This window comes from Dyella sp. 2HG41-7, assembly GCF_021390675.1.
In the GTDB taxonomy this organism is placed as follows: Bacteria; Pseudomonadota; Gammaproteobacteria; order Xanthomonadales; family Rhodanobacteraceae; genus Dyella_B.
In genome coordinates this window covers 56,660-172,002 of sequence record NZ_JAJEJV010000004.1, presented here as the reverse complement: position 1 = coordinate 172,002, position 115,343 = coordinate 56,660, and the positions used below count along the sequence as shown (strand labels likewise).

At 61.0% G+C, this 115,343-nt stretch carries 87 protein-coding genes and 1 riboswitch (2 of these 88 running past the window's edge); of the genes, 60 read left to right on the top strand and 27 right to left on the bottom strand.

Annotation, left to right across the window (positions count from 1 at the left end; translation table 11 throughout):
* The 3 genes from L0U79_RS02160 to L0U79_RS02150 all read left to right on the top strand — a co-directional run.
* Positions 1–309, top strand: the end of a protein-coding gene (locus tag L0U79_RS02160) for a peptide-N4-asparagine amidase (RefSeq protein WP_233840249.1). 1,461 nt of this gene lie to the left of the window's left edge; the window shows 309 of its 1,770 coding nt (coding positions 1,462–1,770); the start codon falls outside the window, past its left edge; the stop codon is at positions 307–309.
* Between the two features lie 102 nt (positions 310–411).
* Positions 412–708: a hypothetical protein gene (locus tag L0U79_RS02155; RefSeq protein WP_233840248.1), complete on the top strand. Its 297-nt coding sequence runs from the start codon at positions 412–414 to the stop codon at positions 706–708.
* A 146-nt stretch (positions 709–854) separates the two neighbouring features.
* The gene (locus L0U79_RS02150) at positions 855–1,367 is read left to right on the top strand and encodes a hypothetical protein (protein WP_233840247.1); all 513 of its coding nucleotides are present in this window, start codon (positions 855–857) and stop codon (positions 1,365–1,367) included.
* Positions 1,368–1,408: 41 nt separating this feature from the next.
* On the opposite strand, the gene L0U79_RS02145 is transcribed toward L0U79_RS02150, so the two are convergent.
* On the bottom strand, positions 1,409–1,942 hold the full coding sequence (locus tag L0U79_RS02145; protein ID WP_233840246.1) for a gamma carbonic anhydrase family protein: 534 nt from the start codon (positions 1,940–1,942) through the stop codon (positions 1,409–1,411).
* Between the two features lie 9 nt (positions 1,943–1,951).
* Positions 1,952–3,772, bottom strand: a complete 1,821-nt coding sequence (locus tag L0U79_RS02140; protein ID WP_233840245.1) for a patatin-like phospholipase family protein — start codon at positions 3,770–3,772, stop codon at positions 1,952–1,954.
* A gap of 58 nt (positions 3,773–3,830) precedes the next feature.
* Here L0U79_RS02140 and L0U79_RS02135 point away from each other — a divergent pair, with 58 nt between their 5' ends.
* Both L0U79_RS02135 and L0U79_RS02130 read left to right on the top strand, forming a co-directional pair.
* Positions 3,831–5,888 (top strand): M3 family metallopeptidase, encoded by a 2,058-nt coding sequence (locus L0U79_RS02135; protein ID WP_233840244.1) that lies wholly within the window; start codon positions 3,831–3,833, stop codon positions 5,886–5,888.
* A 202-nt stretch (positions 5,889–6,090) separates the two neighbouring features.
* Entirely contained in the window at positions 6,091–6,975 is an 885-nt protein-coding gene (locus tag L0U79_RS02130) for a 2OG-Fe(II) oxygenase (protein WP_233840243.1), read from the top strand.
* Between the two features lie 54 nt (positions 6,976–7,029).
* Here L0U79_RS02130 and L0U79_RS02125 read toward each other — a convergent pair whose 3' ends face one another.
* Positions 7,030–8,046, bottom strand: coding sequence for a class 1 fructose-bisphosphatase (locus tag L0U79_RS02125; protein ID WP_233840242.1), 1,017 nt, complete (start codon positions 8,044–8,046; stop codon positions 7,030–7,032).
* 149 nt (positions 8,047–8,195) lie between these two features.
* Between L0U79_RS02125 and L0U79_RS02120 the strand changes: the two genes are divergently transcribed.
* The 11 genes from L0U79_RS02120 to L0U79_RS02070 all read left to right on the top strand — a co-directional run bounded on the left by L0U79_RS02120 (position 8,196) and on the right by L0U79_RS02070 (position 17,264).
* Positions 8,196–8,816, top strand: coding sequence for a DJ-1/PfpI family protein (locus L0U79_RS02120; RefSeq protein WP_233840241.1), 621 nt, complete (start codon positions 8,196–8,198; stop codon positions 8,814–8,816).
* Positions 8,817–8,827: 11 nt separating this feature from the next.
* Positions 8,828–9,073 (top strand): hypothetical protein, encoded by a 246-nt coding sequence (locus L0U79_RS02115; RefSeq protein WP_233840240.1) that lies wholly within the window; start codon positions 8,828–8,830, stop codon positions 9,071–9,073.
* A gap of 44 nt (positions 9,074–9,117) precedes the next feature.
* The gene (locus L0U79_RS02110; protein WP_233840239.1) at positions 9,118–9,522 is read left to right on the top strand and encodes a GFA family protein; all 405 of its coding nucleotides are present in this window, start codon (positions 9,118–9,120) and stop codon (positions 9,520–9,522) included.
* A gap of 22 nt (positions 9,523–9,544) precedes the next feature.
* Positions 9,545–10,171 (top strand): glutathione S-transferase, encoded by a 627-nt coding sequence (locus L0U79_RS02105; protein WP_233840238.1) that lies wholly within the window; start codon positions 9,545–9,547, stop codon positions 10,169–10,171.
* A gap of 124 nt (positions 10,172–10,295) precedes the next feature.
* Entirely contained in the window at positions 10,296–11,000 is a 705-nt protein-coding gene (locus L0U79_RS02100) for a YafY family protein (RefSeq protein WP_233840237.1), read from the top strand.
* Positions 11,001–11,071: 71 nt separating this feature from the next.
* On the top strand, positions 11,072–11,686 hold the full coding sequence (locus L0U79_RS02095; RefSeq protein ID WP_233840236.1) for a ParB/Srx family N-terminal domain-containing protein: 615 nt from the start codon (positions 11,072–11,074) through the stop codon (positions 11,684–11,686).
* Complete coding sequence (locus tag L0U79_RS02090; RefSeq protein ID WP_233840235.1) at positions 11,683–13,332, top strand: SulP family inorganic anion transporter; 1,650 nt, start codon at positions 11,683–11,685, stop codon at positions 13,330–13,332. Before L0U79_RS02095 ends, L0U79_RS02090 begins: the two co-directional genes overlap by 4 nt.
* Positions 13,329–15,086, top strand: a complete 1,758-nt coding sequence (locus L0U79_RS02085; RefSeq protein WP_233840234.1) for a DUF885 family protein — start codon at positions 13,329–13,331, stop codon at positions 15,084–15,086. Before L0U79_RS02090 ends, L0U79_RS02085 begins: the two co-directional genes overlap by 4 nt.
* Positions 15,087–15,294: 208 nt before the next feature.
* Positions 15,295–15,690, top strand: coding sequence for an MbcA/ParS/Xre antitoxin family protein (locus L0U79_RS02080; RefSeq protein WP_233840233.1), 396 nt, complete (start codon positions 15,295–15,297; stop codon positions 15,688–15,690).
* A 94-nt stretch (positions 15,691–15,784) separates the two neighbouring features.
* A complete protein-coding gene (locus L0U79_RS02075) occupies positions 15,785–16,471 on the top strand; it encodes an RES family NAD+ phosphorylase (RefSeq protein WP_233840232.1) in 687 nt (228 codons plus the stop codon).
* A gap of 127 nt (positions 16,472–16,598) precedes the next feature.
* On the top strand, positions 16,599–17,264 hold the full coding sequence (locus L0U79_RS02070; RefSeq protein WP_233840231.1) for an SGNH/GDSL hydrolase family protein: 666 nt from the start codon (positions 16,599–16,601) through the stop codon (positions 17,262–17,264).
* Between the two features lie 3 nt (positions 17,265–17,267).
* Here L0U79_RS02070 and phhA read toward each other — a convergent pair whose 3' ends face one another.
* A complete protein-coding gene (gene phhA / locus L0U79_RS02065; protein ID WP_233840230.1) occupies positions 17,268–18,161 on the bottom strand; it encodes a phenylalanine 4-monooxygenase in 894 nt (297 codons plus the stop codon).
* 155 nt (positions 18,162–18,316) lie between these two features.
* Here phhA and L0U79_RS02060 point away from each other — a divergent pair, with 155 nt between their 5' ends.
* On the top strand, positions 18,317–18,790 hold the full coding sequence (locus L0U79_RS02060) for an Lrp/AsnC family transcriptional regulator (RefSeq protein WP_233840229.1): 474 nt from the start codon (positions 18,317–18,319) through the stop codon (positions 18,788–18,790).
* A 1-nt stretch (position 18,791) separates the two neighbouring features.
* Here L0U79_RS02060 and L0U79_RS02055 read toward each other — a convergent pair whose 3' ends face one another.
* Positions 18,792–20,084, bottom strand: a complete 1,293-nt coding sequence (locus L0U79_RS02055; RefSeq protein WP_233840228.1) for an MFS transporter — start codon at positions 20,082–20,084, stop codon at positions 18,792–18,794.
* Between the two features lie 68 nt (positions 20,085–20,152).
* Here L0U79_RS02055 and L0U79_RS02050 point away from each other — a divergent pair, with 68 nt between their 5' ends.
* From L0U79_RS02050 to L0U79_RS02005, 10 genes are all read left to right on the top strand, one after another.
* The gene (locus L0U79_RS02050) at positions 20,153–20,755 is read left to right on the top strand and encodes a TetR/AcrR family transcriptional regulator (protein WP_233840227.1); all 603 of its coding nucleotides are present in this window, start codon (positions 20,153–20,155) and stop codon (positions 20,753–20,755) included.
* Between the two features lie 68 nt (positions 20,756–20,823).
* Positions 20,824–21,624, top strand: coding sequence for a lysophospholipid acyltransferase family protein (locus L0U79_RS02045; protein ID WP_233840226.1), 801 nt, complete (start codon positions 20,824–20,826; stop codon positions 21,622–21,624).
* A complete protein-coding gene (locus tag L0U79_RS02040) occupies positions 21,621–22,640 on the top strand; it encodes an alpha/beta fold hydrolase (protein WP_233840225.1) in 1,020 nt (339 codons plus the stop codon). The genes L0U79_RS02045 and L0U79_RS02040 overlap by 4 nt, the downstream gene beginning before the upstream one ends.
* 146 nt (positions 22,641–22,786) lie before the next feature.
* A complete protein-coding gene (locus L0U79_RS02035; RefSeq protein ID WP_233840224.1) occupies positions 22,787–24,361 on the top strand; it encodes an MBL fold metallo-hydrolase in 1,575 nt (524 codons plus the stop codon).
* A gap of 168 nt (positions 24,362–24,529) precedes the next feature.
* Positions 24,530–25,153 carry a YbhB/YbcL family Raf kinase inhibitor-like protein gene (locus L0U79_RS02030; RefSeq protein WP_233840223.1) on the top strand — a complete coding sequence of 208 codons (624 nt, stop codon included), beginning with the start codon at positions 24,530–24,532 and terminating at the stop codon, positions 25,151–25,153.
* Positions 25,154–25,307: 154 nt separating this feature from the next.
* Positions 25,308–25,463, top strand: coding sequence for a DUF1328 domain-containing protein (locus L0U79_RS02025; RefSeq protein WP_233840222.1), 156 nt, complete (start codon positions 25,308–25,310; stop codon positions 25,461–25,463).
* A gap of 72 nt (positions 25,464–25,535) precedes the next feature.
* The gene (locus L0U79_RS02020) at positions 25,536–25,898 is read left to right on the top strand and encodes a hypothetical protein (protein ID WP_233840221.1); all 363 of its coding nucleotides are present in this window, start codon (positions 25,536–25,538) and stop codon (positions 25,896–25,898) included.
* Between the two features lie 36 nt (positions 25,899–25,934).
* Positions 25,935–26,408, top strand: a complete 474-nt coding sequence (locus L0U79_RS02015; protein WP_233840220.1) for an ABC transporter ATP-binding protein — start codon at positions 25,935–25,937, stop codon at positions 26,406–26,408.
* A complete protein-coding gene (locus tag L0U79_RS02010; RefSeq protein ID WP_233840219.1) occupies positions 26,405–26,722 on the top strand; it encodes a hypothetical protein in 318 nt (105 codons plus the stop codon). The genes L0U79_RS02015 and L0U79_RS02010 overlap by 4 nt, the downstream gene beginning before the upstream one ends.
* 155 nt (positions 26,723–26,877) lie before the next feature.
* Positions 26,878–27,894, top strand: a complete 1,017-nt coding sequence (locus L0U79_RS02005; protein ID WP_233843812.1) for an AI-2E family transporter — start codon at positions 26,878–26,880, stop codon at positions 27,892–27,894.
* Between the two features lie 151 nt (positions 27,895–28,045).
* On the opposite strand, the gene L0U79_RS02000 is transcribed toward L0U79_RS02005, so the two are convergent.
* The 3 genes from L0U79_RS02000 to L0U79_RS01990 form a co-directional block, all read right to left on the bottom strand.
* Positions 28,046–29,479, bottom strand: a complete 1,434-nt coding sequence (locus tag L0U79_RS02000) for an efflux transporter outer membrane subunit (RefSeq protein WP_233840218.1) — start codon at positions 29,477–29,479, stop codon at positions 28,046–28,048.
* Between the two features lies 1 nt (position 29,480).
* Entirely contained in the window at positions 29,481–32,666 is a 3,186-nt protein-coding gene (locus L0U79_RS01995; RefSeq protein ID WP_233840217.1) for an efflux RND transporter permease subunit, read from the bottom strand.
* Positions 32,667–32,839: 173 nt separating this feature from the next.
* Positions 32,840–34,102 carry an efflux RND transporter periplasmic adaptor subunit gene (locus L0U79_RS01990; protein WP_233840216.1) on the bottom strand — a complete coding sequence of 421 codons (1,263 nt, stop codon included), beginning with the start codon at positions 34,100–34,102 and terminating at the stop codon, positions 32,840–32,842.
* A 165-nt stretch (positions 34,103–34,267) separates the two neighbouring features.
* On the opposite strand from L0U79_RS01990, the gene L0U79_RS01985 reads away from it, so the two are divergent.
* Entirely contained in the window at positions 34,268–35,245 is a 978-nt protein-coding gene (locus L0U79_RS01985) for a LysR family transcriptional regulator (protein WP_233840215.1), read from the top strand.
* Positions 35,246–35,411: 166 nt separating this feature from the next.
* Here the strand turns inward: L0U79_RS01985 and L0U79_RS01980 are convergent, their stop codons facing one another.
* Entirely contained in the window at positions 35,412–36,209 is a 798-nt protein-coding gene (locus tag L0U79_RS01980) for an undecaprenyl-diphosphate phosphatase (protein WP_233840214.1), read from the bottom strand.
* Positions 36,210–36,483: 274 nt separating this feature from the next.
* On the opposite strand from L0U79_RS01980, the gene glnA reads away from it, so the two are divergent.
* Entirely contained in the window at positions 36,484–37,893 is a 1,410-nt protein-coding gene (glnA, locus tag L0U79_RS01975) for a type I glutamate--ammonia ligase (RefSeq protein WP_233840213.1), read from the top strand.
* 81 nt (positions 37,894–37,974) lie between these two features.
* Here glnA and L0U79_RS01970 read toward each other — a convergent pair whose 3' ends face one another.
* The gene (locus tag L0U79_RS01970) at positions 37,975–41,001 is read right to left on the bottom strand and encodes a ligand-binding sensor domain-containing diguanylate cyclase (RefSeq protein ID WP_233840212.1); all 3,027 of its coding nucleotides are present in this window, start codon (positions 40,999–41,001) and stop codon (positions 37,975–37,977) included.
* A gap of 308 nt (positions 41,002–41,309) precedes the next feature.
* Between L0U79_RS01970 and L0U79_RS01965 the strand changes: the two genes are divergently transcribed.
* The 5 genes from L0U79_RS01965 to L0U79_RS19170 all read left to right on the top strand — a co-directional run bounded on the left by L0U79_RS01965 (position 41,310) and on the right by L0U79_RS19170 (position 52,560).
* A complete protein-coding gene (locus tag L0U79_RS01965; RefSeq protein ID WP_233840211.1) occupies positions 41,310–43,145 on the top strand; it encodes an alpha-L-fucosidase in 1,836 nt (611 codons plus the stop codon).
* Between the two features lie 219 nt (positions 43,146–43,364).
* Complete coding sequence (locus L0U79_RS01960) at positions 43,365–44,651, top strand: MFS transporter (RefSeq protein ID WP_233840210.1); 1,287 nt, start codon at positions 43,365–43,367, stop codon at positions 44,649–44,651.
* Positions 44,648–45,646, top strand: a complete 999-nt coding sequence (locus L0U79_RS19275) for a helix-turn-helix domain-containing protein (RefSeq protein WP_233840209.1) — start codon at positions 44,648–44,650, stop codon at positions 45,644–45,646. Before L0U79_RS01960 ends, L0U79_RS19275 begins: the two co-directional genes overlap by 4 nt.
* Positions 45,647–45,841: 195 nt before the next feature.
* Positions 45,842–46,657: a sulfotransferase gene (locus tag L0U79_RS01950; protein ID WP_233840208.1), complete on the top strand. Its 816-nt coding sequence runs from the start codon at positions 45,842–45,844 to the stop codon at positions 46,655–46,657.
* A 134-nt stretch (positions 46,658–46,791) separates the two neighbouring features.
* Entirely contained in the window at positions 46,792–52,560 is a 5,769-nt protein-coding gene (locus L0U79_RS19170; protein ID WP_255683018.1) for an ESPR-type extended signal peptide-containing protein, read from the top strand.
* Positions 52,561–52,630: 70 nt separating this feature from the next.
* Here the strand turns inward: L0U79_RS19170 and L0U79_RS01935 are convergent, their stop codons facing one another.
* Positions 52,631–53,134: a hypothetical protein gene (locus L0U79_RS01935; RefSeq protein ID WP_233840207.1), complete on the bottom strand. Its 504-nt coding sequence runs from the start codon at positions 53,132–53,134 to the stop codon at positions 52,631–52,633.
* Between the two features lie 294 nt (positions 53,135–53,428).
* On the opposite strand from L0U79_RS01935, the gene L0U79_RS01930 reads away from it, so the two are divergent.
* From L0U79_RS01930 to L0U79_RS01910, 5 genes are all read left to right on the top strand, one after another.
* Positions 53,429–55,078, top strand: coding sequence for a multicopper oxidase domain-containing protein (locus tag L0U79_RS01930; RefSeq protein ID WP_233840206.1), 1,650 nt, complete (start codon positions 53,429–53,431; stop codon positions 55,076–55,078).
* Positions 55,079–55,303: 225 nt separating this feature from the next.
* Positions 55,304–57,352, top strand: coding sequence for an alkaline phosphatase family protein (locus L0U79_RS01925; protein WP_233840205.1), 2,049 nt, complete (start codon positions 55,304–55,306; stop codon positions 57,350–57,352).
* A gap of 76 nt (positions 57,353–57,428) precedes the next feature.
* Positions 57,429–57,878: a hypothetical protein gene (locus L0U79_RS01920; RefSeq protein WP_233840204.1), complete on the top strand. Its 450-nt coding sequence runs from the start codon at positions 57,429–57,431 to the stop codon at positions 57,876–57,878.
* A gap of 165 nt (positions 57,879–58,043) precedes the next feature.
* On the top strand, positions 58,044–59,387 hold the full coding sequence (locus L0U79_RS01915; RefSeq protein WP_233840203.1) for a hypothetical protein: 1,344 nt from the start codon (positions 58,044–58,046) through the stop codon (positions 59,385–59,387).
* Between the two features lie 149 nt (positions 59,388–59,536).
* Positions 59,537–59,830 (top strand): hypothetical protein, encoded by a 294-nt coding sequence (locus tag L0U79_RS01910; RefSeq protein WP_233840202.1) that lies wholly within the window; start codon positions 59,537–59,539, stop codon positions 59,828–59,830.
* Here the strand turns inward: L0U79_RS01910 and L0U79_RS01905 are convergent.
* From L0U79_RS01905 to L0U79_RS01890, 4 genes are all read right to left on the bottom strand, one after another.
* Positions 59,812–60,315: a GNAT family N-acetyltransferase gene (locus tag L0U79_RS01905; protein WP_233840201.1), complete on the bottom strand. Its 504-nt coding sequence runs from the start codon at positions 60,313–60,315 to the stop codon at positions 59,812–59,814. The genes L0U79_RS01910 and L0U79_RS01905 overlap by 19 nt on opposite strands.
* Before the next feature lie 77 nt (positions 60,316–60,392).
* The gene (locus L0U79_RS01900) at positions 60,393–60,926 is read right to left on the bottom strand and encodes a tail fiber protein (RefSeq protein WP_233840200.1); all 534 of its coding nucleotides are present in this window, start codon (positions 60,924–60,926) and stop codon (positions 60,393–60,395) included.
* Positions 60,927–60,978: 52 nt separating this feature from the next.
* Positions 60,979–61,512: a tail fiber protein gene (locus tag L0U79_RS01895; protein WP_233840199.1), complete on the bottom strand. Its 534-nt coding sequence runs from the start codon at positions 61,510–61,512 to the stop codon at positions 60,979–60,981.
* Positions 61,513–61,549: 37 nt separating this feature from the next.
* Positions 61,550–62,083 (bottom strand): tail fiber protein, encoded by a 534-nt coding sequence (locus L0U79_RS01890; RefSeq protein WP_233840198.1) that lies wholly within the window; start codon positions 62,081–62,083, stop codon positions 61,550–61,552.
* A gap of 201 nt (positions 62,084–62,284) precedes the next feature.
* Between L0U79_RS01890 and L0U79_RS01885 the strand changes: the two genes are divergently transcribed.
* Positions 62,285–67,552 carry an autotransporter domain-containing protein gene (locus L0U79_RS01885; RefSeq protein ID WP_233840197.1) on the top strand — a complete coding sequence of 1,756 codons (5,268 nt, stop codon included), beginning with the start codon at positions 62,285–62,287 and terminating at the stop codon, positions 67,550–67,552.
* 67 nt (positions 67,553–67,619) lie between these two features.
* Here the strand turns inward: L0U79_RS01885 and L0U79_RS01880 are convergent, their stop codons facing one another.
* The 4 genes from L0U79_RS01880 to L0U79_RS01865 form a co-directional block, all read right to left on the bottom strand.
* Positions 67,620–70,811, bottom strand: coding sequence for an efflux RND transporter permease subunit (locus L0U79_RS01880; RefSeq protein ID WP_233840196.1), 3,192 nt, complete (start codon positions 70,809–70,811; stop codon positions 67,620–67,622).
* 489 nt (positions 70,812–71,300) lie between these two features.
* Positions 71,301–74,465, bottom strand: a complete 3,165-nt coding sequence (locus L0U79_RS01875) for an efflux RND transporter permease subunit (RefSeq protein ID WP_233840195.1) — start codon at positions 74,463–74,465, stop codon at positions 71,301–71,303.
* Between the two features lie 378 nt (positions 74,466–74,843).
* Positions 74,844–76,745, bottom strand: coding sequence for a TonB-dependent receptor (locus tag L0U79_RS01870; protein ID WP_233840194.1), 1,902 nt, complete (start codon positions 76,743–76,745; stop codon positions 74,844–74,846).
* A gap of 147 nt (positions 76,746–76,892) precedes the next feature.
* Positions 76,893–77,133, bottom strand: a riboswitch (cobalamin riboswitch).
* Between the two features lie 68 nt (positions 77,134–77,201).
* Complete coding sequence (locus L0U79_RS01865) at positions 77,202–77,954, bottom strand: GntR family transcriptional regulator (RefSeq protein WP_233840193.1); 753 nt, start codon at positions 77,952–77,954, stop codon at positions 77,202–77,204.
* A gap of 191 nt (positions 77,955–78,145) precedes the next feature.
* Here L0U79_RS01865 and zwf point away from each other — a divergent pair, with 191 nt between their 5' ends.
* The 5 genes from zwf to L0U79_RS01840 all read left to right on the top strand — a co-directional run bounded on the left by zwf (position 78,146) and on the right by L0U79_RS01840 (position 84,918).
* Positions 78,146–79,636: a glucose-6-phosphate dehydrogenase gene (gene zwf / locus L0U79_RS01860; protein WP_233840192.1), complete on the top strand. Its 1,491-nt coding sequence runs from the start codon at positions 78,146–78,148 to the stop codon at positions 79,634–79,636.
* On the top strand, positions 79,633–80,328 hold the full coding sequence (gene pgl / locus L0U79_RS01855; protein ID WP_233840191.1) for a 6-phosphogluconolactonase: 696 nt from the start codon (positions 79,633–79,635) through the stop codon (positions 80,326–80,328). The genes zwf and pgl overlap by 4 nt, the downstream gene beginning before the upstream one ends.
* Before the next feature lie 236 nt (positions 80,329–80,564).
* The gene (gene edd, locus L0U79_RS01850) at positions 80,565–82,376 is read left to right on the top strand and encodes a phosphogluconate dehydratase (RefSeq protein ID WP_233840190.1); all 1,812 of its coding nucleotides are present in this window, start codon (positions 80,565–80,567) and stop codon (positions 82,374–82,376) included.
* A gap of 191 nt (positions 82,377–82,567) precedes the next feature.
* Positions 82,568–83,215 carry a bifunctional 4-hydroxy-2-oxoglutarate aldolase/2-dehydro-3-deoxy-phosphogluconate aldolase gene (gene eda / locus L0U79_RS01845; RefSeq protein WP_233840189.1) on the top strand — a complete coding sequence of 216 codons (648 nt, stop codon included), beginning with the start codon at positions 82,568–82,570 and terminating at the stop codon, positions 83,213–83,215.
* A gap of 110 nt (positions 83,216–83,325) precedes the next feature.
* Complete coding sequence (locus L0U79_RS01840; RefSeq protein ID WP_233840188.1) at positions 83,326–84,918, top strand: peptidase S10; 1,593 nt, start codon at positions 83,326–83,328, stop codon at positions 84,916–84,918.
* Between the two features lie 63 nt (positions 84,919–84,981).
* Here the strand turns inward: L0U79_RS01840 and L0U79_RS01835 are convergent, their stop codons facing one another.
* A complete protein-coding gene (locus L0U79_RS01835) occupies positions 84,982–85,503 on the bottom strand; it encodes a dihydrofolate reductase family protein (protein ID WP_233840187.1) in 522 nt (173 codons plus the stop codon).
* Positions 85,504–85,567: 64 nt separating this feature from the next.
* Between L0U79_RS01835 and L0U79_RS01830 the strand changes: the two genes are divergently transcribed.
* Positions 85,568–85,939, top strand: a complete 372-nt coding sequence (locus tag L0U79_RS01830) for a nuclear transport factor 2 family protein (protein ID WP_233840186.1) — start codon at positions 85,568–85,570, stop codon at positions 85,937–85,939.
* 6 nt (positions 85,940–85,945) lie between these two features.
* On the opposite strand, the gene L0U79_RS01825 is transcribed toward L0U79_RS01830, so the two are convergent.
* Both L0U79_RS01825 and L0U79_RS01820 read right to left on the bottom strand, forming a co-directional pair.
* Positions 85,946–90,499 carry a DEAD/DEAH box helicase gene (locus tag L0U79_RS01825; protein ID WP_233843811.1) on the bottom strand — a complete coding sequence of 1,518 codons (4,554 nt, stop codon included), beginning with the start codon at positions 90,497–90,499 and terminating at the stop codon, positions 85,946–85,948.
* A gap of 118 nt (positions 90,500–90,617) precedes the next feature.
* Positions 90,618–91,427 carry a helix-turn-helix transcriptional regulator gene (locus tag L0U79_RS01820; protein WP_233840185.1) on the bottom strand — a complete coding sequence of 270 codons (810 nt, stop codon included), beginning with the start codon at positions 91,425–91,427 and terminating at the stop codon, positions 90,618–90,620.
* Positions 91,428–91,678: 251 nt separating this feature from the next.
* Here L0U79_RS01820 and L0U79_RS01815 point away from each other — a divergent pair, with 251 nt between their 5' ends.
* From L0U79_RS01815 to L0U79_RS01795, 5 genes are all read left to right on the top strand, one after another.
* Positions 91,679–91,933, top strand: a complete 255-nt coding sequence (locus tag L0U79_RS01815) for a hypothetical protein (RefSeq protein WP_233840184.1) — start codon at positions 91,679–91,681, stop codon at positions 91,931–91,933.
* 90 nt (positions 91,934–92,023) lie between these two features.
* On the top strand, positions 92,024–92,482 hold the full coding sequence (locus L0U79_RS01810) for a MarR family transcriptional regulator (protein ID WP_233840183.1): 459 nt from the start codon (positions 92,024–92,026) through the stop codon (positions 92,480–92,482).
* A 180-nt stretch (positions 92,483–92,662) separates the two neighbouring features.
* Positions 92,663–94,105, top strand: coding sequence for an efflux transporter outer membrane subunit (locus tag L0U79_RS01805; protein WP_233840182.1), 1,443 nt, complete (start codon positions 92,663–92,665; stop codon positions 94,103–94,105).
* Between the two features lie 27 nt (positions 94,106–94,132).
* A complete protein-coding gene (locus tag L0U79_RS01800; RefSeq protein WP_233840181.1) occupies positions 94,133–95,320 on the top strand; it encodes an efflux RND transporter periplasmic adaptor subunit in 1,188 nt (395 codons plus the stop codon).
* A gap of 103 nt (positions 95,321–95,423) precedes the next feature.
* Complete coding sequence (locus L0U79_RS01795; RefSeq protein ID WP_233840180.1) at positions 95,424–96,944, top strand: DHA2 family efflux MFS transporter permease subunit; 1,521 nt, start codon at positions 95,424–95,426, stop codon at positions 96,942–96,944.
* Between the two features lie 78 nt (positions 96,945–97,022).
* Here the strand turns inward: L0U79_RS01795 and L0U79_RS01790 are convergent, their stop codons facing one another.
* Together L0U79_RS01790 and L0U79_RS01785 are read right to left on the bottom strand one after the other, a co-directional pair.
* Positions 97,023–97,538, bottom strand: a complete 516-nt coding sequence (locus L0U79_RS01790) for an acyloxyacyl hydrolase (RefSeq protein WP_233840179.1) — start codon at positions 97,536–97,538, stop codon at positions 97,023–97,025.
* A 265-nt stretch (positions 97,539–97,803) separates the two neighbouring features.
* Positions 97,804–98,730 carry a LysR substrate-binding domain-containing protein gene (locus L0U79_RS01785; RefSeq protein WP_233840178.1) on the bottom strand — a complete coding sequence of 309 codons (927 nt, stop codon included), beginning with the start codon at positions 98,728–98,730 and terminating at the stop codon, positions 97,804–97,806.
* 239 nt (positions 98,731–98,969) lie between these two features.
* Between L0U79_RS01785 and L0U79_RS01780 the strand changes: the two genes are divergently transcribed.
* The 9 genes from L0U79_RS01780 (at position 98,970) to L0U79_RS01740 (ending at position 112,665) form a co-directional block, all read left to right on the top strand.
* Positions 98,970–102,173, top strand: coding sequence for an efflux RND transporter permease subunit (locus L0U79_RS01780; protein ID WP_233840177.1), 3,204 nt, complete (start codon positions 98,970–98,972; stop codon positions 102,171–102,173).
* Entirely contained in the window at positions 102,163–103,353 is a 1,191-nt protein-coding gene (locus tag L0U79_RS01775; protein WP_233840176.1) for an efflux RND transporter periplasmic adaptor subunit, read from the top strand. The genes L0U79_RS01780 and L0U79_RS01775 overlap by 11 nt, the downstream gene beginning before the upstream one ends.
* On the top strand, positions 103,340–104,770 hold the full coding sequence (locus L0U79_RS01770) for an efflux transporter outer membrane subunit (RefSeq protein ID WP_233840175.1): 1,431 nt from the start codon (positions 103,340–103,342) through the stop codon (positions 104,768–104,770). Before L0U79_RS01775 ends, L0U79_RS01770 begins: the two co-directional genes overlap by 14 nt.
* A gap of 157 nt (positions 104,771–104,927) precedes the next feature.
* A complete protein-coding gene (locus L0U79_RS01765) occupies positions 104,928–105,605 on the top strand; it encodes a response regulator transcription factor (protein WP_233840174.1) in 678 nt (225 codons plus the stop codon).
* Between the two features lie 25 nt (positions 105,606–105,630).
* Positions 105,631–106,941, top strand: a complete 1,311-nt coding sequence (locus tag L0U79_RS01760; RefSeq protein ID WP_233840173.1) for a HAMP domain-containing sensor histidine kinase — start codon at positions 105,631–105,633, stop codon at positions 106,939–106,941.
* Positions 106,942–107,090: 149 nt separating this feature from the next.
* On the top strand, positions 107,091–109,979 hold the full coding sequence (locus L0U79_RS01755; RefSeq protein ID WP_233840172.1) for a TonB-dependent receptor: 2,889 nt from the start codon (positions 107,091–107,093) through the stop codon (positions 109,977–109,979).
* A 90-nt stretch (positions 109,980–110,069) separates the two neighbouring features.
* Positions 110,070–111,047 (top strand): YncE family protein, encoded by a 978-nt coding sequence (locus L0U79_RS01750; protein WP_233840171.1) that lies wholly within the window; start codon positions 110,070–110,072, stop codon positions 111,045–111,047.
* A gap of 26 nt (positions 111,048–111,073) precedes the next feature.
* On the top strand, positions 111,074–112,384 hold the full coding sequence (locus tag L0U79_RS01745; RefSeq protein ID WP_233840170.1) for a histidine-type phosphatase: 1,311 nt from the start codon (positions 111,074–111,076) through the stop codon (positions 112,382–112,384).
* Between the two features lie 98 nt (positions 112,385–112,482).
* The gene (locus L0U79_RS01740) at positions 112,483–112,665 is read left to right on the top strand and encodes a hypothetical protein (protein ID WP_233840169.1); all 183 of its coding nucleotides are present in this window, start codon (positions 112,483–112,485) and stop codon (positions 112,663–112,665) included.
* Here the strand turns inward: L0U79_RS01740 and L0U79_RS01735 are convergent.
* From L0U79_RS01735 to L0U79_RS01725, 3 genes are all read right to left on the bottom strand, one after another.
* On the bottom strand, positions 112,662–113,426 hold the full coding sequence (locus L0U79_RS01735; protein WP_233840168.1) for a polysaccharide deacetylase family protein: 765 nt from the start codon (positions 113,424–113,426) through the stop codon (positions 112,662–112,664). The genes L0U79_RS01740 and L0U79_RS01735 overlap by 4 nt on opposite strands.
* Positions 113,427–113,436: 10 nt before the next feature.
* Positions 113,437–113,625, bottom strand: coding sequence for a hypothetical protein (locus L0U79_RS01730; RefSeq protein ID WP_233840167.1), 189 nt, complete (start codon positions 113,623–113,625; stop codon positions 113,437–113,439).
* A 136-nt stretch (positions 113,626–113,761) separates the two neighbouring features.
* Positions 113,762–115,343, bottom strand: partial view of a TonB-dependent receptor gene (locus L0U79_RS01725; protein ID WP_233840166.1) — the 3' portion only. The gene runs 1,547 nt beyond the window's last position; 1,582 of the gene's 3,129 nt are visible here — the last part of the coding sequence; the start codon falls outside the window, past its right edge — the gene reads right to left on this strand; it ends in the stop codon at positions 113,762–113,764.

Here is a 115,343-nt window from a genome sequence, read left to right as displayed (position 1 = left end):
CACACGGGCTTGGGCCTCGGCGGCTTCCCGCTGTATTCGGCCGATGTGCATAACGACGTGGCGGGCTCGGACACACTGCTGATCAACAGCAGCTTCCAGATCGCCGGCCACAGCGGTCAGCAAACCACGCAAAACTTTGCGTTCAACGATTCGCTTGGCGGCTGCTACAGCGGCAGCGTGAGCTCGGCGAACAATCTGGTCACGGCCTACAGCACCGGACAAGGTTGCCCGGGCGGGCGTAACCGGGTGTACTGGTTCTCGCACCCGGATGGCTCGCCGTATCAGGGCGACAGCGTGCTTCCCTGGTAATTGCGCAGGAACCGCGTACCCCCTCAGATGGTCTGAGGGGGTACCGGCATGCTAATTTTGTCGGTAAATGACCGAGCGCCATGCTCCATGGAGTCCTTACCGATGCGTAACCGTTTGCTTGCTCTTTCCGTTCTTGGCGTCGCCGTCGCGTTAGCCGGTTGTCATCACGGCACACGTCCGGACGGCACGCGGATCGACAAGAAAGGCGTGACGGACATGGCCGGCTTCGAAAACTTCATCGCCACGCATCCGACGGCGGACGACTTCAAGAAGTTGTACCCGGGCGTGCAACTGATGTTGCCGGGCACGATCAGCACGATGGAAATCCGTTTCGACAACTCGCGCTTCTTCCCCAACCTGGACGGCAGCGGCCACATCATCGGCGGCGATTTCCACTAAGCGCGGCGCTCATCCGAAGTCAGGCTGTCATATTCGACAGCCTGAGTCATTTTGCTGACATGTTGCCCGGCTACGCTGATGCGATCAGGGGCATCGATTCGCTTGCGTGGATTGATGTTTGTTCCAGGATCAGAGTGTGAGCCAACATGTCTTCATCCACGCCCACCGCACCGAATAGGCGCGGTTTGCTTTTTGCCGTGTTGGCCGTCGTGCTGGTGATTGTTGCCGGCGGTTTCTGGTTCGCGCACGCATCGATCAGCGCCAAACCGGCAGAAGGTCACACGGCCAACGACGGCAGCGAAGTCGGCGTCATGATGGACCTGGCCGACAAGGCGTATCAGGAAAAACGCCTGGTCGCGCCGGTGGGCAGCAACGTCTATGAGTTCTACTTCAGCGTGCTGCAGCTGGATCCGAACAACGCGGTCGCGCAACAGCGTTTGCGCGATGCGTTCAAACCGGCCTGCGACGTCGTCGAAAGCACCATCAACGGCGGCGATCTGGACGAGGCGCAGCGCGAGCTCTCGCTGATGCGCCAGTACGACGCGCACAACTACAAACTCGCCCTGCTCGGCAGCGTGCTCGATGCGCAGCGCGTGATTGAGCGACGCAAGCACGAAGCCGAAGCGGCGCGCATTCAAGCTCAGCAGGGCAATCAGTAACGACGTAGGTTGGGGTGCAAACCCCAACCCAGGGCGTTTCGCTATCTAGCCAGATACACGTCTTTCAGCCGCACATAGTGATCGGCCGAATAGTGCAGCTGCTCGATCTGCTTGTCCGTCAGCAGACGGATGCGTTGCGCAGGATTGCCAAGCCACAATTCGCGTTCGCCGACCACTTTGCCCGGCGGTACCAGACTGCCTGCGCCGACAAAGCCGTATTTCTTGACGACCGCGCCGTCCAGCACGGTGGCATGCATACCGATCAGGCAGTAGTCCTCGATCGTGCACGCGTGAATCACCGCGGCGTGGCCGACGGTGACGCCTTCGCCGATTAGCGTGGGAAAACCGCCCGGCGAATACGGGCCGTCGTGCGTGACGTGCACGATCGCGCCGTCCTGCACATTGCTGCGCGCGCCGACGCGAATGTAGTGCACGTCGCCGCGCAAGACCGCGCCAGGCCAGATGGAAACATCGTCGCCCAGCACCACGTCGCCGATCACGGTGGCCGCAGGGTCGACATAGGCGCGAGCGCCAAGCGTGGGCAGAATGCCCTTGAAGGGTCGTACGGAATTCATCCGCGTAGTTTAGCCTTCCAGCGGAAGCTTCGCTTTCTTTCCTGAATCCGGCTCGCCGTGCTGTTGCGCTTCCAGCACGCGCAGCGTTTCCTGATAACCGGAATCCACCGCCAGTTGCCAATCGCGCCAATCGAGCATGCTCACGTGCTCCAGCGGCGGCGTGATCAACAAATCGGCGCGATCGCGGCAGTGCTCGGCGGTTTCCTCGCTGTTGACCATCGCCGCGCGCGTCAAGGTGGACACCAACCCGGGCCAGCCAGTGCCGCGCCGCTGGCGCAACCACAACCGCCACCACGGCGGCGTGGCGAATTCTTCGGTCTGCGCGCGCAATTCGATATCCGCGCGAATACTTACGGCGGTGATATGCGCGATGCCGTCGTCGGCCATCACGTCGGTCGGCAAATTATCGACTAGTGCGCCGTCGACATAAACCTGCCCGTGATGCAACACCGGCGGCAGAATACCGGGAATCGAACTGGTCGCGCGCAGCCACAACCATAACGGTCCGTGCCGATGCACCACCTTGCCCTGACCCGAGAGATTGGTCGACACGCAAAAAAACGGACGCTCCAAGTCTTCGATATCGATGGCGCCGTATGCACGCCGCAGCATGATCGCCGCGCGTCGTCCGCGCGTCAGCGCTACCAGTGGAATCGTCCAGTCCGACAAGGGTTTTCCGAGCACAAATGCATCGTGGTACACGCGCATCATGTCCTCGATGCTCCACATGTTCGCGACACCCGCGCCGATGATCGCGCCGATGCTGGTGCCACCGATGGCGTCGAACTCGTGACCGGCCTCGCGCAACGCGCGCAGCGCGCCCAGATGCGCAAGACCGCGCGCACCGCCACCCGCCAACACCAATCCGCGCGCATGGCCGCTGATCAAACGCGCAATGCGCGGAATATCAGCTTCGCCGCAAATATGGTGATGCTGCAGCTCGCCACTGAACTGCGCGCGCCAACGCCGCGCCGCACCCGGTAAGACGCGATGCGCGGGGTGAATCAATAACAGATGGCGAGGACGATGTCGCACGCGCGCCGGGTGCCCCGGCGCCGCCTCAGGCCACGGTCGCGCCGCTTGCGCCGCCAGCGTGGGCAGCAACAATACGTCGGCTTGGCGCAGGCAGCGCAAACGCCAGGACGCATCGCCCGTGCTGTCCAGATAAATCACAAAGCGTGCTTGCGCTTCGCGTTCGGCGAACCAGTCGCTGCCGCGATTGGCGCCGTGCTCGGCGTCGATCACCACGCAGCTTCCGTAAGTTTCCAGCGCTTGCGCAAGCTGCATCGCCAAGCCGCGCACCGGCACATTTTCATCCACGGGAAGAATCGCGAAGGTGCGCGGTTTATCTGGCGGTTCCACATGACGCTCGCGACGCAGCAAGCGATCCACCGCTTGGCGCGCCGATTCCAGCATGGCGCGCGGATGATGCTCGATCAGCAGTTCGAAATGGTGACGATCCAGCCGCAGCAATTCGCAGTCGCGCAGCGCGCGCACGCCGTAACGCAGTGGCTCGCCGGTCAGCAGGCTGATCTCGCCCACGCAATCGTCCGCCGAGACCTGACGGATCAAATCCGTCGCGCCGTCGAACACGCCCAGACTGCCGCTGCGCAGCAAATACAGCGCTTCGGCCACTTCGCCGGCGCGGAACAGGTACTGGCCGCCAGGCAGGCATACCCAGCGCAGATGATCGACCAACGCCGCGCGCTGCGCGGCGCTGAGATGCGAGAAAAATGGGATCCGACCGATCAGGGCGGGGACGTCGGTAGGTAGCATGCGCACGATGGTACGACGAGCCAGATGACACGGTGTGCATTCCACCATCACCATGTGCCGCTTGATTTCGGTTCATGCCGCCAGCACGCTGCGGGTAATAAAGGAGTGACTTATGAATGATGCCAACCCCCTCTTGACCGACGCCCCGCTGCCCGCTTTCTCGCAGATCCAGCCCGATCACGTCTCGCCTGCCGTTGACGAACTCTTGGCCGAAGGGCGTGCCGGCATCGCAGAACTGACCGCGCCGGGGGCACCGCGCGACTTCAACGCCGTGATGCTGCCGCAAGAGCGCTTTGAGCAGCGCATTTCGCACGCCTGGTCGCCGGTGTCGCATCTGCATTCGGTGGCCGACAGCGAAGCGTTGCGCAAGGTCTACGGTCCGGCCGAAGAAAAGCTCACCGATTACTCGATCGAAGTGGGGCAGAACCGCGAGCTTTACGCGGCTGTGCAAGCCGTCGCCGATGCGCCGGATTTCGCCAAGCTGTCCCGTGCTCAGCGCGCGCTGGTGGAACATGCGCTGCGCGATTTCAAACTCTCTGGCGTGGCGCTGGAAGAACCTGCGCGTTCGCGCTTCCGCGATATCGGCGTGGAGCTGAGCAAGCTTTCCACGGAATTTTCCAACGCCGTGCTGGACGCCACCGACGCATGGCACGAACACATCACCGACGAACGCGATCTTGCCGGCATTCCCGAATCGGGTCGCGCCGTGCTGCGCCAATACGCCAAGGATCAGAAATTCGACGGCTATCTGGTCACGCTCAAGCAACCCAGCGTGCAAGCGGTGATGACGTACGCGGACAACCGCGGTTTGCGCGAACGCGTGTACTGGGCTTATCAAACGCGCGCATCCGATCAAGGGCCGGATGCGGGCAAGTTCGACAATACGGCACGCATCGAAAAAATCATCGCCTTGCGTCATGAAGCGGCACAATTGCTCGGCTTCGCCAACGCGGCGGAAGAATCGCTGGCGACGAAGATGGCCGGTAAAACCGATGAAGTGCTGACGTTCCTCCGCGATTTGGCCGCGCGCGCGAAACCGGTCGCGCAAAAGGAACTGGCCACGTTGCGCGATTTCGCATCCAGCGAATTGAAACTCGACAATCTCGAATCGTGGGATGTCGCGTACGCAGCGGAAAAACTGCGACAAAAGCAGTACGCGCTGGATGAAGAACAACTCAAGCCCTACTTTCCGCTGCCAGCCGTGATCGACGGTTTGTTCGGTCTGGTACATCGTCTTTACGGCATCACCTTGAAGCCGCGCGACGGCGTGGATGTGTGGCATCAGGATGTTCGTTATTACGATGTGGTGAATGCCGATGGGCACATCTTCGCGGGCGCATATATCGATCTGTACGCGCGCAGCGGCAAGCGCGGTGGTGCGTGGATGGATGTTTGCCGCGCACGCTTCGACGACGGCCTGCATCTGCAATTGCCGGTGGCATTTCTCACGTGCAATTTCGCGCCGCCGACCGAAGGACGTCCCGCACTGCTTACGCACGACGACGTGCTGACGCTGTTCCACGAATTCGGGCACGGATTCCATCACCTGTTGACGGAAGTGCCGCTGCCGTCCGTGGGCGGCATCGATGGCGTGGAATGGGATGCGGTGGAATTGCCCAGCCAGTTTATGGAGAACTTCGGCTGGAATCGCGAAGCCTTGGATCTTTTCGCCAAGCATTGGGAAACGGGCCAGCGCCTGCCCGACGAACTGTTCGAACGCATGCTGGCCGCGCGGCATTTTCACGCTGGCTTGTTCCTCGTGCGCCAACTTGAATTCGGTTTGTTCGATTTCCTTTTGCACCTGCAATTCGATCCGGCCAAAGGCGCGCGCACGCTGGAAGTCTTGGAAGAAGCGCGCCGCGAAGTGGCCGTGCTGCATCCGCCCGCTTGGCAGCGGTTTCCCAATGCGTTCACGCATATCTTCGCGGGCGGCTACGCAGCGGGTTACTACAGTTATTTGTGGGCGGAATTGCTGAGCGCCGATGCGTTCGGTGCGTTCGAAGAACACGCGGGCAAAGGCCAAAGCGTGATCGATGCGGCGACGGGCGATCGTTTCCGTCGCGAAATCCTGGCCGTAGGCGCAAGCCGCCCGGCGCTCGAAAGCTTTGTCGCCTTCCGCGGGCGCAAGCCGGAGCCGGACGCCATGCTTCGCAGTCACGGCCTAGCCTGACGCTGCGTTTCCTCCTCCCCTCGGGGAGGAGGAGCTCGTCAAGGCCTACAGCATGACGAGTCGTGGTCCCCTGACAGCCGCTTAAGCCTGCCCTCCCGCCAAGCCACAAACAGGTTCACAATCGCCTTTACGCAGCGCTGCCAGTATCGGCGGCGTGAATGAGCGAACGAACCGACAGCGCTATGGATGTCAGGAGTCTGCGATGAACGCGATTACGCAACTGTCGCCGGAATGGCATAACTGGATTCAGGAAAACCTGACGCGCGGATGCGCACCGCAGCAGTTGATCGACGATATGGTGCGCAACCACTTCGATCCCGTTTTCGCACGCGCCGCCGTCAACGGCATCATGAGCGGTCCCTTCGCGTCGCCCGCGCAACCGCAAATTCAAACGCATACCAAACCGGACACGGGCTACGTGTACGAAAAGCCGCGGATGCATTCCGGCAATCTCATACGTACCTTTGATCGCGACGTGCGCATCGTCACCCGTGTCGAGCGTCCCATGATCGCCGTGCTCGACGGCGTGCTAAGCATCGAAGAGTGCGACGAACTGATCCGCCGCTCGATGGACAAAATGCATCGCTCCACCACCGTCGATCCGCTGACCGGCAAACACGAAGTGATCGCCGACCGCAGCAGCGAAGGCACCTTCTTCGCGCTCAACGCCGATCCCTTTATCGCGCGTCTGGATCGACGCATTGCCGAAGTGATGAACTGGCCCGTCGACCACGGCGAAGGCCTGCAGATACTGCATTACGGAATCGGCGGCGAATACAAACCGCACTTCGACTACTTCCCGCCAGAAGACCCCGGCAGCCAGGTGCAAATGACCATCGGCGGCCAACGCGTCTCCACCATGGTGATGTACTTGAACGACGTGGAAGAAGGCGGCACCACCATCTTCCCCGAAATCGGTTTGGAAGTGATCCCGAAAAAAGGTTCGGCCGTCTATTTCGAATACACCAACAGCCAGAATCAAATCGACAAACTCACCCTGCACGGCGGCTCGCCGGTGACGCGTGGGGAGAAATGGATCGTTACGAAGTGGATGCGACAGCAACCATACGGAGCGCGCTCGCAATAATGCGGTTGAGATAAAAAGCGAGAAGCGCAGTTGCGCTTCCCGCCGAATCACGCGTTAGCTCTGCGCACTATCCGCTTGAAGGTGGTAATGCGTCGCCACCTCGATTTCCTTCTTCGAACCAAGAAACACCGGCACGCGTTGATGCAAGCCTGACGGCTGCACATCGAGAATACGCTCGCGACCCGTCGTCGCCGCGCCGCCGGCTTGTTCGATGATGAAGGCCATCGGATTGGCTTCGTACATCAGGCGCAGCTTGCCGCCTTTGCTTTTGATCTTTGCATCCAGCGGATAGAAGAACACGCCGCCGCGGGTGATGATGCGGTGGACGTCGGCCACCATCGAGGCGACCCAGCGCATATTGAAGTCCCGGCCGCGCGGGCCTTCCTGGCCGGCGAGCAGTTCGCCGATATAGCGCTGCATGGGTGGTTCCCAGTGGCGTTGGTTGGACATGTTGATGGCGAATTCGCCGGTTTCTTCAGGAATGCGAATGTCGCGGCGGCTGAGCGTGAAGCTGCCCACTTCGCGATCGAGTGTGAATTCGTGCGTGCCGTGGCCGAAGGTCAGCACGAACACCGTGGCGGGTCCGTACACGACGTAACCCGCGGCGAGCTGCGTAGTGCCCGGTTGCAGAAAGTGTTCGGCCCTGGCTTCGGTGACGCCATCCGGACAACGCAACACGGAGAAGATGGTGCCGACGGAAATATTCACGTCGATGTTGGAGCTGCCGTCCAGCGGATCGAACAACAGCAGGTGATTGCCCTTCGGATACATGTCCGGAATCGGCTGCGGATCTTCCATTTCCTCCGACGCGCACGCGGCGAGCTGACCGCCCCACGCGTTGGCTTCGAGCAGGATTTCGTTGGAGATCACATCCAGCTTCTTTTGCGCTTCGCCTTGAATGTTACCGGTACCGGCTTCGCCCAGTACGCCGCCGATGGCGCCTTTATTGGTGGCCACCGCAATGCGCTTGCACGCGCGCGCGACCACTTCGATCAGCAAGGAAAGCTCTGCGTTGATGCGGCCTGCGCGTCGTTCTTCGATCAGAAACTGGATCAGCGAAATGGGCTTCATGACAAATCTGCTGGCAAAGGGACTCCCATTGTCCCGGCTCCGCCTTACGTAAGCCAGTCGTCCGTCTGAACGGCCGCCGAGGCTACTGCTGACAACACGCTGGCAGTAGCAGGCGCGCAAGCTCTCATCATCGAAAAGGAGGAACGATCATGCGCGACACGGTTTATGTGCTGGTTTTCGAAGGATTTGCCGATTGGCAGGTCGCCCTGGCTTTGGCGGAAGTGCGCAGGCCCGGCGACTGGGAAATCCGCAGCGTCGGCTTCATGCGCGAACCGGTCATGTCGATGAGCGGGCTGCAGGTTCTGCCGGATATCGCGATGGATGAGCTTGATCTGGATGCCGTCGCCTTGCTGATTTTGCCGGGTGGTCATGTGTGGTTGGCGACACAAACGGAACAGATCGCCATGTTGGCGCACCGCGTGCACAGTGCCGGCGCGCCGGTGGCGGCTATCGACGAAGGCGTGATGGCGGTAGCGCGCGCCGGTCTGCTCGACCGTTGCCGCCACACCGGCAATTGGGCGGGACAGGTTGGTCGTGAAGTGGCGAATTACGCCGGACACGAGCAATACGACGCCAACGTGCTCGCCGTCAGCGACGGTGGCGTAATCACCGCCAGTCATCTGGGCAGCATCGAGTTCGCGCGCGAAATCATTCATACGCTGGATTTGTACAGCCGCAGCGACCGGGAACATTGGTATCGCCTGTTCAAACATGCCGTGCCGCCGCCGTGGTTCTCTAACGAACCGCTCGAAACCGTTCGTGCTGCGTGAGGATGAATGAGATGAGCAACTTAATCGATCGCGTTTTGACGATGTATCGGCCGATGTATCTGCGCGGCTTGCTGATGGACGGTCAATATCGATTGCCCGCGACGCCGGAAAAAAAGCCGGAGAAAGGGGCCAAAGTGATTGAAGTCACGCCGGCCTTCGATCCGAAGCGTCGTCGCACGTTGGTAACAAAAACGCCCGCTGTAGGCCTACACGCACGGTCGCGGAACGAACCTTCCGGCGGCATCAGCGGCGCGTAACACTGCGCTTTCGGCCAACCCACTTTTCATTCAAGGAATCGACCATGCAAAAGACCTATCACGGCAGTTGCCATTGCGGCGCGGTAAAGATCGAAGCGGATATCGATCTCACGCAGGGTACCGGACGCTGCAATTGCTCGATTTGCAGCAAGGCGCGGCAGTGGGGCGTGATCGTGAAACCGGATGCGTTTCGCCTGATCCAAGGCGAAGGCGATCTTTCCGATTACCAATTCGGCAGCCAAAGCATGCATCACTTGTTCTGTAAGCATTGCGGCGTGCGTCCGTTCGGCAAAGGCAATCTGGATGTCTTAGGTGGCGAGTTCTACTTCGTCAACGTGCACTGCCTGGACGACGCGCAGCCGAGCGAATTGATCGATGCGCCGATGCATTTCTCCGACGGACGCAACAACAACTGGCAGAACGCGCCGGTCGAAACGCGTCACCTTTGATTCGCACGGGGAGCTAAGCGACATGAATCGGAAAGTCATTTTTTATCACGCGCCGAATAGCCGCTCCGGCGGCACGCATGCGTTGCTGGAAGAGCTCGGCGCGGATTACGAGTTGCGTCTGGTCAACCTGAAAAGCGGCGAACAACGCCAGCCGGCGTATCGCGCGATCAACCCCATGGGCAAGGTTCCGGCGATCCGTCACGGCGATGCGCTGATTACCGAACAACCGGCGGTTTTTCTCTATCTCGCCGACCTGTACGCGGATGTCGGACTCGCACCGGCAATCGACGATCCGTTGCGGGGCCCGTATTTGCGCTGGATGGTTTACTACGGTTCGTCGTTCGAGCCGGCGCTGGTCGATCAATCGTTGAATCGCGCGCCCGCGCCGCCGTCCACGTCGCCTTATGGCACGTGGGACGATGTGCTCAATACCTTACATACACAGCTCGCGAACGGTTCGTACATGCTCGGCGAGCGTTTCACCGCCGTGGACGTGTTGTGGGGCGGTGCGCTGCATTGGGCCACCATGTTTCATCTCGTGCCCGAAACGCCGACGATTCGCGCCTATATCGAACGCGTCATTACGCGTCCGGCCATGCAACGCGCCGCGGCCAGGGATGCCGAGTTCGTCGCGCAGCACGCGGCATGACGTAGGCGGACAGGTCGACCATCATGCGGACATCGAACTTGCACAAGGCTGTCTTGCGAACTGCGACAGCCAGGCATGACTTCGGAGGCTGGCCTGTCGGGCGAAGCTGGGCGATCATGCGCGGATGCGTCGTGCCGATCGCCTCTTTCTCATCATCAACGCCCTGCGCGGTCGACGTACCGCGCTGCAGGCGCGTCAGCTCGCGGAAACGCTGGGCGTATCGTTGCGCACGGTCTATCGCGACGTGGCCGATCTCCAACTTTCCGGCGTACCCATCGAAGGCGAAGCTGGCGTGGGGTACGTGCTGCGCAAGGGCTCGGATATTCCGCCGCTGATGTTTACCGCCGAGGAACTCGAATCGTTGGTGGTCGGTACGCGCTTTGTGCGCGCGTTTGCCGGCGAGAAACTGGCGGCAGGCGCGCAAGCCGCGCTGGTGAAGATCGAAGCGGTGTTGCCGCCGGAGCTGCGCGAGCGCTCGTCGCGCACGCGCATCTACGCGCCGATCTGGCGAGACGAAGAATCCACCGCATTCGCGGCGCGTATTGATCAACTGCACGGCGCCATCGAAGCGCAAAACGTGTTGCGCTTGTTCTATCGCGACGAAGTGGGACATACCAGCGAACGCGAAGTGGAACCCTTGTGCTTGGCGTTCTGGGGCGGCAAGTGGACCTTGGGCACCTGGTGTCGTTTGCGGCAGGATTTCCGCAATTTCCGGCCCGATCGCATCGAACGCCTGGAGGAATCGGGCGAGATATTCACCAGCGCGCCCAATCGCGATCTGGCGTCGTATCTGCAAGCCATGCGCGGTTATTACTCCGGACTCGAATAACCCCGCAATCTCGCCCCTCATCGCCTCTTCCGTTACGCTCCGTAAACCAGGGCTACCGCAGGAGTAAGGTCATGTCGTCAGGCGTGCGTCATCCTCTGTTGTCGATTGCGCCGAGCAAGCTGCGTCCCACGCAAATGACGGTGGGCAAGGCAGAAGTCGCGGAAAAGCGTGCCGATTGGGAAAAACTCGGCAAGAAAAAGCGCAAAGAGCTCCTGGCTGCGCATTGGTTTCCCGGCGTGCTGGGACCCAAGCAGCAAGTGTTTATCGTCGATCATCATCACCTCGGTCTGGCCTTGCTCGAAGAAGGCGTGAAGGATGTCCCGGTGATGATTCAGCGCGATTTTTCGTGGCTGGAGCCGGACACCTTCTGGCGCACGATGGAGTTCAACCGCTGGGCGCATCCGTACGACGAACACGGCCAGCGGCAGACGTACGATTCGATTCCGCGCAGTTTGAACGGCTTGGCTGACGATCCCTATCGCACGCTGGCGGCGCGTGTGCGCATGGCCGGCGGCTATTCCAAAGACGCCACGCCCTATTCGGAATTTCTGTGGGCGGAGTTCTATCGTCGCCGCATGAAGCTCAAGGGTGAGCGCGTCACGGTCAAACAATTGCAGGATGCATTGATGCTCGCCCATTCGCACGAGACGGCATATCTGCCGGGTTGGAGCGGGCAAATCCAATGAACGACACGGCCGCTTCGTCGACACGCATCGTCGATGTGCTGGCAGGTTTGGCGATTGCAGGATTGCTGCTGCCGGAGGCCGTTGCGTATTCGGGCATCGCGGGCATGCCGCCGCAGGCCGGCGTGGTGGCGCTGTTAATCGGTCTGGTTTGCTACGGACTGTTGGGCACCAGCCGCTTCGCCATCGTGTCGTCGACATCGTCTTCTGCGGCGGTTTTGGCCGCAGGAACGTTGTTGCTGGCGGGTGGTTCGGTAAGCCGCGCGGCGGTGGCGGCGACGCTGGTGTTGTTGGGCGGCTTCTGTTTTCTGATTGCCGGCGCGGCGCGCCTGGGCGGGTTGTCGCATCTCATCGCGCGTCCTGTGTTGCGCGGTTACACATTCGGCTTGGCGGTCGTCATTGCGCTCAAGCAGCTTCCGCATTTGGGCGGCTGGCCCGATCTGCATGGCGATTTCGTGCCGTTGCTGCTCTTCGATCTCGTGCGCACATCCGGGCAGGTGCAGGCGATCACGCTTGGCGCGGGCTTGCTTGCACTATTGTTGCTGTATGCGTGCGAGCGCGTGCGTCGCTTGCCGGGCAGTTTGCTGGTAATCGCGCTTGGCGTGGCCGCTTCCGATTGGTTGGCGGCGCATGGCGTGCCGTTAACGGGCACGATTCATCTGCAGATGGCCATCGGCATGCCTGCGTGGCCGGCAAGCGGCCAGTGGCTGCCGAGCGTGGAAATGGGCGCGGCGTTGCTGTTGATTCTGTACGCCGAATCGTATAGCTCGATTCGCGGTTTCGCGCTGAAACACAACGATACCGTGTCGCCGAATCGCGATTTGCTCGTGCTTGGCGTCGCGAACATCTTGAGCGGTTTGTGTCAGGGCATGCCGGTCGGCGCTGGTTATTCGGGCACGTCCGCCAACGAAGCGGCCGGCGCGCAATCGCGTCTGTCGGGTTTGGTGGCAGCGGCAACCGTGCTGCTGATGGTGCTGTTGTTGTTGCGTTGGATCGAACGCATTCCGTTGACGGTGCTGGCGGCCATCGTGATTCACGCGGTGAGCAAGTCGTGGCGCGTATCGGTATTTCGGCCGTATTTGCAATGGAAACGTGACCGCCTGCTCGCGCTCGCCGCGGTGGTGGCGGTGTTGTCGCTGGGCATTTTGAACGGTTTGTTGGTCGCCATCGCGTTTAGCCTGATCTTATTGTTGCGTCAGCTCGCTTCCACGCGTTTGAGCGTGCTCGGCCGTCTTGCCGACGGTCACGATTTCGTCGACATCGCGCAGCATCCGAATGCTGTGCAACCACCGGGCATTCTGATTCTTCGCCCGGAAGAGCCGCTGTTTTTCGCCAATGCGGAATCGGTGATGACGCTGGCACGCGCGCAGGTCGAACAACGGCACGATTTGAAGCAGGTGATTCTTAGCCTAGAGGCCTCGTCCGACCTGGATAGCACGGCGCTCGAATCGCTCAGCGATTTTTCGCTATGGCTGCAAGCGCGCAACATAGGCCTGCACGTGGCGCGCCTGCGGGACGAAACGCGCACGCTGCTGCTGCGCGCCGCCCTGCCCCAGCTTTCGCCACAGGCACTCAACAACTGGAGCGTGGAAGATGCGGTGTCGGCATCGAAGAACGCGCCGTCCACCACGGGGAATCACACAGAGTGAAACACGCAACACGTATCGCGTGCGTGGCGGCAGGCTTGCTGCTGACCGCGCCGGCTTTCGCGCAGCAAAATGCAGACGCGCGCTTCAAGCAGATCTACGAAAAGGAATGGGCGTGGCGCACCGGGCAGGCGGGCGTCAGCGCATCGGGCGAATCGCAGCCGAATAACGGCCGTCTCGATCAGGTCGATGCGAAACGGCAGCAGGCGCGCCTGGATTACTGGCAGAAAGTGATGAGCCAGCTCGACGCCATCGACGCCAAACAGCTATCGCCTGCCGAGCAGGTGAACTACGCGGTCTATCGCGAACAAATCCACAACTTCATCGCTGATCAGACTTTCATGCAGTGGCAGATGCCGTTCAACAGCGACTCGGCCTTTTGGAGCGAGTTGTACGACGATCTCGGCGGCGATGGACTGCGCACCGAAACCGACTATCGCCGTTACGTGGATCGTCTGGGTCAGGTGCCTGCGTATTTCGATCAGGAAATCGCCAATATGCGCGCCGGGCTGAAGCGCGGTTTCAGCGTGCCGCGTGCGGTGTTGAGCGGGCGCGATGTTTCCATCGCATCGGTCGCCGATGCGAAAGACCCGACGCAGACGGCGTTCTACGCGCCGCTGCAGCATATGCCGTCGAGCATTCCGGCGGTCACGGCCGCCGCCATTCAAGCCGATGCGCGCGCGAAAATCAGCGGCGACGTGATTCCCGCCTACGGCAAGCTGCTTACGTTCTTCCGCAACGAGTACGTGCCGCAGGCGCGCAGCACGTTAGCGGCGGAAGCTTTGCCCGACGGCAAAGACTATTACCGCCAGCAAATCCGCGAATACACCACGCTGGATCTCGACGCCGACACCATTCACACGATCGGGTTGACGCAGGTCGAAAAGATTCACGCGCAAATGTTGCAGGTTATGCAGCAAACCGACTTCAAAGGCAGCTTTGCGGATTTCCTGCATTTCCTGCGCACCGATCCGCAGTTCTACGCCAAAACGCCGGACGAGCTGCTCGATAAAACGGCGTGGGTCGCCAAGGAAGTGGACGGCAAGGTCGGCAAGTTCTTCGGCCATCTTCCGCGTGAACGCTTCACCATCCAGCCGGTGCCGGACGATATCGCGCCGTATTACACGTCAGGCCGTGGCGGTCCGGACGTCTATCTCGTCAACACCTACGACCTGCCCTCGCGCCCGCTCTACAACATGCCGGCGTTGACTCTGCATGAGTCGTATCCCGGCCATGCCTTGCAACTGGAACTGGCGGAAGAAGAACACGACCAGCCCGCGTTTCGTCGCAACGGGTACATCTCCGCGTATGGCGAAGGCTGGGGTTTGTATTCCGAATACCTCGGCAACGAGATGGGTATCTACAAGACGCCGTATCAGCGCTTTGGTTACCTCACTTACCAAATGTGGCGCGCGTGTCGATTGGTGGTCGATACCGGCATCCATCATTTGGGTTGGACGCGCCAGCAGGCGATCGATTTCATGACGGAAAACACGGCGCTTTCCGATCGCGAAATCGCCAACGAAGTGGATCGCTATATCAGCTGGCCGGGACAGGCGCTGTCGTACGAGCTGGGATATCTGAAGTTATTGGAGCTGCGCGCCAAGGCGGAGAAAGCGCTGGGGCCGAAGTTCGATATCCGCGCGTTTCACGACACAGTGTTGTCGACCGGTTCCGTGCCGTTGCCGGTACTGGAGCAGCGGATTCAGCGGTTTATCGATGCGGGCGGGCCGGAGCCGGATTACGGCGTGCACTAGTTCCCTCTCCCCTTTGGGGAGAGGGTTAGGGTGAGGGGCGAATCTTGCGGGACAGCTGGTTCGAAGCGGCGCTTTGTTGAAATCTGAGGCCAGCCTTGGCCCCTCACCCCGGCCCTCTCCCCGGAGGGGAGAGGGAGGAAGCCCGGTCATTGGCGAAAACTTCACCTATAGAGTAATATGCCATCAAACTCTATTGGGAGAGTCGCCTATGACCGCCCATGCGTTGCCCCAAACTCTGCCGGCCGACGAACTCAGCGGCCCTGCCCTGCGCGCGTTTTTCAATCTGGCCGACCGCTGGAATCTGCGCATCGCCGAGCAGCGGAAGTTGCTGGGCGATCCGCCGGAATCCACGTTCTACAAATGGAAGCGTCAGCAGGATAGCGTGCTGGGACGCGATACGCTGGAACGCATCAGCTATCTATTGGGCATCTACAAGGCGTTGCAGATTCTGTTTCCCAACGCGGACCAGGCCGATACGTGGTTGCATAAACTCAATCAGGCGACGTTGTTCGGCGGACAGTCCGCGCTGGAGCGCATGCTGTCGGGCAACGTGAGCGATCTGTACGTGGTGCGGCAGTATCTGGATGCGCAGCGCGGTTGGTAAGACCCCCGTCGCAGTCGGCGAGAAGCCGCTACGGCAGTATTCGAATCGAACAGGGAAGAACAAAACGATGCGGTAATGCGCCGCGGAATACGCCATGCCTATCGATACGCCCCCTCTTCGCCGCATTCGCTGGTCGCACGCTTACCGCATCGTGCCGAGTCGTTTTCCGCCGGCGGGATTGTTCGATCGCATTGCCGATCCGGCCGATCTGGATGCGATCTTCGCCATCGAAGCCTTGACCAATCCGCGTCTGCGCGACGAAGCCGACACCTTGCGGCTCGTGCCGAAAGACCGTCGCATCAGCGGTCCCGGTTCGACGCCGGTGATGGCGGCTTTCACGCATCTCAATCCGGAAGGCAGTCGCTTTTCCGACGGCAAGTGGGGCGTGTTTTACGCCGCGCGCAGCGTGATCACCGCCGTGGAAGAAACGGTGTATCACCGCGAACGGTTTCTCGCGGCCACGTCCGAACCGGCATGCGATTTAGAAATGCGCTGCTATCGCACTAGCATCGATTGCAAACTGCACGATATTCGCGGCGCGTGGCCGGACGCGCACGATGCCGACAGCTATGTCGCGAGCGTCAAACTTGCGCGCACGTTGCGTGAAGAAGGTTCCAACGGCATCGTGTACGACAGCGTGCGTCATCGCGGCGGCGAATGTCTGGCCGCGTTTTATCCCGACGTGGTTGCGCCGTGCATCCAGACGCAACATCTTACTTATCGATGGGACGGCAAGCGCATCGCGCGCGTGTTCGAAGTCAACGAAGTAAAGCGCGGATAGCGCTAGTCCACACGATACGCGCAACGGGACTATGATCGGATGCACCCACGATCGTTGCATGACGATCATTCGCGTCGCCGTTACTTCTCCTCCGCTTGTCAGCAAGGGGCCATGCCCCGGGAGCATCATGAAAATTTTGCTATCGCTGTTGCTTGCCTTCGCGCCGTGTTTTGTTTTCGCAGCTCAAACGAATCACGCGTATTGGAATTCCGCCATCGCCGCATTCGAAACTTCAGATCGCGCTAATCCGCCGCCGCAAGGCGCGGTGTTGTTTATCGGCAGTTCGTCGATTGAGCACTGGAAATCGGTCGCGGCGGACTTTCCGGAAGTGAAAGTGATCAATCGCGGTTTCGGCGGTTCGGAGCTGAGCGATTCCACCTATTTCGCCGATCGCATCGTGGCGCCCTATCGCCCGCGCGCGATCGTTCTGTATGCCGGCGACAACGATTTGTGGGACGGCCATAGCCCGCAACAAGTGCGCGACGACTTTGTCGCCTTTGTGCAGAAAGTACGCGCGGAAGATCCCGGCGTGCCGGTCGCCTTCGTCGCGATCAAGCCCAGCATGGCGCGCAAGGCGCTGCTACCGAAGATCAAGCAAGCAAATGATTTAGTGCGCAGCTACGCGGCGACGCAAAAGAACGTCGCGTATCTGGATGTGTATACACCGATGCTCGGTGCGGACGGTCAGCCGCAACCGAAATGGTTTATCCAGGACGGCTTGCACATGAACCGCACGGGTTATGAGCTCTGGATCGGCATCATCAAACCGTGGGTGGATGCGCACGCGCGCTGAAAGTCAGGTATCCGCGTCCTTGGCGAAACCTTCGCGCGTACCGCGCGTAAACACGCGATCGCTGTCGAGCACATCGGCAGCGGCGTGCGCGGTGTGTTGTTTTAGCTCGGCATAGATCGGCGTGAAGTCCGGGCGCGTCGCGTCGAACAGCTGCTCGAAGCTGTCGATCACGAAATAGGTTTGCTGATACGTGTCGATGCGGTAGCGCGTATTCATCACGCGCTCCAGGCCGAAGCCGATGCGATTAGGCGCCGCGGAATCCAGGCAGTAGATCGATTCGCCCTTCGAACTGACGATCCCCGCGCCATAGATGCGCATGCCTTCGTCGGTGTTGATGAGTCCGAATTCCACTGTGTACCAGTACAAGCGCGTGAGGTTCATCAGCGCTTCCGGCCCAATGCGGAACGCTTTCATGCCGCCGCGGCCGTAGGCTTGCATGTAATCGGCAAAGATCGGATTGAGCAGCAACGGCACGTGGCCGAACAGATCGTGGAAGAGATCCGGCTCGCTCAGGTAGTCGAGCTGTTCCGGTTTGCGAATCCACCAGCTCACCGGGAAGCGACGGTTTGCGAGGTGATCGAAAAACACCTCGTCCGGCAGCAGCCCTTCGACTGCCACCAATTCCCAGCCCGTCGTTTCACCCAGCACCTTGTTGAGGTCGCTGAATTTCGGGATGCCGCCGTCGCCCAAGCCGAAGCGTTCCACGCCAGCGAGAAATTCTTTGCAGGCGCGTCCGGGCAGCAATTCGCGCTGACGCTTGAACAGCGTGTCCCACACCTCGTGATCGGTACGGGAGTAGTTCGCCCAGGGCTGCTCCACCACGCCCGTGGCGTACACCGGCACGTAACCGCGATCGGTCTGTTGATGTTCAACGCGGCGGGGGGTGGTGTTTTCCATGGCTGCTCCGTGGCGTCTAGGAGGGATTCCTACCGGTCGGTAAGCAAAATCATAGGTCTCAGACGACGCAAAATGGTTGTTTTATTGTTGACTTTGCAGGCAAAAGTGCAATATTCCATCGCCTAGGCCGCCAATTACAGAACAATATTGCAGTAATGGAACTCGATCGCACCGACTTGCGCATGCTCGCCGTCCTACAGGCTGAAGGGCGCGTCACCAATACCGAACTGGCCGAACGGGTAAATCTGTCCCCCTCAGCCTGCCTGCGTCGCCTGCAGCGCCTGGAAAGCGAGGGCGTATTGAAGGGCTACAGCGCGCAAGTGGATCCGGAGGCCGTCGGTTTAGGCCTACAAGCGTTCGTGCGTGTGCAGCTGACCCGGCACGAGGGCGACGTGATCGAGCGCTTCGTCGAGCGTGTCAGTGGTTGGGATGAGGTCGTGGCGTGTTACGCGCTGACCGGCGACATGGATTACTTGATGCATGTCTATGTCGCCGATCTGCAGCACTTCTCGCGCTTTCTGCTGGATCGTTTGCTCAACGCGTCCGGCGTCGCCGACGTGAATTCCAGCTTCGTGCTGCGCACGGTGAAGCGTTCGGCTGCGTTGCCGCTGACGCAGCTCGAACGTTGAATCACGCGCTTTCGTTGGCGAGCGTGCCGCGAGGCAGCGATGCATCGCGGCGCTGAATGCGCAGCGCGAGGAAAGCGGCTACCACGCCTGTTGCGCCGGCAATCACGAACGGCGTGAGATAGCTGCCCAACTGCACGCGCAACACGCCCGCCATAAATGCAGCAGTGGCGGCGCCAATTTGATGACCTGCAACGACCCAACCGAACACCACCGGCGCATCGCGTTCGCCGAATGCATCAGTAGTAAGACGCAACGTCGGCGGTACCGTGGCGATCCAATCCAATCCGTAGAAGACGCCGAACAACGACAGGCTGTACAGCGAAAAATCGGAGTAGGGCAGATACATCAACGACAATCCGCGCAGCCCGTAATACACGAACAGCAATTTGCGCGGATCGAAGCGATCGGTCAGCCAACCCGACACCGTGGTGCCGATCAGATCGCACAAACCCATCATCGCCAGCACGCTTGCCGCGCGTACTTCCGGAATGCCGTGATCGCCGCACATCGCGATGAAATGTGTGCCGATCAAACCATTGGTGGTGAATCCGCACACAAAGAACGTCGCGAACAACAACCAGAACACGCCGCGCTTGCTCGCGCGACGCAAGGTGCCAAGCGTCAAGGCGAACAAGTTTTCCGATGAGACCTTGACATTGATGGGTTCGTGCGACGTCGCGCCATAACGCGTCAGACCGATCTGCGCCGGGCTCTCCGGCATCAGCCACACCACCAGCGGCACCAGCACCGCACACACGGCGGCGATCGTCAGCACCACAGGCTTCCAACCCGCGTATTCGGCAATAGCGGCCAGACCAGGTAGAAAGATCAGCGTGCCAGTCGCCGTGCTCGCGGTAAGCAAACCCATCATCAGCCCGCGATGCTTACTGAACCAGCGGCCGACTACCGTTGCACCAAGAACCACCGCAACACAGCCGGTTCCGGCTCCCGAAAACACGCCCCAGGTCAGCAGCAGATGCCACGGACGCGTCATCAGCGCGCTCGACGCCGCGGCCAACGCCATCACCGCGAGGGCGATGATCAGCACGCGCCGGATGCCGAATCGCTGCATCAGCGCCGCCGCGAATGGCCCCATCAGGCCGTACAGCAGAATGCCGACCGCCGCCGCGAACGAAATATCGTCCCGGCTCCAGCCAAACGCCTGCCCCAGCGGCAGCATCAGCACGCCGGGCGTGGCGCGCATGCCGGCCGAGGCCAGCAGCGCCAGAAAGACCACGGCGACCACCACGAAAGCATAGTTTTGGCCGAAAGGCCGGCGACGTTGTATAGTCATGTTACCGATCGGTACGGGACGGATGTGCAGAGTACGTACCGATCGGTAACATTGTCAACCGGTCCGTTATGTCCATGCGTTCTAAACCGCCATCCCAGCCCGAATCCGAAACGCCGCGCCGCGCGGCCGACCGCATTCGCGACACCGCCTTCGACTTGTTCTACCGCGAAGGCATCCGCGCGATCGGCGTGGAAGAGATCGTCACGCGCGCCGGCGTCACCAAGCCCAGCCTGTATCGCGCCTTCGAATCGAAGGACGAACTGATTGCTGCGTATCTGCGCGATTACGATCAGCGTTTCTGCCAACGTTTCGAAGCGCCCGGCGCCGATCATCCGGGCGATCCCAAAGCGCAATTGTTGGCCTATCTGGACTACCTCGCGGTGCGCGCCAGCAGCGAGGGTTACCGCGGCTGCGGTTTGACCAACGCGGTGATCGAATATCCCGAACGCGAACATCCCGCGCATCAGGTCGCGGTCGAAAGCAAGCAAGCCCTGCGCGAACGATTGCGCGCGATGTGCCGCGACATGGGCGCGCGCGAACCCGACGATCTGGCGGACAGCTTGTTGCTGTTGATCGAAGGCAGCTACGTATCGGGCCAAACCTTCGGTGAAGGCGGCCCCGCGCGCATGCTCGGCATCGCCGCACGCCGCTTGATCGACGCCGCGATTTAAACGTTGCATCGTCAGTGCGCGCGCGTACTGCTTAACTCGCGGCCGATTAACGCTAAACTAACTCGCTGATGAGTACCGACGCCGTTTCTACCCCGGACCGCGACCTGCTGCGCCCACTGCGTTATGTGTGGCGCGTGCCGCTGCTGCTCGTGCATATCGTGCTTGGCATCTTTCTGTGCGGAGGCATCCTCACGTGGAATCGCCACGCGGTGATGAAGAACGGCCGCGAACCGTTTACGCACCGCATGATCCGCGCGTGGTCCACCGGATTGATGCGCATCTTCGGTTTGCGTTCCGTGCGCGTCGGTCAGCCGATGCCCGACGCCGTGTTGTTTGTCGCCAATCACACCTCGTGGATCGATATCGAACTGCTGCACAGTCAGCGCGCCGCGTGTTTCGTCGCCAAAGCAGAAATCGCGGGTTGGCCGCTGGTGGGCTGGCTGGCGTCGAGCGGTGGCACTATTTTCCATCGCCGCGGCAGCAATCATTCGCTTGCGGCGGTGATGCAGGTGATGGTAGAGCGCATGCGCGAAGGTCGCTCCGTCGCGGTATTTCCCGAAGGCGGCACCGGGCACAACGGTGTGCTGAAAGTGTTCCACGCGCGCATTTTCCAAGCGGCAGTGGACGCGGAAGTACCTGTGCAACCGGTCGCGTTGCGCTTTGTGCGCGACGGTCGTCGCCAGATCGACGCCGGCTTCCGTTCGCACGAAAACTTTATGCAGAACTTTCTGCGCATGCTCGGCGGCCCGACGATGGATGCCGAAGTGCATTTTCTCGAACCGGTGCAAATCAGTTCGGATGGTCGTCGTCGCATGGCCGAGCTGGCGCGCGAGCGCATCGCGGCCGCGCTCGAGGATCGGCCTGCATGACCCTACCGCAAGGACGCGATTTCCATCCGCACTGGCCGCTGACCAGCGGACATATCCAAACCATGCTTTCGTCCAGCGGTGTGCGCCGCCGTTTGCTGCCGCGCCGCGCTTATCGCGTGCTGGAAGGGGCGGAATCGGTGATGGTGGATGGCGGCAACGGCGTACGCCTCACCGGCTCCATCACGCGACAGAAAACGCAACCGACCTCGCGCGGACTGGCCGTGCTGTTTCACGGTTGGGAAGGCAGCGTCGATTCCACCTACGTGTTGCAGACTGGCAGCCGCCTGCTGGAAGACGGGTGGGATATTTTTCGTCTCAACTTTCGCGATCACGGCGAGAGCCACGGACTCAACGAAGCGCTGTTCCATTCCTGTCGCATCGATGAAGTGGTGAACGCGGTCGGCGATATCGCGAAACGTTGGCCGTCGCCGACGATCGCGCTGGCGGGATTTTCGCTGGGTGGAAATTTCGCCTTGCGCGTAGCGCTGCAGGCGCCTTCCAAAGGCATCGTGCTGAGCTATGCGTTGGCGGTGTGTCCCATTATCGATCCGAGCGAAGGTTTGTTTTCGCTGGAAGAATCCGCGCCGTGGTTTTATCAGGCGTACTTCATGAATAAATGGCGCCGTTCGCTGCGTGCGAAACAGGCGGCGTTTCCGAATGTTCAATATTTCGAATTGCAGGAACTGAAACAGGATCTGCGCGGACTCACCGAAGCGCTGGTGTTGCGCCACACCGATTTCGGTTCGCTGGAAGCATATTTGGACGGCTATTCCGTCGCGGGCCGCACGCTGGAAAGTTTGCAGATTCCGGCCACCATTCTGACGGCGCGCGACGATCCGGTGATCCCTGTCGACGCCTTCGAAAAACTGGAATTGCCGCCCAATATCGAATTGGACATCGCCGATCACGGTGGCCATTGCGGCTTTATTCGCGGCTGGGACATGACCAGCTTTTGCGACGACTACATCGCTGCCCGCTTCAACGCGATCGCCGCCGGTCAATCGCCGGTGGCGTAATGTGCGGCGCGATGCACGCACGCGAACCCTGCCAAGAGACACCCCGAACGACGTGACTTTCCGCAGGTGGATGCCTCTGTGCATCCGCGTAACTTGCGCGCCACTGCCCCACGATGAAAGAGACGGGGCGCTGCCGGGAAGCCGAAATGGAACGTCGCTTGACCCTCGCCGCGCTGATCGCGTTGGCGCTCACTCCTTCCGCATTCGCCGCCGATGTCCCTCAGGACGGCGACATCGTGAAAAGTTCATCCCACCCCGGTTGCGAGGGCATCGATGCGAAAGCGTGCGTCGATCAAGCCGTCGACGCGATGGGTGGACGGCAACGTCTCGCCGGCATACACAGCGCAAGCTATGAAGTGATCGGTCACACGGTGTTGTCGGAGCAATCGTATCGGCAGCAACCCTTTATCACCGCGTACGAGCGCGACAAAGTCACCGTCGATTTCGATAAGCAACGCGTGCTGCGCGATGCGCATATGACGTGGCCCGAAGCGGACGCGCATACGGCCGATATCGACGTCACTCTTGTCGCGACGCCACAAGGCGGTGTCTATCACACCAAACAAGGCGATTCGCCCTGTTCGCTCGCCGATCTTGACGACGTCAACGATACCTTGGCGCTTGGTCCTGAGCGCTTGCTGTTGAATGCCGCCGCCGCGGGCGATCTGCATTACGAACCGTCGCAATGGCTGCGCGCCACGCCACACAGCGTGATTGCGTTCACCTGGCAAGGCGTACCGATCAAAGTGCTGCTTAACGCCGACAACCATTTGCCGGATGCGTGGGAGCGCACGCGCACCTTCAAGGATTTTTGGTATGCGTGGGGCGATGTGCAGCAACGCGTCTACCTGGACAATTGGCATGTCGAACAGGGCGTGATCTACCCGACCAACCGCGTCGATTGGCGCAACGGCATGTGGTACGCCTCCGCGCAAATACTCGATCCAAGTTTCAATGCCGCCATCGACGAGAAATCCTTTGCGATGGACGCCGCCACCGCCGCGAAGAGCGCGCAATCGAAGGGATGGCATCGCCTTTTCAGCGACAAACAGCGCGTTGAGCTGGCGCCGGGCGTGGAGCTTTACCAGGGCGCATGGAATACCACGCTGATCAAACAGGACGATGGCGTGCTGGTGATCGAAGCGCCGATATCCGACAGCTATGTCCACGGCATTCTGGCGAAAGTGCGCAGCGAATATCCGGGCGCGCCGATCAAAGGCGTGCTCAGTACATCCGATTCCTGGCCGCATATGGCGGGCGTGCGGCAGGCCGTCGCCGAAAATGTTCCGGTCTACGTGCTCGATCTCAACAAGCCGCTGTTGAATCGCCTCGTCGACGCGCCGCATCGACTGCAGCCGGACGATCTGCAAACGCATCCCAAGGCGCCGCATTGGATCACCGTGGGCGATCGCGTGGAGATCGGCAAAGGCGACAACCGTGTGGTGTTGTATCCGCTGCGCGGCGCATCGACCGAGCGTCAGTACATGGTCTACTTTCCGGCGCGCAAATTGCTGTATGCGAGCGATACGCTGGCGATGAACGCCGACAACACGCTCTACGATCCGGATCTGATGTACGAAGTGATGCAAGCCGTCGCGCGCGAGCATCTGGATGTCGACACGGTCTATGCGATGCATCAGGGGCCCACGCCGTGGGTGGACGTGCGGCGCATGGTCGATCAGGCGAGCACGCCCAAAGGCGCTGGCAAGACGACGGGCTGATCGGTCGCCATTCCATCGACGGGCGCGCAGCATGGCCGCCGCTGTCACGACCGGATCATCGCGGTCGCGGTAAGCTGTACGGCCATGCTGCGATGCGCGCAGGCTTGCGCGGATTCCGGCGTGTCCCCACGTTGAATGCTTTCCGTCCGCACAGCCAAGGCGACCTTCATGCAACTTCGCAGCGACAATTTTGAAAACGGCAAGCCGATCCCGCCGCAACTGGCATTCGGCGCGCCCGGTCAGCCCGTGATGCTGTCGGATAACCGCAGTCCGCATCTGGCATGGAAAGGCGCACCTGCTGGGACGCGTTCGTTCGTGCTCACGTGCATCGATACCGATGTACCCAGCAAGCCGGACGATGTGAACAAAGAAGGCCGCACCGTGCCCGCCGACCTGCCGCGCGTGGAATTCGTGCATTGGCTGATGGCGAACATTCCCGCCGAATGCGGCGAACTGGGTGAGGCCGCGTGCAGCGACGAAATCACGCCTGGCGGCAAGCAAGAACCGTTCGGGCCACCCGGCAGCGTGCAAGGCGTCAACAGCTACACCGACTGGTTCGCGGGCGATCTGCAGATGGGCGGCACGTATCTGGGCTACGACGGCCCGTGTCCGCCGTGGAACGATTCGCTCGTGCATCACTATCACTTCCGCATCCATGCGCTGGATACGCCCAGCCTTTCTTTGGACGAAGGATTTTCCCTGGCTGAACTGCGCGCCGCGATGGCCGGACATGTGCTGGATGACGCCGAAATCGTCGGCACCTACAGTCTCAATCCCAATGTGCCGGCGTGAACGTCGCGCGGACGAGATGACATAGCGATCGTGACATCTCAATAGTGAGATGCGCGACGCACGCCGCAACGCCGATCTTCACGTTGGCGCAGCGCGGTGTATGGCACATGGAAAAGGGGCGCAGACAAGCGCCCCAGTCCGAAGGAGCGCGGCCATGTTGCACTACGCCTTGGTATTTTTGGTCATCGCCGTCATCGCCGCGCTCCTGGGTTTTACCGGCATAGCGGGTACCGCCGCATGGATCGCCAAAGTATTGTTCGTGCTGTTTTTGATACTGGCCGCCATCGCATTTTTCCGGCGCTCTAGCTGAACAGCACAAGGGAAAGTACCGCCAACGCCGCGGCAAACCGTTAGAGTGAAGACCTTGCAACGGGAGAACGTCATGAACAAAGAAGTCCAGACGCACGAGAACCGCGCGCACGACCGCATCGATAGCGGCGCCGAGCGCATCAAGCAGGCGACGTCCGATGCCGTCGCCAGCAGTAAGGAAAAATTCGACCGCGCCGCGGATCGCGTGGAAGAACGCGTGCACCAGGCCACCGACAAAGCTGCCAACGCCGCCGGCCGTGCGACCGACAAGGTCGCCGATGCCACCGAACGTGGCCGTGTCGCGTACGATCAAGCCCGCGATCGCGCCGACGAATGGTTGGAAGAAGTGCGCGAATACGTGCGCGAAAAACCCGTGCAGGCGGTGGCGATCGCCCTGGGCGCCGGCTGGTTGCTCGGCCGCATTCTGCGTCGCTGAGCTTGACCGGCGCATTTCCGAGCACGGGGGCCGTCCATGCACGATTCCGTGCACGATAACGACGCAGCGGGGCCGCCGCCGGACCCAACCGGCGAGCCGGCATCGAGCGGGCTGATCGACGAGTTCGCACGTTTGGCGCGCTCGGTGCGCAGCCTGTTCGGCGCGCAACTGCAGTTACTGGCCGCCGAGCTCGGGCTGGCGCGCAGCGCCGTGTCGTGGATCCTGGCGGCTGGCTTGGCCGCCACCATCGCCGGTGTCGGGCTTGGGCTCACCGTACTGGGCTTAATCGGGCTGCTGCTGGCCAAGTGGTTCCACTCCTGGATCCTGGCTTTCGTCGGACTCGCGGTGTTGGAAGTCTTGGCACTGCTCGGCGCAATTTTGCTGTTCCGGCGCTGCATGCATTGGATGAGTCTGCCGGCGACGCGCCAGGAATGGCATGCGATGATGCAAATCGCCGTGCAGAAGGCCGAGCAGGACATCGACGCCGACAAAGGGGGAGGCGTGACATGAGCTTGTTTAAACGACTTCGACAGGTGCGTGTCGCACGCGAACGCGTCGCGGCGTACCGCAACGAACTGGCCATGCCGGCCGCTCAATTATTGGAGCGCGGCTACCGACATCCACTGACGACCGTGGGCGCGGCCGCCGGCGCAGGGTTTGCGTTGGGCACGCTGGGCGTCGGGCCCATGCGCGTGCCGGGATTGGTGTCCCTGGTCAGTACGGGATTCGCCGAAGTCGTGGCGCACGGCGCGCGTTGGATCGCCGAATTCAGCGCGGACCAAAACGTCGATAGCGACAGCGACTACGAACGCGACGACACATGAGCGCCATCGAACGTACGACGCTGGAGAACACCGCGTCGGAGGATGGCAAAGCGCACGGCGCATCGACGTCGCCCGCATCCGCCGAGATCAGCAAGGAAGTCAAACACGCCACGCGCGGCGTGTATCGCTTGCGCGGTCACCTGCGCGGCATTCGCATGACGCTCAATGCGCTGCTTATGCTGGCCCTGCTTTACACCATCACCCTCGTCAAGGCGCTGATCATTCCGCTGGTGCTAGCGGCGTTTATCGGGCTTGCCTTGAATCCCATCGTGGCGCGCGGCACGCGTCATCACATTCCGCGCTGGCTTGGCGCCAGCGTGTTGATGCTCTCGCTGATCGCCGCCATTGGCGCTGGCATCAGCGCGCTGACGCAACCGGCGATGGGGTGGTTACACGGCGCGCCGTCGACCATCCGCAGCTTTGTACCCAAGCTCGAACACTTCATGCGCCCGTTGGAAGCGGCGGGCCGCGCGACGCAAACACTCGTCAACGGACACGCCGCGCGTCCGGATGCGACACAGGCCACCAGCGATGTCGCGATCAATATCTGGGATGTGCTCGCCAACGCGCCGAAGGTGCTGGCGGCCGTGCTTACCGTGGTGTTGCTGGTGTACTTCTTCCTGGTTTATGGCGATCTGATTCTGCGCCGGCTGGTCGAAATTGCGCCGAGCTTCGGCTACAAACGCCACGCCGTGAGCATCGTGCGCGGTATTCAGAGCGAAGTGTCGCGCTACATCCTCACCACCTTGGTGATCAACGCGTCGCTGGGTTTGGTCACGGCCGGCATGTTGACGTTGCTGGGCATGCCCGATCCGTTGCTATGGGGCACGGTGGCGATGTTCGCCAATTTCATTCCGTATGTCGGCGCCATCGTGACCACGACCACGTTGTTGTTCGTGGGCATGCTCCATTTCAACGAGCTGACCACCGCGCTGCTGCCGGCCTTGTGCTTTGCGTGCATTACCGCGGTGGAAGGCAATCTGATATCGCCGATGATTCTCGGACGACGCATGCGCGTCAGTCCGATCGCGATTCTGGTGTGGTTGTTGATCTGGGGTTGGCTGTGGGGCGTGCCCGGCGCGTTGCTCGCGGTGCCGATGTTGACCAGCGCCAAGCTGATTGCCGAACGCGTGCGCGGCTGGGAGTGGTTTGCGCGGATGGTGCAGCGCTGATTTTGACTGTCGCGCTCGTCATTCCGGCGCAGGCCGGAATCCAGTTTCAATACGTCGTGCGAAGCACTCTAAATCTATTTAGTGTCCTTCGGACGCATATTTGTACTGGATTCCGGCCTGCGCCGGAATGACGGTCGAGCAGGCGTAGAGATTACGGCGCTTGCGCGACTTGAGAGCAGCTGGCGTCGCCGCACGCTTCCCATCCGCCGCCCAGCGCCTTGTACAACGCCACCGCACGCGTATCGATCGTGCTTTCCGACTGCGCCAACGCATCTTCCGCGGAAAGCTGCACGCGTTCGGCATCCAGAAGTTCCAGATAACCGGTCGCGCCTTCCTGATAGCGAATGCGCGCGAGATCGGCTGCGCGGCGACTCTGCTCGGCTTGCGCGATCAGTTGCTCGATACGCGCATGTTCGGCGTTGTAGTTCACCACCGCGTTGTCCACGTCTTCCACGGCCTGCAGCACCGTGCGCTGGTAGTTCGCTTGCGCTGCGTCGGCGCGTGCTTCGCTGGCGTGCAGGTTCGAACGCACACGTTCCACGTTCAAGCCGTTCCACGTGATGCTCGGCGTGAACGACCACGCTCGCGATGCAATGCCGCCGAAGTCGTTACTGCGTCCCGATAGGAAGCCGAAAAAACCGCCGAGCGAGAGATGCGGAAAGAAATCCGCTTTCGCCACGCCGATGCGTGCCGTCGCGGCGGCGTACTGACGCTCCGCCACGCGCACATCGGGACGACGCGACAGCACATCGCCCGCATCGCCCATCGGCAGCACCGTCGATATGGGCTTGAACGTGGTCGGCGACACATCGACATCCAACTCGCCCGGACGCTCGCCAAGCAACACGGCAAGCCGATACTCGTATGAACGCGCTTGCGCATCGAGCACCGGCAATTGCGCTTTCGCCGCGCTGAGCTGCGCGCTTGCGCTAGCGACATCTTGTTCCGACGCCGTGCCGATCTGTGCGCGGGCGCTAATCAGTTTCAGCGAATCGGACTGGTTGGCGATATTGCGTTGCGCGATGGCGAGCCGCTGTTGCGTGCCGCGCAGTTCGAAGTAATTGCGCGCCACTTCGGCGAGCAGGCTCACTTGTGCATCGTGCAACGACGCCTCGCTCGCGCCAAGATCGGCGCGAGCGGCCTCGACGGAGCGACGCACGCCGCCGAACACGTCGATTTCCCACGACGCATCGAACCCAGCCTGATACGTGTCGACCGGAACGCGCTGCGTGGTGAAACCGGGTTGCTGTTCGATGGAACGGCTATACGCAGCCGTCGCATCGAGGGTCGGCAACTGATCCGACTTTGCGCTACCGAGCAAAGCGCGCGATTCGGCTAGCCGCGCTTGCGCGATACGCAAGTCGAGGCTGCCCTTGGCCGCGTGCTGAATCAGCGCGTCCAGCACGGGATCGTTGAACTGCTTCCACCAGGTCGCCTGAAATTGCGCCTGATTTTCGCGCGTCGCATCCACGCCCTGAACATTCGCTGCGGCCGTGTTGGGGGTTTTGTAATCGGGCCCCACGCTGGCGCATCCGGCCAGCGCGAGTGCTGCGAACAAAGCGGTATTACGAAGAAAACGTGTCATCTCAATGGCCCTCCAAAGCGGGCATGTTGGATGCGTGCTGCTTCTTGCGCGCTTCGCGGCGTTCGACCACGGCGCGGATCAGCACGTAGAACAGTGGCGTATAGATCAATCCGAAGATGGTGACGCCCAGCATGCCGGAGAACACCGCCACACCCATCGCGTGGCGCATCTCTGCGCCCGCGCCGTGCGACGTGACTAGCGGCACCACGCCCATGATGAAGGCGATCGACGTCATCAGAATCGGACGCAGTCGCAGACGTGCGGCTTCCAGTACGGCGTCGTAGCGCGTCATGCCTTCGTGCTGACGCTCACGTGCGAACTCCACGATCAGAATCGCGTTCTTGCACGCCAGGCCAACCAACACGATCAAGCCGATCTGCGTGAAGATGTTGTTGTCGCCACCGGACAGCCATACACCGGCAATCGCGGAGAGCAACACCATCGGCACGATCAGAATCACCGCCAGCGGCAGCGACCAGCTTTCATACAGCGACGACAGCACCAGGAACACCAGCAACACGCACAACGGGAACACCAGCACCGCGGTATTGCCGGCGAGGATTTGCTGATACGTAAGCTCCGTCCATTCGTAGCTCATGCCGTTCGGCAGATTCTCTTGCGCCAGCTTTTCCATCGCCGCCTGCGCCTGGCCCGAGCTGAAACCCGGGGCCGGACCGCCATTGATTTCTGCGGTGATGTAGCCGTTGTAATGCTGCACGCGTTCCAAGCCGGCCGTGCGCTTCACCGTGACGAACGAACCCAGCGGCACCATGTCGCCTTTCGCGTTACGCGTCTTCAGCTGAAGAATGTCTTCCGGCTCGTGACGGAAGCCCGGCTCGGCCGATACGTTGACCTGATACACGCGACCGAAACGATTGAAGTCGTTGACGTAAAGCGAACCCAGATACGCCTGCAACGTTTCGTTGGCGTCGTTGAGATCGATGCCTTCGGCCTTCGCCTTTTCGCGATTCACGTCCGCATCGATCTGCGGCACGCTGACCTGATAGCTGGAGAACAGTCCCGCCAACGCCGGCGTCTTCTGGCTCTTCGCAATCAGGTTTTGCGTTTGCTTGTACAACTCGTCGAAGCCGAGCTGGCCGCGATCTTCGATCTGGATACGGAAACCACCGATCGTGCCGAGACCTTGCACGGGCGGCGGCGGGAACGTGGCGATATACGCATCCTGGATCGTGGCGAACTTCTGATTCAGCGCAGCGGCAATCGCACCGGCGGAAAGCGACGGATCGCGACGTTCCTCGAACGGCTTCAAGGTTTCGAACACAATGCCCGCGTTCGTCGCGTTGGTGAAACCATTGATCGACAGGCCGGGGAACGCCACGGCGCTTTGTACACCCGGCTGTTTCAGCGCCATCTCCGACATGCGATGAATCACGTCTTCCGTGCGATCCAACGACGCCGCATCCGGCAACTGCGCGAACGACACCAGGTACTGCTTATCCTGCTGCGGAACGAAACCCATCGGCACGTGCGAGAAACCCAACCACGTCAGGCCCATCAAACCCGCGTACACGACCAGCGCGACCGGGCCCTTACCGATGATGCGGCGCACGCCACCCACATAGTTGTCGGCACTGCGATGGAAGAAGCGGTTGAACGGACGGAAGAACCAGCCGAGCGCCTTGTCCATCAGAATCGACAGACGATCCTTTGGCGCGTCGTGACCGCGCAGCAGCACCGCCGCAAGCGCCGGGCTCAAGCTCAGCGAATTGAACGCGGAGATCACGGTGGAAATCGCAATCGTCAGCGCAAACTGGCGATAGAACTGACCGGTGAGGCCGCTGATAAATGCCGTTGGCACGAACACCGCGCACAACACCAGCGCCGTCGCGATAATCGGACCGGTCACTTCGTTCATCGCACGTCGCGTCGCTTCGCGCGGCGTATGGCCAAGCTCGATATTGCGCTCGACGTTTTCCACCACCACGATCGCGTCGTCCACCACGATGCCGATCGCCAGCACCAGACCGAACAACGACAACGCATTGAGCGAGAAGCCGACCAGATACATCACCGCAAACGTACCGATCAACGATACGGGCACCGCCACCAGCGGAATCACCGACGCGCGCCAGGTCTGCAGGAACAGAATCACCACCAGCACGACCAGGAAGATCGCTTCGATCAGCGTATGCGCCACCGCTTCGATCGAACCGCGCACAAACACGGTCGGGTCGTACACGATGTGATACTCGATGCCCTGCGGGAAATCCTTCTTCAGGTCTTCCATCGTGGCGCGCACTTCGTCAGAAATCTGGATGGCATTCGAGCCAGGGCGTGCGAAGATCGGAATCGCCACCGCAGGCTGGTTGTCCAGCATGCTGCGCAACGCGTATTGGTTGGAGCCGAGCTCGACGCGCGCGACATCGCGCAGATGCACCACGCCGCCGGTAGGCTCGGTGCGCACGATGATGTTGCCGAATTCTTCGGCGGTGCTCAGACGACCTTGCGTGTGGATATTGAGCTGGAAGTCGGTATTGCCCGGCACCGGCGGTGCATTCAGCGCACCGGCTGCGACGGCGACGTTCTGCTCCTGGATCGAGTGCACGACGTCGCTGGTAGTCATGCTGCGCTGGGCCAGCTTGTTCGGATCCAGCCACACACGCATGCTGTATTCGCCGGCGCCGAAGATCTGCACATCGCCCACGCCGTCGAGACGGGCGAGGATGTCTTTCACGTGCAAGCGCGCGTAGTTCGACAAATAAAGCATGTCGTAGCGCTTATCCGGCGAGGTAAGGTGCACCACCATCGTCAGATCGGGCGAGCTTTTCTGCGTGGTGACGCCGAGCCGCTGCACTTCTTCGGGCAAGCGCGGCAGCGCTTGCGACACGCGGTTTTGCACTTCCACCTGCGCGTTGTTGAGATCGGTGCCGAGCGCGAACGTCACCGTCAGCGTCATCTGGCCGTCGCTGGTCGCCTGCGAGGACGAATACAACATGCCTTCGACGCCGTTGATCTGTTCTTCCAGCGGCGTGGCAACGGTTTCGCCGATCACCTCGGGACTTGCGCCCGGATAGTTGGCGCGCACCACCACCGTGGGCGGCACGACTTCCGGGTATTCGCTGATCGGCAGCTTGAACACCGCGATGCTGCCCGCGATCACGAAGATCAGCGAAAGCACGGCGGCCATGATGGGCCGATCGACGAAAAACTGTGCAATGTTTTTCATGAAAGTTCTCTCAATACTTGCCGCGAATTGCTCCCTCTCCCCTGCGGGGAGAGGGTTGGGGTGAGGGGACACACTTGCGAAGTTCTACATACGAAGCGGTTCTTTGATGTCGCTTGTTCGCAAGATCCGCCCCTCACCTCGGTCCTCTCCCAGAGGGGAGAGGAGGAAGGGCATCAACCCTGCTGATGCTTTTGCGCAACGTTGTTCGCCTGCGCCGTGCGCGTATCGTTTCCATCCGGGTTCGTCGCCGCCGCATCCACCAACGCTTTGTCCTGTGCGTCCAGGCGGTTATCCATCGTCACCTGCTGCGGATTGACTTGCGCGCCCGGCCGCACGTGTTGCAGACCGTTGATCACGATCACGTCGCCGGCGTTCAAACCGTCGTCGATCACGCGCAAGCCGTGGAACAGCGGACCGGTTTCCACCTTGCGGTATTCCACCTTGTGCTGCCCATCGACCACGTAGACGAACTGATTGCCCAGATCGGTGCCGACTGCGCGATCGTCGATCAACACGCGCGGACGCGGTTGACCGCTTTGCAGACGCACATGCGCGTACAAACCTGGCGTCAGCAGACCGTTCTCGTCGTCGAACACCGCGCGCAAACGCATCGTGCCGGAGCCGGTGCGTACCTGGTTGTCGACAAAGTCGATGCGACCGGTGTGCGGATAACCTTGTTCGTCGGCGAGCGCCATCGTTGCTTCGATGCGCGCGGTGTGGCTGTTCTTGTCCGCCTCCCGTTGCAGGCGGTCGAGTTTCAGCCACGTATGTTCGTCGACGTCGAAGTAGACGTAGATCGGATTCGTCGACACCACGCTGGTGAGCACGTCCGAACTGGACACCAAGTTGCCCGGCATGATGTGCGCGTTACTTACGCGCCCATCGATCGGCGCACGCACTTGCGTCCAATCCAGATTGAGCTTCGCGGTGGCCAACGCCGCCGTGGATGCTTCAAGTGTTGCTTTGGCGCTTTGTTCGGCGGTGCTCATGCCGTCGGCGTCTTCCTGCGAAATCGCGTGCTGCGCGAGCAGGCGCGTAGCGCGCGCGGCATTGGCTTGCGCCAAGCCCAGTTGCGCCTTGGCCTGGGCCGCGTTCGCGGTCAGGCGATCCACTTCCGCCTGGAAGGGACGCGGATCGATGCGGAACAACACATCGCCTTTGTGTACCTGAGCGCCTTCCTTGAATTGGATGGCGTCGATATACCCGCCCACGCGCGGACGCACGTCCACGTCGTCGACCGCCTGCAGCTGGCCGGTGAACTCGGCCGCATCGCTGACCGGCCTCACCATGACGGAGGCGACGGTGACGTCGGGCGGGCCCATTTGCCCGCCGGCGCCTTGAGCATGCGCGCTGCCGCCGCCATGGTTACCGAGCAAAGCCCAGCTGCCGGCTACCGCTGCAATGACCAAACTGGCCAGGATGGCTTTCTTCAACATCATTCGCTCCCAATAGAACCCTTCATGCCGCAATGCAGCACGTTCGGGAAACGAATAATGGGTATACCGTACAGTTTAGAAAATCCGTTTCTTGCGCAAGCCACTCGTGACTCTCAATCACGAATGGGCGCATAATCGTCAACACAATGTATTTTGGATCGTGCTATGGAAGACTTTTCCGCTATCTCCGCGTTCGTCCGGGTGGTCGAGGCGAAGAGTTTTGCGTCTGCCGCCGCCCAGTTGGGCATGACCCCTTCCGGCGTCAGCCGCGCCGTGTCCCGATTGGAAGAACACTTGGGCGTGCGCCTGCTGTTCCGCTCCACCCGTACTCTGCGTTTAACCGACGATGGCGCCTCGTTTTATACACGTTGCAAGGAGATCCTCGCTGATCTCGCCGAAGCGACCGAGGCGCTGGGCTATTCCCACCGTAAACCCACCGGCAAGCTGCGGGTGGGCATGTCGGCGTCTGTCGGGCGGGCGGCGATCGTGCCGCGGCTGCAGGAATTCGAGCGTCGTTACCCGGACATCCGTCTGGAACTGATGATGTGCGACTTCCCGTACGACCTGAACGAGGAAGGCGTGGACTGCGCTATCCGTATGGGCGATCTGGAGGATTCCAGCCTGATCGCCCGCAAGATTGGCTATTTCCGCAACGTGCTGCTGGCGTCGCCGGAATATCTGCAGCGCTACGGCGCGCCGACCTGCCTCGAAGAATTGAAGGACCACCGCTGCATCAACTACGTCTACCCCAACGGGCGGCCGCGCCAGTGGCAGTTCGACACGCCGAACGGCCGTATCGAAGTGGATGTGAATGCGCATTTGTTGATGAACGACGGCGAGTCGGTGATCCAGGCAGCCGTCGCGGGCTTAGGCATCATCCAGGCGCCGCACGTGCTGGCGGCCTGCGCGCTGGATCTGGGCAAACTCGAGCCGATCATGACCGACACGGTATCCATCGGTAAGAACGTGTGGATCGTGTATCCGCAGAAGAAACACTTATCGGCGCGCGTGCAGGCGTTTATCGAATGGGCGAGCGAGTTGTTCGAGCGTCCGTTCGAATCGGTGTGCCCGATTGCGCCGGTGGTGGAAGCATTTCGGCCGCCGGTGCCGAACAACAAAGAAAAGCCGTTGCGTACGCAGTGAGCGTACTTCGCTCCCTCTCCCCTCCGGGGCGAGGGCTGGGGTGAGGGGCGAAACTTGCGCGATATTTGTTGGAGCGAAAAGCGTAACTCGCACGCGCAATCACGATTCCCCGCAAGCCGTGACCCCTCACCCTAACCCTCTCCCCGAAGGGGAGAGGGAACTGTTACTAGCCACCCGCCGGAATCAGCAACAACAACGCCGCACCCAGCGCGATGCGATACACCGCAAACCACGTAAAGCGGTGCGTGCGGATATACGAAAGCAGCCATTTCACCGCGATAAACGCCACGATCAGCGACACCACGAAACCGATGATCAACGCCGTCCAGTCTTCGTTCGCGGCACCGCCGCTTTTGAGCACTTTCAAAAGTTCGTAGCCGGTGGCGGCATACATGGTCGGTATGCCGACCAGGAACGAAAACTCCGTCGCCGCCGGACGATTGCTGGTGCCGGCGAGCATCGCCGTAAAAATCGTCGCGCCCGAACGCGAGGTGCCTGGAAAAATGCCCGCCACCATTTGCGCGATGCCCACCAGAATCGCGACCCGCCAAGTGACTTCGCTGCGATCGATCTGACGCGCCGCCAACGCCTCTGCACCCAGTATCCAGAAGCCGCCGATCAACAACGCCCACGCAATCGGCGTGATCGTTTCAGGCAATTTGAATCCGTAATGTGTGACCACCAGGCCGAGCACGCAGGTGATCAAAAACGCCACGATCAATTTGGCGAGATACGCGCGGTTGGCTGGCTCCTTCCACTGCGTCAGCAATTGCCAGATGCGGCCCCAATAGATCAGCGTGATGGCGAGAATCGCCCCGGCCTGAATTCCCACGTTGAACAAATCGGACCGGGCGCCGAGCCCGAACTTCTCCGCGATCAGCAGATGTCCGGTACTGGAGATGGGTAGAAATTCGGTAATACCCTCGACGATCCCGAGCAGGATCACGTTCAAAAGGTCGTGCACGTGGGGGCTCCTTGATCGGAAAAGTGTGAAGTAGGGCGGCCTGCAAAAAAACGGTATAGCTTTAGGCTTAATTTTTCCTTGCGGCGCGTGAACAGGACATTCGGATCGATTTGCACGTAAATGGTGCAAAAAGAGCCACTGTTTGGTGCAAAAAACATTCGCAATCCTCGCCTGATTTTAGGTAAGATTTTGAACTGCAAATCTTTTTGAAGTTGGTACGGTGCTTGCCATAAAGCACGCGCGATCCCCATTCACGACATCATCGAGGTTTTACATGTCCGCCAAGCAAGTGCTCGACCTGATCACGGAACATGAGGTCGAGTTTGTCGACCTGCGTTTCGCCGACATGCTCGGCAAGCATCACCACGTCACCTTCCCCGCCCACGCCATCGACGAGTCCACCTTCGAAGACGGCAAGATGTTCGACGGTTCGTCGATCTCCGGCTGGAAGGGCATCAACGAATCGGACATGGTGCTGCTGCCCGATCCGGACACGGCTTACCTCGATCCGTTCAGCGGTCATACGCAGCTGGTTCTGCATTGCGACGTGCTCGAACCCAGCACCATGCAGGCCTACGGCCGCGATCCGCGCTCCATCGCCAAGCGCGGCGAAGCGTTCTTGAAGTCCACCGGTTTGGCCGACACCGCGTTCTTCGGTCCGGAGCCGGAATTCTTCATCTTCGATTCCGTGCGCTGGCAGAACGACATGGGCCGCGTGTTCTACGAAATCGAATCGCAGGAAGCCGCGTGGAGTTCGCGCTTCAAGTACGACGAAGGCAACAGCGGTCACCGTCCGGGCGTGAAGGGCGGCTACTTCCCCGTGAGCCCGGTCGACTCGTTGGGCGATCTGCGCGCCGACATGTGCAAAGTGCTGGAATCGCTTGGCCAGGTGGTCGAAGTGCATCACCACGAAGTGGCCAACGCCGGCCAGTGCGAAATCGGCACCAAGTTCAACACGCTGGTGAAGAAGGCCGACGAACTGATGACGATGAAATACGTCATCAAGAACGTGGCGCACCAGAACGGCAAGACCGTCACCTTCATGCCCAAGCCGATCGTCGGCGACAACGGCAGCGGCATGCACGTGCATCAGTCGTTGGCGAAGGACGGCAAGAACCTGTTCTCCGGCGATCTGTACGGCGGACTGTCGCAGACGGCGCTGTGGTACATCGGCGGCATCTTCAAGCACGCCAAGGCCATCAACGCGTTCGCCAATTCCACCACCAACAGCTACAAGCGCCTGGTGCCGGGCTTCGAAGCGCCGGTGATGCTGGCGTATTCCGCCCGCAACCGCTCGGCGAGCTGCCGCATTCCGTTCGTGTCGAACCCGAAGGGTCGCCGCATCGAAGTGCGCTTCCCCGATCCGATGCAGTCGGGCTACCTCACCTTCACCGCGCTGATGATGGCGGGCCTCGACGGCATCTTGAACAAGATCGACCCGGGCGCGCCGGCCGACAAGGATCTCTACGATCTGCCGCCGGAAGAAGAGAAGAACATCCCGCAGGTGTGCTCCAGCCTCGACGCCGCGCTGGAAGCGCTCGATAAGGACCGCGACTTCCTGAAGGCCGGTGGCGTGTTCACCGACGACTTCATCGATGCCTACATCGAACTGAAGATGCAGGAAGTGACGCGTTACCGCGCCAGTACGCATCCGTTGGAATTCCAGATGTACTACGCGATCTGATCGCGTTCGCAGGTGCGACACAAACACGGGCGCCTCGGCGCCCGTTGTTTTTTTGCGACGACGCAACACGAATTCGTTCGATCAGCCGACACCGACGCAGCGATTGCGTCCGCCATGCTTGGCTTCGTACAGCGCGCCGTCCGCGCGCGTCAGCCATTGCGAAAGCGTTTCGCCGTCGCGCCATGCCGCCACGCCGATGCTGGCGGTGATGATGATGGTCTGGCCTTCGTGCATGACCGGGCAGTTGGCCAGCGCGAAGCGAATGCGCTCGGCCACGGCCAAACCTTGCTCCAACGTGCCATCCGGCAGGCACACCAGCAATTCTTCGCCGCCGTAGCGACCGACCACGTCGCCGTCGCGACAATGCTCCAGCAGGATGCCGCAAACCACGCGAATCACCTGATCGCCGGCGAGGTGGCCGTACGAATCGTTCACATGCTTGAAGTGATCCAGATCGAGCAAGGCGATGCACGCGTTGCCGTCGCACGCGAGCCGGCGGATGCCTTCGGCCATCTCCAGCAATCGGCGGCGATTGAAGATGCCGGTCAGTTCGTCGGTGCTCGCCAACTGATCCAGACGTTGATTGGCGATAATAAGATCGCGCGTGCGCACATCGACTTGTTCTTGCAGATGCATGGCCTGGCGACGCAAGTACAGCGTGCGAAGTTGGACCACGCCTAGCAGCACGGCGAGCGCCAACACTGCCGCGAGGATCAACGCCACGATGGTTTCGTACCAGCGCGGCGCAGCGACCACGTGTAGCGTCGTTTCGGCGACGCGCGATTGCAGGCCTTGCGTGGTAGCGCGCAGATGCAACGTGTACGTACCGTGCGGCAAGTTGGTGTAGATCGCACTGGGCAGGCTGCCGCGCGGTACGTCGATCCAACTGTCGTCGAAACCTTCCATGCGGTAGCTGTAGCTAGTCTCTTGCGGCGCCTGATAATCGAGCAGCGCGAAATCGATGCGAAGACTGCGGTTGTGCGGTTTCAGTTTTATCGACTCGTTCGATTGCGGAAGTGCGCCGAACGGAAGCGCCGCGCCGTTGAGCACCGCATCCGTCACCACCAGCGGCGCATCGCCGTGGCGCATCGGCTGCCAGGTGGGGCGAACGACGGTGAGGCCGCCCAAACCGCCGAACATGATTTCGCCGGTCGGCGCGCGCGCCGCGGCGGCATAGATGTAACTGGATATCCGCAAGCCATCGCGCACGCTTAGGTTATGCACGGCATGCGTTTGGCCGTCTATCTTCGACACGCCGTTCGGCAGGCTGACCCACAGGTCGCCCTGGTTGTCCGATTGCACCGCGTTGATGTTGTCGCTGCTCAAGCCTTGCGCCATGCCCAGGGTGCGGAAGCGATACGACGCATCGTCCGGGCGCGATTCCAGCATCGCCAGTCCGCCATAGGTGCCGACCCAAAGGCGTCCTCGCGGATCGGTGGTGACCGAACTCACCAGATTGTTCGGCAAGCTGCTGGGATCGTCGGGGCTGCTGAACAGATTGCGGAAGTCGCCCGTCTGCGCAGCGTTGGCCGCGATGCTGATGCCATGTCCGGTGAGATACCAGATGGAACTGCCGATGGGTTCGATGCGTCGCACGGTATCGCTTGCGAGGCTGTCGTCATCGTTTTTGTCGTGATTGAAATGCGCCAGCGCCTGCGTTTGCGTGTCGTAGCGGTACACACCGTCGTACGTGGCGATCAACAACTGCCGTCCTTCGACAAGCAGGTGCAAGACCGGTTTTTCGTCCATCGCCGGAACGATGGCGTCCTGCACGGCAAACGTGTCGGGCGCGATGCGCGCGAGCCCTTGCGTGCCCACCCAGATCGAACCGTCAGGCATTTCCGCAAACGCCTGCACGTCGCGATGCGTCTGACTTTCGCCCAGTTGAATATGTCGGATGCTGCCGTGCTGCAGATCGATCATGTCGACGCGTCCGGCGCTCAGGCCCAGCCAGATGCGCCCTTTGCTATCGACAAAGATGCCGCGCACATTCGTGCCGCCGAGGCCGTGATCGTTCTGCGTTGCCGCCGGCAATACCGAGAACGCCGAACGCGCATAAGGTTGCGTGTGCGCAACACCCAGGTCGCTCGCCACCCATACGTTGCCGACGCGATCTTGCATCAATGCGCGAATCGAATCGCCCGGCAGCGACGATGGCAACGCGACGTCGTGTGCGAGTTGTTGCAGCGTTCCGGCATCGATCGAATAGGCCATCACGCCGCTGCCGTCGGTGGCCAGCCACATCGTGTCGGGTGCGATTTCCAGAAAATCGCGCACAGTCGAACGGCGTTCCTGATTCGGCCGATAGCCGCTGTAGCCGTTCACTTCATGCCACACACCGTTGCGGTCGCGATACGCGGCGCCCGATTGCGTGCTGCCTATCCACAGGCGCCCTTCCCGATCTTCATAAATCGCCCAGACGCCGTCTTTCAGTATCGTGTCGATGTTGCCCAACGGATGCGGTGGACGAACGAATGTTTTGCTGCCCGCCGTGCGAACGAACAGGCCATTGTTGTTGCCCAGCCAAAGATTGTTTTCGCGATCTTCGAAGACCGTGAAATTGCGCGATGCGAGTTGTGCGTTGCCGCCGATGATCGACGCGATGCGATTGGTGCGCAGGTCCAAGCGATCCAGGCCGCGCTCGGTGGCGATCCACACGCCTTCGTCGCCGTCGCGCGCCAACGCATAGATTTTGCGATCGCTCGTGCCACCGTTGCCGATGGGATACGTTTCAAAGCGATTCGTTGCCGGATTGAAGCGACTCAAACCGCCGGAGTTGGTGCCCACCAACATGCCGCCGTCCGGCACCGCGAGCAGGCTGCGCACATAGGCGTCGGGCAGATCCGGCGAGGGGCCGGCCGCATCGCCGAATTCCCGCATGCGATAGCCGTCGTAACGCACCAGGCCGCCCATCGTGCCGATCCAGATCAATCCGCGCCGATCCTGCGCGACGGCGGTGGAGACGGAGTGCGGCAGTCCTTCTGCGACGCCGATGCGATCGAACCACGGCAAATCGAACGGCGCCCATGGATCGCTCGCCCATGCCGAGCCAAATGGAAGCAGCAAAACAAGCCACAAGATCAGCCAGGCGAGACGCGCAACGCTCAAAGTTGGCGCAATGCCACGCCTTGTGCAGTGAGACCCACCCCCACTGCAACGCGATGCGAAGACGTGACGCCGATCTTCCAACAACCCCCCTGCTCTCACGTATGCGTCATCGCAATGCGCGAATGACTAGAGCAACCCCATCATAACGGCAGCCCCTGGATATCTTGCAACGAGGCTGATGTCGCGTACGCATTGGTATGTTTGACGGCGAACTGAAATATTTCAGCTGCGTCATTTGACGCGGTCACATGATCGAACATGTAAAGTCGCCGGCTCTATCGTCGGATGCTGCCTTGGACGGAATGCGGATGAGAAATACGGTGGGTAACAAACGGACCATGCTGTGGTTTCTGATGGGCATGGCCTGGTGGTCTTCCTCTGTTTTGGCCGCCCCCACGACACCGGCAAGCAGCGCTGCCATTCCCGCGCAACGCCCGCTCGATCAACCGCAGCTGCCACCGGGCCCGGGTCCCAGCGCTGCCACGATCAACGCGTGGCAAGACCGCAAATTCGGCATGTTTATCCACTTCGGCCTGTATTCCCTGGCCGGCGGCATGTGGAACGGTCAGCGCGTGAACAACGGCTACAGCGAGCAAATTCTTGCGAATGCGCCGATTCCGGCGAAGCAATACGAAGCGCTGGCGCGGCAATTCGATCCCACGAAATTCGATCCCGATGCGATCGTCGCGCTCGCCAAGGCGGCGGGTATGAAATTCATCGTGATCACCGCCAAGCATCACGACGGCTTCAATTTGTTCCACACCGCGCAAACGCCTTACAACACGGTGGACGACACGCCGTATCACCAGGACATCGTCAAGCAACTTGCCGACGCGTGCGCGCGCGGCGGTCTGAAATTCGGCGTGTACTACTCCACAATCGATTGGCATCACCCCGGTGGCAATACGTACATCGAAGGCAACAGCAATCCGATTACGCCAGGACAAGAAGCGTTCAACGTGGCGCAGCTGAAAGAGCTGATGAGTCACTACGGACCGATCACCGAAATCTGGTTCGACATGGGCAAGCCCACGCCCGCGCAAAGCGCGCATTTCGCGCAAACCGTCCATGCGTTGCAGCCGCAGACGATGATTTCCGGACGCGTGTGGAATGAGCAAGGCGATTTCGCCGTGATGGGCGACAACGCCGAGCCGGATGTCGGCATGGAATTGCCTTGGCAATCGCCGGCGTCGATGTTTCCGGAAACGTGGGGCTATCGTTCGTGGCAGGCGAGAAACGACGTGCCGGGCAAGATCCGCGAGAACATCGCGCGACTGGTGCGTGTGGTGAGTCAGGGCGGCAACTACATCCTCAACATCGGGCCCGAAGGCGACGGTTCTGTCGTGCCGTATGAGGCCGATGTGTTGCACGGCATCGGTGCATGGTTACAACGCAACGGCGAAGCCATCTATGGCACGCGCAAGCAGCCGTTCGCCGCGCTCGATTTCGGTTACGCCACGGTGGGCGCGCACGCGATTTATGTGTTTGTGTCGAAGATGCCAGCGGATCATCAATTGCATGTACCCGGTTTGGCGGATACGGCCGTCGTTCGCGCGTATCGGCTCGGTTCTCCGAACGCGAAGGTCGACATTCAGCGCAGCGGCGACGACATCGTCGTACCGCTGGATCATCTCGCCAATTGGCCGACCAAAGATGTTGATGGTGTCGACACCGACGACTTCATGCCGGTGGTGGTGCTGCCGTTTCAAGGTGCGTTGCGCGTGCGGCCTCGCATGATCGCCGCCACGCAAGATGGACGTTTTGAACTGAAATCCGCACAGGCCGAGCACTATCTCAACTACAACGGCGAAGGCTACGAAGCGCCCGCGACGCTCTACAAGTTGAGCTGGAAATTCGACGCGAGAGCGGCCGATTACACTGTCACCGTGCGCTACACCCCGTCTGCTGAAAACGCGCGCATGGATATGTGGATCGATGGTCATCGTTACCCGCTCAATCTGGCCGGCGGAAAAGCGAACAACGACGACCCAGCCATTCAAACCGTGCACGTGCATCGCGACCGGACGGCGCATCCATACGCCATGCAAATGGAGCTGACGCCGTCCTCGCCGTACCGCCAAGGAGCCGCGCTTCCGGTGACGGTGCAGTCGGTGACGCTGTCTCCGGGCGCCAAGGGCCGATAACCGCAGGATTTTGCCGGCGACATGACGTCTTGAACGGGTCATAAGGTGACCCTACGGGTCGGGGCGCGTGCTGCCTGGCGGCAAAACGTCGAACGCGAATGCCCCGGTTCCTCATTCCGGCCGTGGCATAAACATTGCTGCCCGTTTCCTTTGGGCGACATCGCGTGGGGCGAGGTCTGCCTCACGTTTCATCGTCCACGAACGGCTTGCAGGGGAGCCATGCAGCGGTCCGATGTCCAATCGAAAAAGCGCGGCATGCCGATGGCGCTCGTCGTCTTGCTTGCGCTCGGCCATTTGATGGCGTTTGTCGATCGCAATCTACCTGCCGTCGCCGCGCCATTGTTGAAGACGGACCTGGGCTTATCGGACACGCAAATGGGTTTGCTCGACGGTCCCGCATTCGCTGCGCTGTATGTCGCCGGCATGTTGGCGAGCTGGCCGTTGGCGCATTCCGCCCATCGCTTGCGTTGGTTGGCCGGATGCATCGCGACCTGGATGATCGGCATGGCTGTGTTTGCGTTCGGTCATTCGTTTGCGACGCTGGTCGCGGCGCGCGCGCTGGTGGGATTGGGACAGGCGGCATTCGTGCCGCTCGCGTTGGGCCTGATCGTGACGTATGCGGCAACGCCGTGGCGTGCGCGTTCGATGGCGGTATTCACGGCCGGCGCGTCGGCCGGGCGAAGTCTTTCGTTGTTGCTGGGCGGCGCGGCGTTGGCGCTGTTCGCAACATGGTTGCCCGGGTCGGCGTTTGCCCACTGGCGTTTGTTGTTTCTGGTGATGGCGGCTCCGAATCTCGTGTTGATCGCGATGCTGCTAATTCGCGTCGAACCTTTTACCGCGCCGCAACCGTCGCGCAAGCCGATTTTTCAGCAAATGCTTGCGTCCTTCAGCGCAAGGCCGGGCATGTTGAGCGCTTACCTTTGCGGCGCGGCGGCCAGCGTATTGGTCGTGCAAACGATCGGTGCGTGGGCGCCGTCGGTTTTGCATCGCGAACTAGGTTTGACGCCTGCCACGGCCGCGCTCGTGTTTGGTGCATCGTTGTTGGTCGCCTCGCCTTTCGGTCATTTTCTTGCGGGCATCCTGGTCGATAAGCGCGGTGAAAAGTTGCCACCCACGTCGATCGTGGCCGGCGGGTTGTTGTTGACGATACCGGTGATCGCGGTGATTCCATTTATCACGTCGCCCGCAGCGGCGTGCTTGTTGCTCGCGCTCGCTTCGTTGATCGGCGGCACGGCTGCCGTCGCGGCGCTGGCGGGTTTGCCGAGTCTGTTGGACCCCGCCCTGCACGACGCCGGTTTGCGCGTGTTTCTCTCCTTCATTACCGTCGTGGGCGTCGCGCTCGGTCCGTATATGGCCGGTGTCGTGAGCGACGGATTGGGGATAGGGGGACACGGCTTGTCCCTGGCGTTGAGCCGCGTTTGCATCGGTGCGGCGGCGATAGGTATCGTCGCGGCACTGTTGGCGCGCAGCGGTTCGCAGCGCGCAGCCATGGAGGGTGTCGGGTGAGCGAAATCTTCGCGTTCGACAGTACGGCGTACGCACCGGATGAAGCGTTCGCGCGTTACTGCGATCTGTATGCGCGTGGTGCGGACATCGAACGCACCGACGCGCCGTTCTTCGCGCGCGTGCAAAGTTGGCGTCTGGATCGTTCCATTCTGTTTGCACGCGAGTACGGCGGCATTCGCCATTGTCGCCGGGCGCGCGTGGCGACGGACGGCTTCGATCATTTCACGCTGAACCACGTGGTCGCCGGCGAATTGTTCGGCGGTCCAGTTGGCAAAGCCATGTCGATCAAGGCGGGCGAAAGCTTGCTGATCGACACCTCCGAACCGGCGGAAACCGGCGCCGACCATGTCGTCATGATCACCGTAAGCCTGGCGCGCGACAGCGTGCGCGCGGCCGTGGGTGATGTGGAAGGCTTGCACGGCTATCTCATCGGCGCCGAGGAAGGCGGATTGCTCAGCGCCATGTTGCGCGCGCTCGTCGAACAGATGCCGAATCTGCCCTACGTGGCGCATGCGGCGGTCACGCGCACGCTGATCGATCTTCTTTCGGTCGCGATCAATCCCTATGGCGCGGGCGCGCGTTCGGAATTTCATCGCCTTGAGCACGTGCGCTACGAAACCGTGCGGCGGTTGATCGAAGCGAACGTCGGCGTGCCTGAGTTTTCGATTCAGGACATCACCAACGCCACCGGCATCTCGCGGGCGGGGCTTTATCGTCTGTTCGAGTCCTGCGGCGGCGTCAATCGCTTTATCCAGTTGTGCCGGCTGCAACAGCTGCGCGACCGGTTGGACAACCGCGCGTTTGACGGCGTATCGCTCGCCGAGCTGGCGCCCTTGCTCGGGTTCTCCGACGAAAGCCACGCCAGTCGGTTGTTCAAGCAAACGTTCGGCATCACGCCGGGCGCTTATCGCGCGGCCAGTGTCCGCGGCGCGCAAGATCCTTCGGTCGACATGATGGCGTGCCGCTGGAACAGCACGCTTTCGGAGCTGCAGTAGGGCCCGCGCCGGCCTGATTTTCTTGTACGTGCGTTCCGAACGTGAAACGCACAGACATGTCCCTCACCCCTTCAAGCCCCTAGCATTAGTCACGATTTAAAAGTTGTGATGTGCATCACAAAATAAGGGTGTGCTGGCGCAATTCGCTGGACGCAACCCGATCCAGATAGTGGCAAATGGCCTACAGGGGGCTAGATGGACCGCCAGTTTCACTTTATCTCGGGCCTGCCCAGGTCCGGGTCTACGTTGTTGTCAGCCATTTTGAGTCAAAACCCGCGCTTCCACGCCGGCATGAGCGGCCCGATCGGCGGCGCGTTCAACACCATGCAGGGCGAGCTCAGCGGCCGTAACGAATATTCGGTTTTCGTCTCCGACGAACAGCGCCGCCGGATGCTCAAAGGCCTGTTCGACAACTACTACGGCCCTGAATACGGCGCCGAGGTGGTGTTCGACACCAATCGCACCTGGTGCTCCAAGATGGGCCAGCTCAAACAGCTGTTTCCGCAGGGCAAAATCATCGCCTGCGTGCGGCATGTGTCGTGGATCATCGACAGCATCGAGCAGCTGGTGCGCAAGAACGCGTTCCAGCCTTCTTCCATTTTCAACTACCAGCCCGGCGGCACCGTGTACTCGCGCTCCGAAGGCCTCGCCAACGGCGACGGCATGGTGGGCTATGCGTACAACGCGTTGAAAGAAGCGTTCTACGGTGACGATAGCGCCAACCTCATGCTGCTGCGCTACGAAACGCTGACTAGCGATCCCGCGCGTGCAATCGCTGCGATCTACGACTTCATCGGCGAGCCTCATTACAAGCACGATTTCGAAAACATCAGCTACCAAGCCGACGAATTCGACCTGCGCGCCGGCACGCCGGGGCTGCACACCGTGCGCAAAAAAATCGCCGTGCGCGAGCGCACGAGCGTGCTGCCGCCGGATGTTTTCCGTCGTTTCGAAAACGACGTCTTTTGGCTCGATCCCGCTTTGAACCCGCGCAACGTGCGGGTGGTTTGAGTGCTGCGCCCGCGCGCAGTGGAACGCTTCTTTAGTTCGACGGACGTTCGTCCGCTGCGTCAGTGCGCACGCCGCGAATGCCCCATCACAACGCCATAAATCCAACACATCGGAAGTTAACAGGGGACATCACTGTGAATCGAATTTATCGCCTCGTTTTCAATCGCACGCTCGGCATCATGCAAGTAGCCTCCGAGCTGGTTACCGCGCCCAAAGGGGCCGTGGTCGGTGGCACGGATGCGCCGTCGAAGCCGGAGCTGACATCGCGCCTGCTGGCCATCGCCGTGGCTGCCGCATTGGTCACGGTCGCATCGCCGTTGATGGCGCAGACGTGCGTACCCAGCGCGACCACAGTTTGTGGCGTGAATGGAGGAAACGGCGGCGCCGGCACCACCAGCGATCAGCCGGGTGCAGGCGGTACTGGCTCGGTGACGTCGGGAAGCTACGCCAATAGTGGCGGCACGGGCGGCTCGGCTGGCTACGCAGGATCTGCGGGTCAGGGCGCCAACAATACGGGCGGCGCCGGCGGTCCGGTCGATCATCCGGGCGGCGGCGGCGTGGGCGGTGGATTGGGTACGCTCGGCAATGGCGGCGGTGGCGGCGGCGGCGGCGATTTTGCCGGCACTTACTATGGTGGCGGTGGTGGTGGTGGCGGCGGCGGCGCGGGACAGTCGGTCAGCGCGGGCGCGTCCTTTACTAATCCGGGCAGCGTCGTGGGCGGTCAAGGCGGCAATGGCGGCAATGGCGGCTTCAGTTCATCGTCGGGCTACGGCGGTGGCGGTGGTGGTGGTGGCGCAGGCGTCTATGCCGGTGCGGGCGCCACCATTACTAGCGGCTCAGGCACGACCATCACGGGTGGTGCAGGCGGCAATGGCGGCGGTGGCTTTATAGCAGCCGCTGGCGGTGGCGGTGGTACAGGCGTTGCGGGTGTCAGTTTTACCTTGACCAACGGCGGCTCGATTACGGGTGGCGCTGGCGGTAACGGCGGCGGATCCGTCAGCGACGGTGGCTTTGGCGGCAATGGTGGCGACGGTGGCACGGGTGTTTCCGGTAGCGGCCTTACGATCACTAACAGCGGTCAAATCACCGGCGGCATCGGTGGCGCCGGCGCCAATGACTCCTTTATGGGCGGCGTCGGTGGCAGTGGCGGCGTTGGTGTTTCGATCATCGGATCAACGCTGACCAATACCGGCAGTATCACTGGCGGCAACGGCGGCGCAGCCGGCAATGGCAACTCGGGCGGCCTCGGCGGTGTCGGCATCGTGGCGATGGGCAACACCACCATCGTCAACAGCGGAATAATCGCTGGCGGCGTGGGTTATTACGGTTTGCAGGCCGACGCGATCGATTTGAGCGGCGGCAATAACACGCTGGAACTCGAAGCGGGTTCCAGCATTACCGGCAATGTGGTCAGCAGCAGCGGCACCACCAACGGTGGCGACACGCTCGATCTGGGCGGCGACACCAATGCCACGCTTTCCGGTTCGATCGACCAATCCGGCAACGGTGCGCAATACCAGGGCTTCGCCAACTACGAAAAGACTGGCAACAGCATCTGGACGTTGAGCGGCGCGGTCAACACCAGCGCGACATGGCTGATCCAGGGCGGCGAACTTGATCTGACCGTCAGTGGAAGCGCGCTCACGGGCGGCGCCGTCATGTCGTCGGGAACCACGCTTGGAGTGGATTCGGGCGTGTCTGTGTCCGGCATCAACGGTGGCAATGGCAGCTCGGGTTATTCCGGTAACGGTGGTTCGACCACCACGGCAGGGACCGCGGGGGGTGCGGGTTACGCGGGTACAGCGGCGATCAGTGGCACCAGCTTCACGGTGAACAACCAAGGTGGCATCACGGGCGGCAACGGCGGCAATGGCGGTTTTGGCGGCTCCGGCGGCTCGGGCGCCGCGGGCGGTTCCAAGTACGGCGGAAACCCTGCGCCGGTGTCCGGTGCCAACGGCGCCGTCGGCGGCGCTGGCGGCAATGGCGGCGCGGGCATCATCGGCTCTGGGATCACCCTCACCAACACCGGCTATATCCGGGGCGGCAATGGCGGCGCCGGTGGCAACGGCGGCGTGGGCGGTCGCGGTGGCAAATACATGGGATCGTCGTCCAACGGTCAACCTACCACCAGCAATGGCATGACCGGCAACGGTGGCAATGGCGGCGCGGGTGGCTACGGCGGTATCGGCAGCGCGGCTGTCATCGCAACTGGCGCTAGCACGCTGACCAATTCAGGCGGGATCCTGGGCGGTTCCGGCGGCGTCGGCGGCCAGGGCGGCGGCGGCGGCTACGCCGGTCCGCAAGGCGCCGTTCAAACCGGAAGCACGGTCTCGGGCGGTCAGGGCGGCAATGGCGGCGCCGGTGGTGCCGGCGGCGCTGCGGGCGCGGGAGTGAGCGGTTCGTCGTTCAACTTGACCAATAGCGGATATATCGGGGGCGGCTATGGTGGCCACGGCGGCACTGGCGGGTACAGCGGTGGTGGTGCCGGCTCGACTGCAGGCCATAGCGGCGGTGCGGGCAACGGCGGCGCTGGCGGCGCGGGTGGTGCTGGCGGCAACGCGGTGGAAGGCACGCAGTTTGTGGTGACCAACAATCGCGTCATCGTCGGTGGCTATGGCGGTCTTGGCGGTACCGGCGGCAACGGCAATTCGGCCGGTAACAGCAACGGCAGCACGGGTGGCTATGCCGCCCATGGCGGCGCGGGTGGCGCGGGTGGCGCGGGCGGCGCGGGTGGCGCAGCGATTAGCGGCAGCTATTTCACCGTGACCAACAATGGTGTTCTGGCCGGTGGTTATGGCGCCGTGGGCGGCAACGGCGGCTCCGGCTGGTGGGGCGGCTCGGTCAACAACAGCAACAACGCAGGTAGTGGCGGCAACGGCGGCGCCGGCGGCGCCGGTGGAGCGGGCGGCGCCGGCGTGACCGGCACCAACTTTACCCTCGCCAACACCCAGCTCATCGTGGGTGCTGGCGGTGGCCACGGTGGTAACGGCGGCTGGGGTGGTCCTGGCGGTTATGGCACCCAAGCTAGCGCAGGTTCCTCCGGCATGGGCGGCGCAGGTGGCGCCGGTGGCGCCGGTGGCGATGGCGTTCAAGGCAGCCACATCAACCTTACCAATTCGGGTTTGATTGCCGGCGGTAGGGGCGGTTACGGCGGCGCCGCGGGAAGCGCCAATCAAAGCGGTAGTACGTATTCCGGTACCGCAGGCAACGGCGCCAACGGGGCGTCCGGCGGTGCGGGTGGCGCGGGCGCCGCCGCGATCGCTGCCAGCTACGCGACGATCACCAACAGCGGCGCGCTCTACGGCGGTGCCGGCGGCGTGGGCGGCCGCGGTGGATACGGCGGATATGGCGGCTCGTCCCGCACCGGCAACGGCGGCGCCGGCGGTAACGGTGGCGCGGGTGGCGCGGGTGGCGCGGGCGGAGCCGGGGTTACGGGTATGCAATTCGTACTCACTAACGCCGCTCAGACCCTCATTCGCGGCGGCGCGGGTGGTGCGGGCGGCAACGGCAACTATGGCGCACCGGGTACGTCCTCCGGGGCAGGTGGCGCGTCGGGTGTATCAAGCGCTGGCGGTCAGGGTGCTGACGGCGGAGCGGGTGTCAGCGGCGCCTATTTCACGGTCACTAATGCTGGCGCGATCACTGGCGGCAACGGCGGTGCGGGCGGCAATGGTGGCGCGTCGTATACGACGGCGGGCACCGCGGGCAATGGCGGCAATGGTGGTGCAGGTGGCGTTGGCGTCAGCGGATCGAATTTCGCGCTGACCAACACCGGCACGATCTCCGGCGGTTATGGCGGCGCAGCTGGCGCGCAGGGCTCGATTTCCCGTGGCGGCACGGCGGGTATGGATGGAACCGGCGGCGCGGGTGGTGTGGGTGTTGTGTCGACGGGCGGATCGATGATCGACAATGCGGGATCGATCGCGGGTGGAATGAGCGCCACCGGCGTGCAAGCGGATGCCGTGGATTTAAGCGGCGGCGGCAATGTGCTGGTCCTGGAATCGGGCGCAACGTTCGTGGGTAATGTTGTCAGCACCAGTGGCGCCACCGGCGGCGGCGATACGCTGGCTTTTGGCGGCAGCGCGAACGGCAAGTTCGACGCTACCCAGCTCGTTACGACGATGCCGACCAGCTACACCGGCACGTCGCAGATCTATGGTTTCGCTACCTACGAGAAGATCGGCAGCAGTAATTGGACCTTCACCGGAACGCTCCCGACCGGCATGAATTGGGAAGTCCAGCAAGGCACGCTGGATCTTTCCGGTGTCACCAATGCGGGCGTAGTGCTGGGGCAATTGACGGGTGCAGGCGGCACGCTGACCACAGGAAGCAAATCGCTGACGCTTGGCGACAATGCCAGCAATTCGTTCCACGGCGCGGTCATCGCGGGCTCGATCACCATGCAAGGGACCGGCACGCAAATCCTGGACGGTACGAACACGGTTGCGGGCACCGCAACGGTGAGCGGCGGCACACTCGAAATCGGCGATGCCAATAATCCGACAGCCAGCCTGACAACCCCGGAAGTCGATGTGCAGAGCGGCGGTACCTTGCGCGGCCATGGCACCATCAACGGCAACGTGATCAACGATGGCACGGTGTGGCCAGGTGGCTCAGTGGGCGTGTTGACCGTCAACGGCAACTACACGCAGAACGCCGGCGGCACGCTGCAGATCGACGTGACACCGACGGTGGCGTCGGAGCTGGTGGTCAATGGCAACGCCAGCCTTGCAGGAAAGCTAAACCTGATCTTTGCGCCGGGCACCTACATCGAGCACACCTATACCCTGGTGCAAGCCAAGGCTCTCAGCGGGCAGTTCGCTTCCACGACGTCGACAGGTGCCGTAGTTCCCGCATTGCTTAATACCAGCGTGATCTATACCGCAACACAGGCCGATCTCGCGATGAAGCCGACGGTCGTCACGCCGGCGCAAGGCAGCTTGTACGCAAACCTGATGCGCGCCACGGGCCTGGTCGGACAGCAATCGCTTACCACCGTGCTCGGCGCCACGTTGCGCTCCAACGAGACGGCATGCAACGGCGCCAACGCGTCGCACGCCAATACGGTTAGCGCTTCGTGCAACAGCGACCTGTGGGTGCAATACAGCGGCGGCAGCGATTCGCTCACCGGCAGCAACGGTTTGAACAGCACGGTGTTTGGCTTGCAGGGCGGTTTCGATCACGCGGTGAGCGATATGGCGCATCTGGGTGTCGAAGCGGGTTTCGATCGCATCAACGGCAACAACCGCAACGGCGGCAACGGTACGGTCGACGACGTTCACGGCGGCGCGTATGCCTATGCCAATGTCGGTCCGGTGGTGTTGTCCGGCATGATCGACGAAACGCACAGCAGCTACCGCGTGTATCGCGAGACAGGTGTCGGCCACGGCGTGGCCAGCCCCGACGGCGACACCACCGCGGCCGCACTGCAGGCGGCATGGCCACTCACCGCGGCGCAGTGGCAGGTGACACCGGAGATCGGTGCGCTGTACCAGCACGAAACTCTGGGCGCGTTCGGCGAATCCATTCCCAGCAGCAATCCGCTGGCGCCGGAATTCGCGCTGCAAGGTACGCACACGAGCTACACCAGCGTGCAACCGTATGCGCGCGTGCAGTTCTCGCATGCGTTCATGGCACAAGGCATCAACTACGTGCCGCAGTTCAACGTGGGTTATCGCTACGATACGCGCAACAACAACGGTCCGACCGTGCAGGCCACCAGCCAGGACGGCACGGTGTTCATGCTACCGGGCGATTCGGTGGGTCGTGGCATCGCCACGGTCGGCGCGCGCATCAACGCGCAAGCAGGTGCCTCGTGGAGCCTCTACCTGGATTACCAGGGACAGTTCTCCAGCCATCTCAACGACAATGCGTTGAGCGTGGGCTTCACGAAGAAGTTCTAAGGAGAGGGGCTAGTGGTACCTCGACACATGGATGTGTCGAGGCACAGGGATGTCGAAGCAGCTGACCGCGTTACGCGGTCAGCATGCGTTGCATGACCAGTTCGCCGTTGGCTGCGGTGCCGACGTGCGCAAAGCCGAGCTTGGCCAGACAACGCTGCGCGCCGCGACGCGTAAGCTTTTGGTTTTCGATGGTGGCGATCAAACGCTGCGGCGCGCCGGGTTCGTAGGCGAGCGACATAAATCCTTCGATCATGCGCTCCATAAGACGCATGTTCAGACCGATCAGGCGATTGCTCGGGCGAATGAAAATTCGCACATAGCCGTAGCTGCGCTCGTTGTCGTCCATGCGAATCGCAACGGTGCACACGCCGGCGATGTTGCCGGTGCTGCGCTCCTGCAGAATGCACGCGGCTTCCCACGAACGACGCCATGCTTCGTCCGCATGGGTGAGCGCGCCCTCCTGCATCCAGAACGCCACCAGTTGTCGTCGCAACGCTTCGGTCATGCTGCCAAACACCCACAGCACGTGAAAACGCTGCAGATCGCCGCTTGCGTCGGCGTCCGTCTCGATCATGAAAGCCCCTAGTCTTGATCCGCGTTAGTGGCATCCACCATGCAGGACACCGCGCGATATTTATGTCGATCAGAGCCTAACATGCGCCGATCCGCTTCCATGGCGTGACCTGTGTCAGGGGTACGACCTAGCCAGCGCTGTGTCGCTGTGCCGATGTGCCCAGAACGTGCTGCCACAATTCTGTCATTCCGCGTCCGTAGGGTTGATGGATGACTTCGGTATCCATGGTCTTCGGCAGGTTTGTCGGCGCGACGATTCCATCGCCGTACATCGCCGCAGCCGGGCGGAACAAATATGACTTTCACGCGACGTGATTTTTTGCGAGGCGCCGGCGCATGCGTCGGCGCGTACGCACTGACGGATCTATGGCCGTGGCGCGCCGCACGCGCATCCACCATGCCGATGACCATGCCGATGCGAACCAGCATGCCGACACTGGCCGCACCGAACGTGCCGCTGATCAATCCGACATCGCTGGCGCGCTTCGTCGATCCGTTACCCATTCCTGCCATCGCGCGCGCAACCGAGCAGCGCACGCATCCTGCGTATCCCGGTCGCACGTTGCCGTACTACCGCATGGACATGCGCGCGTGCAAAACAAAACTGCATCGCGACGTCCCATCCACGCCGCTATGGGGTTACGACGGTCAATTTCCCGGGCCGACCATCGTCGGCCAACGCGACGAGCCGTTGTTGGTCGAATGGGTCAACGCGTTACCGTCGAAACATTTTCTGCCGATCGATCACGCCATTCACGGCGCCGAGAAAGACAAGCCCGAAGTGCGCGCGATCACGCACGTGCACGGCGCGCGCGTATCCGCGAACGCGGATGGTTTTCCGGAAGACTGGTACACGCCCGGCCGTTCGGTGCTTTATCACTATCCCAACGCGCAGGACGCCGCCACGTTGTGGTACCACGATCACGCCATGGGCATCACGCGTCTGAATATCTACGCGGGATTGTTCGGCGCCTACATCGTTCACGACAAAGAAGAGCAAGCACTCAATCTTCCGTCGGGCGACTGCGATATTCCGCTGATGCTGTGCGATCGAATGGTGGCGCAGGATGGACAGCTTTATTACCCGGTGTCGGACGATCCTTCCGCGCCGTGGGTCATGCAGTGCAGCGGCAACTTGGTGCTGTGCAACGGCAAGATCTTTCCGTATCTCGATGTGGAACCGCGGCGTTATCGCTTCCGTCTGGCCAACGTCGCCAATACGCGCTTCTTCGATCTGTCGCTGTCGCACGATCAGTCCTTTCATCAGATCGGCAGCGATCAAGGACTGCTGTCCGCACCTTTCGAGCGCTCGCGCATCGAGCTGTATCCCGCCGAGCGCGCCGATGTGGTGATCGATTTCTCTGGCTTCGCCGGCAAATCGTTGCAACTGCGTCATCAGGCAGAAGGCATTCTGCAATTTCGCGTACGCGAGCACGGGCGACCCGACACCTCTGCGTTGCCGGCGAAGCTGCGCGACGTCGCACGCATCGATCCGGCGAGCGCCGTGCAAAACCGCGTGCTTACGCTCAATGAAACCGATGATGCGAACGGCAACGCGATGACGATGTTGCTCAACGGTCAGCGCTGGTCGGATCCGATCACGGAAAAACCGAAGCAGAACAGCATCGAAACCTGGAGCTTCGTCAATCTCACCGGCGATGCGCATCCCATCCACGTGCATCTGGTGCGTTTTCAGATCCTCGATCGACGTCCGTTCGATCTGTTCGCATGGAATGCGCATCGCAAGTTGGTGTTCACCGGTCCGGCGCAATCGCCCGAACCGCAAGAACTTGGATGGAAAGATACGGTGCGCGCCGATCCGGGCATGGTCACGCGCATCGCGATGCGTTTCGAAGGCGAGCCCGGCCGCTATGTATGGCATTGCCATTTCCTCGAGCACGAGGACAACGAAATGATGCGTCCCTTCGAGGTGTTGCCGGCGTAATCGTAAACGTTGCGTCAAGGCGGTGTGCAAGTTGTCACATTTGTCGCACGACTGTCATCGCAGGGCGACGCGATGTCGTGTCGTTGCCAACGTTGCGTCATCTACGCGGCGCAGACTTTTCGGCGGTCTGCGGGGGATCTGCGCCTGCACGCAAACACGCAGACCGTAATCAGGGGGATTACTCGATTGCAGGCTTTCGCAGCATGCCAGCAGGAGACACCAGTTATGCCCACGAAGTATGGCCGTACCAGGTTGAAACCCTTTGTCATCGGCGCTCTCGTCACCGGCCTTGTCGGTATGGCGAACGCGCAGACCGCCAACCAGCAAGACGATGCACACTTCCGCTCGAACGTACCGACCACCGCGACCAAGCCGGTGAACGGTCAACCCGGCGGCGTGGTGACGCTGTACAACCCGCAAAACGGCCAGGACGCCAGCAACCGCACGCGTACGCCGATCAAGCACGTCATCTTGCTGATCGGTGAAAACCGCACCTTCGATCATGTCTTTGCCACGTACACGCCGCCGCATGGCCAAACGGTCAACAACCTGTTGTCCGAAGGCATCGTGAAAGCGGACGGCACGCCCGGTCCGAACGCTGCGAAAGCGCAGCAATGGCAAGCCAGCCAGACTGGCGATTACTCGGTATCGCCCACGCACACCAGTGCGTACACCAATCTTCCGTCGATGAACACCGGCGGCGCGCCGACGCAGCCCTACCTCGCTTCGGCCGCGCAAGCGGAAGCGATCGAACCGGGTCTGCCCACGGCGGCTTATCAGGAACTCGCTGAAGGCGGCACTGGCTTGCCGAATCATGTGCTCGACACGCGCTTCCCGACCACGCTGCCGAATGCGCCGGTCGATATGCACGCTTCGATCAGCTACAACGATTACGCCAATAGCCCCGTGCATCGTTTCTATCAGATGTGGCAGCAGCTCGATTGCAACGTGAACCATGCCACGCGTCAGAATCCGAGCGGTTGCCGCGCGGATCTTTTCCCGTGGGTGGAAGTGACCATGGGCGCCGGCAACAACGGCGTGACGCAGCCGGCCAACTTCACCGATGAAAGCACCGGCGAAGGCTCCACGTCCATGCAGTTCCTCAACATGGCCGCCGGCGATGCGCCGTACTTCAAGCAACTGGCCGAGCAGTACGCGCTCAGCGACAACTTCCATCAATCGGTGATGGGCGGCACGGGCGCCAACCACATCATGCTGGGCTTCGGCGATCTGATTTATTACGCGGACGCCAACGGCGATCCGACCACGCCGCCGGAAAATCAGATCGAGAATCCGAACTCGCAATCGGGCACCAACAACTGGTGGGTGCAAGACGGCTACAGCGGCGGTTCGTACGTGAATTGCGCGGACGATTCGCAGCCGGGCGTCGGTGCGGTGCGCAAGTACCTCAAGAGCTTGCCGTATCACACCTTCCATGGCACGGATTGCAAAAAGGGTGCGTACTACCTGGTCAACAACTACAACCCAGGTTACCTGGGCGACGGTACGGCCGCGCCGCTGGGCGCTCAGCAGTTCACCATTCCGCCGAGCAAGCAACAGAACCTCGCGCTCTTGCTGACGCGCCATAAGGTGAGCTGGAAGTATTACGGCGAAGGTTTCGACGGCGGCAAGGAAGACGGTGAAGCCGGCACGTTCTGCAACATCTGCGATCCGTTCTTGTACTCCACGCAGGTCATGACCAATCCGACGCTGCGCGCGAACAACCAGGACCTCAACAACCTTTACAACGACATCCAGAACGACACGTTGCCGGCCGTGGCTATCGCCAAGCCGGACGGGTTGCTGGACGGCCATCCGTCGTCGTCGAAGCTGCAGCTGTTCGAAGGTTACGCGCAGAAGATCATTCAGATGGTGCAGGCCAATCCGAAGCTGTGGAACAACACCGCCATCATGATCACCTTTGATGAAGGCGGCGGTTACTACGACTCCGGTTACGTGCAGCCGATCGACTTCTTCGGCGATGGCACGCGTATTCCGCTGTTGGTGGTGTCCAAGTACTCCGAAGGCGGCCGCGTAGTGCACAGCTATGGCGACCACGTTTCTTTCGACAAATTCGTGGAAGCGAACTGGGATCTGGACGAAACGATTTCCCATCGCAGCCGCGACAACCTGCCGAATCCGATTTCGTTCCCCAACAACCCGTATGTACCGGTCAATGCACCGGCGATCGGCGACCTGATGGACATGTTCAACTTCCATCGCGGTTGGGATAACGATTCGAGCGTGGCGGGCAATCAAAACGCGCAGAACTGAGTAATCTAGGTAAGTGCCCTGCCCGCTTCGGCGGGCAGGGCATGTTTTTTAGCGACAGCATGGAACCACTCGAACAATGACTTTGTTTGCACGCTCCACGGGCTATTTCGGGCGTTGGTCCAACCCCATCGCAGCGCTGGTATTGATGAGCGCATCCGGCGCCATTGCATCTAACGCGCACGCCGATCCCGGCGATTTTCAGGCGATGCCTGGGCTTTGGAAGATCACGCTGCACACTGCGAAAGACGGCAAAACCGCCGTCAAGTGGAAATGCCTCTACGACGGCGCCGATCCGTGGACGACCTTCGTCGACGCCATGAAACCCGAAGCGAACTGCGAGCGCAGCGGCGAACATCGCACCAGCACCGCCTTGGCTTGGCAGGTTGCGTGCGGCGCTCACAAAGGCAACGGCCGCATCGCGTTGGATTCCCCGCAGCACTACGCTGGCGAGGTGGAATTGGATGGTCATGCCGCGTTGCACATCGAAGGTCAGCGATACGCCGCGTGCACCGGACCAAGCGATTAATGCACTGATACGCCCTCGATCCTTCGACTTTCACATTTCCACGACGGCAACGGGCCCAAGTTACGCGTGAATGGAATGTGGAAGGCAGTCCGGGCCAGCAACTAACCGGACACGGTGCACGGGCGCAACGCCGGTGCGAAGGATGACCAGTAAGGGGGCAACAACATGCTTTTTGCCAAAGGCAGAACGGCCTGCGCCGTCGTGGCGCTGGTAATGGTAAGTGCTGTCAATGCGGGCACGTTTCCGGATTATGGATATCAACCACCGGCAACGTACACCGGACCATTGTTTCAGTTGAGCCAGGATTATCCCAAGACATTGCCGAATGGACCGGCGCCCGAGTTTTTCAAGCTTCTTCCGCCAAAACTCACCAACGATTTCGAGCAGTGGCGGCCTTATGTGGATGCGGTGAAGAAATATTGCCTGGAAGGCAATGTCGAGAACGATTGGTATGTGCAGAAAAATACCATTCGGCATTGGTATCACGCGCCGTGGCAGCATTACGGACCGCTGGGCCGCGAAGGTATTCACGGCCTGACCAAAGAAGCGCAGATTCAGGCGCAGCAACTCGCACCGACACAGACCACCACTGGGCAAACCTTTGCGGTCGGCATCTACAACGACGTTGGCGGCTACACCATCGGTCAGGTGTGGAAAGATCCGCAAAATCCCGATCCCTCCGTCACCTCGAAGCCGAACAGTTTTCATAACGGCACGGTGGTGTGCAAACCGCTTTTCGCCGACGTCGATATGAAACAGGTGCCGTTCCTGGTGAATCCGGTGTTGTGGCAGGCGTACGTCACCGACGATTTCAACTCGGCCAACCGCGAAATCAAGAACGTGGCGCTGATCCAGATGGACTTCGCGGTGCGCGACACGCGTATTCCGGGAACCGGCTGGATCTTCGGCACCTTCCAGTACAACGGCGCGATGAGCAGCAAGCCGAGTTGGGACAACTTGGTGCCGGTGGGCGTGATGTGGGGCAACGATCCGGAAAACACCGGCAACGACTACACCAATCCGAAGCCGTCGGTCACCAAGATCAATCCGACGATCAAGGAGTCGGCCATCAACGCCAAGACCTCCGAGTTGCCGCCGACCCATCTGGGTTGGAATGGACGCCTAGACGGCCCCGTGGACAACCCGGTCAGCGCTTGCATGAGTTGTCACATGACGGGTGAAAGCCCGCAGCTGACGATCATGAATCCGACCTTCCAGGCGCCGGACAAGGTGCCGCCGGTAGGTTCGCCGGAGTGGATGCGCTGGTTCCAGAACATCCCGGCCGGCGTACCGTTCAATGCGGCGGCGCTCAGCACCGATTACAGCCTGCAGCTCGCTGGCGGCATCCAGAACTTCTACGAGTGGAAGTGCACGCAGGACGGCGTCTTCGTCAAAGGCGGCAACGCTTGCCAGCAGCGCGACGTCAAGCTGAAACTGCTGAAGTCGGCGGCGCCGCCCGCGAAGATTTACAAAGTGGAACGCGATCCGGCGCTCAACGCGTTGCATTGATCGCGGTTGGTGCATTGCACGCAAACCGGACTGCGAAATCAGTCCGGTTTGCTTCAATGCATGCTTCGCTCCGATCGAACACGCTCCAAGCTATCGTCCGAAAGTTTTCCGTGCGACACTCGTTGCTCGCCGAACCACAGGGGGTGGACGTGCAGATCCTTACGCTGGAACATTTCGCCGGTCACATCAATGAGACCTTTACGGTCGATCTCGGGGCTGGCCATTCGCCATTTGTGTTGATCGAAGCGCGTCCTCTACAGGCACACGGATTTCAAGCGGCGATGCGCGCGCCTTTTTCGCTGTTTTTTCAGCATGCTTCGGCCGTGCTGTTTCCTCAGCGCATCTATCAGATGGAAAGTCCCGCGCTGGGCGCGTTCGGCATTTTTCTGGTGCCGGTGGCGCGCAATCAGGACGGCTTCGTGTATCAGGCCGTGTTCAACTGAGTCGTTGATTCGCACGACCATCGCATCGCGATATATGGCGATGCATGCGTGCTGACGTGGAAGCCGAGTCGCGCATAGAGCCGCTGGGCTGCGACGTTGCGCTCGTCCACGTGCAGATCGATGCCTGCGGCATCGTGGTCCTGTTCCACGAGCCGTTGCGCCCACGCCAGCAGATCCGTGCCAATGCTGCGTCCGCGCCAGGACGGAAGCAAAGCGATGTCGACGACGAGGAAATACGGCCGCTCGCGCAGCAGATAAAAACGGCCGATCGGTTCATCGCCACATTGCACGAGATAAAAATCGGCTGCGGCATACATCGCCACAAAGTGACGATGCTGCAGCGCGAACTGGCTGTCGAGAAATGCTTGTCGCAGATCGTTCGGCCAACCGGTTTGCGCCAGCTCTTGCGCACGCAAGATGCCATAGAGCTGACGCAGAAACGGCAAGTCCGATGCCTCGGCATGCCGCAACCGGATGTCCGGCACGGCGAACGATGCCGTGCGTGCCGGCGCATCCGGTCGCGCCGAGGGAAAAGCCGGAAGCGAAAGTGTCGCGCCCGGTATCATCCAAACGAAGGGAAAACACCGTTCAAAGCGATGCAATAGTTGATCGCTAAGACCGGTTGGCGGTTCTCATGCGGTTGGTTTCCCCCATTGGGACTCAGCATTTGCGGACTGAAGGTCGTGTTGGGCGAAACACTCGTGGTCGGAAAAGCGTCCGTCAAAGGCACCAGCAATGCACTGTTCGTCGTAGGTGTGTTGCTGCGCAGGCTGGTGTCGGGCTGGTTGTAGAGCGTGAACCCGTGCGTATGCGTCGGCATCTGAGTGGCGGCAAGCGTGACGCTGTCGACGCCAAACGTGTTGCCGGGACTGCGCGACGTCAAGTTGGGCCCTTGTCCTTGGCTGCATGCCGCTCGCGCGGCCAGATTGGGCAGCTGAAAATTGCTGGTTCCGTTGCCACCGTAAATGGTGCCGATCAGCGAGAAAAGCGCGCTGTATTGCGAGATGGGCAACACCGGACCATTGCACTGCGCCCAGCCATAAGGCGCGAAATTGAAGCCGAAAACCTGTATTTCACCGATAAATGGTTGAGTCATGAGCTTGCTCCTGAACGTGCGATGTCATGATGGATTGCATGGGTGAGTGGCATCAGCTTTGCGATGGATAGACGCCCGCGTACGCAATGCAATACGACACGGTCAGAGTCGGCATCGTGTTGTCATGGGATTGGCTCCCGCCCTGCGTCGAAACGCAGTTGTTCGCCATCGTGAAGGTGCTCGCGCCAGTCAGGTTGGTGGCGTACATGGTGTCGGTGGTCGTAAGCGTGCCTGGCAAGAACGTCGGGCCGGGCGTTTTACTGCTGACGTTGTTCTTGGTGGCATTGGCGGTATGTGTGTGCTGCGGCAACTGGGTGGTATTCAGCGTTACCGTTTCACTGCCGACGCGTTGGCCGATCGGGCGCGGAGTGAGTCCCAGTCCCGTCCCCTGATGCAACGGGATGCTACCGCGCAAATCCGGCAAAGCGAATGTATTGACGCCGTCGCCGCCGTACGTCGTGCCGATCAATTGATACAGAACCTCATATTGCGCAATGGACTGCAGGCTTCCGTCGCACGCGAACCAGCCGGTCGGAACGCGCGGAAAGCCAAACAAGCGAATCTCACCCACGAAAGGGGTCGTCATAACGTTGCTCCTTGCAAAAGGGTATGTGGCGTCACGATCAACTGCGTGATGGATAAATTCCGCTTAGCGCAATGTTGAAATTGATCGCCAGACTCGGCTGCATATTCGGATGGGGCGCCCCGGAACCGATGGGTTGCACTTGCGTGTTCACCAGCGGGATCGGACTGTTGTCCGTGGTGGCGTAGAGCGCTTCGCTCGGAGGTGCGCCGTAAAGGGAATTGTTGGGATTGCGAGCGGCGCCGGCCTGCGTCGTGGCGTTCATCATGTGCTGATGGTTCGGCATCTGCTGCTGCATGAGTGAGACACTTTCGACGCCCTCTATTTCCCCCTGTACATAGGGATTGGGCGCCCATCTTGGATCGGCGGACGGACCGGCGCCGACAGGCGTTCGCCCGCGCAAGTCCGGCAAGCCGAACGTGCGTATGCCATCGCCCCCGTAAAAAGTACCTAATAGCGAAAAAAGCGCAGTATTTTGCTGAATCGGCAGCAATTGGCCGTTGCATTGCGCAAAATAACGCGGTGGAAAGTTAAAGCCGGTGAGCATGATTTGCCCGAGAAAGTATTCGGACATAGCGTTTTCCCCTGGTCAGGTGTGAAGAACCACACGGAGCCGTATCGTTCCGTGACAGGCAAGGACAGACGGGTACTGCAGACGCGGATTTAATAAAAACGGTGTTACAGTCGCGACGCTGTTGCGCGCCGAAGGCGTTTATCGCGCGGGGGGGACCTTTTGTAAAGGTGCCGCGGACAATCAGGGGCAAGGAGAAGGAACATGCGTCTATTGCAGACGGTGTTCGCGTGGCTGCGTATCGCAGCGCAGGGAAGGGGAAGCTGGTTAGTTATCGCGTTGTTGCTGGGCATGCTTTCAGTGGTGCCGAATATTGCGCGCGCCGGTACGTGTACGACCCAGAGTTTCACGGTGGCCTCGGGCAATCAGTATGTTTTGGACACCAGCAGCTGTACGGATGGCCTGGGCATCGACAGTATCCAGACCAATCCTTCGCACGGCACGCTTTCGGTCAGCGCCAATCTGATCGACATCACCTATACCAACGACGGTAAAGGCGCGACGTCCGATTCGTATGTCTATCTCGACGACAACAATCGACCCGTCACAGTAAACATCACGATCGGTACGTCTTCGACGACGCCCGTCACGGTGAGTCCCGCGTCGGCGCCCAACGGCACGATCGGTCAAGCGTATTCGCTGCAATTCAGCGCGTCCGGCGGCAACGGCGGGCCCTATACGTATCAGATCAATCAGGGTGTGTTACCGGCGGGGCTCAGCGACAACTCCAGTGGTTTGATTTCGGGTACGCCGACGGAAAGTGGCGCGTTTACATTCACCATCGCTGCCACCGATTCGGCGAACAACACTGGCGAAGTAACCATCACGCTCACCATCACCGGGGGCGCCATCAGCGTCTCGCCGGCGAGCGGAAATTTGCCGAACGCCATCGCCTATCAGTCCTACAACCAAACTTTGAGTGCAAGCGGAGGCACCGCGCCGTATACGTATGCGCAAGTGCCCGGCACCGCGCCGCCAGCCGGTATTTCCATCGGCAGCTCAGGCGCGATTTCAGGAACGTCTACAACATTAGGCTCGACCAATTTCTCGGTGCAGGTGACGGATAGCACCGGCGTTTCCACGCAAGTGAGCTATACGCTGCAAGTCGTCGCGCCCACTATCACCGTGACGCCAAGCACGGTGCCGAGCGCGATTCAAAACAACGCATACACTGCGCAGACTTTGACGGCGAGCGGCGGAACGTCGCCTTACACGTTTGCCATTGCGTCTGGCGCATTGCCCGGCGGTATGACGCTGACCAGCAGCGGCGTGTTGAGCGGTACGCCGACAGTAACCGGATCATTCCCTTTCAGTGCGCAAGCGACCGACGCACATGGTTTCACCGGCTCGCAAAACTATACCCTCACGGTCAACGCCATCACCGTACCCGGCGCGCCGACCATCGGCACGGCCACGGCGGGTAATGCGCAAGCATCGGTGACGTTCACTGCGCCGAGCAACAACGGCGGCGCGGCCATCACCGGCTATACCGCCACCAGCAGTCCGGGCGGCCTCACCGGTTCGTGCGCAACGTCGCCGTGCACGGTGACAGGTCTCACGAACGGTACCGCCTATACCTTCACCGTAACCGCCACCAACTCGGTGGGCACGAGCACGGCTTCCGCAGCGTCGAACAGCGTGACGCCGCGCGCCAGTCAGACGATTACTTTCAGCAATCCCGGCACGCAGAATTTCGGCACCACGCCAACGCTGACCGCGGCCGCAAGCTCGGGTCTAACCGTGTCGTTCTCGTCCACCACGACGGCGGTGTGCACGATCACGTCGACAGGCCAGCTCACTTTCATCACTGCGGGCACGTGCAGCATCAATGCCGATCAAGGCGGCAACGGCGCGTATTCGCCGGCGCCGACCGTATCGCAATCGTTCTCGGTGGCGGCGGTCGTGCCAGGTCCGCCGACGATCGGCACAGCCACACCGGGGAACACGCAAGCGTCGGTAAGTTTCACCGCGCCTCCTTTCACCGGTGGTTCGCCGATTACCGCGTACACGGTCACCAGCAGTCCCGGCGGCCTCACCGGCACCTGCGCCACGTCACCGTGTGTGGTGACAGGACTGACGGACGGTACGTCGTATACATTCACCGTTACCGCGACCAATTCCGCCGGCACCGGCGCTGCGTCGGCGGCGTCCAACAGCGTCACGCCGGCGTCGCCGCAGACGATCACGTTTGCCAATCCAGGAACGCAGAATTTCGGCACGACGCCCACGCTTACCGCCACGACGACCTCCGGTCTCACCGTTAGCTTCAGCTCCAGCACGACGGCCGTCTGCACGATCACTTCCGGTGGCGCGTTGACCACGGTGTCGGCCGGCACGTGCACGATCAATGCGAATCAAGCGGGCAATAGCGCGTATCTGCCGGCGGCGCAGGTGAGCCAGTCGTTCGCTATCATGCCAGTGCTTCCGGGTGCGCCGGTCATCGGCACGGCCACGGCAGGCAATGCCCAAGCATCCGTCAATTTCGTCCCGCCCACGTTCACCGGCGGTGCCTCGATCACCAGCTACACCGCCACTAGCAGTCCCGGTGGCCTTACTGGCACGTGTGCCGCGTCGCCCTGCGTGGTGACCGGACTGGTGAACGGAACGGCGTATACGTTCACCGTTACCGCGACCAATTCGGCGGGCACTGGCGCGCCTTCCGCGGCGTCGAACGCAGTCACGCCCAAGAACAATCAAACGATTACCTTCAGCAATCCGGGCACGCAGAACTTCGGCGCGACGCCCACGCTCACCGCGACGGCCAGCTCTGGCCTAACCGTTTCGTTCTCCTCCAGCACCACCGCGGTATGTACGATCACCAGTGGCGGCGCGCTGACGACGGTATCGCCCGGCTCGTGCGTCATTAACGCGAATCAAGCCGGTAATGGCGCGTATTCGCCTGCGCCGCAGGTCAGCCAAACGTTTGCGATCGCAGGTGTCGCACCGGGCGCGCCCATCATCGGCACGGCGACGGCGGGCGATGCTCAAGCAACGGTGACGTTCACGCCACCGACGAGCAACGGCGGCAATCCGATCACCGGTTACACCGCCATCAGCAGTCCGGGTGGCGTGACGAGCACCTGCGCGGCTTCGCCCTGCACCATCACAACGCTCACCAACGGCACGGCCTACACGTTTACCGTGACCGCAACCAACGCGGCCGGCACCGGCGCGGCTTCGGCCGCGTCCAACAGCGTGACGCCAAAAGCGGTCGGCGCGATCACCAACTTTGTGGCCAATCCGGCACAACCGGTGTTCAAACCGAGCGGCACGTTTACGGTTTCGGCGACGGGCGACGGATCGAGCAGCCCGGTGGTGTTTGCGATTGCATCGTCGTCGAACGCGGTGTGTTCGATCCAGAGTTCGACGGTGACGACGCTGTCGGCGGGGCTGTGCTCCATCACAGCCAATCAAGCAGGCGATGCAAGTCACCTCGCCGCACCGCAAGTGACGTTGGCGGTGACGATCAACAATCCGCCGGCGCCGGTCGCGAGCAACGTCTCGGCCACGACCAACTACAACACGGCAACGACGATCAATCTCACCAGCGCGATCGCCGGCATCGACGTGACATCGGTGGCGATCGCCAAAGCGCCGACGCACGGCACGGCCACTGTATCGGGCGAAAGCGTTACGTATACGCCAGCGTCCGCTTTCTACGGCGGCACCGATAGCTTTACGTACACGGCGAGCAATCCTGGCGGCGCATCGTCGCCAGCAACCGTGACGGTGACCGTCGCGCCATCGGCCGTACCCGTCGCCGCGGCGCATGCGGTGGCGACCACCGCAGGTACGCCGGTGACCGTGCAAGCAGAATCCGGCGCCACGGGACCGCAGCCCTTTGTTGGCGTGAGCGTGGCGACGCAACCCGCGCACGGCAACGCAGTGGTGAGCGGCGACCAGATCACCTATACGCCGGCTTCGGGTTATACCGGCACCGACACGTTCACCTACGCGGTTAGCAATCACTTCGGCGCTTCGCAACCGGCGACGATCAGCGTCACGGTCACGGCGGCTGGCAGTGCATCGGGCCACACCAAAACGGTGATGACCACGCCGGGCACGCCAGTGACGGTGAACCTGGGAAGCATCGTTCCTGGCTCGTATACGTCGTCGATACTCGAGGGACTTTCACCCGCAAGCGCCGGCAACGTGTCTTTGAGTCAACCGACGGCGCTGACCTTCACGCCCGTGGGCAATTTCCTCGGCCTCGTGCAGATCACGGCGGTGCTCACCTCATCGACCGGCGATCTGGTGACGGTGGATGTGCTCGTGGTGGTGAGCAAGCAACCCGATCCGTCCAAGAATGCCGATGTGCTCGGCATCATCAACGCGCAAACCACGGAAGCCCAACTCTTCGCGCAGAGTCAGCTCGACAATATCCGTGGCCGCCTGGAAAGCCTGCACGACGGCGGCGGTTCGCTCTTCAGCAACACGCTGTCGATAAGTCTCGATGGTCGGCCGATGCATTCGACCGGATTGGGTACGACGACAAACCAACCGTGGACGACGACCGGGATGGCGCGTCCCGGCATCGGCAGCAGCGATGCGATGGGCGATGCATCCATGTCGCCGCTTGCGCCGCTCTCGCCGACAACAAGCGACGCTCGTTCCAGCACGCCCGCGAAAGGCCCGCAAGGACTGGGCGTCTGGATCGGCGGCGCGGCGAATTTCGGTTCGTTCGATGCGTACCGTCAGGCGGCAGGTTTCGATTCGGACAACTTGGCGGTGACGATGGGTGTGGACCAGCGCATCGGCGAGCGCGGCGTTGCCGGTCTCAGCCTTGGCTACAACCACGACAACAGCGATATTTCCAACGACGGCACTCACAGCATCGCGGAAGGATTCAGCGCGGCCTTGTACGGCAGCTTCCAACCGTCTTTGCGAACGTATATCGACGGCGTGTTAGGCGGCGGCGGCTTGAGCTTCAGCAGCCGGCGTTTCGACGACAACAACGGCACCTATTTGATGGGTCACCGCAACGGCGATCAGTGGTACGCATCGCTGACCGGCGGTTACGAATACAAATGGGGCTCTTGGTTGCTGTCGCCGTACGGCCGCTTGGAATGGTCGTTGTCGCGGCTCAACAGCTACTCCGAAACCGGCGATGTGATCGATGCGTTGACCTACGGCAACCAACTGGTGCGCACCTCGCAGACGATCCTCGGCGTGCGGGCGAGCGGACAAATCCAGGAAAGTTTCGGCACGCTGATTCCGCACGTGCGGTTCGAATTCGGTCACGATTTCCAGGGAACCGGCAACACCTCGTTGAGCTATGCGTTCATCCCGTCGGCGGGCTCCTGGAGCGTTATCACCAATCCGTACAGCGCCAACGGCAACAGCGCGCAGATCGGCTTCGGCAGCGATCTGCAGTTGCAGGGGGATTGGCTGATCACGACCGAATACGACTATCTGGCGCAACCGCACGCGCACGATCAGATGATTCGATTCGGCGTGAAAAAGCAGTTCTAGTACGCCTGACAACCGGTGCGCTTTGGCGTAAGCCAAGCGCATCGGTTGTGCGTCACTGCAATACGGTCTACCGCCGTATCCACGCGAGCGCCGTGACGACGGCTTGCTTGATTTCGCGAATGCGACGTTTTTCCACGCGGCGCGCTTTGCGCTCCGCCTTGCGCAATCGGCGGTCGTACTGCCACAAGTAGATGGCGGGCGTGCTCAGCAACGTAAGCAGCTGCGAAACAAATAAACCGCCGAGAATGGCGATGCCCAGCGGCTGGCGCATTTCCGAGCCAACGCCGAAACCGATCGCCAACGGCAGCGCGGCGCCCATCGCCACCAGCGTGGTCATGGTGATGGGGCGGAAACGCACGAGTGCGGCTTCGCGAATCGCTTCCGGCGGCTTGAGTCCTTCTTCGCGTTCGGCGACCAGCGCGAAATCCACCATCAGAATCGCGTTCTTCTTCACGATGCCGATCAACATCAGCACGGCGATCACCGACATCGTGCTCATTTGCGTATGCGTGATCAGCATCGCGAGAAACGCGCCCATGCCTGCGGCCGGCAAGGTGGAGAGAATCGTCAGAGGGTGAATAAGGCTTTCGTAAAGCATGCCCAGCACGATGTACATCGCCAGAATCACGGCGATAAACATGATCGCGCCGTTCGTCGCCGCTTCCATCAGCTTCTGATTGTCGCCGGTGAATTTTTTCATCACGCCCGGTGGAAGTTGCGCGGCGAACATCGCTTGATCGACCAGCTTCAAACCCTCCGCCTGCGTAACGCCGTCGGCGAGGTTGTAGTTGAGCGTTGCTGCCTCCAGCTGGTTGTAATGCTGTACATCGGTGGCTTCGATACGCGGATGAATACGCGCGACAGCCGAGAGCGGCACCATTTTGTTTTGGCTGTTGCGCACGTACATGTTGAGCAGCGTATCGGGACTCAACGACGTGGCGTTGTCGGCGATCAGAATCACCTGATATTCGTTGATGTCGGAATAGATGACCGACGCCGGCGTTTGACCAAACGCATCAGTCAATGTTTGATCGATCTGCCCGATACCCACTTGCAGGCGCGCCGCGGCGTTGCGGTCGATCTCCAGAAATTGTTGTTTGCCGATGCTGTCGAAGCTAGTGCTGACGTCTTTGAATTGCTTCATCTTGCGCATCGTCTCCGCCAAATGCAGTGCGGGCTTCTGCAAGGGCACGCCGGAGGTGCTGGTGAGATCGAAGGCGTATTTGCCCTTGGCCTTGCTGTTGCCGCCGCTGTCGGTAAAGAAGCCGAGACTGGTGACGGAAACCTGCACGTCGGTCAGCTTTTTGTATTGATCCGTGAGGCGCTTGATCACCTTGTCGACGGCGTCGCGTCGTTGACCAGGCCCGTCGCCGCGTGGTTTCAGATCGACGAAGAACGACGCTTCGTTGCCGACGCCGCCGTTCGTATTGTTGCCGCCGAGAAACGCGGAAACATCCAGCACCGCCGGATCGGCCTGCATGATGGCAAGCACCGCTTGCGTGCGTTTGGCGAGCAGTTGCGGCGAAATATTGGCGTCGGCCACCATGTCCGCTTGCATCATGCCGGTGTCGCCTTCCGGCATCAGCGTGCCGCCGGCGGTCTTCACCACCGCCATCGCCAAGCCCACCGTCAGCGCGAGCAGGATCAACGGCTGCCAACGCATGATACGCCGATGCCGCATCGCCCAATTCAATCCGCGTTCGTAAATGCCAAGCAGGCGGCGGTCGAAACGTTCCACTGCCAATTCAAGCTTGCCCGGCGCGTGACGGTTGGCTTTTTCTTCCAGCAGATAGCGACCGCACAACGCAGGCGTCAGGGTCAGCGACACGATCGCGGACATCACGATGGTGGCGATCAGCGTGACCGAAAACTCACGCAGCAGCATCACCATCGGGCTTCGGCCGAACACCATCGGCGCAAACACAGCGACCAGAGACAGCGTGATGGAGATAACGGTGAAGCCGATCTCGCGCACGCCGATCAATGCTGCGTCCAGCGCCTTCTCGCCCTTCTCCATATGGCGGAAGATGTTCTCGATCACTACGATCGCATCGTCCACCACAAAGCCGATGCACAACACCAACGCGATCAGCGAAAGCATATTGAGCGTAAAGCCGAGCGAATACATCAACACGAACGCGCCCGCGAGCGACAACGGCACGCTGAACATCGCAATCACCATCGGACGCACGCGACGCAGGAACAGCAGCATCACCAACGCCACCATCACCACGCTGAGCATCAGCGCCACTTCCACTTCGTGCAACGCGGATTTGGTCGATAGCGTGAGATCGAAAATCGGCGAGATCTGCACGTCGGCCGGAACGATGCGCTGGAGTCGTGGAATGGCGGCGCGAATCTGCCGCACCACTTCTACCGAGTTGGCGTCGGAGCGCTTCATCACCTGCATGATCGCGGCATGCTGGCCGTTGAACCACGCGGCCTGCGTAGAATCCTGCTGGCCGTCGGTCACCGCGGCGACGTCGGAAAGATAGACCGGCTTGCCTTTCTGATTGGCGATCACCAGGGACGCAAAATCGGCAGGCTTGTGCAGTCCGTCATTCGCCGACACCGTCATCTGCATGGCGCCGTCGCTGAGAATGCCTTGCGGCGAAGCGACGTTGGCGGCGCGCAATGCGTTGGCGATGTCGTTGGCGGTGAGCCCTTTCGCCGTGAGCGCCGCGCTATTGATCGATACGCGAATAGCGTGCGGCGAGCCGCCGATCAATTGCGCCTGCGCGACACCGGTGATTTGCGAGACGGCTGGGCGCATCAAAGTGTCGGCCAGATCGTAAAGCTTGTCCGGCGCCATGCTGGTGGACGTCATCGCGATCAAAAGCACGGGAATCTGCGACGTATCGGCTTTGAAATACTGCGGCGGAAACAGCGCCAGCTCAGCGGGCAGATCGGGCGCCGCCGCATTCATCGCGGCTTGCACATCGCGCGCCGCCTGATCGGATGTGCGCGACAGATCGAACCGCATCTGGATGGACATGCCGCCCGAATTCGAATCGGAATTCATCTCCTCAATGCCTGGAATGCGTGCGAGCTGGCGCTCCAACGGCGCGGTAACCGTTGACGCCACGGTTTGCGCGTCGGCGCCAGGTAACTGCGCAACAACTGCCACGGCAGGAAATTGAATCGACGGAAACGCCGCCAAGCCCAACACCAAATAGGCGCAGAAACCGGCCAGCAGCAGCCCAATCGCCAGCAGCGACGTGGCGATGGGCCGTCGGATGATGGGCTCGAAAATATTCAAACGCCAACCTCCGTGTTGGGCATCGCCACAACGCGCGAAGCGCCGCCGCAGGCGCCGCGTGAAGAGCCGTGTTGTGCGAAAGACGTATTCATAAGCATCTCATACGCCGATGCTTATCCCTGCAAATGTGCCTGAAGTCCGTCCATGCCGGAAGGCACATCATGGCTGTCGTGAAGCCAGGGCCTGTTCGCACTATTTGCGTAGCCCGCGTTGTCGATGAGTGGCCGTCAGGTGGTGGTGCGTGGCGCCGGCTTGACTGGCTGTCAAGCCAAGCCGCGCGCTGCCGCATGGCGGCCACTCATCGACAACCCGAAGGGCCGGGTCTGTTTGCGCGCCATCCCGCGTCATCGCTCAGTCGTGTACGGACGTACACTCCTTCCCTCTTCCTTGGCTGGCGCGCAAACAGCTCCCGGCGCGGGCCACGCAAATAGTATGAACAGGCCCTAGCCATGACATGCTTTTCTGCTTCAGGAAAAGCATGTCAACGTATCACTCGGTTGCGGCAGCCTGTTTACCGATCTGGCGCAGACGGCGCTTTTCTTCGCGCCGCGCTTTGCGAGCCGCCTTGCGCACGCGACGGTCGTGCTGCCACAGATAAATGGCAGGCGTACTGAGCAAGGTCAGCAGTTGCGACACGAACAAGCCACCGAGAATGGCGATGCCGAGCGGCTGGCGCATTTCCGAACCGATACCGAAACCGATCGCCAACGGCAGCGCCGCGCCCATCGCCACCAGGGTGGTCATGGTGATCGGTCGAAAGCGCACGACGGCCGCTTCGCGGATCGCATCCGGCGGCGACAGATTGCGATCGCGTTCGGCGACCAACGCAAAGTCCACCATCAGGATCGCGTTCTTTTTCACGATGCCGATCAGCATCAACACGGCGATCACCGACATCACGGTGAGCTGCGTATGCGTCAGCAACATCGCCAGGAACGCACCCATGCCCGCCGCCGGCAAGGTGGAGAGAATCGTGAGCGGATGAATCAGGCTTTCATAAAGAATGCCCAGCACGATGTACATCACCAGGATCACCGCCGCGAACACGATCAGTGCGTTCTGCAACGCTTCCATCAGCTTCTGGTTGTCGCCGGTGAAGCGTCGTTCCACACCCGGCGGCAATTGCGCGGTGACGATCGCCTGATCGACCAGCTTCAAGCCATCGGCCTGCGTCACTTTGTCGGCCAGGTTATAACTAATGGTGGACGATTCGATTTGGTTGAAATGCGAAATCGCCACGGGCGCGATCTGCGACACGATATGCGCCATCGCCGACAGCGGAATCATCTTGCCTTGCGAGTTGCGCACGTACGTGTTGAGCAAGGTATCGGGGCTCAGCGAATCCGCATTGCTCGCCGTCAGCACCACGCGATATTGATTGATATCCGAATAGATCACCGACACGGGATTCTGGCCGAACGCGTCGGTCAACGCCTGATCGATCTGACCCATGCCCACTTGCAATCGCGACGCGGCGTTGCGATCCACCTGCAACAACTGCTGCTTGCCGATGCTGTCGTAGCTGGTGGTGACGTCCTTGAACTCCTTCATCTTGCGCATCACTTGCGCCAGCCGCAGCGTCGCCGGTTGCAGCGGCGCATTCATCGTGCTGCCCAGATCGAACGCGTATTCGCCGCCGCCCTTGTTGCTGGGGCCGCCGAGGAACTGCAGGCCGCGCATCGTTACGGTCATGTCCGGCAGTTTTTTATATTGCTTGTCCAATCGCTCGATCACTTTGTCGAGCGCGTCGGGTCGCTCGCCCGGTCCCTTGCCGAGAGGCTTGAGGTCGACGAACAGCGTGGACGTATTGCCGACCTGGCCCGCGTTGTTGTTGCCGCCAAGAATCGTCGTAACGTCCACCACGGCGGGATCGGCCTGCATGATCTTCGCCACGGCTTGCGTTCGCGCGGCCATCAAGGCGGGCGAAATATTCGCATCGGCGCTCATCTGCAAAATCAGCATGCCGGTGTCTTCTTTCGGCATGATGCCGCCGCCGGCCGTTTTGGTGACCACCACCGCCAGAACCGCGGTAAGAATCAGCAGAATCGGAGGCTGCCAGCGCATCACGCGGCGATGATGCATCGCCCAATCCAGGCCGCGTTCGTACACGCGCAGCATCCAGCGATCGAGCCGTTCCACCGCCGCTTCGATCCGACCCGGTTTACGATGTCCTGCCGTTTCTTCCAGCAAATAGCGGCCGCACAACGCGGGCGTGAGCGTGAGCGACACCAGGGCGGAAATCACGATCGTCGCAATCAGCGTGACCGAGAACTCGCGCATCAGCATCACCAGCGTGTTGTTGCCGAACACCATCGGCGCGAACACCGCGACCAGCGACACGGTGATGGAGATCACCGTGAATCCGATTTCGCGCACGCCAAGCAGAGCCGCATCCAACGGCTTCATACCGTTTTCCATATGCCGTACGATGTTTTCGATCACCACGATGGCGTCGTCCACCACGAAACCGACGCACAGCACCAGCGCGATCAACGACAGCGTATTGAGCGTGAAACCGAGCGCGTACATCACCACGAATGCGCCGGCCAGTGACAGTGGCACGCTGAACATGGCGATGATCGTCGGGCGAGCGCGGCGCAAAAACACCAGCATCACCAGCGCCACCATCAAAATACTGAGCAGCAACGCGATTTCCACTTCGTGCAGCGCCGACTTGGTGCCTTGCGTCAGGTCGAAAATCGGCGTGATCTGCACATCCGCCGGCACCAGGTTGCGCAAGCCGGGCAGGCGATTGCGGATGTCCTGCACCAGCTGCACCGAATTGGCTTCGGGGCGCTTGCTGATCTGCATGGACACGGCGCGCTGACCGTTGAACCACGCCGCCTGATATTTATCCTGCTCGCCGCTGGTGATAGTGGCGACTTCGGAAAGATACACAGGCACGCCTTTGCGGTTGGCGATCACCAGCGAACCGAAATCCTGCGGCGTCTGCAAGGCGTCGTTGGCAGTGACCGTCATCTGACGAATGCCGTCGCTCAACATGCCTTGTGGCGACGTGACGTTCGCCGCGCGCAACGCGTTGGCGATATCGTTCGCCGTAATGCTCTTGGCGGTCAGCGCCGCGCTGTTCAAGGTGACGCGCACCGCATGCGGCGCGCCGCCGAACACCTGCACCTGCGCCACGCCCGGTATTTGCGAGACGGCGGGCTTCAGCAAGGTGTCGGTGAGGTCGTAAAGCTTGTCCGGCGGCATGCTGGTGGATGTAAGCGAAATCAGCAGGACTGGAATCGACGCCGTATCGAATTTGAAATATTGCGGCGGCTGTAAGCTGGCCGGCAGATCCGGCTGCGCTGCGTTGATGGCCGCTTGCACGTCGCGCGCCGCCTTATCGGCGCTGCGACCAAAATCAAACAGAATCTGGATTTGCGTGCCGCCCGCATTGCTGTCGGACGACATCTGCTGAATGCCCGGAATGCGCCCAAGCTGACGCTCAAGCGGCGCTGCGACCGTTGCCGCCATGGTTTGCGCATCGGCGCCCGGATATTGGGCGATCACGACTAGGCCCGGAAAATCCAGCGACGGCAACGCCGCCACGCCCAAGGTGAGATAGGCGCAGAAACCGGCGATCGTCAGGCCCAGGGCAAGCAGCGACATGCCAATGGGGCGGCGAATGATGGGCGCGAAAATATTCATCGCATCACGCGCGCAACGGTGTCAGCACAACGCAAGCCGCGCCCGCACACATCCAGCGCGGGTCGTGGCGCAAACAAAAAGAAGGGCACATTCATGGGCACCTTTATGCCTGGGGAGCGAGCCCCGTAAATGTGCCTGAAGTCCGGCCGTGCCGAAAGGCATGGCGCATTTTCACTCCCTCTCCCCTCCGGGGAGAGGGTCGGGGTGAGGGGACACTCTTGCGATGACGTGAAATTAGAGCCTGTTACTCGTTCATTTCACGTTTGAAGCGAGACTGACCCCCTCACCTCAATCCTCTTCCTCGCTCCTCAAAACGCGGCCATTCATGGCCGCTCCCCGCGTCCCAAAGGGAGAGGAAGCGAACGCAAAGAACCATGCTTATGGGCTGTAACGCAAGGTCAGATACCACGTGCGCCCCAGCTGATTGAAGTAATACACCGTCTCGTAACGGTGATCGAACGCATTCGCCAGCTTGCCTTCCACTTCCCAGCCCGGCGAGAACGCGTAGCTAGCGCGCAGATCGGTGGTGGCGTAACCGCCCATACGTTCCGTATTGGCGATATCGTCGTAACGCTTGCTGGAGGCGAAGAACGTGGCGCCGACGTTGAATTGTCCCAGTTTGCGGTCGATATCGACGCGCGCCGTCCGCTGCGCGCGTCGTTGCAACAGGTTGCCGTTTTCCGGACCGCCGTCGTCGTTCTTCGGTTGCAGCAGCGTGAGGTAGCTTTGCACGCGCCAATCGTTCAGATGGAAACCGAATTGTCCTTCGATACCGCGAATGCGCGCGCGGCTTAAGTTTTGCGGCACGAAGTTGCTGTCGAGCACGATCAAATTGTCGATCGTGGTCTGATAAGCATTGACGCCCCAATTCCAGATCTGAAGCTGCTGCGTCAAACCGACTTCGATGCTGTGCGAAGTTTCCGGCTGCAAATTCGGATTGGCCGTCGGCACGCCGCCGAACGCGGGGAAATACAGGTCGTCGAAGGTCGGCGCGTGAAACGCGGTGCCGTAGCTCACCGAAAGCACCGGGCCGTTCGTGAAGTGATAACCCCACGCCGCCGATCCGGTGTTGTGATTGCCGTATTGATCGTTGTGATCGTGACGACCGGAAATCTGCACTTCGTTCTGGCCGAACGTGCCCTGGTATTGCGCAAAGGTGCCGGTATCGCCGCGCGTGATCTGCTGGAACGCCGTGTCGCTGGCGATATGCTCCTGCTGATAATCCACGCCCACGGTCAGCAACTGATCGGTGCTCAACGTGATGTCGTTCTGCCACGACGCCTGGTTGCGGCGCGAATCGAAATAGCCCGTGCCGATGCGCGGGTAATACTGGCCGAAATAGGTGCCTTGATAGAACGTGGCGTCGTCGTCGCGACTTTGTCCTGCGTTGAGCGTCACCTTCCAGATCGACAACGGCATAAAGCTCAGGCGTGCGCCAGCGACGTATTGTTCTTCGATGGCGTCGTTGCCGCTGTACGGGCTGCCGGCGTATTCGGCGTTGCTCTTGCTGCGCAACCAATCGAAGGCAAGTTCGGTGCCGTTGTCCCAGCGATAACCGAAGTTGGCGAAACCGTTCCAGTTGCGATATGCGTCGTTGCGCGGATCGTCCACGAAACACGCCACGCCCACTTCCGCCGCGCCCATGCGGCAATTGGGAATGCCGCCGCTATAGGTGCCGCCGAGGCTCGCGTTGTACCAAAGATGCGTATCGCCGCCGGAAACGCCGGCTTGTCCGTTTGCGTAACCGTGACTGCCGACGGAAGTGCTCACCGACGGCGAGATGCCGCCATTGGGCTGACCGTGCTTGGTGAAAATTTGAATCACGCCACCGATCGCATCCGACCCGTAGAGGCTCGCGCGCGGACCGCGCACGATTTCGATGCGATCGATCGCATTCACCGGAATCTGTTCCAACGCCGGCAAGCCGATGCTCACCGAACCGATGCGCACGCCGTCGATCATCACCAACACATGCGTGGCATTGGTGCCGCGCAGATACAGCGAAGTTTGCGCGCCGATGCCGCCGGGTTGGCCGATGGAAACGCCCGGTAGCCCGGTCAACAGATCGGCGATGGAAGTCGGTTGCAGGCGATCGATATCTTCGCGCGTGATCACACTGACCGACGACAACGCTTCGTTGGCTGTGATGGCCGTGCGCGTGGCGGTGACGATCACCGGCGAAAGCGTGCTGTTTTGATCGTTGGTGGACTGCGCATAACTCGCCTGGGCGGCGAATGCGAGTAACAAGGCAGTTGCGAGCGTAGTTTGTTTCGACAGCATGGAAAGTTTCCCCGCCGCACGTCCCCGCGCGGCTCAGAATGTCATGAGCCGATGCGCGCGACGATGAAGGAACGGAAGGCGGTCATGGAAACAAAACGCGGCCGCGATCCCGAACCTCGCCCACCGCGAGCACCAGAACCTAAGAGCCATTAAGGCTCTGTTTCAGGCCGGTCTCCGGACTCGCGAGCGACAGCGTATGGCTGTCGTCGAACGATGCCTTCCCATGCAAAGCACAGTGGCGCGTGATCGTTCGCAGGCTCCGCAGACGTCAACTATCTGCGGTTCAAGGCTCGCTTACCGTTGCGGGGGCAGTGCCGGCCTTGCTGCATGAGCAGCGCACCGGCTTCCCGTTTCATCCCAAAGGGACACCCGAAACGGGCGAACTGTAGCGGGAGAAGGGTGATCGAAGCAATTTTCTTTGCATTTCTCCCTCGTTTCAGGAAGAAAGCTAAGACATCAATCCGTCTGCAATTCGGCCACAAAGTCGTAAATATCCCCGCGATACCACGACGTGGTGAACTCCACCACGCGGCCATCGTCGAGAAAGCTGCGGCGTTCGATATGCAATCCAGCGCTGCCGGCGCTCACGTGCAACAGACGCGCTTGGCGCGCAGCAAGCAACACGGCGCGCAGGCGCTGCAGTGCGCGAACGGGGCGGCAGTCGTGTTTTTCCAGCGCTTCGTAGAGCGAATCGTGCACTTCGTGCGGATCCGGCAAGACGCTTACCGGCACCACGCTGCGTTCGATCGCCAATGGTTCGTCTTCCGCATAACGCACACGATGCAGGCGCACCACCAGCACGCCGGGCGACAGATTCAGCGCCATCGACTCTTCCGGCGTCACTTCGCCCACGCTGCGTTCGAAAAATTCGGAGCGCGGATGCAGGCCGCGTGCGCGCAAATCTTCGGTAAAGCTGGTGAGGCGCGACATCGGTTTGACGATGCGTTCGGCGACGAAGGTGCCTGCGCCGTGACGCTGCGTCAGCAGGCCTTCTTCGACCAGGCCGGAAATCGCCTTGCGTACCGTCACGCGGGACAAACCCAGGGCCTGCGATAAATCACGTTCGCTTGGCAACGTTTGGCCTGGTTCGATATCGCGATGCTGGATCACGTTGCGAATCGCCCGGCGCAGCCGCAGGTAGGCCAGCGGCTGGTGGGTGCTCGTTTCGCGGCTCAGACGCCGGTATTCGTCGGCAAGGGCATTCTGCATAAGCGCGAACCATACCAATGCCGAACCACTCGCACAACCGGGGTCTTCCGCCAGGGTCCGTCCGCTTAGGAGAAATTTGCATACGAATGCATGGTCGGGGGGACTGGTATTGCCTGGTATGTCATTGGTACGATCCTCATTCCCCGGCGGCTGCATCCCCGTGGCCAGCCAGCATCAGCAAGAGGTGAGTTGTGACTGCACCTGCTCTACCGGTCGATACGTTCGACTTGGTGATTTTCGGCGGCACTGGCGACCTGGCCGTGCGCAAATTGCTCCCTGCCCTGTTCCACCGCTTTGCCGACGGCCAGATACCGGAAGGCAGCCGCATCGTCGGCGTCGCGCGCGAAGGTTTGGACGACGACGGCTACCGCGCGCAGATTCGCGGCGCCCTCAACGGCTCGGCGGCCTCGCAAGCGGACCAACTCGACGCCTTCCTCAAGCTGGTGAGCTATCGCCCTCTCGACGCGCGCAAAGACGCCGGCTGGGACGATTTCGCCAAGTTCATGGCCAAAGAACCCGACCACGTGCGCGTGTTCTATCTCTCCACGTCGCCCGATCTGTTCGTGGATATCTGCGAGCGACTGGGCAGCTACGGCCTCAACCAGGGCAAGTCGCGCGTGGTGTTGGAAAAGCCGATCGGCCACAACCTGGCCAGCGCCAATCGCATCAACGACGACGTGGGTCGCGTGTTCGCGGAATCGCAAACCTTCCGCATCGATCACTATCTCGGCAAGGAAACGGTGCAGAACCTGCTGGCGCTGCGCTTCGGCAACGCCTTGTTCGAGCCGCTGTGGAACGCCGGCCACATCGACCATGTGCAGATCACCGTGGCCGAAACGCTGGGCGTCGGCCGCCGCGGTCCGTATTACGACCATGCCGGCGCACTGCGCGACATGGTGCAGAACCACATGCTGCAGCTGTTGTGCATGGTGGCGATGGAGCCGCCGTCGTCGTTGTCGCCCGATGCGGTGCGCGACGAAAAGCTCAAAGTCCTGCACTCGCTCAAGCCCATCAACGAAGGCAACGCGGCGCAACTTACGGTGCGCGGCCAATACCGCGCGGGCGCGGCCGAAGGGCAAAGCGTGCCCGGTTACATCGAAGATTTGAACGCCGACAGCAAATCGAAAGTCGAAAAATCCGGCACCGAAACCTTTGTTGCGTTGAAGGCGGAAATCGCTAACTGGCGTTGGGCCGGGGTGCCGTTCTATCTGCGCACGGGCAAGCGTCTGGCTGAGCGCGTGTCGGAAATCGTGGTGGCGTTCAAGCCGGTGCCGCATTCGATCTTCGCCGCATCGGCAGGTCCGCTTGGCCAGAACCGTTTGGTGCTACGTCTGCAACCGGACGAAGGCGTGAAGTTGTGGCTAACCATCAAACACCCGGGCCCCGGTGGTTTGCGTTTGCGCCATGTGCCGCTGGATATGAGCTTTGCCGAAGCGTTCGGCGTGCAGCAGCCGGATGCGTATGAGCGCTTGCTGCTCGACGTCGTGCGCGGCAATCCCACCTTGTTTATGCGTCGCGACGAAGTAGAAGCGGCATGGAACTGGGCCGATCCGATTCTTGCGGCGTGGGCCGCGAGCGGTGAAGCCCCGCGGCCGTACACCTCCGGCACGTGGGGCCCGAGCGCCGCTGTCGCTTTGATCGAACGCGACGGTCGCACGTGGGACGAGGATCACGAAGCGTGAACACGCAAGACGTCTTGCATACATTCGAAGACGGTCAGGCGCTGGCCAAGGCGTTATCGGCCAGCATCGCCGGCAAATTGCGCGAGGCCATCCATGCGCGCGGCGAAGCGGTGATCGCGGTATCGGGCGGCAGCACGCCCAAGCGTTTGTTTGAAGCGTTGTCGAACGAATCGCTTGATTGGTCGCGCGTCACCGTCACGTTGGTGGACGAGCGCTGGGTGCCCGATACCGATGAGCGCTCCAACGCGCGCATGGTGGAATCCCTGCTGCTGCAACACAAAGCCGCGGACGCCGAGTTCATGCCGTTGTACGTGGAAACGCCCACGCCGGAAGCGGGCATTGGCGAAGTGCGCACGCGCGTCGCCGCGCTCAAGCAGCCGTTCGACGTGATCGTGCTTGGCATGGGACCGGACGGGCATACCGCGTCGTTCTTTCCCGGTGGCGATCGTTTGAGCGAAGCGCTCGATACGTCCAACACATCACTGGTGCTGCCGATGCGTGCGCCGGGCGCCGGCGAGCCGCGTATCACCTTCACGCTGCCAGTGTTGTTGAAGGCGCGCACGCTGTATCTGCATATCCAGGGCGACGACAAGCGCGAGGTGTTGCAGCGCGCCGAGCAACCGCAGAGCCATCTGCCTATTGGCAGCGTGCTGCGCGCGGAGAGGCAGTTGGATATTTATTGGTCGCCGTGATGGGTAATGCGCCGCAATTAAACCGCTCGTCATTCCGGCGAAGGCCGGAATCCAGTACAAACATGTTGTGCGAAGCACACGAAATAAGTTTTTGAGTGCTTCGCACAGCGTATTCAAACTGGATTCCGGCCTTCGCCGGAATGACGGTGAGGAGTCACTGAATATGGCTGGGGAAATGATGCTTGGTCTGCCAGCCACAAAGTATCGATGCCGAATTATTTCGGCTGGAGTTTGAAATGAGTTTGCATCCCGTCATCGCCGAAGTGACCGAGCGCCTGCGCGAACGCAGCCGCGACACGCGCGCCGCCTATCTCGATCGCATTCATGCCGCCACCATCGACGGTCCGCATCGCGGGCGTCTTTCCTGCGGCAATCTTGCGCATGGTTTTGCGGCATGCAATGCGCAAGACAAAACCGCGCTGCGCGAAGGCCATGCGCCGAATATCGCCATCATCACTTCGTACAACGACATGCTCTCGGCGCATCAGCCGTACGAGCGCTATCCCACGTTTATTCGCGATGTAGCGCGCGAAGCGGGTTTCACTGCGCAAGTCGCTGGCGGCGTTCCGGCGATGTGCGATGGCGTGACGCAAGGGCGCGCGGGTATGGAGTTGTCGCTGTTTTCGCGCGATTTGATCGCGATGACCACGGCTGTCGCGCTGTCGCACGATATGTTCGACGGTGCGCTGTATCTGGGCATCTGCGACAAGATCGTGCCGGGTTTGTTGATCGGCGCGTTGAGCTTCGGACATCTGTCCGGTGTGTTCGTGCCCAGCGGTCCGATGCCCAGCGGTATCAGCAACGAACAGAAATCCAAAGTGCGCCAGGCGTACGCGGAAGGCAAAGCCAATCGCGACGAATTGCTGGAAGCGGAAGCGGCGTCGTATCACTCGGCCGGTACGTGCACGTTCTACGGCACCGCCAATTCCAACCAGATGCTGATGGAGATCATGGGTCTGCATCTGCCAGGCGCGAGTTTTGTCGCGCCGGATACGCCGCTGCGCGATGCGCTCACCGCCGAAGCGGTGCGTCGTTGCGCGGCGTTGGGCAAGGCGGGCGAGCATTTGCCGATCGGTCAGATTGTCGACGAGCGCGCAATCGTCAACGGCGTGGTCGGCCTGCATGCGACGGGTGGCTCCACCAATCATTTGCTGCATCTGGTGGCGATGGCGCAAGCGGCGGGTATCGCGCTGCGCTGGGAAGATTTCGATGCGCTGTCGTCGGTGGTGCCGTTGCTGGCGCGCGTGTATCCGAACGGCTACGCCGACGTGAATCAATTCCACGATGCCGGCGGCATGGCGTTCCTGATCGATCAATTGCTGAGCGCGGGTTTGCTGCACGGCGATGCGCGCACCGTCGCGGGGACGGATCTTTCCGGCTACGCCAAAGTGCCGTCGCTCGATGCTTCGGGTGTGTTGACCTGGATGCCGGTGTCGAAGGAAAGCGGCAATCGCGGCGTGTTGCGCGGCGTGGCCGAGCCGTTTCGCACGGACGGCGGTTTGCGCATGTTGCACGGCAATCTCGGCCGCGCCGTGATCAAGGTGTCGTCGGTGCCGGAAGATCGCCAAGTGATCGAAGCGCCCGCCATCGTGTTTCACGATCAGGATGAAATAAAGCGCGCCTTCGATCGCGGCGAGCTCAATCGCGATTTCGTCGCGGTCGTGCGCTTTCAAGGTCCGCGCGCGATCGGCATGCCGGAACTGCACAAGCTCACGCCGACGCTCGCCGTATTGCAGGATCGCGGGCATCGCATCGCGCTCGTCACCGACGGTCGCATGTCAGGCGCAAGCGGGCGTGTGCCTGCCGCGATTCACGTCACGCCCGAAGCGGACGATGGCGGCCCTATCGCAAAAGTGCGCGATGGCGACATCGTTCGTCTGGATGCGGTGAAAGGAACGCTCGAGGTGTTGGTCAACGCGGAAGAATTCGCCGCGCGCAGCCTCGCCGTCGAAGATCTTTCCAGGCATCAACACGGCATGGGTCGCGAGTTGTTCGGCTTGTTCCGTCGCAATGCCGTCGCGGCAGACCTTGGCGCAGGCGTGCTTTAGCTTTTTACTCCCTCTCCCCTTTGGGGAGAGGGCTGGGATGAGGGGGACAAGGCTTGCCCAGGAATTCATAGAAGCGACGTTACGATTCAACTGCATCGCAAGATTGGCCCCTCACCCTAACCCTCTCCCCCTTAACAAAATTGGTAAACGGGGGAGAGGGGATTGACCTTCGCAAATTTCGAGCATTAGGCATGAATATCGAAACCAAGCAGCAACACGTCGAGGCCACCATGCGTCTGGCGCCGGTCATTCCGGTGGTGATCATCGAAGACGCGCGTCACGCCGTGCCGATGGCGCGCGCCCTGGTGGCCGGCGGCACGCCGGCGATCGAAGTGACGTTGCGTACGCCCTCGGCGCTCGACGCCATTCGCGCCATCGCCGCGGAAGTGGAAGGCGCGGTGGTCGGCGTGGGCACCGTGCTCAATGCCAACGATCTGCAAGCAGCGGAAAAAGCGGGTGCGCGCTTCGCGGTGTCACCCGGCGTATCGCCGAAGTTGCTGGCGGCAGCCGACGACAGCGCCCTGCCCTTGCTGCCCGGCGTCGCCACCGCGAGCGAGGCGATGGCCATGCTCGAACGCGGCTATCGTCATTTGAAGTTCTTCCCCGCCGTACCGGCAGGTGGCGCGAAATTGCTCGGTGCGTGGGCGAGCCCGCTGCCGCAACTGCGCTTCTGCCCGACCGGCGGCATTGCGCTTGCGACGGCTAACGATTTCCTCTCGCTGCCAAACGTGCTGTGCGTGGGTGGCTCGTGGCTCACCCCAAGCGACAAGCTGAAAGCCGGCGATTGGGCCGGCATCGAGCAGCTGGCGCGCGAAGCGGCGGCGCTGAAAGCGAAGTAATCGCGCGCTCGCGCAAGCGAGCCTGTGACTTCTGGGCGGTGAAACTGTCCTGCCTGCTTGCCTAAGCTGGGCGGTCGGCGCGTTGCGCCAGCCATCCCCGGGGAACATCCATGTCCAGCGCCAAGCTTCCGCTCGCTTTCGCTCTCGCCGCCATGCTGCTCGGCAGCGCGTCACACGCCGCCGACAAGAAAGACAAATCGCACGACGACGAACCGAAGCCCGAAGCGGCGTTGCTGCATCCCCAGGCATCGAGCTCCGAGGGTTCGGTATCGGTCGAAGGCAAGCGCATCGCGTACAAAGCCGTGGCCGGCACCATCGTGCTACACGGCAAAGGCGACAAGGAAAACGATCCCACCGTCAGCATGTTCTACGTCGCGTACTTCAAGAAAGGCGACGATGCGTCCAAGCGTCCCATCACCTTTGTCTACAACGGCGGTCCGGGCTCGGCCACGGTGTGGCTGCATATGGGCGCGTTCGGTCCGCGTCGCGTCGTTACCGCTGACGATAGCCACACGCCCGCCGCGCCCTATCAGTTGGTCAACAACGACTACAGCCTGCTCGATGCGTCGGATCTGGTGTTTATCGATGCGCCGGGAGCAGGGTTCAGTCGTTTGATCGCGAACGACGCGGATGCCTCCAAGCGTGACGAGCAAATGAAAGATCGCCGCAAAGAGGTGTACAGCGTCGACGGCGACGGTCATGCCTTCGCGCAATTCATCACACAGTTTCTGACGCGCTACGGCCGTTGGAATTCGCCGAAATATCTGTTCGGCGAAAGCTACGGCACCACGCGTTCGGCGGTGCTCGCCAACGATCTGGAAAACGAAGACAGCGTGGATTTGAACGGTGTGATTTTGCTGTCGCAGATTCTCAACTTCGACACCAGCATCGACGGCCCCGATCAAAATCCCGGCGTCGATCTGCCATACGAGCTGGCCTTGCCCACGTTCGCGGCCACGGCGTATTACCACCATCGCCTGCCGCAGCAGCCGGCGGATCTGGAATCCTTCCTCAAGGAAGTGGAGCAATTCGCGATCGGCGATTACGCGCAAGCGATGATGGCCGGTTCCAATCTCGATGACGCGCGCAAACAAGCCATCGCGGAAAAACTGCATCAGTACATCGGTCTTCCGGTGCCCTATTTGTTGAAGGCGAATCTGCGCATCACCGGCGGCATGTTCGAGCACGAATTGCTCGGCGACAGCGGCGACACCACCGGTCGCCTGGATTCGCGCTTCGCCGGCCCGTCGCTCGATCCGCTGAGCAAGGAAGCCGAATACGATCCGCAGTCGTCCTCGATCAGCTCGGCGTATATCGCGGCGTTCAACAACTACGTGCGCAAGGACCTCAAATTCGGCCAGGATCAGGTCTATCGCGAATTTGCCGACGCCAACGATTGGAACTTCAAACATGACGGCCACGACGGCGCCGTCAACGTGATGCCGGATCTGGCCAAGGCGATGAAGACCAATCCGAATCTGAAGGTGATGCTCAACGGCGGTTACTACGATCTCGCCACGCCGTTCTTCGCGGCGGATTACGAGATGCATCATCTGCCGGTGCAGCCGGAACTGATGAACAACATCAGCTATGACTGGTATCCGTCTGGCCACATGGTGTACGCGCACGAAGCGTCGCTGAAGCTGCTGCACGACAACGCCGCGAAATTCATCGAGCAGACGGATAACGTGACGAAGCACTAACGCGCATCGCGCGTGCTGCATGCCCTCTCTCGTTTCGGGAGAGGGCGCATGATTCCTGATCGATCAGACTGCCACTTCGTATTCGCTCTGCACCAGTCCACTGGCGTACGAACGCGTTGCGATGTGCTTCAGCTTGATGTCGTGTGCGAGCGATCCAAACAACGGAATACCGCTGCCAATCAGCACGGGTACGCGCGTTATCACGAGGCGTTGAATTAGCCCTGCGCGCAAAAATCCTTGGATGGTGAGACCACCATCGACATAGATATGGTGAATGCCTTGTTCACCGAGACTGGCGACGATGTCTTTCGGATCTCCCGACATGCGCTGCACGATGGCGTTGGCAGGCGGCGTCGCTAGCTCGCGCGAACTCAGCACGAAAACGGATTTTTCGCCATACGCCCATCCGTTGAAACCCAGCACGGTCTCGTAGGTTTTTCGTCCTATGACCAGCGCATCCACCGTGCTCATGAACTCGTCGTAGCCATGCGGCTCGCCGCCACCTTCCGGCAAAAAATCGAGACCACCATCGATCCTGGCCATAAAACCGTCGACGCTGACGCCGACAAAGACGGACGCTTTCATCGTGGTGTCTCCCAAGCAAGGGACTCGTGCGAGTATGCTCGCCTTATCTCTCGGGAGAAACACCATGCGTGCCCTCATCGACCGCTACATCGACGCTTACAACCGCATCGATGTCGATGCCATGATCGCCACGATGCACAACGAGGTAATCTTCGAGAACTACACGGCCGGCGTGCTGAGCGTGCGCACCGTGGGCGCTTACGAACTCCGCCATCTAGCGGAAAGCTCCAAGTATCTGTTCTCCGCGCGCCACCAAACCATCACCCGTTACGCGGAATTGGATGGCGTGGCGCATGCGCAAATCCATTTCCAGGGTACATTCGCCATCGATTTGCCCAACGGCGTGCGCGCCGGGCAAAGCATCGCGCTGGATGGTCGCAGCGAATATCGCGAGCGCGATGGATTGCTGATCTACATCGCCGATTTCAGCGAGTGACTGCCATCAGTTGCGCAAATAACTGACGTCGCTGGAACCGTCCGGTTCCGGACGGCGCAGCAGCGCGTTGTACCAGCGGCGCTGCTGCGTAAGATCGCCTTCGATCAACCACTGCGGTTTGTTCGCCACCAAGGCCGCGACCGGTATGCCGTCTTCGTACAACACGCGCGTGCCGGCCAGCGCGGGCAGGCGGTCGCCGGCTAGAACGGTGCCGACGAGGTTCAGCGGATCGCTGCCGCTCAGGCATACGCGCAGTTGTTCCGGCGGTCGTTGCCGCACGCTGCGCAATTGGCCGATCGCTTCAGGTAGCGCGAATTGTTCGCCGACCAAGCCTTCGACGAAACGGCCGCCGCGGATTTCGCCGCGGGCTTCGAGGCGATGGTAGACGCACAACAGTTCGCGCCATGAAGGCAGCCAGGGTGCTTCGCGTTCCAGCAGTTTCCAGAATACGACGCCGTAGCGGCGGAGCAGCACGCGGGCGATGTGTTCGATATTGTCATCGTTGTTGGCGGTTTCGCGCGAGGGGGACGGCGAGGCTTTTCGCACTAATGACCAGCGGCCCGCGTCTTCGATTTCGCTCAGCGCATGCCGGCGCACGCGGCGATGCCGCGGCGATTCGCGCTTGGCTGCGGGTGTAAGCAGGGCGCGCAGACCGGCGAAGCTGTCGGCGGTGACGCGTCCGGCGGAAACCAGTTCGCCCAGCGAATCTTCCAATTCGGTACGAAGCAGATGCGCCGCATCGATCAATTCGTCGAAGAACAAGGCGCCGTGTTCGGCCAATGCATCGGCCACGGCTTGCGCGCGTGACGACAGCAAGGTCTCTTGTTCTTGGTTGCGGTCGGCAATGGCTGTCCAGATGCTCGACTGACGTCGCGGCAGCAACACGATCGGCGTGGCGCGCACGGGACCGTTGCTGCCGCCGCCGCTGCGCAGACGGTTCCAGCCGACGCGCCCGGCGCGGCACAATTCGTCGAGCCAGCGGCTGGAATAATCCTGCATGCGCGACGCAAGCAGTTCGCTTTCCCACGCGCCGGCGGCGGCTTCGAAACCTTCGAACTGATGCAGCACAGCATTCAACGCATCGGGACTGCTAAGTTTCGTGTCCGGCGTGGTGTGCTGCCATTCGAGCAGAAAACGCATCAGATCGCGTCGGCTCACCGGTTCGATTTCGCGGCGCAAGCGACCGATGGTATAGCGATGAATGCGCGCGAGCAGATGGCGTTCGCACCATTCGATTTCGCTCGCGTCCGGCGTGAAGCGGCCCTGCATCACGTAGCCCTCGGATTGCAGGCGAATCAGGGCGAGATCGATGTCGGTGGTTTCGACCTGCATCGACGACGCAAGTGCGGCGACGGTACTTGGGCCCAAGCCGGTGAGTCGGCCGCGCACCAGTTCGAGCAAGGCGTCTTCGCGTGTCCAGGTTTGGGTGGCGTATTCGCTGGGTGCTTCGATGGGTGGTCGCAGCGATACTTGTTCGTGTACCGCGCGCCACATCGGAAGTTTTTCGGCGCAAATCCAGACGCCGCGCGAGGCTGCCTCCTCACCCCCGCCCTCTCCCCGGAGGGGGGAGGGAGTTAGGAGCGTGGCACGATGGGCTTTCGCGAGTTTATGTAATGCATCGAGCCAGCCGGTGTTCGACTCGGCTTCTTCGGCTGTAACGAAGCCGAGGACGTTAAGTGCCTCGTGCATCTCATCCGCACTGCGCACTTCCGGCCACGCTTCGCCGCGCACAGCGGAAATCGCTTCCGAATCGAGCCGCGCGAGATCGTCGGTATCTTCGATGCCGTTCCAATGGCGCGTCTGCACGGCGCGCGTGCGGCGCTCTTCCAGCGGCGCATCGTCAAGAAATGCGTATGGCGCGGCGTTAAGCACTTCGCTGGCGAGCGGGCTGGGTGCGGTGAGGTCGCGCGCGACGACAGTAATCGCACCCGATTCCAGATTTTTCAGAATGGCGAGCAGGCCATCCACGTCCATCGCTTCGCGCAAGCAGTCGTGCATGGTCTGATTGACCAGCGGATGATCGGGAACCTCCCGTTCGCCGACGATGTTTTCCAGACATGCCACTTGATCGGGAAACACGGTTGCGAGCAAGTCTTCGCTCTTCATGCGCTGCAAAGGCGCCGGTACTTTCTTGCCGCCGGCATAGCGCGGCAGCGCCAACGCGGTGACGGCATTCCAACGCCAACGCACCGGAAACAGCGGCGCATCGAGCAGCGCTTGCACCAACACGTGTTCGGCGGTGTTGCTGTGCAAATATTGCGCGACTTCGATCAGCGGAAAACTGTGGCTGGTGGAAAGCGACAAGACAATCGCGTTTTCCGTCGCCGCCGCTTGCAGTTCGAAATTGAATTGGCGACAGAAACGTTTGCGCAGCGCCAAACCCCACGCCTTGTTGATGCGGCTTCCCCACGGCGTATGAATCACCAACTGCGTGCCGCCGGATTCGTCGAAGAAACGCTCGAACACCAGCGTTGATTGCGTCGGCATCACGCCTAACGCGGCCTTGGCCTTGGCGAGATATTCCACGATTTGCTGCGCGGCGGCTTCGTTCAAGCCAAGCGCTTCGCGTAGCCATTCGAACGCCGATTGCACGCCGCCCGCGTCGATGCGCGCGACCACTTCCTCGCGAAAGCGCGAGACGCCCAGCGACAATTCGTTGCTGCGCCCCGGCGCTTCGCCCAGCCAGAACGGGATACTCGGCGGCGCGCCTTGCGCATCTTCCACGCGAAGACGATCGCGCTCCACGCGCAGGATGCGATAGCTGGTGTTGCCAAGCTGGAAGATATCGCCGGCCATGCTTTCGATGGCGAAATCTTCGTTCACCGTACCGACGATGGTGGCTTGCGGCTCCATCACCACCAAATAATCGGCGGTATCTGGAATCGTGCCGCCGGAAGTGACGGCAGTAAGTCGCGCGCCGCGGCGCGCACGCAAGGCGTGATGCACGGCGTCGCGATGAATGTAGGCGCCGCGTGGGCCGCGTCGCGTGGTGAAGCCGTCCGCGAGCATGCGCACCACCGTGGTAAATGTTTCGCGCGGCAGCGAACGATAGGGGTACGCACGGCGAACTAGATCGAACAGCGCGTCTTCGTCCCATTCGGCGCACGCGACTTCCGCCACGAGTTGCTGAGCCAGTACATCGAGCGGTTGCGGAGGTTGCACCAGCGTGTCGAGTTCGCCGCGCCGCACGCAGTCGAGCATGGCGGCGCATTCCACCAGATCGTCGCGACTGGTCGGGAATAGGCGCGCTTTCGGCGTGCCGTTCACCGCGTGGCCGGAGCGGCCGGCGCGTTGCAAAAACGCGGCGATCGAGCGTGGCGAAGAAAGTTGGCAGACGAGGTCGACATCGCCGATATCGATACCCAGTTCCAGCGACGCGGTGGCGACCAGTACTTTCAACGCGCCGCGCTTGAGACGCTGCTCGGCATCCAGGCGATGTTCTTTCGCAAGGCTGCCGTGATGTGCGGCGACGGCTTCGTGTCCGAGACGTTCGGACAAATGTCGTGCGAGACGCTCGGCCATGCGTCGTGTGTTGACGAAGACGAGCGTGGTGCGATGTTGTTCGACCAGTTGCGCGAGTTGGTTGTAGACGAGGTCCCACGTGTCGTTCGACATCACCGCGTCGAGCGGTACCGGCGGCACGTCGATGGCGAGATCGCGTGCGCGGGTGTGGCCCACATCGATGATGGTGCATGCATTCTCCCTCTCCCCTCCGGGGAAAGGGTCGGGGTGAGGGGCCGCCCTTGCGAAGAGGTCGGAAATATAGGGCTTTGGTGCTTTTGCATCTTTAAGCGAGGTTGACCCCTCACCCCAACCCTCTCCTCGCTCCTCAAAGCCGGGGCCATCCATGGCCCCTCCCCGCGTGCCCCGGAGGGGAGAGGGAGCCAAGCCGGCGCCCTCGCCTACTAAAAACCTTGCGACATCTTCGATCGGCTTTTGCGTCGCCGACAAACCGATGCGCTGCAACGGTCGCTGGCACAACGCTTCGAGCCGCTCCAACGTCAACGACAAATGCGCACCGCGTTTGCTCGCGGCCACGGCATGAATTTCATCCACGATCACGCTGCGCACGCTTTTCAACATCTCGCGGCCGGACAGCGAACCCATCAACACGTACAGCGATTCCGGCGTCGTCACCAGAATATGCGGCGGCGCTTTGCGCATCAGATTGCGCTCGGCTTGCGGCGTATCGCCGGTGCGCACGGCGGTGCGGATCGGTGCGTCGGGCAAACCTTGTTTTTCGAGCTCGGCGCGAATGCCTTCGAGCGGCGCTTCGAGATTGATATGGATGTCGTTCGACAACGCCTTCAACGGCGAGACGTACACGACGCGCGTTTCGTCGGGCAACGTGCCGCCGCGCGCGACGCTTTCCTGCACCAGTTGATCGATCGCCGCGAGAAACGCGGTCAGCGTTTTACCCGAACCGGTCGGCGCCGCAACGAGTGTGTGCCGCCCTGCCCTGATTTCCGGCCATGCGCCGGCCTGCGCGGACGTCGGCGCGGGAAACGTGGCGTCGAACCACGCGGAAACGGCAGGATGGAAATCGCGCAGGGGCATGATCGATGGCCCGCGGCCGTGCGGGTTGGAAGGATGGATCATACATAGGGCCGGATCGTGGCGCGGCAATGGCGTGGGGCTTGATCCTTGCGCCTGATCGTCTCATCCAATGAGACGATCGTTACGCAGCGCGCTGACCGAAATACCGTGCCGGCGGATGGCCGAAACAGCGCCGAAACATGGCGATAAAGGCGCTCGTGCTGGCGTAGCCCAACCCATCGGCGACCGCCGCGACGGGGTGCCCGTCCGCTAGCTGTTCAAGTCCTTTGGTCAGCCGCGCCTGCTGGCGCCATTGCGCAAAACTCAGCGCGGTTTCCGCCCGGAACAAGCGGCTGAGCGTGCGTGCGGAAAGACCTGCCCAGGCGGCCCAGTCTTCCAAGCTGCGGTTGTCCTGCGGTTGCTCCAGCACGGCTTGGGCGATGCGCAGCAGGCGGCGATCGATCGGCATCGGCAGATGCAACGGTTCGTGGGGAGCATGGCGGATCTCGTCCAGCAACACCGCCATCACCCGCTCCTGGCGCTCGTTGAGTTCGTCGATCCAGGTCCACGAGCTGGCGCGATGCACCAGCTCGCGCATCACAGGGTTTACGCCGATCACGCACGGGGTGCTGGGCAGACACGGGCTGGAGTCGGGATGAAGAAACACGCCCCAGCCGGTAAGCGGACCGCTGATGCTGACTTTGTGCAGTTCGCCGGGTGGCATCCAGCCGGCGCGATGCGGCGGCAGCAGCCACGAGCCGTGCGCGGTATGGACGTGAACGAGGCCGCTTTCCACGCAGAAAAATTGCCCGCGCGCATGACTGTGCCAGTCGTATTGCTGGGTTTCTTGCTTGTATTCGCTGATGGCTTCGCCGTCATCCCAATAAGCAATAACGCCCGGCCCATCCAGGCGCTCGATCAGCTCGTAGAGCTCCTGTTTTGTCCGCTGCATGGCCGAATCTCGACATTATTTGGCCAAATGACGTTATCAGCTTGGCCGTCAGTTTGTCTAAGCTTCCTTCTCCCGACCGATAAACCGGGCCTTCCCGCCGCTGCCGCCGCTCGCGGCATTTCTCAAACCCAGGGGTTGCCGATGACTGCGCGCATTGGCGCAGACACGTTCCTGGGCGCCACATGTCGGTCACAACACGCCTCATTCGTCCGTCTTTATGAGCGATCCGCTGCACGAAGAAAGGAAAGGCCATGTCCCCGATTCAACTGATTTCCGTGAAAACCGACATCTCCAAGTCCCCGCTGGAAACCTTTGTCGCCTGTGCCCACCAAATGCTCGACCCCGCTACGCCCGAAGCCGTCCGCCGCGCCATGGAGCCGCGTTTGCTGGCTCAATTGCCGACGTTGCGCGCTTTAGGCGTCTTCGACCTGTTCGAACTGCGCGATGCCGCTCTGCGCACCTGGCTCAACGACGAGCTGGCCGAGCTGGTCTCCCCAGGCCGGTAATCATTCATCTCTGACCATTTGCTGAAACAATAGGTGCGTAACTTATATTTGCCTTGACAAATATTACGGAGGCAATAAAATGCCGGTCCTATGAATACCGGACCGCTCGTTACCCCTACCAGCCAGGAAAGCCTTGGCGTGCTGATCGGCCTCGTCCGCGCAGAGTTGGTGCGCGGCATCGAGGCGGAAATCGCCGCCAAGGGCCTGGATCTCCGCTTCACTCAGTTTCTGATCCTCAAGCGTCTTGCCGTGCTCGGGCCGATGTCGGCGACCGAGCTGGCGCGCTCGGTGGAACTGGACGGCGGCGCCATGACGCGCCAGCTCGATCAGCTTGAGGGCAGGGGGTATCTGCGTCGTTGCCCGCACGAGCAGGATCGACGCGCATTGCGTATCGAACTCACCGACGCCGGCAGAGCGCTGTGGCAACAACTCACCGGTTGCAACGAACGCGTGCTGGACGCGGCGCAGAAAACGCTGAGCGAAATTGAGCGCGAGCAGCTGCACGATTATCTGAGTCGTGTGTTGCTTGCGTTGCGGGAAAGAAAATAACGGGCCGCACAGAACGGCCCATCACGCAAACCACGGATGGTTTGCCATGAATCGAGCACGCGATGTTTCGATTCATCGGAGCCGAACCGGACGCACATCCGATTCGGCGCGTTGCGAAAGCGCAGGCACGCGCCTTCTCAACACACTGCAACTTGATTTCAAACTTCGAGATTGAAAGCCATGCGTCTGCACATTCTTGCGGCTGCTGTCGGACTGACCTTCGCTCTTGCCGGCTGCGCGACCAGCGGCGGCTTGCATCCGAACGGATCGCTGACCGATCCGTCGTCGCTCAAAGCCGAGCGCAGTCTAGCGAACGTCAACGTATCCGAAGCCGCCTGGCCGAAGGACGATTGGTGGACGGGCCTGGGCGATCCCCAGCTCAACACGCTGATCGCCGAAGCGTTGCGCGATAACCCGAGTCTGGTCGAAGCCGATGCGCGCGCGCGTCAGGCGCAAGCCGCCGCCAACGCGGCCGATGCGTCGCGCCAGCCGTCGGCAAGCGTGGGCGCCAGCTTCGCCGAAGCGCGCATTCCCACCTCCATTCCCGCGCTCGGAAACGGTCACGTCGGCGCCGCCAAATACGTGTACGGCAGCTTCAAGTGGGATCTGGATTTGTGGGGCGGTCAGCGCGCCGTGTGGGAAGCTTCTGTGGGCCAGCTGCGCGCCGCGGAAGTGGATGCGCAAGCTGCGCGCATCGAATTGTCGACCAATCTTGCGCGCGCTTACGTGCAACTCGGCTATGCGTTCGCGCAGCAGGATGTTGCGACTGCCGAATTGAAGCGCGCGAACGACGCGCGCGATCTCACGCGGCAACGTGTGTCGGCCGGCATCGACAATCAGATGCAGCTCAAGCAAAGCGATTCGGAAGTGGCGAGTGCGGAAGGGCAGAAGGCGCAAGCCGATCGCGCCGTCGACGCATCGCGTTCGGCGTTGTCGGTGTTGCTCGGCAAAGGACCGGATCGCGGTTTGGATATCGCGCGTCCGCAATTGCTGCCGCCGACTGCGTTGAGCGTTCCGTCCAATCTGCCGGTGGAATTGGTTGGTCATCGCGCCGATCTGGTCGCGGCGCGTTGGAATGTCGAAGCCGCAAGCAAAAATATCAAAGCGGCGAAGACGGAATTCCTGCCGAACGTCAACATCGGTGCAATGGCGGGCCTGATCAATCTGGGCGGCGCTAATTTGTTCTCGCTGCAGAATCGCTTTTACGAAGCGGCGCCCGCGATCAGCCTGCCCATCTTCGACGGCGGTCGTCGCCGCGCGAATTTGAACAGCAAAGACGCGCAATACGATCTCGCCGTCGCGCATTACAACAAGACGCTTGTGTCCGCCGTCAACGAAGTGTCCGACGACTACGACGCCATCGCTTCCTCGCAACAGGAAATCGCCGCGCAGCAACGCGCGCTCGATGCCGCCAACGATGCGTGGAAGCTGGCCGAACAACGTTACAAAGCCGGCATCGGCAGTTATCTGGAAGCACTCAGCGTGCGCCAGGAATTGCTCGCTGCCGAACAGCGCATGGCCGCCCTGCAAGCGCAGCAAAGCGACCTCAATGTGCAATTGATCCAGGCGCTCGGCGGCGGATTCCGTCCGCAAGCCGACGCCGAACAACTCTCTTCCAAATAATCATCTAGCGTTACCGAGGCAGACATCATGTCCAGTCCGAACCCCAATACCGCCGACACCGCTGTCGTGCAGGCGCCGCCCGCCAACAATCGGCGCGGCATCCTGTTGCGCGTGCTGATGGGCTTGCTTGTACTCGCCGCCATTGGCTGGGCGATTTGGTATTTCATCGTGGGCCGTTGGTACGAAGGCACCGACGATGCCTACGTCAACGGCAACATCGTGCAGATCACGCCGCGTATCGCCGGCACGGTCGTCAGCATCGGCGCCGACGACGGCGACCTGGTGAAGCAGGGCGATGTGCTGGTGCGTCTGGATAAATCCGACGCCGATGTGGAACTGCAGCGCGCCAGCGCGAATCTCGCCAACACCGTGCGCCGCGTGCGCGGTTTGTACAGCACCGTGCAAGGCGCACAAGCGCAGGTTGCGGTGGAAAAGGTGGCGCTGCAGAAGGCGCAGGCCGACTTCAACCGTCGTCGCGATCTCGCCAAGAGCGGTGCGATCTCCAACGAAGAGTTGGCGCATGCGCGCGACGCGCTCACTTCCGCGCAGAGCGCGTTGGCGACGTCCCAACAGCAATTGCAAACCAACCAAGTGTTGGTCGACGACACGGTGGTCGCCTCGCATCCGGACGTCAAAGCCGCTGCCGCCGCGTATCGCGCCGCGTATCTGGACGACGTGCGAACCGTGATGGTCGCACCGGTGACGGGTTATGTCGCCAAGCGCACCGTGCAGGTGGGTCAGCGCGTACAGCCGGGCGCCGCGTTGATGGCGGTGGTGCCGCTGCACGAAGTGTGGGTGGATGCCAACTTTAAGGAAACGCAGCTTACCCAGATGCGCATCGGCCAATCGGTGGAAATCACTTCCGACGTCTACGGCGGCTCGGTGAAGTACAAGGGCAAGGTACAGAGCCTGGGCGTGGGCACGGGCAGCGCGTTCTCGTTGTTGCCGGCGCAGAACGCGACGGGCAACTGGATCAAGATCGTGCAGCGCATTCCGGTGCGCGTGGTGTTCACCGATCCGTCGCAGCTCGATCAGCATCCGTTGCGCATCGGCATGTCGTTGGATACCAGCGTGAACCTGCACGACCAGAACGGCCCGACGCTGTCGCAAACGCCGCGCACGGTGCCGCTCTTCAGCACCGACGTGTACCAGAACCAGCTTGTTGCGGCGAACGAGCAGATCGAGCAGATCATTCACGCCAATATGGGCAAGTGAGGCGAGGAATCGGGAATAGGGCAGCGCAAACCGTGACGCATCGCGCGACGGATTCGTTTCTCCATTCCCTGTTTTCCTTTTCCCAGCTCAACGAGCGATATTCATGAATACGCATTTCCGTCCACCCAACCTGGTACTTGCGACGATCGGTTTGTCGCTGGCCACGTTTATGCAGGTGCTGGACACCACCATCGCCAACGTGTCGTTGCCGACCATCGCCGGTAATTTGGGCGTGAGCTCGGATCAAAGTACGTGGGTGATTACCTCGTTTGCGGTCAGTAACGCGATCGCCTTGCCGCTCACCGGCTTCCTTACGCGCCGCTATGGCGAGGTGAAGCTGTTCGTTTCGGCGACGTTGCTGTTCTCCGTCGCGTCGCTGTTGTGCGGTATCGCGCAGAGCATGGGCATGCTGATTTTATTCCGCACGCTTCAAGGTGCGGTGGCGGGCCCGATGTATCCGATCACGCAGGCGCTGCTGCTGTCGATCTATCCGCCCAATAAACGACCTATGGCGCTGGCCTTGCTCGCGATGGTGACGGTGGTGGCGCCGATTGCCGGCCCGATTCTTGGCGGCTGGATTACCGACAACTATTCGTGGCCATGGATTTTCTTTATCAACGTGCCGATCGGTATTTTCGCCAGCATGGTGGTCGCCAATCAGCTGCGCTTGCGAGAAGTGGTCACGCATCGGCCGAAGATCGACTATGTCGGCTTGATCACGTTGGTGGTTGGTGTCGGCGCGTTGCAGGTGGTGCTGGACAAAGGCAACGACGAAGACTGGTTCAATTCCACTTTTATCATTATCACCGCCCTTATTTCGGCGATTGCGATTGCGATCTTCCTGATCTGGGAGTTGACCGACAAGGAACCGATCGTCGACTTGAAGTTGTTCCGTCACCGCAACTTCCGCATGGGTACGATCGCGTTGGTGCTGGCGTACGCCGCATTCTTCGCCATCGGTTTGCTGGTGCCGCAGTGGTTGCAGATCAACCTCGGTTACACGGCGACATGGGCGGGTTTCGCCACTGCCCCGTTGGGCGTGTTGCCGGTATTGCTCACCTTTATCGTGGGCAAGTACGCCACGCGCTTCGATTTGCGTTTGCTCACCAGTGGCGCCTTCGTGATCATGGGCGCGACCTGCTTCTTGCGCTCAAACTTCTATATCGGTATCGACTTCGAACACGTTGCACTCGTGCAGTTGCTGCAAGGTCTGGGCGTTGCGTTCTTCTTTATGCCGGTGACGACGATCTTGCTGTCGGATCTGCAGCCGCACGAAATTGCCGCGGGCGGCGGCGTGGCGACCTTCCTGCGTACCGTGGGCGCCAGCTTTTCCGCATCGCTTACGACGTTCCTTTGGCAGCGTCGCGGCGTGTTGCATCATTCGCAGCTCACTGAGCAGATCACGCCGTACAACCAGGACGTACAGCAGGCGATAGGGCAGGTCGGCGATTCGCAGGGTGTGATGGCGGCGCTCAATCAATCGATCACGCTGCAGGGACTGCAGATCTCCTTCAACGAGATCTTCTATGCGCTGGGTTGGATCTTCCTGTCGCTGATCGTGGTGATTTGGATGGCCAAGCCGCCGTTCGCCGCGAAAGCCGGGGCAGGCGGCGGCGGGCACTGACGGCCTCGACGTAGAATCCGAAAATGACAACGGCCCCGATTGGGGCCGTTGTTGTATGCGCAAAACGAAAACGTTGGATCAGAACGCGATGCCGACCAGCGCCATCGTCTCGCCGCGGTTGGGCTCGTGAATGCCGCCGTTGGAGATATGGCGAACGCCGACGCTCCAATGATCGCCCTGATAACCAAAGGTGGTGCTGAATTCATACGCGCTGCTCAGCGCTTCGGTTTTGCCGGTGTGCACGGTCGGCTGCTCGCTGACAAAGAGCCGTCGATACCACGCATTCGCCGGACCGTAGTGCACGCGGATGCCTGCGCTCACCAGGCCGATATCGTCACGGGTGGTGTAGCGGCTGTTGTCGTAGCGCCGGAGACTGCGCCCGCCGATCCAGCCGGCAGTGATATCGGGCGACCAGCTGAAATTGCTGCTGCCGAACTGGTGTTCGTCGAAGATCACTTCGCCGAACGCGGCAGGCGCGCTGTAGCTGTCCATGTAGCTGACGCCGCCTTGCAATTCGAAGCGCGCCGCCATGGCGGGAAGAGCCGGTAAAGCGAACATCAGCACGGTGGCCAAGCCGCGTGTGAGGGGGTGCATTCGCATTCGGTTACCTGTGGGGTAGGTTATGGTGTTTATGTACTCAATAGTTTACAAATGATTAAGGCTTACGACTACCCAGATTTAGGCTATTTCGTGCAACGCAGCGTTGCCCAGGCGTACATAAATCAAAAACGACAGTTTGGCGTAAGCAAACACTTGCGCCAGATACGTCAGAACCTTTGGTTGTCCTAGGTTGGATCGACCGCTTCTATGGAGGCAGGCGCCGTCACCTCAAGTAGGGCGACCCCTGCTTGGCGGCATGCTACGCCTGTCCCTTCGCCAATGTCTTGGACGCTAAACACTGCGCTATGTCTAAAAATGCATGGACCATGGGGTCGTTGGCGTCGTCGCGATAGATCGCCCAGACTGCCGTCGCGGCTTCCATATGCGCCACGGGCCGATAGACCACGTTCTCCACGATCATCCGCTGCACCGAACCCGGCAACACCGCCACGCCGAAGCCCCCGGATATAAGGCCGATAATCGTCGGCAGTTCGCGCACCTCGTAAAGAATGCGCGGATTGAATCCGGCGCGCGTGCAGAGCGCGATCACTTCGTCGTACAGGCGCACGCCGAGGCTGCGCTGATAAAAAATAAAATCTTCGTTGGCGAGCTCGCTGATATCGATCGGCCCTTCTTTGGCCGCGAGCGGATTGCTGGAGTGCATGACGACCGTGAGCGAATCTTTGAAGAGCTCGATGGCCTTGATGCTCGCGGGCAACGTGTCGGGACGGATTACGCCGACATCGATCAGCCCTTGTTCCAACGCATCGATCTGATGCGAGGTCGCCATTTCGTGGATCACCAGGCGCACATCGGGCAGGCGCTCGCGAAAGCGCGCCAACACGCGCGGTACCACCACGGTGAACGGGCCGGACGACATCAAGCCCAGATGCAATTCGCCCAGCTCGCCGCGCTGCGACCGCGCCACCGATTCGGCCGCGCGCTCGGCTTGCGTGAGCAAGGTGCGTGCACGCGGCAATAACGCGCTGCCTGCACTGCTCAGCGCGATGCCGCGACCTTTGCGCTCGAAAAGTTTCGCGCCCAGGCGCTGCTCCAGCGCATGAATCTGCTGGCTGAGCGGCGGCTGCGAAATGCCTAATCGTTCGGCGGCGCGGCCGAAATGCAATTCGTCGGCCACCGTGACGAAATACTTCAGATGCCGAAGCTCCAGATAATCATTCGTCATGCGTATTGAGCCATTCGCCGTGCTGTATCGATCTTAGCAACTCGTACAACTAACCTTCACATATTACAGATGGCGAGGGCCTTTCCCCGAGGCCTCCGCCCATTGTGATACCCGCAACTATGTATTACGCGGAGCGCGCGATCGCCTACTGCGACCGCCGTCGACCCCGATACGCCGCTTCGCATCGTGACGCAGCGTGAAAGGGACGCTCCGCCTCCCCAATCCTGGAGCACATCCACATGGTGAGGATTGTACGGCTTGCGCTGGAGCGGCCTTATACCTTCGTCGTTCTTGCGTTGCTGATTCTGATCGTCGGGCCGCTGGCCGCGCTGCGCACGCCTACGGATATTTTTCCCGATATCAAGATTCCCGTGATCGCCGTGGTGTGGCAGTACACCGGGCTGCCTCCGGATCAGATGGCCGGTCGCATCGCCTCGCCGTTCGAGCGCGTGCTCACCACTACGGTCAACGATGTCGAGCACATCGAAGCCAAGTCGATTGCTGGTTATGGAATCATCAAGATCTTCTTCCAGCCGAACGTGAATATCGCGACCGCCAACGCGCAGGTGACGGCAGTCTCGCAGACGCTGCTCAAACAGCTGCCGCCGGGCGTCACGCCGCCGCTGATTCTCAACTACAACGCGTCGACCGTGCCGATTCTTCAGCTCGCGCTATCGGGCAAAGGATTGAGCGAGCAGAACCTGGGCGATCTCGGCCAGAACATTCTGCGTCCGCAGCTCGTATCGGTGCCCGGCGCGGCCATTCCATATCCGTATGGCGGCAAGACGCGTCAGGTGCAGATCGACGTCGATTCGGCCGCGCTACAGGCGCGCGGCCTTTCCGCACAAGATGTCGCCAATGCGCTCGCTGCGCAAAATCTGATCGTGCCGGTCGGCACGCAGAAGATCGGCTCGTTCGAATACACGTTGAACCTCAACAACTCGCCGTCCGACATCAATGAGCTCGGCAATCTGCCGATCAAGCAAGTGAACGGCACCACGATCTATATCCGCGATGTGGCCCACGTGCGCGACGGCTCGCCGCCGCAGACCAATATCGTGCACGTGGATGGCAATCGTTCGGTGCTGCTTACGATTCTCAAGAACGGTTCGGCCTCAACGCTCGCGATCGTCGCGGGCATCAAGCAGCGCTTGGCCGATAGCAAAGGCTTGTTGCCGGATAATCTGAAGGTTGCACCCATCGGCGATCAGTCGATCTTTGTGCGTGCGGCCATCACCGGTGTGGCGCGCGAAGGCGTGATCGCCGCGGCCCTCACCAGTTTGATGATCCTGCTGTTCTTGGGTAGCTGGCGTTCCACCGTGATTATCGCCGTGTCGATTCCGTTGGCAATTCTCGGTGCGATTGCGTTGCTTTCCGCATTTGGCGAAACGCTCAACATCATGACGCTCGGTGGCCTCGCGCTGGCGGTGGGTATTCTAGTGGACGACGCCACCGTCACCATCGAGAACATCAACTGGCATCTTGAGCACGGCAAGGATGTGGAGACGTCGATCCTGGACGGCGCACGCCAGATCGTGACCCCAGCATTCGTGTCGCTGCTGTGTATCTGCATCGTGTTCGTGCCGATGTTCTTCCTCGACGGCGTCGCGCGCTTCCTATTCGTGCCGATGGCCGAAGCGGTGATGTTCGCGATGGTGTGCTCTTTCATCCTCTCGCGCACGCTGGTGCCGACGATGGCGAAATTTCTGCTCAAGCCGCATGCGCCGCATGTGGGCGAACAGGGCGCGCATGTCGCGCCGTCGCCGTCGCGCAATCCGCTCGTTCGCTTCCAGCGCGCGTTCGAAGCGCGTTTCGAACGCATTCGCAGCGTGTACCACGGCGTGCTTGAACTAGCGCTTGAACATCGCCGGCCGTTCGTAATGGGCTTTCTCGCCTTCGTGCTGGTGTCGTTCCTGCTGGTGCCGTTTCTGGGTCGCAACTTCTTTCCGGATGTGGATGGGGGCCAGATCTTGATGCACGTGCGCGCGCAAGTCGGCACCCGCGTGGAAGACACGGCCAACTTGTTCAATCAAATCGAGAACACCATCCGTACGGTGGTTCCACCGGACGAATTGGGTACGGTGGTGGACAACATCGGCGTGTCCGGCAGCGGCATCAACACCACGTACAACAACACCGGTCTGGTCGGCGAACAGGATGGCGATATCCAGATCGCTTTAAACGAAGGACATCGTCCGACAGCGGAATACGTGCGCAAGCTGCGCGAAATTCTGCCGCGCTTGTATCCCAGCGCGACGTTCTCGTTTCCGCCTGCGGATATCGTGAGTCAGATTCTGAACTTCGGCGCGCCCGCGCCGATCGATCTGCAAATTCGCGGTCCCAATCTAGCCGCCAATTTCGCCTACGCGAACTCGTTGCTTGGACAGATCAAGCGTATTCCCGGCATTGTCGATGCGCGTATTCAAGAGTCGCAGGCCAATCCCGGCTTCGACGTGAATGTGGATCGCACGCAGGCGCAGTTGCTCGGCATCACCGAGCGCGATGTCACCAACAGTCTGGTGGTGAATCTTGCCGGCTCGAGTCAGGTCGCGCCGACGTTCTGGTTGAATCCGACCAACGGCGTGTCGTACCCGATCGTGATGCAGACGCCGCAGTACGCATTGGACAGCCTCGCGCAATTGCGCAATCTGCCGATCAACGGCGCCAACGGCAATGCGCAAGTGCTCGGTGGATTGGTGACGCTGAAACGCACCAATACCAATGCCGTGATCGATCAATACGATATTCAATCGGTGGTGCAGATCTACGCGGCGACGCAAGATCGCGATCTCGGCGCCGTCGCCGCCGACGTGCAAAAAGTGATCGACGGCACCGCGAAACAGCAGCCCAAGGGCGCGCACGTCGTTTTGCTCGGGCAGGTGCAAACCATGAACAGCGCCTTCACCGGCCTGATATTCGGCCTGCTCGGCGCGGTGGTGCTGATCTATCTGTTGATCGTGGTGAACTTCCAGTCGTGGAGTGATCCGTTCGTGATCATCACCGCGCTCCCCGCCGCGTTGGCCGGTATCGTGTGGATTCTTTTCGCCACGCACACACCGTTGTCGGTGCCTGCGTTGACGGGCGCGATCATGTGCATGGGCGTCGCTACCGCCAACTCGATTCTGGTGGTGAGCTTCTGCCGCGAACGTCTAGCCGAACACGGCAATGCCACCGTCGCGGCGCTTGAAGCGGGCTTTACGCGCTTCCGCCCTGTGTGCATGACCGCGCTGGCCATGATCATCGGCATGGCGCCAATGGCGCTGGGACTCGGCGAAGGCGGCGAACAAAACGCACCGCTGGGTCGCGCGGTGATCGGCGGCCTGATCTTCGCCACCTGCGCCACGCTGCTGTTTGTGCCTGTCGTGTTCAGCATCATCCACGCGCGTCATAGCCATGCCGCGAAAAAGGAAGACGCATCCGGAGAACCAAGCTATGTCGTCTGAAGCCATGATTCACTCCAGCGAAAAGCCGTCCAAGCGCGGTTTGCGTTTGACCGGCATCGTCACCGGCACGGTCCTGATCGCCATCGTGGTGATCGGTTTGGTGACGCGCGCCACGCAAGCGAACAGCCTTAAAACGTGGACGCAGCAACAGGCCGTTCCCACGGTCACCGTGATCATGCCGGCGCCTGGCAAATCGGGTCCCGTGCTGGATCTGCCCGGTCAGCTGGAGGCGTACACGCGCGCGCCGATCTACGCGCAAGTCAGCGGTTATCTGAAAGAGTGGAAAACGGATATCGGCACGCCGGTAAAGTCGGGCGAACTGCTCGGCGAAATTTCCACGCCGGAACTCGACCAGCAGCTTGAGCAAGCGCGCGCGGATCTCGCCAGCGCCAAAGCCAATGCCGATCTCGCGGGCGTAACGGCCAAACGTTGGCAAGCCATGTTGAGCAGCGATTCGGTTGCGCAACAGGATGTCGATCAGCGCACCGCCGATTACGCTGCCAAAGTCGCACAGATGAAAGCGGCGCAGGCTAACGTCGATCGCTTGCAGGCCGCGAAGGCTTTCGCACGCATCGTTGCGCCGTTTGACGGCGTAGTCACGGCACGCGACACCGATGTCGGCGCGTTGATCAATGCCGGTGGCGGCACGGGGCCGCAACTGTTCGTGGTGTCGGATATCCATAAGTTGCGTGTATACGTGCAAGTGCCGCAGCGTTATGGTCCGTCCATCCGCCCAGGCAGCGACGCCGCGCTCGTTGTGCCCGAATATCCGGGACGCACGTTCCACGCGAAAGTCGTCGCCACGTCGAATGCGGTGAATGCAACATCCGGCACGACACTTGTGCAATTGCAAGTCGACAATGCCAACGGCACCTTGATGCCCGGCGCCTTCGCGCACGTGCGTTTCGATCTCCCGGTCGACGACACCGCGCTACGCGTGCCGGCAAGTTCGTTGATTTTCGACAACGCCGGTTTGCGCGTCGCCACGCTTGGCGAAGGCGACAAAGTCGCGTTCAAGAAAGTCAGCATTCTTTACGACTACGGCAAAACGGTCGAAATCGGCTCCGGCCTGAGCGCAGGCGATCGCGTGATCGATAGCCCGCCCGACGGCATCAAGGACGGCGACGCCGTGAAGATCGCAACCGAAGACGCCACGGCCAAGTCGCATGAAAAAGCGTGAGTCGCTGTTAGCTTTCGTTATCGCCGCCGCGTTGGTGAGCGGTTGCTCGCTGGCGCCGCATTATCAACCGCCGGCTACGCCCAAAGCGGCGACATATCAGGACATGGGCCCTTGGGTATCGGCGCAGCCGTCCGATCAAGAAATGCGCGAAAACTGGTGGCATCGTTATGACGATGCCGAACTGGATGCGTTGCAGACCAAGTTGCTTGCCAACAACGCCGATCTCGCCGCAGCGCTCGCGCACTACCAGCAGGCCCAGGCGTTCAGTGCGCAAGCGCATTCGGAATTGTTTCCGCAGATCGGCCTTGGCGCCGACGCGCAGCGTCAGCGGCAATCCAAGCACGCGCCGCCATTGCGCAATCCGGCCGCGCCGTCGGATTACAACAGTTACACCGTCGGTGCGCAGGCCAGCTATGAGGTCGATCTGTGGGGCCGTGTGCGCAATTCGGTGGAAGCCGGGCGTGACAATGCGCTGGCTGCCGCGGCCGATCTGGCGTCAGCGCAACTGAGCCTGCAGGCTCAGCTTGCGGACAACTACATGCAGCTGCGCGGCCTCGATCAACAGATCGCTCTGTTGCAGCAAACGATGCAGGCCTACGAAAAGGCGTTGAAACTTACGCAGACTTTGCATGCTGGCGGCATCGTGTCCGGCCTCGACGTATCGCGCGCGCAGACGCAGCTTTCCGACGCGCGTTCGCAATGGTCGCAAACGGTCGCGCAACGCGTGTTGATCCAAGATGCAATCGCCGTGCTGGTCGGTGAGAACGCCGCCAACTTCAACTTGCCGGTGCAGAGCGAATCGATTGCGGTGCCAGTGATTCCATTGGACGTGCCGTCGACGCTGCTGCAACGTCGTCCAGATGTCGCCGCCGCGGAGCGTCGTGTCGCTGCGGCAAATGCCGGCATCGGTGTCGCGCGCGCGGCGTGGTTCCCATCGTTGACGCTCAACGCGCAAGCGGGATTCCAAAGCACGGGCTGGGCGAATCTGCTCACCGCGCCGAATCGCATCTGGGCGCTCGGACCCGCGCTTGCGTACGACCTGTTCGACGGCGGCTATCGCAAGGCGACCATCGACGCGGCAAAAGCAAAAACCGATGAAGCCGGCGCGACCTATCGTGGCGTGGTGCTCAGCGCGTTCCAGCAAGTGCAGGACAATCTCGCCTTGCTCGATCACCTCGGCAACGCGCGTTCGGATCAGAAAGACGCAGCCGACGCAGCTCAACACGCCCTCGATTTGTCGATGACGCAATACAAGCACGGCGCGGTCAGCTATCTGGATGTGGTGCAGGCGCAAACCGTGGCGTTGCAAGAGCAGCGCGGTCTGCTGCAACTCGACACGCAACGTTTGCGCGCCAGCGTGCAGCTGATCCGCGCATTGGGCGGTGGTTGGTCGGTCGATCAGCTTGCGCAGAAGTAATGCCTGACGGTTCTTCGGCCGGGATGGACGTCCCGACCGAAGCACTGTCATCAAATTGCCGTCTTTAGCGCGCCAAACTCGACGATGCGCTACCCAAACCGGGTCGCCGGCACCGTATGGCAACGGTGCCGACCGCGTTGCAACGGCGGGAGGGCCTATGCGCATCCTGGTGGTGGAAGACGACGTCGAAACGGCCGCATACCTGAAATCCAGCCTTTCGGGCACGACGCAATCCGTCGATTGCGCACACGACGGCTCGGCCGGTTGGCGACTGGCGCACACCGGCGATTACGATCTGCTGGTCGTCGACCGCATGCTGCCGCATATCGATGGCGTGTCGCTGGTGCGTCACCTGCGTGCGGAAGGCAAGCAGATGCCGGTGCTGATGTTGTCGGCGCTTGGCGAGTGCGAATCGCGCGTGGAAGGTCTGGACGCCGGCGCGGACGATTATCTTGGCAAGCCGTTCGCGCTTAGCGAACTGAAGGCGCGTGTCGGCGCGTTGGCGCGCCGCGCTCCGGCGCTCGAAGCGAACATGCGGCTAAACGTGGCGGATTTGCAACTGGACATGCGCACACGCGAAGTAAGCCGTGGGCACCAACCAATCGAATTACAACCGCGCGAATTCCGCTTGCTGGAATACTTGATGAAGCAGGCCGGCAAAGTGGTGACGCGCTCCATGCTGCTGGAACATGTGTGGGAGTTTCATTTCGATCCACAAACCAGCGTGGTCGAGACGCATATCAGCCGGCTGCGCGCGAAGGTGGATCGTGGCTACGCCGTGCCGCTGCTGCACACGGTCCGTGGTACGGGGTATTGCTTGCGTGCGCCCGACTAACTTCATCCGTACGGCAACGTTTCGCATGGCGGTGTTGCAGGCCATGTTGTTCGCTTGCGTGGTGGCCGGCTTGTTCGGCCTGGTGTGGCGTGAAATTCACACCTATGTGGACGATCAATTGCGCACAGCGGTGCAAGTGGAAACAGCAAGTCTGCGCGAGGCCGCGCGCGATGGCATGCTTGAACCGCAGATCCGACAGCGCTTGTCGGTTAAGCAGGAGGGCGCCGACTACTATTTGTTGAGCGATGCGCACGGGGAGCGTGTGGCCGGCAATCTCTCGTTTCTTCCAACCGTCGCCGGTTGGCAGCGCGTGCCGATTCACGACACGATCGGCATTCACGCGCACCACGCCACGGACGTAGATCTGCTGGTGACGCCGTTGGATGGTGGGCATTGGCTGACGGTGGGTCGCGACAACCGCGATATCGGCGAGCTCGACGAAAATCTATCTCGCTATTTCTTCGTCAGCGTCGGAACCGCCATGCTATTTGCGTTGTTGTCGGGTGGCATCGCCGGGCATGTGTTCGTGAAATCCGTCGACAGCCTGAGTGCGCGCGCGGAGCGCATTGTTACTGGCGAAGAATTCGGACCGTTGCGCTTGAAGCGCGGCAGCGAGGAGTTTGTGCAGCTGGCCGGACGGCTCAATCGCATGCTTGAGCGTATGCACACGTTGATGGAAAATATGCGGCAAGTTTCCAACGACATCGCGCACGATTTGCGCACGCCACTCACACGACTGCGCCAGAGACTGGAATCGGCGTACGACGAACACCATGAACCGGACAGGCAACGTCTGACGATCGAGCGATGCATCGCCGAAGTGGATCAGGTATTGGCTACCTTTGGCGCACTATTGCGCATTTCTCGAATTCAAGCCCGCGAGCGCCAAGCTGGCTTTACGCCGATGGATCTGTCCGATCTGTTCGTTTCGATCGCGGAGGTTTATCGTCCCGTGGCCGAAGACGCCGGTCGCAGCGTCGACGCCAACGTGCAGCCCGGGCTCGCGTTCAAAGGCGATCGCGCTCTGCTGACGCAAATGCTGGCGAATCTGATCGAAAACGCGATTCATCACACGCCCGCAGGAACGCGCATTACGGTATCGCTGATGCATACCATGCAGGGCATCGTCGGTTGTATCGAAGACACTGGCCCTGGCATTCCCGCCGTCGCGCGCACGCGCGTGTTCCATCGCTTCGTGCGTTTGGACAGCAGCCGCACATCGCCGGGCAGCGGCCTTGGTCTGGCCCTGGTGGCGGCAATCGCCGATCTTCACCGCATTCCGTTGAATCTGTTGGATCGGCAACCGGGTTTGGCGGTCGAGATGCGTTTCACATAACGCATACATTGTCGCCCGCGCAGCCTGAAGCTTACGGATTCGTATAGTGGCTGCATTCTCGCTGTCATCCCGTACGCCTACGTTGATGACTTCCGTGCGAGGTCTGGGTGAGGCCTCGCACGCGCAACGTGAACAGCGAGGAAAAACAGATGTCTCTTGCACGCGCATGCCGTATGGCTCTGGGCTTGGTGGTGTTGGCGATTCCAACCGTCGTGTTGGCGTCCCCCAGTGGGGTCAATGGTCACGTGGAGGTGGTGAATACCCACGCGCCGGTCACCGGTGCGCGAATCGAATTGCGCGAAGCGCAACGCGTCACCACCACCAACGCCAATGGCGACTTCAGCCTCGACAATGTGCCGGCGGGCAGCTACACGCTGGTTATCAAGGCGCCCGGGCAGCGCGCGTTGGAGCGGAGAATCACCGTGCAGGAAAACATGCCCGCGGTCGAGAACGTCGTCATGGGCGATGTGACCACGCTAGGCGAAGTGGACGTGTTGGCCGCTGCGACCTCCGACGAATTGGCTCGCGCGCAACAACAGCAAGCGCCGAATATGATTTTCGTGCAACCGGCGGCGGCGATTGAACGTCTGCCGGACGTCAACGCCGGCGAAGCGGTGCGTCGCTTGCCAGGCGTGTCGTTGGAAAGCGATACGGGCGAAGGCCGGTTCGTCAATATTCGCGGCCTCGACGCCGATCTCAACAGCACCACCTTCGACGGTGTGCGCATGATGCCCAGCAACGTTGCCACACCGGCAGGCGGCGGTCGCGCGGTAGCCTTCGATTCGATTCCCGCCGGTTTGGTCGGATCGCTCACCGTCACCAACACCAATATGCCGGATCAGGATGCCGAGGCGTTGGGCGGCACCATCGAAATCACTTCCAAGCAAATGCCCAAGGACAAGGATCAGTTTATCGATCTGCAACTAGGCACAGGTTTGGAAAATTTGCGCGACACGCCAATCCGCAACTACGAGATGACTGGCGGCCTGCGCTTCGGCCCCAACGCGAACTACAAACCGTTCACGGTGCTCGGTACCGTCAACTATTACGAAGACCACCGAGCCATCGACGACGTCGAAGCGGGTTATGTCGATCAACAAGGCGCAGGTGTGCCGGATAAGGCGTTCGCAGCGCTGGATCAGCGTTACTACAACTACCATCGCACGCGTCATGGTTACGGCGTGGAGTTCGATTTTCAGCCGGACGACGACAACAAGTGGTTTGCGCGCTACTTCGACGCCGGCTATACCGAGCGCAAGAGTCGCGACAATCTGATCTTCAATTTCGCCGGCGCGCCGGTGGCCGATCCGAACAATCCCAACGGTCTGATCGATGACGCCACGTATCAGCGCGCGAATCAGCACGAAAAGGAAATGATCGATTCGCGCGTGGCGATGATCGGCGGCCAGAACGATTTCCACAGCTGGCGCACCGATTATCACCTGGCGATGTCGATCGGTTCGTACAACATGCCGTACAACTACAACTCCAACTTCGTCAATGGCAGCCCGAATCCCGGCAATCCCGACGGCTCCGGCCAAGCGATCGTGGCGTACGACAACATCACGCGACCCAACTATCCAAGCTACAGCATCGTACAGGGTCAGAATCCCGCCAACCCGAGCGGTTATACGTTGAGCGACTTCAGCAATGGCACCGAGCACGATCACGATCAGGAATACAATCTCGGCGACAACGTCACGGTGCCCGCGCATTGGTTTTCCACCAGCACGGACGAGTTCCTCAAATTCGGCGTGAACGCTCGACTGCGCAGCCGCCATAATTCGCAGGACAACTTCGACTACAACCCGCCCGCATATGCGCTATCCGATCTTGTGCAGGGTGGTCCGATCACCTATTACGACAATCATTACGACATCGGTCCGTTGATCAATCCAGAGCAGATCATCGGTTTGTTCAACAACAATCCCAGCGCCTTCGTAGAAAATACGGCGAATGATTACCTGGCCGACTTGCAGTCGTATGGGCGCGATCGCGAAAACATCTTTGCCGGGTACGCCGAATATCAATTCCAACCGGTCGACAAGCTGAGCATTCTCGGCGGCGTACGTTACGAAGCGACGCGTGCGCGCTACGAAGGCCTGAATATCGTGACCAGTAACGGCAACTTGGTCAGTTTCTCACCCAATATCATCCAGCGAAATTACGGCAACGTATTTCCGTCGTTCCAAGTGAAGTACAGTTTTCAACCCGACATGATCGGCCGCGTGGTGTATTCCAAGACCATTGCGCGTCCAGGCTTCCAACAGGTGACGCCGTCGACGCAGGTGGACGATGTCAACGACGTGGTGTCGCAAGGCAACCCTTCGCTCAAGCCGACCTATAGCGACAATATCGATGCGTCTTTCGAGTATTACCTGCCCGAAGGCGGCCTTGCGTACGCGGGCTTCTTCGACAAGGAGCTGACCAACTACATCGTGCCGTTGGCGTCGATTCAGACGATCAACAATCCCGTCGGCATTCTGGATGTGTTTGCGCCGGGTACGCTGGTGACGTTCAGCAGCTATGAAAATATTTCCTCGGCGTTCGCGCGCGGATTGCAGCTGGCTTATGTCGATCGCTTCCGCTGGTTGCCAGGCGCGTTAAGCGGCCTGGGCATCAATACCAATTTCACCTACGTCGATTCGCGCATTCAGATCCACCCTGGCGTGTATTCGATGTTGCCGTCGACGTCGCGCGATACCGCCAATGTAGGGTTTACGTACGAATACAGGGGTCTGCGGTTGGATCTTGGCGCGTATTACGAGAGCAAGAACATATTCGCGCTCGGCGGCCCGCTGTATACCAATGCGGACGGTACGCCATCGAGCATCTATGCCGATCAGTATTCATCGGCGCGCACGTCGCTCGACTTCGGCGCGAACTATGCGTTCAACGATACCTTTTCGGTGTATTTCGGCGCGAAAAACCTGACCAACACCAAGCTTCGCTTTACGGAAACGTCCAACAACGGGCGTCCGATCCAGCGAGAATTTTACGATCAGACCTTTACCGCGGGTGTGCGCATCCATTTGTGATGCGCGCACCGCGATCGCGAAACGCCATCTCTCGCTCACATCGCCACCGACTGGGCGATGACGCCTCCCATTTTCCGAAGGAACGTAACCATGAAGCGTTTTCCTGTTCTGATGTTTTTCGTATCGAGTATCGCTGTGCTGGGCGCGGTCGCTGCAACCACCAACTACGCGGTGATCGAGCGCCACGCTCTGGGCGGCACCGGGAAATGGGACTACCTCACGCTCGATGCGAAGGGACAGCGGCTGTATATCGCGCGCGGCGACCGGGTGATGGTGATGGATACGGCCTCGGGCAAGTTGGCTGGCGAAGTGCACGGCGCCGTCGGCGCGCATCGTATCGTCTTGCTGCCTGATCAATCGCGCGGTTTCGTCAGCAACGGGCACAGCGACAGCATCATGCCGTTTGACGTGACGACATTGACGTCGCAGCCAGCGATTGCGCTGAGCGGCAAAGATCCGGACGCCATGTTGTATGACGTCGCGAGCGCGAAGCTATGGGCCTTTAACGGTCACAGCTCGACGATCAGCCTCGTCGATCCCGCTCAAAACAAGGAGGTCGGCACGGTGACTCTGCCGGGCCGTCCGGAGTTCGCCGTCACCGACGATAACGGACATATTTACGTCAATCTCGAAGATACCTCGCATCTGGCCGAAATCGATGCGCGCGCAGGCAAGGTCATCGCCAATTGGACACTTTCGCCATGCGAAGGTCCGACAGGCTTGGCGATCGATGTGCAACACCAGCGTCTGTTTTCCGCTTGCGCAAATCAGCACATGGTGGTGACCGACGCGCGCGATGGCCATCAGGTCGCCGTACTCAAGATCGGCGACGACCCGGACGCCGCCGGCTACGATTCCACCACCGGCACGGTATTCAGTTCCAATGCGGACGGCACTTTGTCGATCTTTCATCAGGATGATGCGAACCACTACTCGCCGGTTGCGCAACTCGTCACTGCCAAGGGCGCGCGCACGCTGGCTGTCGATGAGCGTACGCATCGCGTTTATCTTGCCGCGCCCGATGTGGCGCAAGGCGGCTTCGGTGTGCTGGTCGTCAGCGCGCCCTGATAGTTTCGATTCCGAGGAAGCCGCACATGAAGAATCGCTTTCGCGTCGGCAGGCTCTGTAGCATGTTGATGCTGGCATGGTTGCCTGCGTTCGTTTTGCACGCTGAAGCGGCGTCATCGCAAGGCGAATTGCGTTTGGTGATCGTGTTGAGCCGACACGGCGTGCGTTCACCCACCTCGGAGCCGGCACGCCTTAATGTGTATTCGCGCGATGCGTGGCCTGTTTGGCCGGTACCACCGGGCTATCTCACGCCACGCGGCAAGCAACTTATGACGATCATGGGTCGCTGGTATCGCACCCATTACGCGCAAGCCGGACTGCTGCCGGCCACCGGATGCATGGCATCTTCGCTCGATGTCGTAGCCGACGATGAACAACGCACCATGGAATCCGCGCGCGGACTGATGGATGGGTTCGATCCTCAGTGCGCGGTAACCATAAGCGCCGCACCCAGAAAGGGCGCGGATGCTTTGTTCGCGCATGATGTTTCCGGTGTCAGCGACGCCATCCGCACTCAGGCGCAGGCGGCGTTGCTCGGCCGCATCGGCGGCGATGTCACGCGTATGACGACGGCCAATGCGGGTTTGATCGAACAGATGCAAGGCGTGCTGATGGACTGCGCGCCTGGTCAATGCAGTGCAGGCAAAACACCGGGAAAAAAATGGCTAATGGATCAACCTGCGTCCGTCGAGCCGGGAGAGGGCGACGAACTGCTCACGATCAAGTCGCCGTTGCGAAGCGCCAGTACGTTGGCCGAAGACTTCTATCTGGAATACGTCGAGGGCATGCCGATGTCGAGCGTGGCATGGGGCCGAGTAGCGCCGACGCAGCTCGGGCAGTTGCTTGCGCTGCATTCGATCTATACAGATACGACACTGCACACGCCGGTCGCTGCGCGGGCTTACGCGTCGTTGCTTGCAATACGCGTGCTTGCCACGCTTCAGCAAGCGGCGGATTCGATGCAGAACGCCAATGCCGTTGGCGGTGTCCATACAAAAATCGTGTTCCTGATCGGTCACGACACGAATATCGAAACGCTGGCCGGTTTGCTCAAGTTGCATTGGTTGTTACCGGAACAACCGGCGGATCCGACATCAGTCGGCGGCGCTCTGGTATTCGAGCTTCGCTATCATCGCGACGGAAACCGCTACGAAGTCAGCGCCTACTACGTCAGCCAAAGCATGCAGCAAATGCGCGCCAGCGCCGTTCTGGACGTGGCGCATGCGCCGTTGACCGCGCCTATCTTCATTCCTGGCTGCAGCACATCCGTACCGGGATACCCGTGCTCGTTGAGCCAATTTGCGACGGCTCTGACGCAGGCGGTGCGGCCGAATTAGCCGTTGCGGTCGGTCAGGGCGCCTTCGTTTCCGAGGCTTGGCGCTTGCACGAAGGTTAGGCGCATGCGGAAATAGGCGCGTTGCCCAAGGACTTTCGCATGAGCGCCACATCCCAAACGAATGCAAGCATCAACAAAGATGGTGCTGCAGATATCGCGACGCCGCCCGGCGCCATGCACGGGCCGCACCATAGTCCTCAGGACACGGAAGAGGTTGCGGCGCACGACGAAGTGCAGCACGACGCTGCGCTTCGGGAATCGTCTTTGCGAGTGCCGCGTTAATCGATCGCGGTGTTTTCGAATTGCTGGTCCGGCAGTTCGAACTGATAGCCGCGCTCTTCCAGCTTGGTCAGCAGCTCATCGAGCACCGCTGCTGTACGCGGTCGTTCATGAAGCAAAAGGATGGACTGGTCTTCCACTTCCGACAGGCTAAAGTCGCGGATTTGAGAAGGTTGCTGTAACCAGGCGTCACCGCTGTTTGCATTCCACGACATCTGTTTCATGCCGAATGATCGAACCACGTCGGCTACCAGAGGCGATGTCGCTCCGAATGGAGCTCGGAAGTAGTAGGGGCGCTTGCCCGTTACTTGTGCAATGCGTTCGTTGCAATCTTCGATTTGACGCGTGATTTCGGGTTTTGAAAGCTTTGACATAACCTGATGGTTGTAGCTGTGGTTCCCGATCAAGTTGCCTTCGCTTTCGATTTCACCCAACACGTGCTCATTTGCGTCGTTGATGTGACTGCAAACGAGAAAGAATACCGCATGCGCGTGGTGCTTGCGTAGCGTCTGCATGATCTGCTCGTCCAAGCCATACCCGTAGGGGCCGTCGTCAAAGGTCAATAACGCATATTTGCGTCCGGAGAGCACGTCGCTGACGCTGCGCAAGCCGTTACCATTGGTTCGCGCAATGCGATCCAGGGTCTTGTCCAAAGCGAAACGCGGCGCCTCCATTCCACGCCCGCTCAATAGCAGCGCATAAAGAAACAGCATAAGCAGCAGGCCACAAACAGCAAAATGGCGGCGGTAGATGTAAAGCAGCATGGCGATTCACTCATTCGAAGATGTAGCGATGACTCATCGCGCCACCGAACAAAAGGGGCGAAAGGTTGTTGCCGAAACGCGTACCGCCGATGTCGCTATCGTCTGGCGTCTGTCCCTGGCGGATAAGGACCCTGCACGGGCCGTGCCAAATGCTTTCAGGGCGCGCCAAGGTGCTGTTGGTGCTGCAAAAATGAGACATAGGGCTTCGGAATCGGCCGTTAGTAACTTTCACGTAAGTGAAAGTTGCCCGTTCCGATCGTCGAGCTGTCAGCAGTCTTACGGGATTTCACGTCCGCACGGCAGTACAAACGGACGCATGTGACGTGCCGTGTCGATTACTGCCCGGCGCGATTCAACTGCAAGTTCGCTTGCAGAACGATTTCACGTCCGTAAATGTTGTAGTTCTCGTTGTTGAAATACGGGTACACGACAAAGCTCGCATCGCGCGGGGGCATTTTATTGGCGATGTTGTTGATGAGCAGGGACAGCGTCAGATTGCGGTTAGGGCGATAGCTCGCACTGCCGTTGAATGTGATCCACGGCGAGACATGACCGGCGCCTGGCGTGCCAATGCCGTTGTTGGTGGCGAGGTAATTGGGCGATGGGCCGTAACGATGCCCGTAGAGCGTGCTGGTCCAGTGCCCGTCTGGGCTGGTCCATGTAACGCTTCCGCCGATGACGCTCTTGAATTCCGTGCTGTACTGCGAATTGGTAAGGCTGTTGATGGGCGCCTCGCCGGGTGCGATCTGATAATCGTGCTTGAGCATGTTGTTGTAGTCGAGCTGCACGTTCAACATGCCGAAGTGGGACAACGCAAAGCGGTAGCGCGCCGTGCCCATGATGGATTCCGTCACTTCGTTGGCGAGATTGGCGTAGTACGTCGTGATGCCGGTTATCGGTCCGGATGAGCCCGCTCGCTGTACCTGAGCGATCGCGGATCGGCAACCGGGCGTGTTGGCGTTGTTTGGATCGAGCAGACATTGCGCGTCCGTACGCATGAGTAAATCCAGATCCTGTTGCACCACTTCGTTTTGAATCGCTATATGCAAATAGTCGACGCTGAAATTCAGATCGTCCGTCGGAGACCAAACGGTACCAAACGTCCAGCTTTGCGCGGACGTGGGCTGCAAGATCGGATTCGCCAGCGTCGTGCCGCGAACGCCGTAGAGATACGCGTTGCCGCAGGGATTGCTGTGCGCCAAAGCGCATAAGTAGTAATCGGTGACGGTGGTGTAGTAGTCGGTCGGGCCAAGGTATATGGAGGAAAGATCCGGCGCCTTGAACGACGTGGTGTAGTTGCCGCGAATCAGCAATGTGCTGACCGGGCGATATTCGACGCCGGCCTTGTAAGTGAACTTTCGATTGTCGCTGCCGCGCGCGAGCGCGTAGTAGTCGTAGCGTCCCGACAGATCGATCGTCAACGGCTTCAATAACGGCAAATTCAATTCGAACGCCGAGGCGGCGTGCGAGCGTTGTCCGCCGCCGCCCGTCGCTGCATGTTCGAACACGCGGTCTTGCGTAAACAGCGGATTGACTGGCTCATACCACGCTTCGTTGCCGCTCTCGACCAACACGGCGAACCCCGCATCGCCGCCGGGAAGGGTAAATAACGAAGCATTGCTGACGGTGGCGCGCGTGTCGTTGATCCATGTGCGGCTGGATTCCCCCACGCCTTGGGTAAAGCTGGCGTATTGCGCAGGCGTGAGTGCTTGAAAGAATGCGTTGTAATTCGGGTGATACAGATTGAGGCCGGAGCGAGGGTCGACGCCGAGCACCGGTCCAAGAATATTTCTTTCGAAGAACGCATCCACCTCCGCCGCAATGGAAAGCGGTTCGACGACTTCGGTGTGATCACCGCTGCGCAGGTAATAGATATCCCAGTTCCAACCCGAATCGCCCCATAGTCCTTTGGCGCCG

Bases quoted from the DNA above. Each gene is read 5' to 3' on its own strand.
- L0U79_RS01890 (WP_233840198.1), bottom strand. From the start codon at position 62,083: ATGTCCGAATACTTTCTCGGGCAAATCATGCTCACCGGCTTTAACTTT.
- L0U79_RS02140 (WP_233840245.1), bottom strand. From the start codon at position 3,772: ATGGTGATGGTGGAATGCACACCGTGTCATCTGGCTCGTCGTACCATC.
- L0U79_RS02010 (WP_233840219.1), top strand. From the start codon at position 26,405: ATGAGCTTGTTTAAACGACTTCGACAGGTGCGTGTCGCACGCGAACGC.
- L0U79_RS02110 (WP_233840239.1), top strand. From the start codon at position 9,118: ATGCAAAAGACCTATCACGGCAGTTGCCATTGCGGCGCGGTAAAGATC.
- L0U79_RS01815 (WP_233840184.1), top strand. From the start codon at position 91,679: ATGTCCCCGATTCAACTGATTTCCGTGAAAACCGACATCTCCAAGTCC.
- L0U79_RS02055 (WP_233840228.1), bottom strand. From the start codon at position 20,084: ATGACTATACAACGTCGCCGGCCTTTCGGCCAAAACTATGCTTTCGTG.
- L0U79_RS01730 (WP_233840167.1), bottom strand. From the start codon at position 113,625: ATGTCTCATTTTTGCAGCACCAACAGCACCTTGGCGCGCCCTGAAAGC.
- L0U79_RS01985 (WP_233840215.1), top strand. From the start codon at position 34,268: ATGGAAGACTTTTCCGCTATCTCCGCGTTCGTCCGGGTGGTCGAGGCG.
- L0U79_RS01770 (WP_233840175.1), top strand. From the start codon at position 103,340: ATGAAAAAGCGTGAGTCGCTGTTAGCTTTCGTTATCGCCGCCGCGTTG.
- L0U79_RS02080 (WP_233840233.1), top strand. From the start codon at position 15,295: ATGACCGCCCATGCGTTGCCCCAAACTCTGCCGGCCGACGAACTCAGC.
- L0U79_RS02115 (WP_233840240.1), top strand. From the start codon at position 8,828: ATGAGCAACTTAATCGATCGCGTTTTGACGATGTATCGGCCGATGTAT.
- L0U79_RS01885 (WP_233840197.1), top strand. From the start codon at position 62,285: ATGCGTCTATTGCAGACGGTGTTCGCGTGGCTGCGTATCGCAGCGCAG.
- L0U79_RS01840 (WP_233840188.1), top strand. From the start codon at position 83,326: ATGTCCAGCGCCAAGCTTCCGCTCGCTTTCGCTCTCGCCGCCATGCTG.
- L0U79_RS02120 (WP_233840241.1), top strand. From the start codon at position 8,196: ATGCGCGACACGGTTTATGTGCTGGTTTTCGAAGGATTTGCCGATTGG.
- L0U79_RS01990 (WP_233840216.1), bottom strand. From the start codon at position 34,102: ATGTTGAAGAAAGCCATCCTGGCCAGTTTGGTCATTGCAGCGGTAGCC.
- eda (WP_233840189.1), top strand. From the start codon at position 82,568: ATGAATATCGAAACCAAGCAGCAACACGTCGAGGCCACCATGCGTCTG.
- L0U79_RS01735 (WP_233840168.1), bottom strand. From the start codon at position 113,426: ATGCTGCTTTACATCTACCGCCGCCATTTTGCTGTTTGTGGCCTGCTG.
- L0U79_RS01965 (WP_233840211.1), top strand. From the start codon at position 41,310: ATGAGAAATACGGTGGGTAACAAACGGACCATGCTGTGGTTTCTGATG.
- L0U79_RS01805 (WP_233840182.1), top strand. From the start codon at position 92,663: ATGCGTCTGCACATTCTTGCGGCTGCTGTCGGACTGACCTTCGCTCTT.
- L0U79_RS01900 (WP_233840200.1), bottom strand. From the start codon at position 60,926: ATGACTCAACCATTTATCGGTGAAATACAGGTTTTCGGCTTCAATTTC.
- L0U79_RS01895 (WP_233840199.1), bottom strand. From the start codon at position 61,512: ATGACGACCCCTTTCGTGGGTGAGATTCGCTTGTTTGGCTTTCCGCGC.
- L0U79_RS02145 (WP_233840246.1), bottom strand. From the start codon at position 1,942: ATGAATTCCGTACGACCCTTCAAGGGCATTCTGCCCACGCTTGGCGCT.
- L0U79_RS01920 (WP_233840204.1), top strand. From the start codon at position 57,429: ATGACTTTGTTTGCACGCTCCACGGGCTATTTCGGGCGTTGGTCCAAC.
- L0U79_RS01795 (WP_233840180.1), top strand. From the start codon at position 95,424: ATGAATACGCATTTCCGTCCACCCAACCTGGTACTTGCGACGATCGGT.
- L0U79_RS02125 (WP_233840242.1), bottom strand. From the start codon at position 8,046: ATGAAGCCCATTTCGCTGATCCAGTTTCTGATCGAAGAACGACGCGCA.
- L0U79_RS01960 (WP_233840210.1), top strand. From the start codon at position 43,365: ATGCAGCGGTCCGATGTCCAATCGAAAAAGCGCGGCATGCCGATGGCG.
- L0U79_RS01810 (WP_233840183.1), top strand. From the start codon at position 92,024: ATGAATACCGGACCGCTCGTTACCCCTACCAGCCAGGAAAGCCTTGGC.
- L0U79_RS01935 (WP_233840207.1), bottom strand. From the start codon at position 53,134: ATGATCGAGACGGACGCCGACGCAAGCGGCGATCTGCAGCGTTTTCAC.
- L0U79_RS01745 (WP_233840170.1), top strand. From the start codon at position 111,074: ATGAAGAATCGCTTTCGCGTCGGCAGGCTCTGTAGCATGTTGATGCTG.
- L0U79_RS02020 (WP_233840221.1), top strand. From the start codon at position 25,536: ATGAACAAAGAAGTCCAGACGCACGAGAACCGCGCGCACGACCGCATC.
- L0U79_RS01930 (WP_233840206.1), top strand. From the start codon at position 53,429: ATGACTTTCACGCGACGTGATTTTTTGCGAGGCGCCGGCGCATGCGTC.
- L0U79_RS02150 (WP_233840247.1), top strand. From the start codon at position 855: ATGTCTTCATCCACGCCCACCGCACCGAATAGGCGCGGTTTGCTTTTT.
- L0U79_RS01950 (WP_233840208.1), top strand. From the start codon at position 45,842: ATGGACCGCCAGTTTCACTTTATCTCGGGCCTGCCCAGGTCCGGGTCT.
- L0U79_RS01875 (WP_233840195.1), bottom strand. From the start codon at position 74,465: ATGAATATTTTCGCGCCCATCATTCGCCGCCCCATTGGCATGTCGCTG.
- L0U79_RS02060 (WP_233840229.1), top strand. From the start codon at position 18,317: ATGGAACTCGATCGCACCGACTTGCGCATGCTCGCCGTCCTACAGGCT.
- L0U79_RS01740 (WP_233840169.1), top strand. From the start codon at position 112,483: ATGAGCGCCACATCCCAAACGAATGCAAGCATCAACAAAGATGGTGCT.
- L0U79_RS01775 (WP_233840176.1), top strand. From the start codon at position 102,163: ATGTCGTCTGAAGCCATGATTCACTCCAGCGAAAAGCCGTCCAAGCGC.
- L0U79_RS01765 (WP_233840174.1), top strand. From the start codon at position 104,928: ATGCGCATCCTGGTGGTGGAAGACGACGTCGAAACGGCCGCATACCTG.
- L0U79_RS02040 (WP_233840225.1), top strand. From the start codon at position 21,621: ATGACCCTACCGCAAGGACGCGATTTCCATCCGCACTGGCCGCTGACC.
- L0U79_RS01925 (WP_233840205.1), top strand. From the start codon at position 55,304: ATGCCCACGAAGTATGGCCGTACCAGGTTGAAACCCTTTGTCATCGGC.
- L0U79_RS01915 (WP_233840203.1), top strand. From the start codon at position 58,044: ATGCTTTTTGCCAAAGGCAGAACGGCCTGCGCCGTCGTGGCGCTGGTA.
- L0U79_RS01760 (WP_233840173.1), top strand. From the start codon at position 105,631: ATGGCGGTGTTGCAGGCCATGTTGTTCGCTTGCGTGGTGGCCGGCTTG.
- edd (WP_233840190.1), top strand. From the start codon at position 80,565: ATGAGTTTGCATCCCGTCATCGCCGAAGTGACCGAGCGCCTGCGCGAA.
- L0U79_RS02025 (WP_233840222.1), top strand. From the start codon at position 25,308: ATGTTGCACTACGCCTTGGTATTTTTGGTCATCGCCGTCATCGCCGCG.
- L0U79_RS02005 (WP_233843812.1), top strand. From the start codon at position 26,878: ATGACGCTCAATGCGCTGCTTATGCTGGCCCTGCTTTACACCATCACC.
- L0U79_RS01755 (WP_233840172.1), top strand. From the start codon at position 107,091: ATGTCTCTTGCACGCGCATGCCGTATGGCTCTGGGCTTGGTGGTGTTG.
- L0U79_RS01790 (WP_233840179.1), bottom strand. From the start codon at position 97,538: ATGCACCCCCTCACACGCGGCTTGGCCACCGTGCTGATGTTCGCTTTA.
- L0U79_RS01995 (WP_233840217.1), bottom strand. From the start codon at position 32,666: ATGAAAAACATTGCACAGTTTTTCGTCGATCGGCCCATCATGGCCGCC.
- L0U79_RS01785 (WP_233840178.1), bottom strand. From the start codon at position 98,730: ATGACGAATGATTATCTGGAGCTTCGGCATCTGAAGTATTTCGTCACG.
- L0U79_RS02070 (WP_233840231.1), top strand. From the start codon at position 16,599: ATGAAAATTTTGCTATCGCTGTTGCTTGCCTTCGCGCCGTGTTTTGTT.
- L0U79_RS01800 (WP_233840181.1), top strand. From the start codon at position 94,133: ATGTCCAGTCCGAACCCCAATACCGCCGACACCGCTGTCGTGCAGGCG.
- phhA (WP_233840230.1), bottom strand. From the start codon at position 18,161: ATGGAAAACACCACCCCCCGCCGCGTTGAACATCAACAGACCGATCGC.
- L0U79_RS02105 (WP_233840238.1), top strand. From the start codon at position 9,545: ATGAATCGGAAAGTCATTTTTTATCACGCGCCGAATAGCCGCTCCGGC.
- L0U79_RS01870 (WP_233840194.1), bottom strand. From the start codon at position 76,745: ATGCTGTCGAAACAAACTACGCTCGCAACTGCCTTGTTACTCGCATTC.
- L0U79_RS01780 (WP_233840177.1), top strand. From the start codon at position 98,970: ATGGTGAGGATTGTACGGCTTGCGCTGGAGCGGCCTTATACCTTCGTC.
- L0U79_RS01750 (WP_233840171.1), top strand. From the start codon at position 110,070: ATGAAGCGTTTTCCTGTTCTGATGTTTTTCGTATCGAGTATCGCTGTG.
- L0U79_RS02050 (WP_233840227.1), top strand. From the start codon at position 20,153: ATGTCCATGCGTTCTAAACCGCCATCCCAGCCCGAATCCGAAACGCCG.
- L0U79_RS02135 (WP_233840244.1), top strand. From the start codon at position 3,831: ATGAATGATGCCAACCCCCTCTTGACCGACGCCCCGCTGCCCGCTTTC.
- L0U79_RS02035 (WP_233840224.1), top strand. From the start codon at position 22,787: ATGGAACGTCGCTTGACCCTCGCCGCGCTGATCGCGTTGGCGCTCACT.
- L0U79_RS02000 (WP_233840218.1), bottom strand. From the start codon at position 29,479: ATGACACGTTTTCTTCGTAATACCGCTTTGTTCGCAGCACTCGCGCTG.
- L0U79_RS02015 (WP_233840220.1), top strand. From the start codon at position 25,935: ATGCACGATTCCGTGCACGATAACGACGCAGCGGGGCCGCCGCCGGAC.
- L0U79_RS01865 (WP_233840193.1), bottom strand. From the start codon at position 77,954: ATGCAGAATGCCCTTGCCGACGAATACCGGCGTCTGAGCCGCGAAACG.
- L0U79_RS02155 (WP_233840248.1), top strand. From the start codon at position 412: ATGCGTAACCGTTTGCTTGCTCTTTCCGTTCTTGGCGTCGCCGTCGCG.
- L0U79_RS02090 (WP_233840235.1), top strand. From the start codon at position 11,683: ATGAACGACACGGCCGCTTCGTCGACACGCATCGTCGATGTGCTGGCA.
- L0U79_RS01835 (WP_233840187.1), bottom strand. From the start codon at position 85,503: ATGAAAGCGTCCGTCTTTGTCGGCGTCAGCGTCGACGGTTTTATGGCC.
- L0U79_RS02095 (WP_233840236.1), top strand. From the start codon at position 11,072: ATGTCGTCAGGCGTGCGTCATCCTCTGTTGTCGATTGCGCCGAGCAAG.
- L0U79_RS02075 (WP_233840232.1), top strand. From the start codon at position 15,785: ATGCCTATCGATACGCCCCCTCTTCGCCGCATTCGCTGGTCGCACGCT.
- L0U79_RS01820 (WP_233840185.1), bottom strand. From the start codon at position 91,427: ATGCAGCGGACAAAACAGGAGCTCTACGAGCTGATCGAGCGCCTGGAT.
- glnA (WP_233840213.1), top strand. From the start codon at position 36,484: ATGTCCGCCAAGCAAGTGCTCGACCTGATCACGGAACATGAGGTCGAG.
- L0U79_RS02130 (WP_233840243.1), top strand. From the start codon at position 6,091: ATGAACGCGATTACGCAACTGTCGCCGGAATGGCATAACTGGATTCAG.
- L0U79_RS02030 (WP_233840223.1), top strand. From the start codon at position 24,530: ATGCAACTTCGCAGCGACAATTTTGAAAACGGCAAGCCGATCCCGCCG.
- L0U79_RS01830 (WP_233840186.1), top strand. From the start codon at position 85,568: ATGCGTGCCCTCATCGACCGCTACATCGACGCTTACAACCGCATCGAT.
- L0U79_RS02045 (WP_233840226.1), top strand. From the start codon at position 20,824: ATGAGTACCGACGCCGTTTCTACCCCGGACCGCGACCTGCTGCGCCCA.
- L0U79_RS02100 (WP_233840237.1), top strand. From the start codon at position 10,296: ATGCGTCGTGCCGATCGCCTCTTTCTCATCATCAACGCCCTGCGCGGT.